The 115343-nt window shown below is 59.3% G+C and carries 82 protein-coding genes (1 of these 82 cut by a window edge); 47 read left to right on the top strand and 35 right to left on the bottom strand.

Going from position 1 to position 115343, the window contains the following annotated elements:
* The first annotated feature begins 57 nt into the window (after positions 1 to 57).
* The 5 genes from rpsD (at position 58) to TBK1r_RS14245 (ending at position 6566) form a co-directional block, all read left to right on the top strand.
* Positions 58 to 666, top strand: coding sequence for a 30S ribosomal protein S4 (gene rpsD, locus TBK1r_RS14225; RefSeq protein WP_095741361.1), 609 nt, complete (start codon positions 58 to 60; stop codon positions 664 to 666).
* Positions 667 to 845: 179 nt separating this feature from the next.
* On the top strand, positions 846 to 2288 hold the full coding sequence (gene lpdA, locus TBK1r_RS14230; RefSeq protein ID WP_145211667.1) for a dihydrolipoyl dehydrogenase: 1443 nt from the start codon (positions 846 to 848) through the stop codon (positions 2286 to 2288).
* 3 nt (positions 2289 to 2291) lie between these two features.
* On the top strand, positions 2292 to 3701 hold the full coding sequence (gene miaB, locus TBK1r_RS14235; protein WP_145211670.1) for a tRNA (N6-isopentenyl adenosine(37)-C2)-methylthiotransferase MiaB: 1410 nt from the start codon (positions 2292 to 2294) through the stop codon (positions 3699 to 3701).
* Between the two features lie 206 nt (positions 3702 to 3907).
* Positions 3908 to 5173, top strand: a complete 1266-nt coding sequence (locus tag TBK1r_RS14240) for a M16 family metallopeptidase (protein WP_145211673.1) — start codon at positions 3908 to 3910, stop codon at positions 5171 to 5173.
* Between the two features lie 160 nt (positions 5174 to 5333).
* The gene (locus TBK1r_RS14245) at positions 5334 to 6566 is read left to right on the top strand and encodes a M16 family metallopeptidase (protein WP_145211676.1); all 1233 of its coding nucleotides are present in this window, start codon (positions 5334 to 5336) and stop codon (positions 6564 to 6566) included.
* A 27-nt stretch (positions 6567 to 6593) separates the two neighbouring features.
* Here TBK1r_RS14245 and TBK1r_RS14250 read toward each other — a convergent pair whose 3' ends face one another.
* The 4 genes from TBK1r_RS14250 to TBK1r_RS14265 form a co-directional block, all read right to left on the bottom strand.
* A complete protein-coding gene (locus TBK1r_RS14250) occupies positions 6594 to 11645 on the bottom strand; it encodes a response regulator (protein WP_419581343.1) in 5052 nt (1683 codons plus the stop codon).
* Positions 11646 to 12344: 699 nt separating this feature from the next.
* Positions 12345 to 12554 (bottom strand): hypothetical protein, encoded by a 210-nt coding sequence (locus TBK1r_RS14255; RefSeq protein WP_095741367.1) that lies wholly within the window; start codon positions 12552 to 12554, stop codon positions 12345 to 12347.
* 490 nt (positions 12555 to 13044) lie between these two features.
* The gene (hrpA, locus tag TBK1r_RS14260; protein WP_419581344.1) at positions 13045 to 17220 is read right to left on the bottom strand and encodes an ATP-dependent RNA helicase HrpA; all 4176 of its coding nucleotides are present in this window, start codon (positions 17218 to 17220) and stop codon (positions 13045 to 13047) included.
* A gap of 1160 nt (positions 17221 to 18380) precedes the next feature.
* Positions 18381 to 18752 carry a hypothetical protein gene (locus tag TBK1r_RS14265; RefSeq protein WP_145211682.1) on the bottom strand — a complete coding sequence of 124 codons (372 nt, stop codon included), beginning with the start codon at positions 18750 to 18752 and terminating at the stop codon, positions 18381 to 18383.
* 816 nt (positions 18753 to 19568) lie between these two features.
* Between TBK1r_RS14265 and TBK1r_RS14270 the strand changes: the two genes are divergently transcribed.
* From TBK1r_RS14270 to TBK1r_RS14285, 4 genes are read left to right on the top strand one after another with little or no spacing between them, the layout of a single operon-like run.
* Positions 19569 to 20096 carry a sigma-70 family RNA polymerase sigma factor gene (locus TBK1r_RS14270; RefSeq protein ID WP_419581345.1) on the top strand — a complete coding sequence of 176 codons (528 nt, stop codon included), beginning with the start codon at positions 19569 to 19571 and terminating at the stop codon, positions 20094 to 20096.
* Positions 20089 to 20814, top strand: coding sequence for a hypothetical protein (locus TBK1r_RS14275; RefSeq protein WP_145211688.1), 726 nt, complete (start codon positions 20089 to 20091; stop codon positions 20812 to 20814). The genes TBK1r_RS14270 and TBK1r_RS14275 overlap by 8 nt, the downstream gene beginning before the upstream one ends.
* Positions 20811 to 22319, top strand: a complete 1509-nt coding sequence (locus TBK1r_RS14280) for a hypothetical protein (protein ID WP_145211692.1) — start codon at positions 20811 to 20813, stop codon at positions 22317 to 22319. The genes TBK1r_RS14275 and TBK1r_RS14280 overlap by 4 nt, the downstream gene beginning before the upstream one ends.
* Complete coding sequence (locus TBK1r_RS14285; protein ID WP_145211695.1) at positions 22316 to 23821, top strand: DUF1559 family PulG-like putative transporter; 1506 nt, start codon at positions 22316 to 22318, stop codon at positions 23819 to 23821. The genes TBK1r_RS14280 and TBK1r_RS14285 overlap by 4 nt, the downstream gene beginning before the upstream one ends.
* Positions 23822 to 23925: 104 nt before the next feature.
* On the opposite strand, the gene TBK1r_RS14290 is transcribed toward TBK1r_RS14285, so the two are convergent.
* The 6 genes from TBK1r_RS14290 to TBK1r_RS14315 form a co-directional block, all read right to left on the bottom strand.
* Positions 23926 to 25977, bottom strand: a complete 2052-nt coding sequence (locus TBK1r_RS14290; RefSeq protein ID WP_145211698.1) for a S46 family peptidase — start codon at positions 25975 to 25977, stop codon at positions 23926 to 23928.
* 128 nt (positions 25978 to 26105) lie between these two features.
* Positions 26106 to 27398, bottom strand: a complete 1293-nt coding sequence (locus TBK1r_RS14295; RefSeq protein ID WP_145211701.1) for a Gfo/Idh/MocA family protein — start codon at positions 27396 to 27398, stop codon at positions 26106 to 26108.
* A gap of 375 nt (positions 27399 to 27773) precedes the next feature.
* Complete coding sequence (locus TBK1r_RS14300) at positions 27774 to 28091, bottom strand: HU family DNA-binding protein (RefSeq protein ID WP_095741374.1); 318 nt, start codon at positions 28089 to 28091, stop codon at positions 27774 to 27776.
* Between the two features lie 363 nt (positions 28092 to 28454).
* A complete protein-coding gene (locus TBK1r_RS14305) occupies positions 28455 to 33449 on the bottom strand; it encodes an Ig-like domain-containing protein (protein ID WP_145211704.1) in 4995 nt (1664 codons plus the stop codon).
* 345 nt (positions 33450 to 33794) lie between these two features.
* Complete coding sequence (gene yidD / locus TBK1r_RS14310) at positions 33795 to 33995, bottom strand: membrane protein insertion efficiency factor YidD (RefSeq protein ID WP_145211708.1); 201 nt, start codon at positions 33993 to 33995, stop codon at positions 33795 to 33797.
* A 155-nt stretch (positions 33996 to 34150) separates the two neighbouring features.
* The gene (locus TBK1r_RS14315) at positions 34151 to 34483 is read right to left on the bottom strand and encodes a HesB/IscA family protein (RefSeq protein ID WP_095741396.1); all 333 of its coding nucleotides are present in this window, start codon (positions 34481 to 34483) and stop codon (positions 34151 to 34153) included.
* A 298-nt stretch (positions 34484 to 34781) separates the two neighbouring features.
* Between TBK1r_RS14315 and TBK1r_RS14320 the strand changes: the two genes are divergently transcribed.
* Genes TBK1r_RS14320 through TBK1r_RS14330 form a run of 3 tightly spaced genes read left to right on the top strand, consistent with a single transcriptional unit; the run spans position 34782 to position 38008 of the window.
* Entirely contained in the window at positions 34782 to 35810 is a 1029-nt protein-coding gene (locus TBK1r_RS14320; protein WP_145211711.1) for a rhomboid family intramembrane serine protease, read from the top strand.
* A 6-nt stretch (positions 35811 to 35816) separates the two neighbouring features.
* The gene (locus TBK1r_RS14325) at positions 35817 to 37235 is read left to right on the top strand and encodes an MATE family efflux transporter (RefSeq protein WP_145211714.1); all 1419 of its coding nucleotides are present in this window, start codon (positions 35817 to 35819) and stop codon (positions 37233 to 37235) included.
* Positions 37235 to 38008, top strand: a complete 774-nt coding sequence (locus TBK1r_RS14330; protein WP_145211717.1) for a 2-phosphosulfolactate phosphatase — start codon at positions 37235 to 37237, stop codon at positions 38006 to 38008. The genes TBK1r_RS14325 and TBK1r_RS14330 overlap by 1 nt, the downstream gene beginning before the upstream one ends.
* Positions 38009 to 38527: 519 nt before the next feature.
* Here TBK1r_RS14330 and TBK1r_RS14335 read toward each other — a convergent pair.
* The gene (locus tag TBK1r_RS14335) at positions 38528 to 39319 is read right to left on the bottom strand and encodes an MBL fold metallo-hydrolase (RefSeq protein WP_145211720.1); all 792 of its coding nucleotides are present in this window, start codon (positions 39317 to 39319) and stop codon (positions 38528 to 38530) included.
* Positions 39320 to 39353: 34 nt separating this feature from the next.
* Positions 39354 to 40274, bottom strand: a complete 921-nt coding sequence (locus TBK1r_RS14340; protein WP_145211723.1) for an NAD-dependent epimerase/dehydratase family protein — start codon at positions 40272 to 40274, stop codon at positions 39354 to 39356.
* A gap of 95 nt (positions 40275 to 40369) precedes the next feature.
* On the opposite strand from TBK1r_RS14340, the gene TBK1r_RS14345 reads away from it, so the two are divergent.
* Positions 40370 to 41554: a S1C family serine protease gene (locus TBK1r_RS14345; protein ID WP_419581346.1), complete on the top strand. Its 1185-nt coding sequence runs from the start codon at positions 40370 to 40372 to the stop codon at positions 41552 to 41554.
* Between the two features lie 146 nt (positions 41555 to 41700).
* On the top strand, positions 41701 to 42786 hold the full coding sequence (locus tag TBK1r_RS14350) for a trypsin-like peptidase domain-containing protein (RefSeq protein WP_419581347.1): 1086 nt from the start codon (positions 41701 to 41703) through the stop codon (positions 42784 to 42786).
* 169 nt (positions 42787 to 42955) lie between these two features.
* On the opposite strand, the gene TBK1r_RS14355 is transcribed toward TBK1r_RS14350, so the two are convergent.
* On the bottom strand, positions 42956 to 44242 hold the full coding sequence (locus TBK1r_RS14355; RefSeq protein WP_145211729.1) for a GTPase: 1287 nt from the start codon (positions 44240 to 44242) through the stop codon (positions 42956 to 42958).
* 90 nt (positions 44243 to 44332) lie between these two features.
* Here TBK1r_RS14355 and TBK1r_RS14360 point away from each other — a divergent pair, with 90 nt between their 5' ends.
* Positions 44333 to 45355 (top strand): putative zinc-binding metallopeptidase, encoded by a 1023-nt coding sequence (locus TBK1r_RS14360; RefSeq protein ID WP_145211732.1) that lies wholly within the window; start codon positions 44333 to 44335, stop codon positions 45353 to 45355.
* On the top strand, positions 45352 to 46380 hold the full coding sequence (locus TBK1r_RS14365; RefSeq protein WP_145211735.1) for a D-alanine--D-alanine ligase family protein: 1029 nt from the start codon (positions 45352 to 45354) through the stop codon (positions 46378 to 46380). Before TBK1r_RS14360 ends, TBK1r_RS14365 begins: the two co-directional genes overlap by 4 nt.
* On the opposite strand, the gene TBK1r_RS14370 is transcribed toward TBK1r_RS14365, so the two are convergent.
* Together TBK1r_RS14370 and TBK1r_RS14375 are read right to left on the bottom strand one after the other, a co-directional pair.
* Entirely contained in the window at positions 46377 to 46733 is a 357-nt protein-coding gene (locus TBK1r_RS14370; protein ID WP_145211738.1) for a nucleotide pyrophosphohydrolase, read from the bottom strand. The two genes, TBK1r_RS14365 and TBK1r_RS14370, sit on opposite strands and share 4 nt — an antisense overlap.
* Positions 46733 to 47854, bottom strand: a complete 1122-nt coding sequence (locus TBK1r_RS14375) for a glycosyltransferase family 9 protein (protein WP_372894835.1) — start codon at positions 47852 to 47854, stop codon at positions 46733 to 46735. The genes TBK1r_RS14370 and TBK1r_RS14375 overlap by 1 nt, the downstream gene beginning before the upstream one ends.
* 280 nt (positions 47855 to 48134) lie before the next feature.
* On the opposite strand from TBK1r_RS14375, the gene TBK1r_RS14380 reads away from it, so the two are divergent.
* Positions 48135 to 48500, top strand: a complete 366-nt coding sequence (locus TBK1r_RS14380; protein WP_145211741.1) for a 4a-hydroxytetrahydrobiopterin dehydratase — start codon at positions 48135 to 48137, stop codon at positions 48498 to 48500.
* A complete protein-coding gene (locus TBK1r_RS14385) occupies positions 48497 to 48838 on the top strand; it encodes a hypothetical protein (protein ID WP_145211745.1) in 342 nt (113 codons plus the stop codon). Before TBK1r_RS14380 ends, TBK1r_RS14385 begins: the two co-directional genes overlap by 4 nt.
* 231 nt (positions 48839 to 49069) lie before the next feature.
* Here TBK1r_RS14385 and TBK1r_RS14390 read toward each other — a convergent pair whose 3' ends face one another.
* The 6 genes from TBK1r_RS14390 to TBK1r_RS14415 form a co-directional block, all read right to left on the bottom strand.
* Entirely contained in the window at positions 49070 to 49981 is a 912-nt protein-coding gene (locus TBK1r_RS14390; RefSeq protein ID WP_145211748.1) for an alpha/beta hydrolase, read from the bottom strand.
* Positions 49982 to 50025: 44 nt separating this feature from the next.
* Complete coding sequence (locus TBK1r_RS14395; protein WP_419581348.1) at positions 50026 to 52089, bottom strand: hypothetical protein; 2064 nt, start codon at positions 52087 to 52089, stop codon at positions 50026 to 50028.
* Positions 52090 to 52218: 129 nt separating this feature from the next.
* A complete protein-coding gene (locus tag TBK1r_RS14400) occupies positions 52219 to 53496 on the bottom strand; it encodes a valine--pyruvate transaminase (RefSeq protein WP_145211754.1) in 1278 nt (425 codons plus the stop codon).
* 4 nt (positions 53497 to 53500) lie between these two features.
* Positions 53501 to 53743: a four helix bundle protein gene (locus TBK1r_RS14405; protein WP_419581349.1), complete on the bottom strand. Its 243-nt coding sequence runs from the start codon at positions 53741 to 53743 to the stop codon at positions 53501 to 53503.
* A gap of 523 nt (positions 53744 to 54266) precedes the next feature.
* Positions 54267 to 54674: a hypothetical protein gene (locus TBK1r_RS14410; protein WP_419581562.1), complete on the bottom strand. Its 408-nt coding sequence runs from the start codon at positions 54672 to 54674 to the stop codon at positions 54267 to 54269.
* Positions 54675 to 54758: 84 nt separating this feature from the next.
* Positions 54759 to 55532, bottom strand: a complete 774-nt coding sequence (locus tag TBK1r_RS14415) for a hypothetical protein (RefSeq protein WP_145211761.1) — start codon at positions 55530 to 55532, stop codon at positions 54759 to 54761.
* Between the two features lie 212 nt (positions 55533 to 55744).
* On the opposite strand from TBK1r_RS14415, the gene TBK1r_RS14420 reads away from it, so the two are divergent.
* From TBK1r_RS14420 to TBK1r_RS14435, 4 genes are all read left to right on the top strand, one after another.
* Positions 55745 to 56428, top strand: a complete 684-nt coding sequence (locus TBK1r_RS14420) for an ABC transporter ATP-binding protein (protein ID WP_145211764.1) — start codon at positions 55745 to 55747, stop codon at positions 56426 to 56428.
* Positions 56391 to 57245: an ABC transporter permease gene (locus tag TBK1r_RS14425; protein WP_473772509.1), complete on the top strand. Its 855-nt coding sequence runs from the start codon at positions 56391 to 56393 to the stop codon at positions 57243 to 57245. The genes TBK1r_RS14420 and TBK1r_RS14425 overlap by 38 nt, the downstream gene beginning before the upstream one ends.
* Complete coding sequence (locus TBK1r_RS14430; protein WP_145211767.1) at positions 57245 to 57973, top strand: RNA polymerase sigma factor; 729 nt, start codon at positions 57245 to 57247, stop codon at positions 57971 to 57973. Before TBK1r_RS14425 ends, TBK1r_RS14430 begins: the two co-directional genes overlap by 1 nt.
* A 93-nt stretch (positions 57974 to 58066) precedes the next feature.
* Positions 58067 to 61222 (top strand): protein kinase domain-containing protein, encoded by a 3156-nt coding sequence (locus TBK1r_RS14435; RefSeq protein ID WP_145211770.1) that lies wholly within the window; start codon positions 58067 to 58069, stop codon positions 61220 to 61222.
* Positions 61223 to 61440: 218 nt separating this feature from the next.
* Here the strand turns inward: TBK1r_RS14435 and TBK1r_RS14440 are convergent, their stop codons facing one another.
* Entirely contained in the window at positions 61441 to 61998 is a 558-nt protein-coding gene (locus TBK1r_RS14440; protein ID WP_145211773.1) for a hypothetical protein, read from the bottom strand.
* A 149-nt stretch (positions 61999 to 62147) separates the two neighbouring features.
* Positions 62148 to 63788: a C25 family cysteine peptidase gene (locus TBK1r_RS14445; RefSeq protein WP_419581350.1), complete on the bottom strand. Its 1641-nt coding sequence runs from the start codon at positions 63786 to 63788 to the stop codon at positions 62148 to 62150.
* A gap of 159 nt (positions 63789 to 63947) precedes the next feature.
* On the opposite strand from TBK1r_RS14445, the gene pdxA reads away from it, so the two are divergent.
* From pdxA to TBK1r_RS14460, 3 genes are all read left to right on the top strand, one after another.
* Positions 63948 to 64994 carry a 4-hydroxythreonine-4-phosphate dehydrogenase PdxA gene (pdxA, locus tag TBK1r_RS14450; RefSeq protein ID WP_145211779.1) on the top strand — a complete coding sequence of 349 codons (1047 nt, stop codon included), beginning with the start codon at positions 63948 to 63950 and terminating at the stop codon, positions 64992 to 64994.
* Positions 64995 to 65007: 13 nt separating this feature from the next.
* Positions 65008 to 66672: a DUF6798 domain-containing protein gene (locus TBK1r_RS14455; protein ID WP_419581351.1), complete on the top strand. Its 1665-nt coding sequence runs from the start codon at positions 65008 to 65010 to the stop codon at positions 66670 to 66672.
* A 260-nt stretch (positions 66673 to 66932) separates the two neighbouring features.
* The gene (locus TBK1r_RS14460; RefSeq protein WP_145211782.1) at positions 66933 to 68168 is read left to right on the top strand and encodes a hypothetical protein; all 1236 of its coding nucleotides are present in this window, start codon (positions 66933 to 66935) and stop codon (positions 68166 to 68168) included.
* A 99-nt stretch (positions 68169 to 68267) separates the two neighbouring features.
* On the opposite strand, the gene TBK1r_RS14465 is transcribed toward TBK1r_RS14460, so the two are convergent.
* Both TBK1r_RS14465 and TBK1r_RS14470 read right to left on the bottom strand, forming a co-directional pair.
* Positions 68268 to 69404, bottom strand: a complete 1137-nt coding sequence (locus TBK1r_RS14465; RefSeq protein ID WP_419581352.1) for a serine hydrolase domain-containing protein — start codon at positions 69402 to 69404, stop codon at positions 68268 to 68270.
* Between the two features lie 210 nt (positions 69405 to 69614).
* The gene (locus TBK1r_RS14470; protein WP_419581353.1) at positions 69615 to 71246 is read right to left on the bottom strand and encodes an FG-GAP repeat domain-containing protein; all 1632 of its coding nucleotides are present in this window, start codon (positions 71244 to 71246) and stop codon (positions 69615 to 69617) included.
* Positions 71247 to 71370: 124 nt separating this feature from the next.
* On the opposite strand from TBK1r_RS14470, the gene TBK1r_RS14475 reads away from it, so the two are divergent.
* Positions 71371 to 74538 carry a CRTAC1 family protein gene (locus tag TBK1r_RS14475; RefSeq protein ID WP_419581354.1) on the top strand — a complete coding sequence of 1056 codons (3168 nt, stop codon included), beginning with the start codon at positions 71371 to 71373 and terminating at the stop codon, positions 74536 to 74538.
* Between the two features lie 327 nt (positions 74539 to 74865).
* Here TBK1r_RS14475 and TBK1r_RS14480 read toward each other — a convergent pair whose 3' ends face one another.
* Together TBK1r_RS14480 and TBK1r_RS14485 are read right to left on the bottom strand one after the other, a co-directional pair.
* Positions 74866 to 75540 (bottom strand): YceH family protein, encoded by a 675-nt coding sequence (locus tag TBK1r_RS14480; protein ID WP_145211794.1) that lies wholly within the window; start codon positions 75538 to 75540, stop codon positions 74866 to 74868.
* A 132-nt stretch (positions 75541 to 75672) separates the two neighbouring features.
* On the bottom strand, positions 75673 to 77025 hold the full coding sequence (locus TBK1r_RS14485; RefSeq protein ID WP_145211797.1) for a dihydroorotase: 1353 nt from the start codon (positions 77023 to 77025) through the stop codon (positions 75673 to 75675).
* Between the two features lie 411 nt (positions 77026 to 77436).
* Between TBK1r_RS14485 and TBK1r_RS14490 the strand changes: the two genes are divergently transcribed.
* The 4 genes from TBK1r_RS14490 to TBK1r_RS14505 are packed head-to-tail and all read left to right on the top strand — an operon-like array spanning position 77437 to position 80653.
* Positions 77437 to 77730 carry a HupE/UreJ family protein gene (locus TBK1r_RS14490; RefSeq protein WP_145211800.1) on the top strand — a complete coding sequence of 98 codons (294 nt, stop codon included), beginning with the start codon at positions 77437 to 77439 and terminating at the stop codon, positions 77728 to 77730.
* Between the two features lie 6 nt (positions 77731 to 77736).
* Entirely contained in the window at positions 77737 to 77985 is a 249-nt protein-coding gene (locus TBK1r_RS14495; RefSeq protein WP_145211803.1) for a HupE/UreJ family protein, read from the top strand.
* Entirely contained in the window at positions 77955 to 79178 is a 1224-nt protein-coding gene (locus TBK1r_RS14500; protein ID WP_145211806.1) for an aldose 1-epimerase family protein, read from the top strand. The genes TBK1r_RS14495 and TBK1r_RS14500 overlap by 31 nt, the downstream gene beginning before the upstream one ends.
* On the top strand, positions 79175 to 80653 hold the full coding sequence (locus tag TBK1r_RS14505; RefSeq protein ID WP_145211809.1) for a sulfatase: 1479 nt from the start codon (positions 79175 to 79177) through the stop codon (positions 80651 to 80653). Before TBK1r_RS14500 ends, TBK1r_RS14505 begins: the two co-directional genes overlap by 4 nt.
* On the opposite strand, the gene TBK1r_RS14510 is transcribed toward TBK1r_RS14505, so the two are convergent.
* Together TBK1r_RS14510 and TBK1r_RS14515 are read right to left on the bottom strand one after the other, a co-directional pair.
* Positions 80650 to 82107 (bottom strand): DUF1501 domain-containing protein, encoded by a 1458-nt coding sequence (locus TBK1r_RS14510; RefSeq protein WP_145211812.1) that lies wholly within the window; start codon positions 82105 to 82107, stop codon positions 80650 to 80652. The two genes, TBK1r_RS14505 and TBK1r_RS14510, sit on opposite strands and share 4 nt — an antisense overlap.
* Positions 82108 to 82109: 2 nt before the next feature.
* On the bottom strand, positions 82110 to 85253 hold the full coding sequence (locus TBK1r_RS14515) for a DUF1553 domain-containing protein (RefSeq protein WP_145211815.1): 3144 nt from the start codon (positions 85251 to 85253) through the stop codon (positions 82110 to 82112).
* Between the two features lie 290 nt (positions 85254 to 85543).
* Here TBK1r_RS14515 and TBK1r_RS14520 point away from each other — a divergent pair, with 290 nt between their 5' ends.
* The 3 genes from TBK1r_RS14520 (at position 85544) to TBK1r_RS14530 (ending at position 88174) form a co-directional block, all read left to right on the top strand.
* Positions 85544 to 85966, top strand: a complete 423-nt coding sequence (locus tag TBK1r_RS14520) for a hypothetical protein (RefSeq protein WP_145211818.1) — start codon at positions 85544 to 85546, stop codon at positions 85964 to 85966.
* A 177-nt stretch (positions 85967 to 86143) separates the two neighbouring features.
* Positions 86144 to 87394, top strand: coding sequence for a DUF1559 domain-containing protein (locus TBK1r_RS14525; RefSeq protein WP_145211821.1), 1251 nt, complete (start codon positions 86144 to 86146; stop codon positions 87392 to 87394).
* Between the two features lie 471 nt (positions 87395 to 87865).
* Positions 87866 to 88174 (top strand): hypothetical protein, encoded by a 309-nt coding sequence (locus tag TBK1r_RS14530; protein WP_145211824.1) that lies wholly within the window; start codon positions 87866 to 87868, stop codon positions 88172 to 88174.
* A gap of 463 nt (positions 88175 to 88637) precedes the next feature.
* Here the strand turns inward: TBK1r_RS14530 and TBK1r_RS14535 are convergent, their stop codons facing one another.
* Complete coding sequence (locus TBK1r_RS14535) at positions 88638 to 89441, bottom strand: hypothetical protein (RefSeq protein ID WP_145211827.1); 804 nt, start codon at positions 89439 to 89441, stop codon at positions 88638 to 88640.
* Between the two features lie 505 nt (positions 89442 to 89946).
* Here TBK1r_RS14535 and TBK1r_RS14540 point away from each other — a divergent pair.
* On the top strand, positions 89947 to 92856 hold the full coding sequence (locus tag TBK1r_RS14540) for a hypothetical protein (RefSeq protein WP_145211830.1): 2910 nt from the start codon (positions 89947 to 89949) through the stop codon (positions 92854 to 92856).
* A 111-nt stretch (positions 92857 to 92967) separates the two neighbouring features.
* On the top strand, positions 92968 to 93345 hold the full coding sequence (locus tag TBK1r_RS14545; RefSeq protein ID WP_145211833.1) for a PH domain-containing protein: 378 nt from the start codon (positions 92968 to 92970) through the stop codon (positions 93343 to 93345).
* Positions 93346 to 94299: 954 nt separating this feature from the next.
* On the opposite strand, the gene TBK1r_RS14550 is transcribed toward TBK1r_RS14545, so the two are convergent.
* From TBK1r_RS14550 to TBK1r_RS14560, 3 genes are all read right to left on the bottom strand, one after another.
* The gene (locus tag TBK1r_RS14550) at positions 94300 to 95697 is read right to left on the bottom strand and encodes a sulfatase family protein (protein ID WP_145211836.1); all 1398 of its coding nucleotides are present in this window, start codon (positions 95695 to 95697) and stop codon (positions 94300 to 94302) included.
* A gap of 75 nt (positions 95698 to 95772) precedes the next feature.
* Positions 95773 to 97245 (bottom strand): tripartite tricarboxylate transporter permease, encoded by a 1473-nt coding sequence (locus tag TBK1r_RS14555; protein ID WP_419581355.1) that lies wholly within the window; start codon positions 97243 to 97245, stop codon positions 95773 to 95775.
* Between the two features lie 232 nt (positions 97246 to 97477).
* A complete protein-coding gene (locus TBK1r_RS14560) occupies positions 97478 to 98821 on the bottom strand; it encodes a tripartite tricarboxylate transporter substrate binding protein (protein WP_419581356.1) in 1344 nt (447 codons plus the stop codon).
* A gap of 247 nt (positions 98822 to 99068) precedes the next feature.
* Here TBK1r_RS14560 and TBK1r_RS14565 point away from each other — a divergent pair, with 247 nt between their 5' ends.
* The 10 genes from TBK1r_RS14565 (at position 99069) to TBK1r_RS14610 (ending at position 112862) form a co-directional block, all read left to right on the top strand.
* Positions 99069 to 99266: a hypothetical protein gene (locus TBK1r_RS14565; RefSeq protein ID WP_145211842.1), complete on the top strand. Its 198-nt coding sequence runs from the start codon at positions 99069 to 99071 to the stop codon at positions 99264 to 99266.
* A 127-nt stretch (positions 99267 to 99393) separates the two neighbouring features.
* Positions 99394 to 100617, top strand: a complete 1224-nt coding sequence (locus TBK1r_RS14570; RefSeq protein WP_145211845.1) for a DUF1559 domain-containing protein — start codon at positions 99394 to 99396, stop codon at positions 100615 to 100617.
* A gap of 173 nt (positions 100618 to 100790) precedes the next feature.
* A complete protein-coding gene (locus TBK1r_RS14575; protein ID WP_419580149.1) occupies positions 100791 to 102119 on the top strand; it encodes an IS4 family transposase in 1329 nt (442 codons plus the stop codon).
* A 556-nt stretch (positions 102120 to 102675) separates the two neighbouring features.
* Positions 102676 to 104154: a sulfatase gene (locus TBK1r_RS14580; RefSeq protein WP_419581357.1), complete on the top strand. Its 1479-nt coding sequence runs from the start codon at positions 102676 to 102678 to the stop codon at positions 104152 to 104154.
* 642 nt (positions 104155 to 104796) lie between these two features.
* Positions 104797 to 106506, top strand: coding sequence for an IS1182 family transposase (locus TBK1r_RS14585; RefSeq protein WP_419581358.1), 1710 nt, complete (start codon positions 104797 to 104799; stop codon positions 106504 to 106506).
* 304 nt (positions 106507 to 106810) lie between these two features.
* Positions 106811 to 107464, top strand: coding sequence for a hypothetical protein (locus TBK1r_RS14590; protein WP_145211854.1), 654 nt, complete (start codon positions 106811 to 106813; stop codon positions 107462 to 107464).
* 480 nt (positions 107465 to 107944) lie between these two features.
* Entirely contained in the window at positions 107945 to 108556 is a 612-nt protein-coding gene (locus tag TBK1r_RS14595; protein ID WP_145211857.1) for an ECF-type sigma factor, read from the top strand.
* Between the two features lie 192 nt (positions 108557 to 108748).
* Positions 108749 to 109357 (top strand): RNA polymerase sigma factor, encoded by a 609-nt coding sequence (locus TBK1r_RS14600; RefSeq protein ID WP_145211862.1) that lies wholly within the window; start codon positions 108749 to 108751, stop codon positions 109355 to 109357.
* A gap of 10 nt (positions 109358 to 109367) precedes the next feature.
* Positions 109368 to 112355: an SUMF1/EgtB/PvdO family nonheme iron enzyme gene (locus TBK1r_RS14605; protein WP_145211865.1), complete on the top strand. Its 2988-nt coding sequence runs from the start codon at positions 109368 to 109370 to the stop codon at positions 112353 to 112355.
* Between the two features lie 117 nt (positions 112356 to 112472).
* Positions 112473 to 112862: a translation initiation factor gene (locus TBK1r_RS14610; RefSeq protein ID WP_145211868.1), complete on the top strand. Its 390-nt coding sequence runs from the start codon at positions 112473 to 112475 to the stop codon at positions 112860 to 112862.
* A gap of 29 nt (positions 112863 to 112891) precedes the next feature.
* On the opposite strand, the gene TBK1r_RS14615 is transcribed toward TBK1r_RS14610, so the two are convergent.
* Entirely contained in the window at positions 112892 to 113299 is a 408-nt protein-coding gene (locus TBK1r_RS14615) for an FHA domain-containing protein (protein WP_145211871.1), read from the bottom strand.
* A 43-nt stretch (positions 113300 to 113342) separates the two neighbouring features.
* On the opposite strand from TBK1r_RS14615, the gene TBK1r_RS14620 reads away from it, so the two are divergent.
* Entirely contained in the window at positions 113343 to 113531 is a 189-nt protein-coding gene (locus TBK1r_RS14620; protein ID WP_145211875.1) for a hypothetical protein, read from the top strand.
* An 89-nt stretch (positions 113532 to 113620) separates the two neighbouring features.
* Positions 113621 to 114652, top strand: coding sequence for a nucleoside hydrolase (locus tag TBK1r_RS14625; protein WP_145211882.1), 1032 nt, complete (start codon positions 113621 to 113623; stop codon positions 114650 to 114652).
* A gap of 177 nt (positions 114653 to 114829) precedes the next feature.
* On the opposite strand, the gene TBK1r_RS14630 is transcribed toward TBK1r_RS14625, so the two are convergent.
* On the bottom strand, positions 114830 to 115343 hold the 3' portion of the coding sequence (locus tag TBK1r_RS14630; protein WP_145211885.1) for a DUF7847 domain-containing protein. Its footprint extends 218 nt past the window's final position; 514 of the gene's 732 nt are visible here — the last part of the coding sequence; the start codon falls outside the window, past its right edge; it ends in the stop codon at positions 114830 to 114832.

The raw sequence follows: 115343 nt of genomic DNA on the forward strand, positions 1-115343 counted from the left end.
GTTTTATGCCGATCCGTCAGTGGGGCCGATTGCGGACACCCAGGAGAATCACCGTCTATGGCTCGTTACACCGGCCCTAAAGCACGCGTCAACCGTCGACTCGGCACCCTGATTTATGAAACCGCGGGTGCCGCTCGCGCCCTCGACCGCCGCAACACGCCGCCCGGGATGCATGTCCGCGGCCGTCGCCCGAGTAACTACGGTGCGGCATTGCAAGAAAAGCAAAAGATCAAGCACTATTACGGGTTGGGCGAACGCCAGCTGCGTCGCTACTTTGACGCCGTCGGTCGCAAGTCTGGCAACACCGGTGAGCTGTTGTTGCTGATGTGCGAGCGTCGGTTGGACAACGTGGTTCGCCGAGTCGGATTCACCAAGACCCGTCCCCAGGCCCGTCAGGGCGTCGCGCATGGCCACTTCCTGGTCAACGGCGTGAAGGTCGACAAGCCCAGCTACATCCTGCGTCCGGGCGACATTGTCGAAGTCCGCAATCGCGAGAACCTGAAGAACCTGTACCGGGGTGTGATCGCCAACGCGGCCCCCGATGCACTGGACTGGGTGGCGTTTGACAGCGAAAGCTTGAAGGCGACGATGCTGGGGTTGCCCGGTGCGAGCGACATCAGCTTGCCGGTCGACGCGAACGCCGTCGTCGAATTCCTGTCTCGTTAATCAAATCGGTGTGGCGTCCAGCTTGCCTTCACGGGGTTTCGCAGGCTGGAAGCATACGCCCATTTGCGGTTTGACAGTACAATTCAGCTTCCGTCGCGGACGCCTCGGCGTCCGTTCTTTTTTGCTCCGACGGTGGTCTTTGAAACCAACAGTCTTCCTCGCCAATCGAATAGAGAAAAATGCATTGTCCCGTTGTTGTCTTGGGCGGTGGTCCCGGTGGTTATGCGGCCGCGTTTCTGGCCGCCGATGAAGGATTGGACGTCACCATTGTCGAAGCGGAACCCCGACTCGGCGGGACCTGCTTGTTGCGTGGATGTATCCCCAGCAAGGCGCTACTGCACGTCGCCAAAGTGATCCACGAAGTGGACGACTTGAGAGCCAATTGGGGCGTGGAATACTCCGGCAAGCCGACGATCGACATCGACAAGGTGCGTGCCCGCAAGGACCAGGTGATTTCCAACCTGACCGGCGGACTGGGCAATCTGGCCAAGCGTCGCAACGTCACCGTGATCCAAGCCCGCGGCAGCTTTGTCAACTCGACCACGTTGCAATTGGAAGGCGACCACGAATCGATTCCCGTCGGCGGGCAACTGACCTTCGACCACTGCATCCTGGCCACCGGCAGTGTCCCCGCGATGCCGCCGGCGTTCAACATCGGCAGCGACCGCGTGATGGACAGTACCGGTGCATTGGCGCTGGCCGACATCCCCGAATCGATGCTGGTCGTCGGCGGCGGCTACATCGGATTGGAAATGGGCAGCGTGTACGCCCATCTGGGTTCCAAGGTCACGGTCGTCGAATTGGCCGACGGCTTGTTGCCCGGAGCGGATCGCGATCTTGTCAAACCGCTGGCCAAACGCATCGACAAACTATGCGAAGGCCGTGTGCTGACGAACACCAAGGTCGGCTCGTTGACCGAAGTCGGCGACAAGATCGAAGTGACGTTTGAAGGGCCGGCCCATTTCGGGCACGAGCAGTTTGATCGAGTGCTGATCAGCATCGGCCGACGTCCGGTCACCCGCGGCCTGGGACTGGAAAACACCTCCGTCGTTATCAACGAGCGGGGCTTCGTCGAATGCGACGACCGACAACGCACGGCCGACCCGCACATCCTGGCGATCGGTGACGTCGCCGGGGATCCGATGCTCGCCCACAAAGCGACACACGAAGGCCGGGTGGCCGCCGAAGTCCTGGCCGGGAAAGCCGCCAGCTTTGACAAGAAAGCGATCCCGGCGGTGGTGTTCACCGATCCCGAGATCGCTTGGGCTGGCATCACCGAAACCGAAGCCAAGCGAGACGGTGTGAAGGTCTCGGTGGAAGTCTATCCCTGGGCGGCGAGCGGACGGGCTCAGGCTCTGGGGATCACCGAAGGGTTGACCAAGTGGCTGGTCGACCCAGACTCCGGACGCGTGATCGGTTGTGGGATCGTCGGATCAGGGGCCGGTGAATTGATCGCCGAAGCCGTCTTGGCGATCGAAATGGGATGCGAAGTCCATGACGTGACCGAAAGCGTGCACCCGCACCCGACGCTCAGCGAAACGTTGATGAACGCCGGTGAAGTGCACTTCGGCACCGCCACCGAAATTTTCAAACCCAAACGAAAACCTGCGTCAGTGGGTTAATCCATGACACAACGCGTCTACATCAAAACCGTCGGCTGCCAGATGAACGTGCTGGACAGCGAAATGGTCATCGCTGACTTGAAACGTCACGGCTACACCGTCGTGGACTCGCACGAAGATGCGGACTGCGTGCTGTACAACACCTGCAGCGTCCGCGAGCATGCCGAGGAAAAGGTCTACAGCGCGTTGGGCAAGATCCGTGAATCCAAAAAGGATCATCCGGACAAACTGATCGGCGTGATGGGCTGCATGGCCCAGAAGGATCAGGAGATCATTTTCAAGCGTGCGCCCTACGTCGACATGGTCGTCGGTCCGGGGCAATTGCACACGATCCCAGATCTGCTAACCAAATTGCGAAACGGCGAAGGCCGTCAGATGGCGGTCTCGCTGGGCCGCAAGGACGACAAGCAAGCCGTCGTCGCGCGGAGCCACGAAACGTTCGACCCGCTCCGTGATCCCACGATGCGGCCGACCCCGTTTCAGGCGTACCTGCGGATCCAGATCGGTTGCGATAAGTTTTGCACCTACTGTGTCGTCCCCAACACACGCGGCCCCGAGCAAGGACGTCCGCCCCGGCAAATCATCTCCGAGGCGCAAGTGCTGGCTGAACAGGGATGCCGCGAGATCACGCTGCTCGGTCAAACCGTCAACAGCTACAAGTATTCCGCCGATGGCGAAACGACGGACATGACGTCGCTGTTGGAAATGCTGCACGAGGTCGATGGGATCGAGCGGATCAAGTTCGTCACCAATTACCCCAAAGACATGACCGAGCGGTTGTTGGTGGCCGTCCGCGACCTGCCGAAGGTCTCGCCGTATTTGCACGTGCCCGCCCAGAGCGGCAGCGATGACGTGCTCAAACGCATGAAACGCGGCTACACGATCGCCGACTACATGGAGATGTTCGAGCGGATCGAGCGGATCTTGCCCGAGGCCGCCGTCAGCAGCGACTTCATCGTCGGGTTCTGCGGCGAGACCGACGAGGACTTTGAAAAATCCGTCGCGTTGGTCGAACGTTGTCGCTTCAAGAACAGCTTCATCTTCCAATACAGCGTCCGGCCCGGCACCAAGGCCGCCGAACGATTGGAAGACGACGTCCCTCGCGAGGTCAAAGCCGAGCGGAACCATCGCTTGCTGGAAGTCCAGAACCGGATCGCGAAAGAAGAAAACGCCAAAATGATCGGCCGCGAGGTTCAGGTGTTGGTCGAAGGCCCCAGCAAAAAAGCCGCCGACGCCGATGCAGACAGCCCCGTCGTTCAAATGACCGGGCGGACCCCCTGTGATCGCATCGTCGTGTTCGACGGCAACCGTCGCCAGGCGGGGCAGTTGCTGGACATCCATGTCGACGACGTCAGCAGCCACACCTTGATCGGCCGTGTCAAAACGGTCGACGTCGTCTCGATCGGGTTGTAGTGGTGGCTCAGCCAGGTTCAAAACTCGAAACGCACCGCAGCGCCGAGCGGATGTTCGAGAAAGCCGATCGCGCTGTTGCGGTGCGATTGGTCCGAATTGCCGTTGAGGGATCGAGGGCCCGTAGGCTGGCGCCGAACGGCTGATCATCATTTGTCATCAGCCGGTTCGCGCCAGCGTTCGGGCACTTTTCTCCACAGATTTTACCGATGTCCACTTCTACCAAATCCGCGGCGGACCAATCCTCCCAGAGCGAGATCACGACGCATCCGCTGCCGTGCGGAATGACGGTCCTGGTTCAACCGATGCCTTGGCTACGAACTGCGGCCTTCACCCTCTCGCTGCGCAGCGGCATCCAGACCGAGCCGGACAACCGCGCCGGCCTGGCGTCGATGGTCTGCGAGATGGTCCAGCGCGGGGCCGGCAGCTTCAGCAGCCGAGACCTGGTCGCGATGCAGGACAATCTGGGCATGGATCGCAACAGCGGCGTTTCGACGGCCACGTCATCGTTCGGTGCCGCGATGCCGGCCGAATCGTTCGGCGAAGCATTGAAACTGTACGCGGACATCGTCCGGCGGCCGCACCTGCCGGCGGATCAAATCGAAGATGCCCGGATGATGATGATCCAGGAACTGCGTGCGATCGAAGACGAGCCGACACAGCGGGTGATGAAGCGTGTCCGCGAGTTGCACTATGGTTCGCGACTCGGTCGTGGCAACCAGGGAACGATGGAGTCCTTGGCGGCGATCAATAGCGATGACATTCGACAGTTTTATCAAGCCAACTATCACGCCGGTGGTGCGATCCTGACCGTCGCCGGGCGCGTCGAAGCCGACACGGTGGTGCAGCTCGCCCAGGAAGCGTTCGGAGACTGGCGAACGGAAAACGTTGATGACGCCCCGTTGCCCAGCGGCGCGCCGGTGTATGAACACATCCAAGCGGCCAGCAGCCAAACCCACATCGCGTTCGCTTTCCCAAGCATCCCTTACGGTCACCCGGACTATTTCGCCATGCGTGCGGGCATCGGCATCTTGAGCGACGGAATGAGCAGCCGGCTGTTCGATCGCGTCCGCGAAAAGCGTGGGCTGTGTTACACCGTCTCGGCGAGTTGCCATTCGCTGATCAATGCCGGCGGCGTGTTTGGCTATGCCGGAACCACGCCCGCCCGCGCCCAAGAAACGCTGGATGTCACGCTGGGAGAGATCCGGAATCTGCCCAGCGACTTGGAACAAAGCGAGCTGGACCGCTGGAAGGTTCGCATCGAAAGCGGGCTGATCATGGAACAGGAATCCAGTGCCTCGCGGGCCAGTTCCCTGGCCAGCGATTTCTATCAGATCGGCAGGGCGATGCCGACGGCCGAACTGAGTGAGATCATCGAAGCGTTGACGCTCGATGATGTGAAGGGCTACTGGGAACAACACCCGCCGTCGGACTATCGAATCGTCACCCTCGGCCCCGAGAAGCTCAACGTTTAACCCGGCGTGCTGCTTTCGCGTTACGCGTCGGGCTGAAAGGCCGATCGCCCGCCGGCCCACGACAGCAGGCTGGTCCGCCGGATGAAATCCGCCGGTTCGCGGCAGCCTCCAGGCCCTCCCCCCAAACATCCCCGAACGACACTCCTCGTCTGAATCTCAAATGCCTAAGTTCCAGCAAGCCACCCTCGCCAACGGACTGCGCATCGTTGCCGAAACGGATCCACGCAATTACTCGATGTCCTTGGGGTACTTCGTCCAGGCCGGATCGCGCAACGAACTCGACCCGCAATCCGGACTCAGCCACTTTCTTGAACACATGATGTTCAAGGGGACACAGCGGCGCAGCGCCGAAGACGTCAACCGCGAACTCGACGAACTCGGCGGCCAATCCAACGCCTACACGTCCGAAGAACAAACGGTCTACTACGCGACCGTGCTGCCCAAGTTCCAGGACCGAATCGTCGACTTGTTGACCGACATGATGTCGCCGATTCTCGATGGAGACGAATTCGAGACCGAACGCAACGTCATCTTGGAAGAGATCGCCAAGTACGAAGATCAACCTCCGTTCGGCGGATTCGAACGCGCGATGGAAATCTACTTTTCGCCGCGTGGGCTGGGGCGACGGGTACTCGGCACCAGCGAATCGATCGAAGCGATGACGGCCGAACGGATGCGCGACTATTTCAACCAACGCTATCGCCCCGAGAACATCGTGCTAGCCGCCTCGGGCAACGTCGACTTTGACGCGTTGGTCGCCGAGATCGACAAACGCACGTCATCGTGGGCCGACCGGGTGGCCGCGGAAACGCTCCCCGCCGATGACGCCGATTCCATCCCCGAGGGGATCGAGTTGTCGCATCGAGTCGCGACACCCGATGCGGTGCAGGCTTACTGCATCCAGATCGGCAACGGCCCCTCCTCGGCCAGCAGCCAGCGGCATGCGGCGCGGTTGCTGGCGTCCATCCTGGGCGACGAAGGCGGCAGCCGGTTCTTCTGGGATTTGATCGACACCGGACGTGCCGAAGTGGCGACCTGTTGGCCACAGGAATTCAGTGATTGCGGGGCCTGGTTCAATTACCTGGTTTGCGTGCCCGACGATCTGGAAAGCAATCAGCGTTTCATGCGCGAAATCATTCACAGCGTCGTCGAGAAAGGCGTCACCAAAGAAGAGCTTGAGCAAGCGATCAACAAGACAGCCGCCGGCTACATCATGCAGAGCGAACGACCGAGCAATCGTTTGTTTAGCATCGGCAGCCGCTGGCTGATCCACAACGAGTATGTCGATCTGGATCAATCCCTGACCAACATTCGGTCGGTCGACCAAGCCGCGATCGCCGAGGTCGCCAAAACCTACTTGTCCGAAGAACCGACGGAAATCTTGGCCTGTTGAATCAGATTGTCATCGATTCGGCGTGGATCAGGAAAGGAACTGACGGATTTTTCGGATCAGTTGATCGGCGTCGATCGGCTTGCTGAGGTAATCGTCGCAGCCACTGTCGACGCAACGTTTCATGTCACCCTGCATCGCGTCGGCGGTGAGCGCGATGATGGGGTTGGTAAACCCTCTCGCTCGCAAGCGGCCGGCGGTTTCATAGCCATCCAAGTTCGGCATCTGCATGTCGAGCAACACGATATCGAACGCCTCTCCATTGGACTCGGTCGCCGCGACGGCTTCGAGCGCCTTCAGACCGTCATTGGCTTCGGTGATTCGGGCGCCGGACTTTTGCAGGATGTGTTTGCTAAGCAAACGGATATCGCGGCGGTCATCGACCAGCAACACATGACAATTCAAGGGGATCGGTTGTTCGTTGCGTTGTTCGTTGTGTTGTTCGGCAGGATCGGTTTCAGCCGCATCGTGGGCGACTGTCCCCATCGGCACTCCAGCCAAGTCGCCGGCGGCGATTTGCAGTGTCACGGTGCTTCCCTGTCCGAGTTCGCTTTGGACCGAGATTCCACCACCGAGCATGTTGGCCAAACGCTGGCTGATGACCAAGCCCAGTCCTGTCCCGCCAAATTCGCGCGACACGCGGGCGTTCCCTTGAAAGAACGGCTGGAAGAGTTGTCGCTGTTGTTCCGCCGAAATTCCGATACCGGTGTCGATGACCTGGAACTGCAGCATCGGTTGGCCGCCGTCGAGTAACTCCACGACCAGGGACACGCTGCCTTGTTTGGTGAACTTGACCGCGTTGCCGAGCAGGTTGATCAAGATCTGTTTGAGTCGTTTCGGGTCACTTTCGATTTGGCTTGGGATATCGCCGCGGTAGTCGACGGTAAACGTCAACTGGTTTTCGCGGGCACGGATCTCCATGATCGATCGGACGTCCTGGATCAACTTGTGTGGCGAAAAATACTCCCGCAGGACTTCCAGCTTGCCGGCTTCAATCTTGGACAGGTCCAGGATGTCGTTGATGATGTCGAGCAGAAAATCGCCATTGCGGCGGATGGTCCGCAAATGCTGGTGGGCCAGGTCGTCATTAACGTGCTCCTCCAGGAGTTCGGCATAGCCCAAAATGGCCGTCATCGGGGTGCGGATTTCATGGCTCATGTTGGCGATGAATTCGCTCTTTGAGGTACTGGCGGCCTGGGCCAATTGCCTCGCTTTCTTGAGCGAACGTTCGAATTCTCGTTGTTCGGTGATGTCCTGTGTCAGCCCGGTCACGAACCCCGAGGCTTCGTTTTCACGTCTTTTGAATCGTCCTCGTTCGCGAAGCCAGCGAACGGTTTGATCACGTCTGACGACACGAAACTCCGCTTCGTAGATGCCTTCGGACTCGATGGTTTGTTTCCACGCCTGCTCGACCACCTCACGGTCGTTGCGATGAACAAGGGTGAATCGATCTTCGATCGGGCCCACGGTTTCGACGGGTTCAAAACCGAGGATCTGATTGAGGTTGGCATCGCGGGTGTGTTTGCCGCTGGACAAATCCGCTCGCCAACGTCCCATGCCGGCGGCATTGAGCGCATCGCGGAGACTCTCTTCACTTTCGCGCAGCTCGGCTTGGGCCCTGGGACGATCGATTGCGATGCCGGCGAATCGCGCATTGGCTTCGAGCAGTTCCTGTTCGTGCTGTGTCGGCTCTCTTGATTCTCTGAAGTAAATCGCAAACGTCCCGAGCAAGGATCGATTGGCAGCAAAGATCGGTTCTGACCAACACGATTTCAGACCGTATTGTTGTGCGAGTCCCTTGTACTGCGCCCAACGAGGGTCGTGGTTGATGTCCGACACGATGTTGCGTTGTTGCTGATAGGCCGCGGTGCCACACGATCCGGCGTTGGGCCCGATTTCGATCCCGTCGACGGCAGCGTTGTAATCGTCGGGCAAGTGGGGAGCCGCTCCGTGGCAAAGTCTTTGTCCGTCCTCGTCGAGCAACAGCACGGATCCGAAGGAACCAGGAATTTGTGATTCCACCGATTTGACCAGCTCGGTCAGGATCTCTTCGACGGGCTGCTCGTTGGCGATCATCTCCAGAATGCCGGCTTGTCCCGCCCGGAACTCTTCGGCCTGCTTGCGTTCATGAACGTCGATGACCGCGCCGACGTAACCTTCAAACTCCGCTTCCTCGTTGAATCGCGGTCGAGCCGCATCGATTGCCCAGCGGTACTTTCCGTCAGCCCGTCGCAATCGATAATCAAACGAGAACGCTTCCTGGCGTTGATTCGCCTGTTTAAAAATACGAGTAATTCGTTCGCGGTCCTCGGGGTGAACCGCATCGATCCAGCCGAAGCCCAGCCCTTGTTGTTCGCTCTGGCCGGTGAATTCGTACCAGCCGCGAGACAAGAACGTACACGAACCGTCGCGTTCGGTGATCCACAGCATCGTCGGTGCGTTGTCAGCCATCGCGCGGAATTGATCGGCGCGCTCCCGCATTGCCACTTCGGCACGTTTCCGATCGGTGATGTCCACGACGACGCCGACCAGTCGCAGCGTCTTTCCCGATGCATCGACGACCGCATGGCCCCGCTCTTCGATCCAGATGACCCTTCGGTTGTCTGCACGGATGGCCCGAAATTGCAATTGAAATTCTCCGCCGGTGGCAATGGCGGACTGGACAATTGAATCGACGCGATCGAGATCGTCCGGATGGACAAGTTTGAACGCAGACTCACTGTCCTTGGGGATTGCATCGGGTTGCAGCCCAAAGATGTCGACCACGTTTTCTGAAAAGTGAACGACGTCGGCATGCGGGTCCCACTGCCAAGCCACCATCCGGGCGGCCGTCAGCGCCAATCGAAGCCGGCTCTCGCTTTCGTGGAGCGCTTCTGCGGTCTCGCGACGCAGTCGGGTGATCCGAACATGAGACCTGACCCGCGCGACCAATTCGCGGGCACTGAATGGTTTGACTAGGTAATCGTCGGCGCCGGCTTCCATTCCATCGACGCGACTCTCCTCACCAGCGCGGGCCGACAACATGATGATCGGGATATCGCGGGTCCGCGGATTCTCGCGTAGTCGCGCGAGCAGTCCGTAGCCGTCCAGTCGCGGCATCATGACATCAGTCAAGATCAAGTCGAAATGCTCCGCCTGTGCCCGTTCCCAGGCCGCTTGCCCATCGGCGACCACCGTCACCGAATAGTCGTCGCTTAACAACCGCTTGATGTACTGCCGCATGTCTGCGTTGTCGTCGGCGACCAAGATGCGCGAACGTGGGTGATCGTGAGTTTCCGCAATCTCTCCGGCGATCGGTCCGGCAACCGACGTGGGATGCGGTTGGATCCGTGGCGGGTCTGGAAAATCCTCTTCCCCCACAAGGTCGTCCGCAAGCCATCGCAGCGCTTCCTCGACATAGGGCGTCGATCCGGTCCCCGTCGAAACGGCGTCATTGCCATCAACCGCCTGTTCGCCCGATGCGGCTTCACGACGGATTGGAATGCAGACGGTAAACGAGGTGCCTTGGCCCAACGCACTTTCGGCCGTGATCGTGCCCTGGTGCAACTTGACCAATTCCTGCACCAACGCCAGTCCGATTCCGCTGCCCTCATGCGTGCGTCCGCGGGCGTTTTCGATGCGGTGAAACCGTTCGAACAGCCGGGGAATCTGGTCTTGGGGAACCCCTGTCCCGGTGTCTCGTACGGTCAGTCGAACCTGGTCGTCGACCTCTCGCTGGGTGACGACGATTTCACCGTCGAAGGTAAACTTGAAGGCATTGGACAGCAGGTTCAAGACAATCTTTTCCCACATGTCGCGGTCGACGTGGACCGGATTGGACAGTTCGTCCACCTCGACCTGCAAACGCAAACCCGCTCGTTCAATGGCCGATCGGAACACGCTCGCCAGTTCCCTCGTAAACGCCGCCAAATCGGTCGCCTGGAACTGAGCTTGCACTCGGCCGGCTTCGATCCGTGAGAAATCAAGCAGCGAGTTGACCAGTCGCAGCAATCGCAATCCGTTTCGATGGATCACCTCCAGTTGTTCCGTGTCGGCAGGCGATCGGTCCAGGCCGCGGCGGGACAACAAGTCTTCCACAGGCCCGAGCATCAACGTCAGCGGCGTGCGGAACTCATGGCTCACATTGGAAAAGAAAACCGTCTTGGAGCGATCCAATTCCGCCAACGCCTCGGCACGACGTCGCTCCGCTTCATAAGCCTCGGCATTGGCCACCGCGGCGGCTAATTGTCCGGCCAACAGATCGAAAAAGCCACGATAACTGTCGTCGAGTTCCAATCGCGGGCTCGCACCGGCGATCAAAAATCCTGCCAGCAGATCTTGTCCGGGTTTGGCGAGCGGGACGACCATGGCGTTTTGAGGAGGTTCCGGCCAGATCCCCACATCCAAGTGACCGATCCGCGTCGACAAATCGCTTAACTCAACCGCCCGCTCGTGATCGATGACCTCCCGCAGCGGCCAGAGGCTGTCGTCTTTGCTGACGTCGATGACCGCCGGGCAGGCGGGGTGTTCCGTCGTCAGGCCGCACCGCCCCGCCAACCGTGCCCGGCAGGTCTTTTGATCGAACAGATAGATCAACGCGAACGGCAGGTCCTGGGGATTGCCCGCAAGAATTTCTGCGGCGGTACGACAAGCCTCATCGATCGACCTGGCTTCATCCATCGTGCGGGCGGCAAGCTCGCGCAGGGTCGCCAGACGCCGCTCGCCAATGGTGCGTTTGGTGTCCTCGGTCACGACACACAGCATGCCACCGGTGCGTTCGCCCCCGCCGTCGAACGGCAGCGGACTGTAGGAGAACGTGTGGTAGGTCTCTTCCGGAAACCCCTTCCGCTCCAGGAACAGCAACATGCTTTCGTCCCACGTTGCTTGCCCCGTTTGCAGAACAGATTCCGCCAGCGGTCCGATGTCATCCCAGATTTCGGACCAGACTTCACTGGCAGGTCGGCCGAGCGCCCAGGGGTGCTTGGGACCCAGCGTCATCTCTGAATAGGCGTCATTGTAAAAGAACGTGAATTCCGGACCCCATCCCACCCACATCGCATAGCGTGAGCCGAGCATGATTTGGATGGCCGTTTTCAAACCCATTGGCCAATCTTCCATCGGGCCAACCGGAGTGCTCGACCAATCAAACTCCCGCGTACGACGGGCCATCTCGCTATCAAATTTGGTCACAAATGCCCTCTGCGTCGTGTGAACGGTCGGAAAGTCGCTGCAAGCTGGCCGTGACGACCGCGGGCCTAACGAGGGCGATCGGGCTGCCCTCAACGGTGGCCCATCAATCCAAACGACCTGTTTTCGTTGGTTCGACCTGTTTCAATCGCTGCCACACCCCAACGGTTGCGCGGTTGCGCGACAGCAGTTGCCCCGTTACGCCACCGGGCTCGCTCGCAGCCACGGTCGGTCGCTCGTTCCAAAAGGCAGTGGATTGCGACCCGGTCGTCATCGAGACCTAGAATAACGATTTTCGCCGTAGCGAATACGTCTGGACCTTGGACGGCCGAGGCTTGATTTGCGAACAGCCCGTGGATCGACAATGCCCGCTCGGCGAGATCCGTTGGAAGGGTTCCGACATTCGATCACGATGATCGCTAAGAAAAGGCGTCGGTCGTCCCAGCGTGAAGAAGAGTGGCAGTGTGAAGGAGAGTGGCAGCGTGCAGAAGCATCGCAGCGTGCAGGAGAGTGGCAGCGTCGGTTCGCGACGATGCCGTGGTGGCGTCGCTACCGGGGGACACCCGGCCGAATGCGATCGAACGCAAACGGCCAGGCGACCAGATGTTCATGCCGTTACCGACGACCGCTGTACCGGGAGTTGCTGGTCACGAACCGATCCAGATCCTTTTCCAGTTGGATCAGCTCTTCGTCGAGCCACGTGGCAAACTCCGCCCGCGAGACGTCTTCGACCAGCGCGGTGAACTGATCCCAATTCGTCGTGATCACCTGCTTGGCCGATTCGCTCTTCAAACTTGGCGTTTGTTTGTCGCTGGATGTCGACATATCGAAACCCTCCGGTTGGGGGTGGTTGTGATGTGATCAAAGCTGGAAACTGAATCTCAGTCCCACGTCGTCTCTGCCAGTTAGACGCGCCCACCAAGCTCGGGGTTCATCGTATTAACAAAGGTTCTTTGGGGAACGTTCCTTCAGTAGCAGCAAGCCGCATGCCTTTTTTCGCCCTTGCCGCCCACTTCTTGGGTCCTGACCGTGGAATTCATCCTCTTTTCACACGAAAAACGACTCGGAAATTAATTTTTGGCAATCTCGAATTGACTCCGATGCAACCAGGGGTGTGTCGTTCTGGCGACGGATTGTTTCAAAACTGCCACTTCTTCATGCAGCGGACGACTCCGAATGCTCAAAGAGACCGCACCGCCATAGAATACTCCGTTATCGTCCGATAACGGAGCGTGTTTCGACTTTAATATTTTTTTTGGCCGATTTAGCCCTCGGGTTGCCAGGGTCAACGAAGCGGTAGCGGTCGCGGTCACTGTTACGCCAGCCATTTTTCGCAGCGTTTGGCGGAAATCTTGATCGAGGTGCCTAGCGGCTGGGCAAACAGGCTGACACGCAATTCTTCGATCATCCAGCGAAATTCGTCCGCCGAGCGTGCTTTGGGATGCTGTTCTGCATCGGGAAACCGCGCGATCCACTGCTGCCAGAGACCGGCCACGGTTTCCGCACCGGATTGATCGCGTGATCCGGCACCGCTACGCAGTTTGTCCAACCGATAGGTGATCGCCGACAGATAGCGCGGGTAGTGCTGCAGCCACTGCCAGGGTGTGACAGACAAGAAATCAGGATGAACCAGCCAGCGGAGCTGTTCCTGCACGTCCTTGCCGGCGGCAGCGAAACGCGAGGTGGAAAGCGATTCAATTTCGCTCCGCATGTTCAAGTACGACTGGCCGAACTGGGTCAGCCATTTCGCGACTTCTTGAACGGCGACGGAGATGCGTTCGCCGCGATCGACCCGCCGCGCTTCGAATGCCTCGCGGCCCCGCGGCAGGGCTTGGTTTTCGACAAAAGCGATCCGCGCCAACAGGTCGATCAATGACGGTTCGAACTGGGCTGCCGGAACCGCACCGGCGAGTCGGATCTTGGTTTCGTTCAACTCCGGCAACCAACGGACTTGGCGTCTCAGTTCCGCGCGTTCGCTGATCGCATACAGCCGGGTCAGGCCTTGCCGCATGATCGAATCGGCAGACGCTTGGTCGGGGAACAATCCGATCGTGACATGATCCCCCTGGTCGACGAGTGCGGGGTACTGCGCGACTCGCACACCGCCGCGCTCGCGTGTGACATCGACCGGCAGATGATCCAGATCAAAGGACCGCATCGGTTCGCTGGGCAACTCGGTATCCATCTGGCCGCCGGCGTCGCTGGATGCCTCGCCGCCACCGCCTCCGAATTGCCGGGCCAGTGGCTCGACCGATCGACCTTGCGCGATCAGCTTGCCCTCGTCATCGACGACGGAGATCAGGAACCGCAGATGTTCCTCCAGTTTTTCGTCTTGAAAATCGGATTCGCTGATCGTCATTTCCGCGTGGCGCGACATCGCACTACACAGCGCCGGCATGAACGGGACTTGGCCATATTGCGGCAACAGTTCCTCGTAGATTTGCTGGGCGACATCGGCAGCGGGAACCAGGTTGCGGCGGATCCGTTTGGGCAGCGATTTGATCATCGCGATGATCTTGCCGGGCAGCAGCCCTGGGACGAGCCAACCGAGTCGATCGTCGCTGATTTGGGAGACCGCCGCTTGGTGGATCCGCAAGCTGACGCCATCATCTTCGGCGCCGGGTTCGTACCGATACTTCAGCGGCAGTTCGGTCTTGCCGACGGTCAGCTGATCGGGAAAGGCGTCGCTGGAGATTTCATCCGTGGCGATGTCGATCAAATCGGACGGCATCATGAACAACGTGGTCTCGTCGGCCGGCACGTCCGGGCGGTCATGCAGCCAGGCCGACAGCGCCGTCGAATCGGTGAGCCGGCGGGCCCAATCGGGCACCGGCATGGCTTTGGCCAGTTTCTCCAGTCGTCCCTTGTCACAGACGTCGGCCGGTAAACGCTGTTGATAGAACTGCGCGACAACAAAGTCATCGACGACCATGTCGCGTCGTCGCGTTTTCGCCGCCAGCACTTCGAACGATTCCCGAAGCGATCGGTTGTGTCTCACGAACCTGGCATTGGTTTGCAATTGCTGTTCGACCAGTCCGTGCTGGATCAACAGGTCGCGTGCCGTGGCCGGATCGACCGGCGGCAGCGGCACGCGGCGGCGGACGACGATCGGCAACCCAAACAAGGATTGACGTTGGTAACAAAACGCACCGCCCGACTTCTGGCTCCAGTGTGGATCGCTGTAGGACGACTTGAGCAGGTGGGCGCCGATGGCTTCGACCCATTGCGGCTGGATCTTCGCCACGGTGCGTGCATATTGTTTGCTGGTTTCCACCAGCTCGGCAGCGACGATCCACTTCGGTTTGGATTCGAACACGCCGCTGCCGGGCCACAGGAACAGCTTTAAATTCCGTGGCCCCAGGTAAACATTTTTTTCGCCGGCCATGGCGACGCCGGACAGGAAACCGCTCAACAGCGCCTGGTGGACCGCCGTGTAACGTTCTTTGTCGATCGTTTGCTTGGTTTGATCGTCGGCGAACTGAATCGCGCCGATTCGCCGTCGCGGCGACGATGCACCGGCGGCCCGCGAGCGGTTCAGGTCGGATGCGATCTCACGGAGTTGGCGGTAGGTATCGGCCCATTCCCGCATCCGTGTCGGTGACAGGAAACGCCGACGCAGTTGTCGTGTGAGCTTGGCCCGCGAGCAATCGGCGCGGGCCTGTTCGTAATAGCGCCACAGTCTGAGAAACGAAAGGAAATCGCTTTCGGCGTCGCGGAATTCCGCGTGCGCCTGGTCGGCCGCTTGCTGCTGGTCTTGCGGACGTTGGCGGGGATCGGGGATTTCCATCGCCGCCGCGATCGGCAAGATTTCTGGCAACACGCCCAGCTCATCCGCGGCCAGGATGATGCGTCCGATCCGCGGATCGACCGGCATGCGGCCGAGTGACTTTCCGATCGCCGTCAATTCTTGTTGTTCGTCGATCGCACCAAGCTCCAGCAACGTCTGGACGCCTTCGCGGATCGATTCCGGTCGCGGCACATCCAACAGCGGCAACGCGTCCAGCGATCCGAATCCCAGCATCTTGCTTTGCAGCACGACCGAAGCCAAGTTGGTTCGACGTATCTCGGGTGTCGTGAAGGCATCACGGGACTCAAAGTCCATCGGCGAATACAGTCGCACGCAGACGCCGGGACCGACGCGGCCGCAGCGACCGGCGCGTTGGTCCGCACTCGCACGGCTGACTGGTTCGATCGGCAATCGTTGCAGCTTGCTGCGTGGGCTGTAGCGGCTGATGCGTGCCGTGCCGGTGTCGATCACCGAGCGAATGCCGGGCACGGTCAGCGAGCTTTCGGCGACGTTGGTCGCAAAGATGAACCGTTGTTTCTGGCCGCTGGGATGGAAGATCCGTTGTTGATCCTTTTGCGGCAACCGCGCGTACAGCGGCAAGATCTCCACACGTCCCTCCAGCCCGAGACGTTTGTAGTGTCCGGCCACGCGGTGCGACACCAAACGGATGTCGCGTTCGGTGGGCAGAAAGATCAGCGTGTCACCGCCGCCGCTGTGACCGCGCGACAGATCTTTGATCCCCGCGATCACATGGTGCGCCAGGTCATACGAACGGTTCTCGTCGGCGACGTCTTCCCAAGGCAGATAACGCATCTCGACGGGATAGCCGCGGCCTTCGACGGTCAAAATCGGTGCCGGTCCTTGTTCGTCACCAAAATGTTCGGCGAACCGTTCGGCGTCGATCGTTGCCGAGGTGATGATGATTTTCAGATCCGGGCGTTTTTGCTGCAGGCCCCGCAGGTACGCGAGCAAGAAATCGATGTTCAGCGAGCGTTCGTGAGCTTCGTCGATGATGATCGCGTCGTATTGATCCAGGAATCGATCCGAACCGGTTTCCGCCAGCAGGATGCCGTCGGTCATCAGTTTGATCATCGTGTCGGGACCGGTCTGGTCGCCGAAGCGAACCTGGTAGCCGACCTGTTGTCCGAGTTGACACTGCATCTCCTCGCACAACCGCGTCGCGATGCTGCGGGCGGCCAGTCGTCGCGGCTGGGTGTGACCGATCATCGCGGCGCGACCGCGTCCGGCTTCCAGACAGAACTTGGGCAGTTGGGTGCTCTTGCCGCTGCCGGTTTCGCCACACACCACGATCACTTGACGCGACTGAATCAGTTCGATGATCTGATCCTTGTAGCCGGTGATCGGCAATTCGGCCGGGTAGTCCAGTCGCGGCGTGTACGATTCGCGTTGTCGGCGTCGGGCGATCGATTGGGCCAGACGCGATTCGAATTCTTCATTGGACAGACGCTTTTGTTGGCGGCGGAGCCGAAACTGGTCGGCACGCATCGCATGCTCGATCACCAACTGGTCGCGGGGGATCGCTTGCGGGTCCGGATCCGTCACTGACGCTCCACCCTGGGACGGCTCTCGGGACGCTTCCTCGCTGGCAGCCCGGGCTTCGGTGTTCGCGGGCGCGACAACGGCCTTGTCAGGTTCCGACGTTCGCTCGGGCTTCAATCGGGGGCTGGATGGTTTGAAGTTCATGGAACGGGGAAACAGGGAAAGCCGCGAAGAATTGGAGTGGAAACCACCACCCTACGAAATTATCCGCCTCGTGACAGCGGCAGGTAAATGTGACACCACCGGCAAACCTCGTGTTCGCCCTCGCGATTGATCGTGGGGATCCATTCACCATCACCGTCAGGGGATCTGACGGAGCGAGGAAGCGGTAACGTGCGTGGTAAGAAGATTTTGGGGTAGGAAGATTAAGCGGAGACGGGGGGGCGGCGAAAAAGGATCGCGAAAGGCGATGTCCTCATCCCCGAGGGATCACAGCGAGTAGCCGGAGGTCAGCGCAGTGCCACCTCCGGGCACCGTACCCACTCCACCCCACGACCCCGGACGGGGTCGCAGCGAGTTCCAGCGAACCCAGGCAAGAGTCAACGACCGATCGGCGTGATCGTCATCCAAGACGCGAAATCCCAGCCGGCAGACACTGTGTCTGCGGCGCGGGCATCGCCCACGGCCCACGCTTGCTACGATCGTTGTCCCTCCGCCGAACCGTCCGCTTCCGAACTCTCTTGCACGCAGTTCATCAGCGTTGTGCTGGCAACGACGTCTTGATCTCAATGGTGCACTTCCAACATCCAAAGGCGCTCGACTCCCGGGGGAATGGCGCGTCGTGCGTTCGGTCGGTTTTGTCTTTCAATCAAAGAAAAACACCGCGGACCACACGACGCGAGTCACGGGGGAGTCATGCGCCCGCGGATCATACAATGGGCCACGAGAGATCAAGACGCCTACCGCACCAAAACGCTGACGACGTGCGGCCAAAGGATTCAAGAAGCTGGCGTCAGCTTTGGGATCGGCAGGCGTCGGCCTGCCTCGTTCGGCCGAGTCGAGCGCGCCTATCGAACCGTGACATCAGGAGCGAATCCTAGGAAACAGAGGCCTGATGAATTCCGGTGGGCGAACTACGAGCGCACCAATCAAACCCCGGATGTATCGTCAACCACGGAGATCACGGAGGGACACAGAGAAGAGGTGGTCCGTTGCCGTCAGGCGTCGGTTGGCAGCGCGAACGGCACGAATCACGCGGTCGCCTCAAATGATCATCCACTTCGCAAAACTCAACTCGGCGACTTGCTTGCATCGGCTGGTATTGCAAGGTCTCCGTGAGCCATTGAACTTGTGGCAACTAGAACTTAAACCTCATGGGTGACATTGGCAGATGCAATACGACTATCGGGTCGATTTCGAATCAGGATGACTAGCGGGATTGCTGCAATTGTTTGCACCACAATATAAATCATTGTCACCACCGCCAAACCTACCGGACTGGCACCTATCGAAGACCTGCCGCGTTTCCACGCCGGCGTTTGCAGGTCCTCAATGAGGATGTACATGAGACATGCGTATGCTAGCACGACCAGGATCGCGAGAATGCAGTGAGTGACTGTTGCTAGCCACCATGCGAAACGCCAGTTTAAAAATAGGCCGATGCCCGTTGTGATCAATGAAACAGCAAGTATCAATGGAACAGCAAGTGTTTGCAGCAGCGGGGGCGCGTCCATCATATCTCCAAACCAAATATGTAGTCTTTCACAGCCTGAAAAAGGGCGGACGTCAAATAGATCGCAAGTACTACACCTGCCGTAAGATGCAGCGTTGCGAGAACTGCAACCGAAGTTGGCAATTCCGCTTTGTCTTTAGGACGACGTTCGGTCGATGAAGAAGTACGATAGGGATTTGGGAATTTCAATGTGCTCTCATGCGCGCGGCGATTGGATCATCGGTGACCGCCGTTTCTGCTAAATTCGCAGAACTTGTTGATTACCTGGTCGGCCGAGGTGGGGCTGTTTATTTGCCGCCTAATCCTCTGGTGGATAAGTATTTGGCCGTCTTATCCTCGGGTCGGCTGATCATTCGCTTCTGTATTCTCTTGTTTTCGACTGAACTTGCAAACCGAGGGATGGCCCAGGAACAGTCTGAAGGGGCGGATTTCGAGATTTCCGGCCGAGGTGGGGCTGTTCAGCTCGAAAGCTTCACGTTGCGGCTTGGACTCTTGTTCCACTTTCTGCCTTCTCCGTACGGAACCTGCGGACGGCAAGGATGTCTGGCAAAACGGACGGGGACACGGCACTTGGACATGCACGTTTGCGAGGTGCTGACTGGAGATCTGGGGACTGTCATGAGTGGTTCCGAGAGTGAAACTCCAGCCAACTGAGACCACACGTCAACCGCCGAGGCGTTAAGCAACGCGATTGCGTTCAACCGTGGCGTTCACCGAGGAATGTCCGAGAATCTTCAGAAAACCCTGAGACGAGCGCCGGTCGGTAACATCCTTGTATCAGATGCGGCGCCGAGGGCGTCGGAAGAATCCTCCGATCGTGATGCCGATGCCTCCCCAAGAGCTTGCCGAAACGTGGAACCGCTGCTCGTCGCGATTGTTGTTGATCGCTCGCGCGATCGGCGAACCGGCCGAGGATGCGGTTCAGGAGGCGTTTCTGCAGCTCGCCCGACAATCACCGACTCCGGACGACCCGTTCGCCTGGCTGGTCACCGTGACGCGAAACCAACTGTTGCAGTGGCGGCGCAGCGGAGATCGCCGCCGCCGTCGTGAGCAGACGCCGCAGGGTTCGGTTTGGTTTGACGACGCGCACCGTCAGATTGAAACCCAACTCGATGCCGAGCGAGTGACCGAAGCGCTTGTGACGCTGGAGTCCCAGACGCGACAGGTCATCGTGATGCATCTGTGGGGCGAAATGAGTTTCGACAACATCGCCGAAGTCATCGGGTGTTCGCGATCGACGGCCCATCGCACCTTCCAATCAGGAATTCGTACCATGCGACAACGATTCGAACCCGCTCCCGATGCTCGCCCGGGAGTCTCCGTGCAAGGAGTCATCAGCGATGAATGAGACAAACGATCCACTCGATGAAGCGTTTGCCGAGCAATTGCGGGCGTTGGTTCCCACTGCGATGCCCGACGGACAACGATCAGGCGACCAACCCGGTTTGGTGAGCGTTCTGTACGAAGCGGGGTATCGCGCCGGTAGCGAGCAGCCCCTCCATCGCGTCACGCCATCACGTCGCCCCATGACTTGGCTCTCGGTCGTCGCAGCCAGCCTGTTGACGGCCGCGTTGACCACGCCGGTCGCCTATCGGGTCGGGCAACGATCCCTGGAGACAGATTCCGGTACGTTGGATTCCGGTGCGTTGGCGGGCGGCGATGGAGCGAACCGACAGGGCACGGTCGGTTCCTCCGACTCAAGGCACGCTGAGTCACTGCGCCAAGCTGAGTCACTGCGCCACGCTGAAATGCAGGACGTGGACGACGACGCAAACGAGTCTGACGAATCGCCTTCGATCGCTCCGAAGACGGATTCAGAGTTCGCGCCGGCCTCGTTGGCCATCAAACCATTCGATTTCAAACAGCTCGCGCGACTGTGGCAACCCGACTGGAAATTACGTGAGCCGCCGACCGACACACTGACCGCGTTTCATGGGGCTTCCCTGGACGATCTTCCGCGTTCCCATTGGATCGTGACTCACGATGACCCGATGATTCCCCGCGAGACACTGTCGGTCGGGGATTTTGACGCATTTTCTCTTGGACTCGAGGTCAACCCACGATGATTGTTTTCCCCCGCAAACATACCGCCCTGCTTTGCTGCTTCGCTGTGTTTGGCTGGACGCAGGTCAGCCATGGACAAGTGATGCTGTCGCCGACGGTCGAAAAAAGTGAAGCGGTGGCCGAACCGGAACCGCGCTCGCCGCCGTTGCTGCTTCATGCCCGGCCCCAAAGCGACCCTCCGCTGCGTTATCGACTGTGGCCGGCACCCGAGCGACATCGTCCGCGGAATGCGATGGTGGCGGTCAATCGATCCATGCTGTTGGTCGCTCAGGTCTCAGCGAAACAAAAACGTGACTTTTTGGATCGCTACGACGCCTGGACGGAGATCCCGATCGACGAGCTTCCGGTCGAGGATGCGAAGGCGAGCTACGCGCCGTTTGGCACCGCGATCGACGTCTTGCGGACGGGCGAGAATTGGATGGACTTGAAATACGATCTCGGTTTGGAAGACATGACGTTTGCCGAGAAACTGGCGACGCTGCTTCCTGAACTGCAGGAATCGCGAGACTTGGCACGTCTGCTCTGCATGCGTGCTCGCGTCGCGGCGGCTGAAAATCGCTGGGACGATGCGGTCGACGACCTGCGTTTGGGATTCCGACTCTCCGAAATCACCGCCCACAGCACCAACACGCTGCTCAGTCGGTTGATCGGGATTGCGATCTCCGAATCCCTGCTCGATACGATTGAATCGATGATCCAACAGCCGAATTGCCCCAACCTGTACTGGGCGCTGGCAGGATTGCCCGTCGATCCGCTTTTTGCGATGCGTGCAGCGATCGAGTACGAATCGACGACGGCCTACCACGCCGGCAGTCTCGTCGGACTGAACGAGTTGCCTGACGAAATCATCGGCGAAGCCAAGGCGTTGATTCGACTCAAGGAAATGTCCGATGCGATTGCGACGATGTTTGACTCGGTCGACACGACGGCTGAAACGACTTTCCTGCATCAATTGTCGACCGGTGTGTTGATCACGATGATGGTTCAGCCGTCTCGTCAGTTGTTGCTGGAAAACGAGGACTGGGACGAACGCGTCGATGAACTCTCTGACGCCGAAGCCGTGTTGCGAGCGAGCGATTTTGAACTGACCCGGATTCGCGAGCGTTGGTTGGCTTGGTCGCTGTTGCCCGATGAATTGTGGGCCGATAACAAGGCCCGGCGTGAGGCGGCGATGAGGGTTTCACCGGACACCGTCACACTTGGAGGACAATTGGCTCGCATCATGTTGCCCTCGTTCCCAAGTGCGACCTCGCGGGGCCTGGACGTCAAACAGAAACATCATCAACTGCTGACACTCGAAGCGTTGCGGATGCACGCCGCCGAAACAGGGGCGTTGCCCGATGCGATCGACAAGCTCACCCCCGTACCAGCTTGGCTGGACCCGATCTCGCGCAAGCCGTTCGTCTACCTTCGAAAGACGCCCACCGAAGCCACCCTGTCGCGTGCGGCAGGGTCAAGCAACCAAACCAACCCGACACTCACGATCCAATTGCAGGTGACCAAATGATTCTGTTCAAACGAGCCACTGCCGCACAACGAGCCGTCGCGTTATGGATGGTCTTCAGCGCCGCTCTGATCTCCCTCGCCGTCGGTCAAGAAGTCCGCGAAGGCCTGCCCGGTGGGGCTCTGATCAACGATCTCGCGGCAAGCCATCCCGTTTCGGCGTACATCGATGCATCAACCCTGCTGGTCGCGGAGATCGACTGGGAAAAACTGGACGTCGACGCGTTTTTTAAAACCGTCCAAAACCTGACAGGGGATCGACCCTCTGACACGGCCATGGTGAAAGATCTGATCGGAAAACTCAAAGCGGGAAAAGCCGGTCGCATCTACGTCTTGGCGGGGCAGCAAACACTCAGCGATCGCTCGCCCCTGGTTGTTATTCCGACGACAGAGGCACCGACGCTGTTCGATTCGATCAAAGGCCTGTTCGGCGAGAACGTCCGAATCGCGCCTTCGGGGTCCGCTCTGCTGTTCGGAACGCCCGATCAACTCGATCGCATTGAATCGTTGACTCCCATCAGTCACGACGACATCCTGACTCCGCTTCGCGACGCGAATCGGCTGCAACATACCGCGGTGATCACATTGCCCGACACGTCGCGCGAGTTACTGGCCAAGTTGTGGCCGGCAGCAGCACCCTACCGGTTCCCTGTCAAGGTTTCACCGCGCCAGGCGGTCGCTGACATTCATCGACTGATCCTCTCGGTCCGCACTCCGCCGGATCCGCTGGTTCGCCTGTCTTTGGACACCGTCAACGACGAAGCAACCGACCGCATCCACGAATCGTTGGCAGCGATCAAACAACAGTTCGATCCGATGCTAGCCGGCGTGACACTGAATCGCGAGCAACAACGGATCATCGTGGAGATCGACCGCAAAACCATTGAGTTTGTTGAAACGCTGGCATCCGAAATGCGCCAATCGGCAGCCCGGTCAAAACGCGTCTCGACCATGAAGCAGCTAGGCATTGCGTTTTACAACTATCACAACCGCGAGAAACATCTGCCGCCCCGTTGTTTCGTCGATCGCGACGGCAATCCGCTGCACAGTTGGCTGGTCGCGGTTTTGCCGGATATCGACAACCTGGCGCTGTATCGCAGCATTCGACTCGATCTGCCATGGGATGCCGACGAGAACGCACGACTGCGAAGGACTGTGCCCGCCGGGTTCGGCAGTCAGCAGTTGCCGGTCGGCCACACCGTCATTCGCGCCCCGGTGTTTCCCGGATCGCTGTGGCACGGGGATGGTCCGCCGAAACGACTGAAGGACATCACCGACCCGGTGGCGAACACGATCCTGCTGATCGAGGCGCCCGACGACGCCTCGATTCACTGGGCCGACCCGACGCCGTGGATCATTTCTCAGGACAATCTGATGAACGATGTCTTCGGCGACCGCGACGATGCACGCGTGCTGCTTGCCGACGGATCGGTGCTGTTGCTCAAACGAGCAGACGTGGACCAGCAAACACTCAAAGCGATGCTGACCATCGCCGCCGGTGATTAAGTCCAAGTGGCGTAACGCTTCTAGCTTGCGACTGCTTTGGCTGGAAGCTGACTCCACTTTGAAGCTAAAGCTTCAAGAGAGGCAAGCTGGAAGCTTACCCCACTTTATTTACCGATGGAGTTGGCGAGTTGGTCGGCTCCGTAGATGTTGCGGAGGGCTTCGAGGATTCCGACACCGGAAACGCTGACCGCACGGGCTTGTTGGTCGGTGTAGAGGTAATCGCTGGTCAGGCTTTGGATGTTGCCGTCAAAGATCAACCCGACCAGTTCACCCTTGCGATTGACCACCGGCGAACCACTGTTGCCGCCGATGATGTCCGCAGTGCAGACAAAGTTCAGTTGTGTGGACAGGTCCAATTTGTCTTTAGCTTGATTCCAAGAGGGCGGCAAATCGAAATCCGTTTGACCTTGGTGTTGGGCTTCGTGCTCGAAGGCCCCGGCAAAATCCGTTGCCGGTTCAATGCGTTCGCCGTCCTGCATGTACCCTTTGACTTGACCGTAAGCTAATCGCAGCGTGAACGTCGCGTCCGGGTATCCCGATGCCCCTTGCAACTTGCTGACCGCCGCGGTGATCTTGGCATAAGCTTGGCGTTCGCGCTCATCGAGTTCTTCGTTGATGGTTCGAATCCGGCGATACTCGGGTTCCAACTTGCGCGCCAAATCGATCAACGCATCGTCGGAGCGTTTGATGTCGTCAAGCGTTCCGTCGAGATACGTTTTACGGACGCTGATGTCGTCCAGCTTGGTGCCCTCGATCAATTCGGCCGCTCGTTCACGCGGTCCCTTGCCGTCCAAGACCACGGCGACCCATTCGTTGTCGCCGCCACGACTTTCGACGAAACGGGCCAATTCATCGGCCAGTTTGACGCGCTCGAGGTCTCGGTAAATCGGTGCCGTGCTGAGCAGATCTTGGACCAGCGACTCACGCCCCGATTCGGTGAATTCCCGCAATCGCTCGCCGTTGGGTTTTTCGTCTTCGGCGGCACGCAGAACCGACGTCAGCGCCAGATCGAACAACCGCGAACGGAACGTCACGGTCTGTCCCAGCATGTTCTTCTTTTCGGCCTGCACGGCCGCGATCTCGGCAAAGGCACTTTCGGTTCCGCTCAGCTCGGGATCCGATTCGGCCGCCGCGCGCAACTTGGTTTCACGTGCCTGTTTGGTCGCGATGGTGCTGGGGTCTTGCAATCCGGCCAGCATCCCCGTGTAGGCTTTGCGGCCGTTCTGGACACCGAACAACTCGTCCCGGGCGCGGCGCGTCGCTTCGGCGCCTTCCAAGCCGAATTGCTGCAGCATGATCTCTTTGCGGCGAAGGTAATCCAAGACGTACGGCAGTCTGGAGTCACGCAAAAACTTGAGCGCCTCGACGGTGAAGATCCGCTGCGTCCGCCCGGGGTTTCCGCTGACGAAGACCAAATCGCCTTCGCTGACGCCGGAATCGCTCCAGCGGAGAAAATGCTCCAACTTGGCGGGCTTGCCGTCTTCGTAGACCCGCATGATGGTGGCATCGAGATTGTAGCGAGGGTATTCAAAGTTATCGGCGTCGCCGCCGAAGAACGCGGCTGCGGTTTCGGGAGCCCAAACCAGTCGCACGTCGGTGTATTTCTTGTAACGGTACAAGTGATATTGCGCGCCGCCGAAGAGGGTCACCACGTCGCTGCGCAGACCGGTTTTGTCGGTCGACTCCTTTTCGATTTCCGCGATCACCGCCCGTCGCTGGGTCGCCGCATCGGCAACCGAAGCGTCCTTGGCGACCGCAGCATTGACACGCTCGGTCACGTCTTCGATCGAGACCAATTGGTTCAGTTCCAGATCGGGAGCTTTGAGTTCCTGGTCCAGCGACTTAGCCAAGTAACCGTCATCGATCAGGTTGCGGTCTTCCGAACTGAGTTTGTGTAACGTGTCGCTGGCGACATGATGGTTAGTCAGCACCAAACCATCGCTGGAGATAAATGATCCCGAACCGCCGCTGTTGAACCGCACCGAAGACAAACGCAACGCGTCGGCCCACGCCTGCGAAGGCTCAAAGTCGTACTTCGATTTCAGCTGATCAACCGGCAGATCGTTGAACAAGTACATGCCTTCGTCACCAGAGGTTTCAAAGACAGGACAGAGCAAGGTCATCGTTGCCAGAGCCAAGGGGTAGAGCTTTCGCATGGTAAGTCGTGATGGAGGATGCAACAAAAGTGGCGTCAGCTTCCAGCTTGCGAATTGCAGGTTGGAAGCTTACACCACGGTGGGGATCGCAAGCTAGAAGCTTAGCCACTTGATCGCAAGCTGGAAGCTTACGCCACTTCCCAGCCGGGGCGGTAGGTTTTTTGGATCAGGGCGTCGGCCTCGGGGCAGTTGGTCGCTTTGAGATGTTTGCCGTCCCAATCGAGCGCCTTGCCGGTGCGGAAGGCGACGTTGCCCAGCAACACCGACTCGGTCAGCGCACCGGAGTAATCAAAGTTGCACGTCGTTTCGGCGCCCGTTTTACAGGCGTGGATCCATTCCTGGTGATGACCGATCGAATCGGGAATCGTCGGGGTCGGCGGCTCAAAGTTTTTGAAGCTGTCTTCGGGGTACAGGCGGTAGTTGCCGTAGCTGGCAAACATTTTGCCTTCGCTACCGACAAACATCACACCACTACCGGGGACCTTTTCGCCGGCCACGGTCTTGGGGATGTGGTCGCCGTCGTACCACGTCATCTTGACCGGGACCTGCGATCCGCGGGCAGGGAATTCATAGTGGACCGTCAATCCCAGCGGGCAGGTTTCCGGATGCACTTCGGGCCCTTCGGCAGCAACGCGGGTGGGGTGTCTCAGGTCCAGCGCCCAGAAGGGCAGGTCCATGTAGTGGCATCCCATGTCGCCGAGGGTTCCTTGTCCGAAGTCCCACCAACGACGCCAGTTGGCCGGGTGATAGCGGCCTGCTTTGTAGGGGCGTTCCGGCGCCGGGCCGAGCCAGAGATCCCAATCCAAATGTTCCGGAACGGGATCGCCTGATTCGGGGCGTTCGCCGCCGCCCCAGCCTTTGCCCACCCAGACGTGTACTTCGGCGACGTCACCGATCGTTCCGGCGCGAATGATTTCGACGACGCGTCGATAGTTGTTGCCGGCGTGGATCTGTGTGCCCATCTGCGTGGCGACACCTTTTTCCTTGGCCGCTTCGGCGATCAGCCGCGCTTCGTGAACGGTGTGGGTCAGCGGTTTCTCACAGTAGCAATGCAGCCCGGCGCGAATGGCTCGAATCGCCGCGGGCGCATGGTTGTGGTCTGCCGTCGAGATCACGATCGCATCGGCGGTGTCGGCTTCTTCGGCGATCATTTCGCGATAGTCGCGATAGGTCTTGGCCGACGGGAATTGTGCCGCGGCTTCGGCCAGGTACTTGGAATCGATGTCGCACAAACCGACGATGTCTTCGCCCTTGACGCCATCGACGTTTGCGCCGGCACGGTTGGCCGTCCCGACACAGAGCACCTTGAGCTTTTCGTTGGGTGAAAGAGAATCGGCGGCACGGGTTTCACTCCATACCCCGGCGGTCAGCGCTGCGGTGGAGAGGACGGCGGAGTTCTTGAGAAATTGGCGACGTTGCATGGCAGGTTCGTTCAGGCGGGTGAATGGTGGGTGTCCGCGGAACATTCTAGCCAATCGAATCAAAACGAGTGTGGGTGGTGCGGCAAGATATCCGGAGGTGTCGCTGCGGTCATCTCCGGCTACCGGCTTTGCCCCCGTTGGGCAACGCTGTGAAGCATTTTTGAGCGGTAGGGCGCGAGCCCTCCGGTGTTTCGGGAACGATAAAAGACCGGAGGGCTCGCGCCCTACCGCTAACAAGAAAAGGGGACGATGAGGGACCGGAGGGCTCGCGCCCTGCCGCTAACAAGAAACGAGCGCGGTGCCATAAAAAAACGACACGCGACAATCAGTGTCGCGTGCCGTTTCGTTTTCTCAGGGCGAGGCTGGGGGCCAAGCTCAGATCATTTCCTTGAGGCCCTTGAGCGGACGGATGACGACCTTCTTGCTGGCCGGTTTCGGCTTCAGCCAGATTTCACTTCCGTCGGACGGGTTGCGTCCCTTTCGCTTCGGTTTGGCTTCCACATCCTTGCGTTGGATCTTGCACAGACCCGGGATGGTGAACTGACCGGAGCCGGTGCGGCCCATTTCACGAGCGATCTCATCGGTCAGCGCGTCGAAAACCGCGGCGACGTCTTTTTTGGACAATTCGGTCGACTCAGCGATGTTCGCGATGATTTGAGTCTTCGTAGGTGCCTTCGGCGGAGCTTTAGCCATTTGGGAGAACCTTTTCTGATTGCTTATGCAGGAAGGGTTGAAGAGGGGATTGCGATCCCGTGTGTTTGTGACGGCCAAGTGTTATGTTGCGCCAAAGGTTGGTGCAACCCGGCATCGTCCAAAAAACCCTGCAATTTGCGGGGTTTCCGGCGATTCTTAGCCGAACGAACCGTAGCACGCGTGGGAAATCCCCGGGGCCGAATTCGCCCAAAAACGCTTAAAAGCCCGTGTTTTCGAGGTTTGCGGCCGTTTCCACGAGCAGCCCGTCGCAAACACGCCGCCGAAAAGCCGCCGCCAAAGGCTCGAAAAAAGCCCCAAAAACAGCGGCCAAATTTCCTGGCCGAATCTCAAAAAAACCGCAAATCACCGCCTAAAGCGGAAAAACCGACTGAGCGAACTCGCACTCAGACCGGACTCGGAGGTCGATTCCGACTCCGCAGCCGACTCCGTTTCGGACGCCCGGCTGTCCGTGTAAGCCTCCGCCTCGTCGGTCTCCGAAGCCGCCTCGGAAGCCAAAATTCGACTCGCACCGGTAGAGGAAACTTCCACTGCCACCGCCTCCGGTTCGTCCTCGGCATCGGAATCGTCTGACGTGGTCGGAGCCAGCAGAGCGGCCGACAACATCGGTGCTGCGACCTCGCTGACCGACGTCGCCTGAGCCACCGACTCGCCTTCGCCCGAACCGGCCGTCGAGAAGATGCCCGTCGCCGGTTCACTGTCAACGAGCGGACTGTTCACTGCGTGATTTGCCACGGTGTCAGACGATGGCGTGCCGACTTGTTCGCCTTCACCGCTGCCGGCGGCGAGCTGCGTTGTGGCCGCACTATTTGCAGCGTTATTCGCTGCGGGGGTGCGGCTGTAATTGACGGCGTTGCTGTCCACGTTCACGCGGAACAGTCTCAAGTCGCCGATCTGGCCACGCGGCTGGACGATGTTTCGATTGCTGGTCAGCACGGCTGCGTTCAACGTATCGGGATCGGTGCCGCCGGCGTCGTCGTCTTCACCGGAGATAGTCAGTTCGGTTCCCAAGTCGTTGAGCGTGAAGTTGGCGTTGGAAATCGATTCCGATGCCAGCGACGTGGGCTCGGCCAGCAACGCCTGTTCGCCGGGTTGGACGACGACCAGCGCGGATTGCTGTGGCGTCGAGCCCAGCCAATCTTGGATCGAGAGGTACTCCGGTTTGATCCGCCCCATCTGCGCGTCGATCACCGCGTCACCATCGTCGGCGCTGCTATTGATCGTGTACTGCTGAGGCTCCTCGGCACCGCTGAAGAACGGAATCGCCGGGATCTCGACGACGTAGTCACCGGGCAACAAGTTCGCGAAGAACAAGTTAACCCCATCGAGAGTCGGAGACTCGTTGACGGCATTGCCCAACGCATCCGTTCCGGTCAGACGTACCGCCGAAACGAGTCTGCGGCCTTGGCTGCCGCTGAATCGGACGGTGATATTTCGCTGGGTCAGATCCAGCACTTCGATGGTCAACGTTCCCACGCTGTCGGTGCCGGATCCGTCGGACACGCTGTAGGTCAGCGTGTCGGTCCCGGTGAACGTGCTGCTGGGCGGGGTGTATGTCAATTCGGTGCCGGCGGTGTTGACCGACGCGGTTCCATTTTGCGCCGTCGTTTGCTGGGCCGTGGTCAGCTTCAGTTGCAAGGTTTCGCCATCGCCATCGACGTTCTCCGGCAAGTCTTCCAAGCGAAGCACGACCGATGCGCCGCTGCCCAGGTTGATTTGAACCGTGTCATTGAGCACCGGTGGCGGGTCTTCGACTTCGGTGACGGTAAACATGACCGTCGCGGTCGCCACTCCGCCGCCGGTGTCGCGGATGGTGTAGGTCACCGTTTCGGTGCCGAAGAAGTTAGCGGCCGGTGCGTAGAAGAACGTGGAACCGTCGCTGCTGAACCGGGCCGTCCCGCCTTGGCTGGGTGTGCCGACACTTTCGATCACGAAGGCCTGGTCATCGACGTCGCGGTCGTCATTGGCCAGAATATCGAAGGAGGCTTCGGCGGTGTCTTCGTTGACCGTGAAGGCGTTGTCGCGCGCCGTCGGTGGCGCATCGGACGACGTCACCGTGACGGTCACCGTTACCGTATCAGTGGCTTGCCCGTCGCTGACGACATAGGTGAAGGTATCGGTTCCGGTGAACCCGGCCGGCGGCGTGTAATCCACGGCCAAGCCATCCGAGGAAACTTCGACGGTTGCCCCCGTGGTGTTGCTGGTCACCGACGTGACGGTCAGCGTGCCATCGGTGTCGGGATCTAGCGAGTCATTGGCCAGCACGTTCAGTCGATTGGCGGTGGTCCCTTCGACCACTTCAAACGCGTCGTCCAAGCCGGTCGGCGGATCATTGACCGGTGTGACGGTGACGGTCACCGTGGCAGTGTCTTGTGCGCCGCTGCCGTCCCCGGCCCGATAGGTAAACGTCGTCGTGCCGTTGAAGTTTGCCGCCGGCGTGAACGAGACTTGGCCCGAATTCACGCTGACCGTTCCTCCGCTGGCCGGTTGGGTCACCGAGACGATCGACAAGGCCGCACTGCCGGTGGTGGTGTCGTTGGCCAGAACGTTGATGGTCATCGCCCCGGAATCTTCGGCGACGGTGATCGCGTCATCGAGCAACGTGAAGTCCAGCCCCACGGTCAAGTTGACGTTGCCAAAGAACACCGAATCGGCCGGTATCTGGTCGTCCTCGCCGTAGAGCAACATCTCACTGCTGGGCTCGTCGGCTTCTTCGCTGCGAATGTTGACGCTTCCCGCGGCGATGGCTTCCATTCGCACCCGGGCGATCACCGATTCGGCTTCGCCGGTCGCGACCGCGGCGGTCGATGCGGCACCGAGTTCGTCAATCAAGCCGGTCGAGAACGTCCCCTTGGGCGACAGCGTAAAATTGCCGACGTATTCGATCGTCGTCCCGCCTTTGACGCGGATGATCGAGGAATCGAACAGGATGTCGGTGTAGATCGCAAACACCCCGTCGCGGTCAAAACTGCCGCGGGCGTCGACACCGACCAGTTCCAAGACAAACTCGTCTCCGACGTTGACGTTGCTGACCTCGTTACCGTCGGTGTCCCTGAGCACCAATTTGACTTCGGCCTTGGGGGCCTCGGCGACCGTGACGGTGAAGTTTTCGGTACGCGTGTTGCCGGCCAAGTCGGTGATCGCCAGCGAGAACTGCGTGTCGCCGACATCACCGGCATCCGGCGTCCACTGGATCACGCCCGATCCGGCGTTGATCGTCGCGCCGACGGGAAATTGCGTCAACGCGTACGTGATCGAGCCTTCTTCGCTGTTGATCAAATCGGTTTCATACAGCCGCCCGACATTGGCGCGGGTGTTGGCGCTGCTGGTCACCGACGTCGGTACGGTGGTGTCGTAGGTGACGCTCACCGCTGCGCTTTGTTCGCTGGTTTGTCCGCTGAAGATCTGGCGAGCGGTCACGTTGTACGTGCCCTCGCCGAGGGCGGCGATGTTGTTGGTCGTGATGGTGACACTCGTCCCGCTGGCGACGGCTTCGCCCAAGACCGCGGAGGTTTGCTGATTGATCAGCTGGACCGTCGCACCGCTGGTGACGCCATCGACCACAAACGCCAGAGAACCCGAATTGGTGATGTTGTCGCTGTCGCTGCTGCCGGTGTCGCTGCCCGCACTCAGGTCAATCGAGGTGGGGGCGGCGAGCACCTGTTCGCCTGCAAAGTTGAACGTCAGGACTTGATTGTCGCTGTCACTGGAACTGTTGCCGGTGACCCCCGGTCCGGGGCGGACGGTGACTTGGACGTCAACCGTCCCGGTGAATCCGGTTGCCGGCGTGACCGTCAGCAAGCCGTTTTGATCGATCGAAGCGGTCGCATTGGAGCCACCCGAAATGACGGTCGCCGAATAGCTGACCGCGTCGCCTTCGATGTCGGTGCTGGACATCTGCAACGTCGCCGGCGTGTTGCGTGTGAATTCGTCAGGCACCGTCACCCGATTCAGGTAGGGCTGACTGTTCTGCGTGTCATTGTTGACGTCCACCTGGAACGTCTCGCTGTGCGTATTGCCGTCGCCATCGGTCACCGTCACCGTGACGTTGGTCGATCCCACGCCGTTGCCGGTCGGCTTCAACATGATCAACGAGTTTTCTGTGTCGTTGAACACCTCGATCGTGTTGATCGCGATGTCCGTCGTCGGCCGGTCGGCACCGTTGACCGCGTGTTCGCTGATCGCATCCAAGACGTCAAAGCCCTCGATCAGCTGGCCGAAGACACTGTGGTTGAAGTCCAAGAAGCGCGTGGGCACTTCGGTGAGAAAGAACTGCGAGTTGTTCGTGTCGTCGCTGGATTTCGCAAAGGAGATCACCCCTTTGCGGTTGTGCTGCAGTTCGGGGTGAAAGTCGTCGTCAAAGTTGCCGAGCGTCGAACCGCTGGTACCGGTTCCCGTCGGGTCGCCGGCCTGGATCACGAAATCGTCAACCACACGGTGGAAGATGATGTCGTCGTAGAAGTCGAGATTGGCCAGATTGATCACGCGTCCGGCCGCGGTCGGGGCGCGCTGCTCGAACATTTGGATCACCATGTCACCGTAGGTCGCCATGTCGATCCGGATCGAACGGTTGCCGCTGACCACACTGGCCTCCAGCAGGTTCGAATCGGCGACCGAGACGGTCACGGTCAACGGACCGCCGTCGGGGTCGTAGGCATCCACGGGCACGTGCAGCGGTGAACCGATCAAGGCGGTCTGGTCACCGATGTCGACGAAGGTCGGGTTCCCCCCTTGGGGAATCGGCACACCGGAGCGATCGCTCAGTTGTTGCAGCGTCAGCACGCCCGTCTCACGCGACCCATCGGGAAACACCCACGTCGGGTAGGCCGTGATGTTGTTGTCGATGCCGAGCTGGCTGATCGACCGATCGGGGTTGGTCACTTCCACGAAGGGCAGGTAAATCTGCCCGTCTTCAAACAGGTGTTTCTGTTCGGTGCAGGCCGGGCACCAGGCGGCGCCGAAGAACGTCACCTGGCCTTGTCCGGAGATCGGATTGCCGTTCGCATCGCGACCGACGGCCGCCAGGTCCTTGGCGAACTGAACCAGATCTGGCGCCGATTCGCCCTCGGCTTCGCTGACCGTCGTCAGCGTCGAACCGGCGGTGGCGGCCGCAAGCGTGGCGACTTCGGCACGCGCGTCGATCGGCCCCATCGAATCGGTGGAAACGATCGAGACGTCACCGGCAAGCAACTGGCGAGCCTCCAGGCTTTCCAATTTCAGCCGTTCCCCTCGCTTGATCCGGGGGGTGGTCGCGGAGGACGATTGGGGATTGCGGCCCAATTGACCCAGCAGACGGCTCAGGCGACTTCGACGGACTCGTTTTTCGCGACCTTGGAACATCTCTATTTAACCAGCTTCGGTGAACGGCATTGGGCGACGACGGGAGAAACACTTGCCAGCACCCAGGACAATCACGGATCTTGAGATTTCAACTGCTCAGAACCGTCTCTTGGGCCATTCGGCACACGGGGCGGGGCGGACTGAGAAAATCCCGCACAACCGCTACCTTTTCACAGCCCGGTCTAGGACGTTTGGGGACCCACGATTGTTCCGGCAAAAATGCGTGCCGGGCTGCGGAACCCCCCAAATAGGTGCGTTCGCGGTCGCGCCGTTCCAAAGGATGCTTGCTTCAAGGGCGGATTGAGTCGCCGTAGCGCACGCCAAATCCGCTAAAAAGTGGATTTTTTATTGCGGCGGTGGGTCGTGCCCGCCGGGATGCCAGGGATGACACTTCAAGATTCGCACGATCGTCCAGAACACGCCGGCGATCGGGCCGCGATTGCGGATCGCTTCGACCGCGTACTGGCTGCAGGTCGGCGTGAACCGACAGCGGGGCGGGAACAATGGGCTGATTCGAGTCTGGTAGACCCGAATCAGCCAAATCATCGATTTCGAGAAAATTCCCAGCGGATCACCTCGTCAAACGGAGGTCGACGGGAATGCGGCAAACGACTGAATACCAGCGGAAGTGCGGCTAAAGCCTGGACACCAACGGGATTGGGCTAAGGCCTGGACGGCAACGCGGTTAGTCGTCAGCTGGACTAGGCCTGGAAGGAACTTCCGCAGCCGCAGGTTTTGACGGCATTGGGGTTTTCGAACGTAAAGCCTTGTTTTTCCAGGCTTTCGTACCAATCGACGGTGGTTCCGTCGAGGTACAGGGCACTTTTCTTGTCGACGACCAGTTCCACTCCGTGGCACTCGTACTTCGAGTCCGCTTTTTCATCGTAGCTGTCGTCGAAATTCAGCGTGTAGTTGAATCCGCTGCACCCGCCACCGGCGACTCCGATCCGCAGGACCATTTCTTCGCCAAAATTGTGTTCGGTACGGAATCGTTGGACCTCTTGGGCCGCTCTTTCACTCAATTTGACTGCCATCGGGGCGTCACCTGGTTTTTTGGAGGACAAATTAACTTGCGCGTTCCAACGCGACCGCGTTTGCGGTCGCATTGTCATTGTATTTAGTCGGACACCGAACGGAATGTAAGACGAACGCTGGGAAACGGCCGTCGATCGGTGACTATTTTTTGGACCGCATGGCGGCAAAACTGACTAACCGTCATAGTATCGGGTAGTCCGCCGTCGGCGGCAAGTCTTTGCGCGCCACCGCAGCCCACTCCGAGCGCATTGCATCCAGATCTACGGCCGTTATTTCCACCTATTTTGTAACAATTGCATGCGCCGAATCGGCACTTTGACGGATCCCGACCAAGCGAGACGTTTTGCGGACTTTCTGTTCACGCTCTCGATCGAATGCAACGTCGACATCGAAGACGCCCCCGCGGCGGACGGTGCGGCCGGCGGAAAACAATGCCATTTGTGGATTCGCGATGAATCCCACGTCGAGCGTGCGAAACAGGAATTGCAGGCCTTTTTACAGTCACCGACGGATGAGAAGTACCGTGTCGGTGACGAGGCCGAGCGGATTCGGAAGCAGCGGCAAAGCGAGGAAAAGCGGAAAAAACGCTTGCAGCAAAAGGTCAATCCGAAAGCGCCCGCCACCGGGGCCGGCCCCCTGATGGGCGTGCCGACGCGCCAGCAGACGATTCCGGTCGTCATCGCGATGGTCGTGCTGTCGGTGATCGCCAGTTTTTCCACCGGATTCGGCAGCCCCAAAACGTCTCAAGTTCCTGGCGAACTTTCGACCGAGGAAACCATCTTTTACGGTCTGTCCTTCGTCGATTGGCGCGATTACGTGATCGGCAAAGACCCGCTGGCGTCGATCAAGAAGGGCGAGGTTTGGCGACTGATCACGCCGCTGTTCTTGCACGGCGACACCTATCACTTGGCGTTCAACATGCTTGGGATCTTTTTTCTCGGTTCGGCGATCGAGCGGCTGGAGGGGTCGTGGTTCATGGCGTTGTTGCTGTTGGCCAGCGGCATCTTTGGCGGATTGGTGCAAATCTGGTTGCCACCGGAGGACGCGTTGCCGCCGATGCTGGCGGGGTTGGCCGGATCGCCGTTTTCGATCGGCGCCTCCGGGGCCGTCTACGGTCTGTTCGGTTACCTTTGGATTCGGCCGGCCCTTTCGCCGTCGTATCCGGTTCGCATGATGCCGTCCAACGTCGCGATCATGCTCGGCTGGCTCGTGTTTTGCATTTTCTTCGTCGAGCGGATCGCCAACGGCGCTCACATCGGCGGCCTGGTTGCCGGGGTGGTCATCGCCGTGGTCATCTCGCGGATGCCCTCGGACCGATTTGCGTAAGACCCGATGTCGGAAATCTCTGGCGGGCGTCACGACCTGTCACAGCCAGCGGAGACCGTCCACGCCCTGCCTGTGCCGACCAATCTGGCAGAAGCGGCCGCCGAAGTGCTGCGCGTCGCGATTCCGTTGATGGTCAGCGCGGGCATGATGTCCATCGTGCTGTTTGCCGATCGCACCCTGTTGATGTTTTATGACGGCATGTCGATGAGTGCCTCGATGGCCGGCGGCAATCTGTTTTGGGTGGTGGTCTGTGTGCCGATCGGGGCCGCCGCGATGACGGGCGCCGTGATCGGTCAACTGATCGGAAACGGAGAACCGGACAAGGTCGGGCGTCTGCTCTGGCAATCGATCTGGTTGGCCTTGATGACCGTCCCATTTTTTATCGCCGCCTTCCTGGCCGCCGAGTCGCTGTTCCGCTGGACGGGGCAACCGGACGAGTTGATCGCCGCCGAAACGAGCTACATGCGCTGGTTGATGCTGGGGGCTTTGGGGTTGGTGATCGAGTCGGCGTTGAGCGGTTTTTTCAGCGGCACCGAACGCACCTCGGTGATCATGTGGGTCTCGGTCGCCAGCGGATTGCTCAATGTCGTCTTGGACGTGGTGTTGATTTTTGGTTGGGCGGGGTTTCCGGCGTGGGGCATTACCGGAGCGGCGATCGGCAGCGTGATTGCGTTCTGGTTCAAAGTCGTTTGCTACGCGTGGCTGCTCAGCCGACCGGCGTTGGAAAGTCGTTATGGGATGCGCCGCGGCTTGGTGATTGATTTTCCGATGTTGCGCAATTTCCTGTACTACAGCCTGCCCAGTGGATTGATGTACCTGACCGAAGCCGGCGCGTTCACGATCATCATCTTAAAAATCGGCCAGCTCGGCGACGTGCCACTTCGCGCGACCACGATGGCGATCAATTTCAACATGATCGCGTTCATTCCGCTGGTCGGCATCGCGATCGCCGCGTCGGTGCTGGTCGGACGGCATCTGCTGCAAAATGGTCCGGCCTTTGCCGTCCGCACGTCACTGGCATCGCTGCTGGTGGCCTTGGTCTATTCGGCGTTTTGGGCGATCGCCTACCTGGTCGTCGGCGATTGGATGCTCTCGCTGTACGCCTTGGGAACGCCCGATGAAAACTCCCGCCAGGCGATCGCGCTGGCCGGCGGGCTGTTGGGCTTTGTCGCCTCGTACGTCCTGGTCGACGCGGTCCAATTGATCTTCAGTGCGGCGCTCAAGGGTGCCGGTGACACCTGGTTTGTGCTCGCCGCCGGTGCGGCGACGAGCGCGCTTTCGATCACCGCCGGAGTCGCGTTTGATCCCGGCCGCTCCTCGCTGACGTGGTGGTGGTGGGTGATCACGATCTGGATTTGGGCGTTGGCAATCACCATGACCACACGATTCCTCGGAGGCCGCTGGAAATCCATGCGGATGGTTTAATGAATCAATCGATCTCTGTCTCGTTGACGCCGTCGGAACTGTCGCCGGAGTGCGATTTGCACCAGGCCTGTTCGATCATCATCGACGTGCTGCGCGCGACCAGCGTCATGGCGACCGCCGGCCAGTCGGGCGTCCGCCGAATGATCACGTGCGAAAACATTCACGCAGCCGCCCAGTTCGCCGATCAGGCCGCGATTCGTCCGCTGCTGTGCGGCGAACGCCATTGCAAACCGATCGATGGGTTTGATCTGGGCAACTCGCCGGCCGAATACACGCCCGAGCGAGTGGCGGACCGCGACCTCGTGTTGACGACCACCAACGGCACCCGAGCGATTCATGCGGCCATGCGATCGCGCCGCTTGTTGGCCGCCTCGTTCTTGAACCTCGACGCCACCCTGGCCGCCGTGCGGTCCGAACCGCACCTGCAAATCGTTTGCGCGGGAACCAATGGTCAGATCAGTTACGAAGATGTCCTGTTGGCCGGTGCCATCATCGACCGATTGGCTCCACCCGATTCGGATGGTTCCGAGCCGTCCGGTCACATCGATGACTCGGCACGCATCGCCTGGAGCGTTTGGCGACAGGCCGACGGAAACACGCGACCGCTGCAACAGTCGCTGCGCCACTCCCTGGGCGGACGCAACTTGATCGAGGCCGGGTACGAGGCGGATCTTGAACGTTGTGCACAAGTCGGCACGATTGACGGAATCGTCGAACGCGCCGAGCCGGGGAAAACGGTTTTTGAGTTCCGGCGATTAGCAGTTAGCAAGTAGCAAGTAGCAAGTAGCAAGTAGGGCATTCTGTGCGTGCCGGCGGTCACTCCGACGCTTCCTGCCATGACCCCGGCGGGGTCAGAGCCAGTAGCCGGAGGTGAGCGCAGCGACACCTCCGGATGTCCGGTCACCCATCGGACGCGACCCCGAAGGGCAACGCTGTGAAGCATTTTTTAGCGGTAGGGCGCGAGCCCTCCGGTGTTTCGGGAACGATGAGCGACCGGAGGGCTTGCGCCCTGCCGCTAACACCTCGTCAAACGCAGGGAATAAATGCTTCGCTGCGACCCCGCCGGGGTCGATGGGAATTGGCGAAGGCCTTCCCGGAGGTGTCGCTACGCTGACCTCCGGCTACTCGCTGTAATCCCTCCGGGATACTAGCTTCGCTGCCGCTCTCCCCTGACAACAATCTGAGTGTCTTTTGTTAGCGGTAGGGCGCGAGCCCTCCGGTCTGTCCACTCGTATGCAACGCGGAAACCGGACGGCTCGCGCCGTTCCGCTAACACCTCCAGACCGACCGGGCTATCCCAGCCCTTCGGGCAGCTTGCCTGCGGCGACTTCTTCGTCCCATTCGTCCATCAACGGCCAAGACTCGGCTAGGGTTCCGAAATCGGCCATCTTCAGATAACCGCTGACGCGATCGATGGTCTTGTTCATGAAGTCCTTGTTGTTGGCGAAGATCGGGCCGTGGCTCGGTGCCAACCACTTGACGTCGCTGTCTCGGATCCGTCGCAGCGATTGCAGGAACGCCTTGATGTCGCTGCCGTGGTGTGCGTCGATCGCGCCGATGCATCCGTCGCGGTAGATGTTGTCACCGCTCAGCAGCACGTCGCCGATGCGGAAGGCGAGTTGGCTGTTGGTATGGCCCGGCGTGTGCCAGACTTCGACTTCCAGATTGCCGATCTTGATCACGTCGCCGTCATTCACTTGGTGTTCGACGTCGACCTTGGGCATGTCCAGTTTCAGGTTTTGGGCTTCGATTTCGGCGAGCGTCCACAGCGTGTCGCCTTCGGCCAACGGCCGCACCGCGTTGGGATGGGCCGTCACGCTGGTCTTCAGCAGCGACTTGAGCTTGGCCAGCCCCTGGATGTGATCGACGTCGGCGTGCGTCGCGATCAGGGTTTTGCAACGGGACAAGGGGAAATCGAGCTTGCGAATGATTTCGACAAAATCGTCGACGGTTTCTTCGTAGCCGATGTCAACGAGTGCCCATTCGTCCTCGTCGTAGATCAGGTAGACATTGCAACCGAGCACTTCACGAGCTTGAAAGTTCAACTCGAGGATGCCGGGGAAGAGGGGGGTGCGCTGGATCATGCGTTCGGTGTGGTGCTCTGAATTCGTTGGGGCGTCATTCTATGGGGGCTTGCAAGACATCCGCCAGCCCGCTGCGATAGTCTGGAAAGTCCAACCCCGGTAATAGCTCACGCCGTAACTTTCGATTCCATACGCGTTTGTTGCTGTCACTGCGCATGCGAACCGGCGCGTCGGCCGCGGGGGGGACAAAACGAGGCGGCGGGGCACCGCATTGTCGGGCGATTTCGCGATAAAAATCGCCTCGCACGACCGGCGCGTCGTCGGCGACGACGTACAACCGCGATTGCATCCCGATGGAAACCCGTTGCGGCGGAACGGACATCGTTTGCCAAGCCGCCAGCACGGCTCGGGCCGCGTCTCGGACGTGGATCAAATTCAAAAACCCCGTTTCGGGCGACGCGATCGGTCGACCGGCGACGACATCGGCGGCGCGGGGCACTCGACCGGGACCGTAGATCCCCGCCAATCGCAACACGGTCCACGGTGCCGCCGGGCGTTGGGCGTGCAGCAAGCCCTCGGCCTGCAGATGGACGCGTCCGCCCAGGCGATTGGGGTGCGTGGGCGACGTTTCATCCACCCAGCGGCCGTCGGTTTGGTGATAAACGCCCGTCGTGCTGATGTAACAAAGTCGCATGTCGGTCGGCAATAGGTGGAGCAGGTTTCTCAGCCCCCCGACCTGGGACTCGTAGCGTCCCAGCGGGCCATTGCGGTCGTAGCTGACCGCGACCAGCACGCGCGCGGCGGCGGACAGCTGCGGCAAAGGGAGATTTCTATAAGTTGCCTGATCGGTCCAATCAAAACGGATCGGGTGAAATCCGTTGTCGGCCAAGCTGGCGAAGCGGTTTTTAGAGCGCGTCGTCGCGTAAACTTTCGCACCCGACGCCGCGGACAGCTGGGCCACGGTTCGCCCTAAGTAGCCTGCACCGACCACTAAAACATCTGTATTGTCGTTCATTCCGGCTTTTTCCGCGACTTTTTCAAAATGGTGGGGTTGAGGCTACAATGGGTGGCGTGACTTTCAACCGGGCTTTTTATGACAGGGAGTGTGTTTTGAACCAGGCTGGTCAAACCAATCGGATCGCGGGGGCGGGGGCTGATTTAGCCGGTCGTCGTTCTGTCGGTCGTTGTTCTGTCCGTGGTTCGTTCTCCGGGCTGGCCTGCATGCTGCTGGCCGCCCTGCTGTCTGGCGTCCCCGCCCACGCCGACGATGCCTCCGCTGGCGAGCGCAATTCGCCAGCGATCCAAGAAAACGCGTTCGTGCAAAACGACTCGCGAGAGACGGCGGCAAACGCGGCGGGAACCTACGTTTCGGTGCCGATCGATCTGGAACCGATTCACCGCCGCGGTGGCGTCCCCGAATCGCTTGAAATCTTGCAGTTGATGGAAAAACAACAGCGGCTAGTGGCCGAGCGGGCGAGCAGGTGTACCGTCAGTGTCAAAATCGGCGCCGCCCAGGGCTGTGGCGTGATCGTCTCCGATAGTGGCTTCGTCATCACGGCTGCCCATGTCGCCATGCGACCCCAACGGCGGGCGATCATCACGCTGTCCGATGGACGCCAGGTTTCCGCGACCACGCTGGGGATGAACCGAGAGGTGGACGCCGGACTGATCAAAATCGATCCCGACCAAAACGGTGGCAAACCCTGGCCCCACGCCAGCCTTGGCACGAGCGACAACCTGGTGCCGGGCATGTGGTGCATCGCGATGGGCCATCCCGGCGGTTACGATCCGTCCCGCGGCGCCGTGATCCGCGTCGGCAGATTGTTGGAAGTCAGCCCCGACGTGATCCGCACCGACTGCGCCCTGATCGGTGGTGACAGCGGCGGCCCGCTGTTTAATTTCGCCGGCCAACTGATCGCCGTCCACAGCCGGATCGGCAATGACGTCGCCGACAACTTGCATGTGCCGATCGACCACTACGACAAATCCTGGGACCGCATGGCGCTCGGCGAGGCCTGGGGGTTCTTGCCGAATTTCAAACCCACACTCGGCGTCTCCGGGAACCGATCCACCAAGACCGCTGAAATCATCGCGGTCAAACCTGGCATGGCGGCCGAAGCCGGCGGGATGATGGCCGGCGACGTCGTGATCAAATTCGGTCGCCAGCCGATCACGGATTTTCAATCACTCGTCGATGCCGTCGCCGACACCATGCCGGGCGAACGCGTCCCGGTTTTGGTCCAGCGGGGGAACGACACCGTGCGATTGGTGATCGAAATCGGCAGGTCGGGATGATGCAGCCCCCGAGTCGCGGCCCCGAGTGGAAAACCCTGATGGGCAAACCCCGATTGCGCGTCCGAACGGTTCACGTTGGCATGTTCACGTTGGCTTGAATTTTGAAATCCTTTAAAATACGTTCGTCTCCTTTATTGATGGCCGCCATGATTCCTCAACCGATCGACTGGTTTTCAAAACGTCGCCCGTCCGCCTTGGTGTTGGCCGCGGTGATGTCGATGGTCCTCTCGGGCAGCGTGCTCACGCCTGCGGTTCACGCCCAGTCGACGCCCCACTGGATGAGCCACGGGCGGTACCGGACATCCATCGCGTCACGCGACAGCGGTGCGATGATGCGTCTGGTTCGGCCCCTGTCCGAAACCGTGGAACAATCGGTCGTGCAGGTCTATTCGGGCGGCCAGGTTGTCTCGTTGGGAACGGTGGTGTCCGAAGACGGTTACATCCTGACCAAGCGAAGTGAGCTGAGCGGCGGCGATCCGGTTTCGGTCCGATTGCCCAGCGGCGAGAAAGTGGACGCCCGTGTCGCGGCCCGAAAAAAATCTAATGACCTGGCGCTGTTGAAACTTCACGGCGGCGATGAAGCCAGCTGGAACATCAAACCGGCGACCTTCAGCACCGTGGAACCTCCGACAGGCAGTTTCTTGATTTCACCCGGACGCGACGGATTCACGATCGGAATCGGCGTGCTGGGTGTTCCGCCTCGTTACGTCGCCCACCACGGGCTCTTGGGCGTCAACTTTTACGACGCACAAACGGGCCCCGCGATGGTCCGCCGCGTTCATCCGGAAAGTGGTGCCGACAATGCCGGGCTTCAAGACGGCGATCGGATTCTGAAAATCAACGGACTGCAATTGCTCGGCTCCGAGTCGGCGGTCAACACGCTGAAAAAAATGTATCCGGGCGATGTGGTGCGATTAACGATCATGCGGGGCGAAAACACGCTCGAGTTGGACGCCCAGATGAGCGACAAGGCGTTGTTGATGGAGTCGGAAAATGACGCCAAGGTCAACGGGCCGCGGAACATGCGACTGAGCGGCTTTGACAGCGTCATCCAACACGACACCGTGCTGGCCCCCAACCAATGCGGCGGCCCGCTGTTGGATAGCCATGGTCACGTCATCGGTATCAACATCGCCCGCGCGGGCCGAGTCGTCAGCTACGCCTTGCCGTCGGCATTGGTCACCGCCGAGATGGTCGAAATGCTCGAAGAGGCTCGTCGACCGCGGGAGTGATAAGGTTCTCGTTCTCGTTTGCGGACTTGGGCGTTGCCCAAGGCTATGGATGTGAACGGCCGTTGGCCGAAGTCGTCCACTCTGAACAGATCGGACGTGCAAAAGCTGTGTCGATACCAATGCCCCAGCAGCAGGATCGAGCGCAGCGAGGGGAGGATTGCGTCGCGTCTTAGACGAGCTCCCCGCGTCGCAAACAGGCGATCAACTGCTCGGGCTGCTCGCCCAGCCTGGCGATCTCGGTCACCCAATCCCATTGACGTGGGTTGATCGGGACGGGACGACCGAGCGGCGGCAGATCATCGATCAGCATTTGGACCACGGTTTGAAGCAGGTTGCCAATGCCCGCTCCCGTGGTTGCAACTGTTGCCAACGCATCGGCCGGCGCGTCAGCGGACTCGACCGGTGACAGGTCCGATTTATTGATGACCCTGACTGTCGGCACGGAGGCGTTGATGCGTTCGAGTGCCTCCAACAGCGTGTGGTCCCATTGCAATCCCGGCTCGGTGACCAGGGCGACCAGATCCGCCGTCGCGATCGCCTCCATCGCTCGATCGATGCCTTGTTTCTCGATCGTGTCGTCGCTGCGGTGCAACCCCGCGGTGTCTCGCAGCCGCAGCGGCCAACCGTCGAACACGGTTTCGGCATCCAGGACGTCGCGCGTCGTCCCGGCAAAATCCATGATGATGCTGCGATCGTAACCCACCATCGCATTGATCAGACTGCTCTTTCCGACGTTGGGGGGACCGGCCAGCACGACATCAAACGGACGCGTCAGGCGGTGTCCGATGCGGCCGGCAGCGGCGATGTGTTGCGTTTGCGCGGCGATTTCGGCCGCGCGTCGGGCATCGTCGCCGAGCAGCTGGATCGACCGCTGTCGCCACTGACACAGCGCACCGCGGACTTGGTCCAACGCGATGGCAGCCGTTTTCACCGTCGTGCTTTGGGACAACACCGCACAGGCCTCATCGATCAAACGCTGATCCACGGGATCCTTGACCGGAAGCCGTCCGGCCGAGGGGACGCCGTCCAAGGGATGCGGGGCGACGCGGCGGACACCGATCGAGGACAGATCATCCAGGATTCGAGCGATCGCGGCTTCTCCACCGTGACAATGAAGTTCGTAGCGTTGTGGGGCGGTCGGCACCACCACGATCGACTCGCCGGCCGTCGTGGCACGTTCTGTTGAGGAGGAGTCTGCCGGCGAAGCTGTGTCCGCAGACCCGCCCGCCCAGACGCCATAGCGTACTTGGCCGACATCCATCGCCCGCGATCGGTTGCAGCGAAAGAAATGCGTGACACACGCCTCGGCACGTTCACCCCACAATGCGATGACTGCGATTGCCGATCGACCGGCACCGGTCAACAGCGCGCAACAGGTCGTTTGTTTCGACAGCGATTGGGCGTTAGACTCGTCGCCTGGTATCGGTAACGTATTGTTTTGGGATAAGGACATCATGTAACGTCGGATGCACGGATGCGGGCAGTCAATCGCGGCTCGCCAAGATCATCGATCGGACTTCCATTTCACGACCCAACCGCAACAACCATGGCACGGAGAACGCTCGACCTGTCGTCACTCTCGGACGACCAATTGTTGGACATGCGGATCTGCGATCTACAGCTTTCCATTGTCGGTACGCCTTTGGAAGCCCGGATCGATCAATTGAACAGCGAATTGGCCGAGCGGGGACTGAAGTTTCGCCCGCACTTCTGGCTCAGCGACGATTGGTTCTCTCCCGATGGCATCCCGGGCATCGCGATCCCGTTCTATTTGGCACACCCCCGGCTGATCCGCTTGGAACGCAAGCAGTTGCTCGAGGTCGAAGGTGGGACCAAGAGCTGGTGCATGAAAATCTTGCGGCACGAGGCCGGCCACGCGATCGACACGGCGTTTCAGATTCGCCGCAAAGCCCGCTATCGAGAGTTGTTCGGCAGGTCCTCAGACCCCTATCCGGAATTTTACAGCCCCAAACCGCAGTCCCGTGAGTACGTCCTGCATTTGGACATGTGGTACGCTCAGGCTCATCCGCTGGAGGATTTTGCGGAGACCTTTGCCGTCTGGTTGCCGCCCAAGTCACGCTGGAAAGCGCGTTATCGAAACTGGCCCGCGCTCAAGAAACTGTGCTTCATCGACGAGTTGATGAGCAGTCTGGGGGGGAAACCCGCGGTGGTTCAAACCAAGCAGCGGGTCGATCCCGTGTCGCAAATACGCCGCACCTTGCGTACGCACTACCAGCGCAAACGCGAGTACTACGGCATGAATTATCCGAATGTCTTCGACAAAGATCTTCGCAAGCTCTTTTCGTGCGACCGGAGTCATCGGCGTAACCCCACCGCCGCCGCCCTGCTGTCGCGTTGGCGTGGGGAGATTCGGAGGGTCGTCGCGAATTGGACCGGCGCCTATTCGTATATGGTCGATCAAGTCCTGCAGGAAATGATTGAAAGGTGTCGAGAGTTAGAGTTAAGGCTGGGGACGACACCCGAGACGTGCAAACGTGACGCGATGATCTTGGTGGCCCTGCGGACGAGCAATTATCTCAATTCGGGTCATAGACGGGTAATGATGTGAGCAAGCTACGTGTATTGGTGCTGGTCCGCACCGGGCATGTTCCCCCCCTGACCCTCGAAGGTATCCCAGAGAAAGAACTCGACGCCTGGAAAGCGGAATTCGATGTCTGTGACACCCTGCGACTGTTGGGGCACGAGGTGCTGCCGCTGGGCGTCTACGATGACCTGTCGCCGATCCGTAACGCGCTGACCGAATTCAAGCCGCACATCACCTTCATGCTGCTGGAAGAATTCCACGGCGTGGTGACCTACGATTTTGCCGTGATCAGCTACCTGGAACTGATGCAGCAACCCTACACCGGTTGCAACCCCCGCGGATTGTTGCTGAGCAAAGACAAAGCGCTGAGCAAAAAAATCCTCACCTACCACCGCATCCAGACCCCGCGTTTCACCGTGTTCCCGTTCGGACGCACGATCCACCGTCCCAAGAAGCTCGAATTCCCGCTGTTCGTCAAATCGGTCTCCGAAGACGCGTCGTTCGGAATCTCGCAAGCCTCCATCGTGCAAAACGACGAACAGCTGCTCGAACGCGTCGCCTTCGTCCACGAGCACACCCGCGACGACGCGATGGTCGAACAGTACATCGAAGGCCGCGAGATCTACGTCGGCGTGATCGGTAATCAGCGGCTGCAGACGTTTCCCCCCTGGGAAATGGACTTCGGCCAAATGCCCGCCGAGACCGCCCGCATCGCCACCAGCCAGGTCAAGTGGAATCGCAAGTATCAAGAGAAACACGGCATCACCACCCACGAAGCGGTCGACCTGGGCGGTGAAATGGGCGAAAAAATCCAAAAGATCTGCAAACGCGTTTACCGTGCCCTCAACATGAGTGGCTACGCCCGCATGGATCTGCGGCTGAGCAACTCCGGTGAAATCCACGTGCTCGAAGCCAACGCCAATCCGAACCTGGAATACGGCGAAGACTTTGCCGAGTCCGCCGAGACGGCCGGCATCGAGTATTCCATGTTGATGCAGCGGATTCTCAACCTCGGCCTTCGCTACAAGGCCGCCTGGATGCTCGGTTAGGGCGGCGGATACTTCTCGGCGTTGCGAATCATCTTCTTCGCCAGTGTCGAACTGAGATCGATCTCCATCGTGTTGGCGATCGCCAAGACATACGCCAGGCAATCGGCCAGTTCTTCGCCGACGTCATGCTTCTTGGCCGCGTCTTGCTGCACCGCAGCGGCTTCCTCCAGCGTCAACCACTGGAAGTGCTCCATCAGCTCTCCGGTTTCAATCCCCAAGGACATCGCCAGGTTCTTGGGGTTGTGAAACGAGTGCCAATCGCGCTGGGCGACAAAGTGTTCCACCAAGTCGCGGAGGGCTTGCACGCTGGTCGATTCGTCGCGGCTGCTGGGATCGATCGAAGAGGACGTCATCAGGCGGCGACCAACAGTTGCCGCTGGTGCTCGATTTCGTCCACCGCTTGGCAGACGTGCTCCACACCGATCGCACACATCGCCGCATTGGACGCGCTGCGGCGTTGCCGAGCCGAACCCGATTCATAAGCGACTTGAATCGCCGTTTGGCCATAGGGGCCGCTGTCGCCCGGCCGGGTCGCACCGTACAGACCGATCGTCTTGGTGCCGACCGCCACCGACATGTGCAACGGACCGGTGTCGTTGCTGATGAACAGGTCCGCCGTCTGGATCATCGCCGCCAAATGCTGAAGATCGGTTTCGGGGGCGAGAATCGCGGTTCCGTTACTCGTCGAAACAATGTCCGATGCCATCGCACGATCAAAAGGCGTGCCCCATACGGCGATGCTCGTGTAACCATAACGGTCGTACAGATAACGTGCCGTCGCGCCAAATCGCTCCGGCAACCAGCGTTTGCTGTGCCACGTCGCTCCGGGATTAAGAATCGCGATCCGCTGCGAAGGAATCGTGTTGCGATAGCGTCGCGCCCACACCTGGGCCGGTCCCGCGATCGGCAAATCCCAACGCACCGAAGGCGAATGAATGCCCAGAGGAATCAACAACTCCAACGAGCGGTCGGTCAAATGATGAAAGACCGGATTGACCTGAACATTGGAAAACCATCGGCTCAACTCGCGCGCATGTTTTCCCGCGTAACCAATCCGATGTGCCGCGCCGGACAGATAACACGCCAAACTCGATTTGGTCATCCCCTGGCAATCAATCGAAACATCACACTCGAGCGCCCGCAGCTGTCGACGGGCATCGCGGATCCGACTCGGCGACGTGAACCACCCCCGCGGCAGGACGATCAACTCATCCACGGCGGGATGTCGGCGAACGACCGGCGCAGATTTCTCTTCCACGATCCAGGAAATCTTGGCGTTGGGAAATCGATCCCGCAGCGCACAGGCCACCGGCAAGGTCAAGATCGTGTCGCCAATCGCACTCATTCGGCTGATCAGAAATCGCGGTGACTCGGTTTCGAGCTTGATCGGGGCCGGCGGTGCCGGCTGCACCGCTCGCTGCGTCTTTGATCGTTTCTGAAAACCTGATTTCGGAGTTTTTTCGCCACTGGACATCGTCACGATCCTTCGTGTTGATAGAGAGAAGAGTAGGCTGATCCGTTCCCCCCGATCCGGATCCCGCGATCGCTCCCAAGAGAGGTCGCAGAACGCGGTTGACTGGCAACCTAGTCTTTTCGCAAAACCGCCGCCAGATCGACTTTTTGACTCAAGTCGCCGGGCCGGAAAACCGGGCGCGGGAAACGCACCCGGGTGGTGGCTGTGAGTGCTTTGGCCCCGCTAAACTTGATGGTTGTGGACCAGGTCACCAGTCCCGTTTCCATCACGCCATCGAACCATGTCTGATTCCAACACCCCGACTGCCGAAACCCTGGCCAATTCGAAATGTGTCCCCTGCGAAGGCGGGGTACCGAAGCTGACGCCCGACCAAGCCGCCGGGTTTGCACGAGCGACGCCGAATTGGTCCGTCGATTCGGATGCCAACCAGATCCGCCGCAAGCTGAACTGCAAAACCTTTGCCAAAGCCGTCGAGCGAATCAATCAGATCTGCGAAATCGCCGAGCGCGAGCAGCATCATCCCGATCTGCACCTGACCGGCTATCGGCATTTAGAAATCGTGCTGACGACCCATGCGATCGGTGGCCTGAGCGAAAACGATTTTATTCTCGCCGCCCAGATCGATCGATTGCTGGACGACCAATGAACGTTGTGCCACGCCATCGCTTGCTATCATTGCTCGCCGAATGCACCGGCGATGACATTTGGAGCGTCGAGCATTGTCGGGCGCGGCGGATCCCGGAAAGCTGGATTGAGCAGCTCTCGGATGCTTATGAATCGGGGTTCCAGTCCGATCATCAAACGATCTACACCGAGGCCGGTGTGACCAACCAGTATCACGGCGTCCGCGATGTGGATCTGGCCATTCGCTTGGCCGAGTCGATGGGAATCCATGTCGACGCCAACGCGTTGGCCCGACTCGGCCGCGCGCGACTGGTCCAAGCGATCAAAGACGCCGTCATGAACGGTGACGATGAACTTTGATGGGTACCTCGGCAGTTGACCGGGTCAACCATTGAAACTGATACCACGGATGGCAGCGCGAACCCACGGATTTCTGGCACCCTGTCATCCGTGGGTTCGCGCTGCCATCCGTGGGTTCCGTCGAGGGCCTGCGCCCAATATCGCCAACAATAGACGCCCCCTTGGTGCCGCACTCGCATACTCGTCGGGCCGAACTGATCGCGTTGATTTCGGACGACCGATTGAATCGACTCATCGCAAACGGCGTCCGATCTCCGCCGCCACTTGCTGTCCGACTTCCATCCCGGTGTCAAAGATTCCGGCGAAGTGCAAAAACGCGTGAAGCATGCCGTCGTGCTGTTGGTGTTGCACCTCCACGCCGCTGCGCTGCAACAGCTGGGCGTATCGGTTGCCTTCATCACGCAACACATCATATTCGGCCGTGATGACCAGCGCCGGAGGCAGATGCTCATGTGAGGCGGCTTGGCTGGGCGCCGCTTCGGAAGCCCCCGCTTGCCCGTCCAAAAACTGGCTCCAGAACCATCGCATGTTCTCGCGTGTCAATCCGAAGCCGTCGGCAAAATCGCGATAGGATGGCGTTTCGAAATTCGGTTCGATCACTGGATAGAGCAACACTTGCAGTGCGATCGGGAAATCCCCCTGGTCGCGCGACCTGATCGCAACCGACGCGGCCAGGTGGCCTCCGGCGCTGTCGCCGGCGACGGCCAACCGTGACGCGTCCACGTTCAATCGAGCCGCGTTTTGCACGACGTATTCGGTCGCCCGGTAACAATCGTCGATCGGCCCCGGAAATGCATTCTCCGGCGACAATCCATAATCCACCGCGACAACCGCGCATCCCGACGCGTCGGCCAGTCGACGGCAAAATGCATCGTGTGTGTCCAGGTTGCCGAGCACCCATCCGCCGCCGTGAAAAAACATCGTCACGGGCACCGCCGTCGCGTGATTGGAATAGAGCCGCAGTCGCAGCCCACACGGCAAGGTGTGGTCTTCGACGCGAGCCAACTCGGGCGCGTCGCCACACATCTCTTCAAAGGTCAAGAAGACTTCTCGCGCCTTTTCGACGCCCAGTTCTTCCCAACTCGGACGGTCTTCTTCAGCCAGGGTATCGACAAAGGCTTGGGCTTGGGGATGCAGCGGCATGGTTGATTTTGGCGGTCAGAAACGAGTGACAGAAGCGAGCGAAGCTACCAGGACTCGAGTCGCTTTTGCAGCGCTTCATACTCGGTGTCGGATTGTCCGCCGGATCCTATCAGACCGATTCGAAACGATTGAGCACCCTTGAGCAACGGCTGGATTCCCTTGTTGCCGCGACCGAATCCGAACACGACCATTCCGTCAGGTGATTGGAGTCCTTTGTCGGAGTTGCCCAGATGGGCGAATGTGTCGAGGGCGTCGTCGGGCGTTTGATGGACAAACGCAAGAACACGTGGTGTTTGCACGTCGCCCAGGTATGCCCAGCGGAATCGATCAAAGAGTTTGTCACCGGCAAAGTAGTCGCGTGGCGTTCGCGTCGGCGGCGTCACATCGGTGGCAAAGTATTGTGACTGGGGAGCCCATCGTCCCGCGATCGGGCCTTCATAGAGAAACCAGAACGGACGCTTCGGGTCATCGGTCTGAACCTGCAGATCCGCGTGTGTGGCGTGAAACGTCCACCGAAGCCGCCAGGTGCCGGTTTCGCTCGTCGTTTCAATGGTTCGCGGGTCAACTTGTTTGCTGGTCCCACGATCCCAACCGGGATGCCCAAATCCACCTTCATCCCCCTGAAACAACAGATTCGGCAACCCACGAAAGGACGATGCCGCCGAGGCCGGATAGCGATCCCAAGGTTCGTTCTTGAATCCGATCCAATCGTTGCCGTCGCGATCGATCAAACGCGACAGACCGCCGGATCGCTTGTCCAGCCAATAGGTCACACGCGGAGTGTCGATCACAAAATGATCTCGATCCTCGTAACGGCCCTGGTTAATCACGACCTCCGGCCGCGGCATCCGCACGGCGATCGCCGGTCCCGGCCAAAGCACCTCCAACATGTGGTGTTCCGTCTCGCTATGGATCGTGAACGTGTTGACGCCGTGCTTCAAAACGCTCGGCGGAAACGCCAGGATGTCATAATCATAGAAATGATTCTTGCCGCCGACGGGCAACGAATGATCGTTGATGCGAAGCGGTTCGTGGTGCCCGTCCCAGCCGTGCCAGGTCCGCAGGTGCAGCACGGCTTCGGTTGACGCGTGAATAGGGGCCGAGTCGGGAATCAAGAACGTGCACGACTTCGTTTTTCCCGCGCGGACCCCGAAGTCTTCTGGCACGTCTGCGGCCGCGAACAGCTGGACGCTGTGGTCGGGCCGATGCAACGAAAGCTGTTCGACCGGTTCGGTGACCGACCAATATCCGCGGGAGTCCTGGATCCGAGCGACGAGCGAAATGTTTCCCGGTGCTTGATCTGGCACCCACGCGGTTTGCCAACTCAAACGATAGGGCTGTTTCCAGATCGTGCCGACGTGATCACGAATCTCGTTGGCCTGACCGCGGACGAGCTGGAAATGGCTTTCGTGATAGCCGTTGAACTCGCCGTCGCCATCTTCATCATAGCCATCGTACGACGCCAACACGTCGATCCGTCCGACGCCCATGGCCGCATCGGCGACCACCTCGATTTGCGGGTTCTCTCCCAGCGTCTGGCCCCTTTGTGGGCTCACAATCCGACCGGAAATCCGATGGTTTTCGCCTTTGACGTCTTTGTCGTAATAAATGCGAACGACCATCGAATACAGCCCCCACTGTCCCCAGCCGAACCCTCCGTCTTCATCGCAATCGGCATCGAAGACGTTGACCCCTTCACGCAAGTCTTCCAGCGGTACGCCGACCGTCGGGTTGTCTTGAAAGAACACCTGCTCGGGGCGGATGCCATCGGGCAAACCTGTCAACTCGGGAACCGGAATCCAATCGTTGTCGTTGAACCGGATGCGTTTGTTGACCGTGCCGCGATGGCCACCCCAGCGATCCAACATCGCTTCGGCCCGAATCGCATGCTCAAGATCATCGATTCGAATTTCGATCCGCGCATTGGGCAGATGCGCTTTCGCACGCTCGAATTTCTCGACTGCCCGTTTGTCGGTGACACGCCAATCACGATCACCACCGTTGTGCGCCGCAAACTCGCGATACAGGTCCCCGGGCTGCGGACCACGTCCGTCGGCAACGGGAACGTGAATCAAGATCAGGGCGACGACCAAGACGATCGGTTTCATGGGGATCTCGCGATCGGCGGATAGGGAGAGACGCAGCGTGAATGATAGCTGATGGACCGCCATCTGATGCCACTGGGGATTGCCGCGCCCGCAAGCCGATCCCATGCTTCCATCGACCACGTCGACGCGCTACGTCACCTGCTGAGCAAACAACCGATTGATCTCATCCGCCAGGATTTCGATCCCGCGACGCAGAACGTGTTCCGAGGTGGTGAAGCTGATCCTCAGGCATTCGTTGCGGTGCGACCAATCATCATCCGGAAGCCCGAAGAAGAAGTAGTGGCCGGAAATCACCATGACGCCGCGTTTTTTCAGCCGCTGATAAAGCTCCGCCGACGAGATCGGCAGCCCCTCTAACCACAGCCACAGGAAAAAAGCGCCTTCGCTGCGATGGATCCGATACGGCACCGAGTCGTCGAGTGCCTCGACCAACCAATCGTGCGCATGCCGTGACCGCGTTTCATAGAACGGACGAATCACCTCGTGGCTGATCGAAATGATTTCACCGCTGTCGATCATCGGGCGAATCATCGCTTGCCCGACGTTGTTGTTGGCCAGCGAAGAGATCGCGTTCATCGATGCAATCCATTGGACCATTTCCTCGCTGGCGATCACGATCCCCGTCCGCGTCCCCGGCAGCCCCAGTTTGGAGAGACTGTAGGTCAGCACCATCGACGGCCTCCAGACCGGTGTGCTGTCGGTGAAGATCACGCCCGGAAACGGGTCGCCGTAGGCGTTGTCGACGATCAGCGGTATGTCGTTTTCCTCCGCCAGCTGGGCCAAATGTTCCAGTTCCGCATCGGAGACGACATTGGAGGAAGGGTTGGTCGGCCGAGAAAGACAGATCGCTGCGATCGAATCGTCGATTTCCAATGCGTCGAAATCGATCGCGTACTTGAACTCGTGGTCACCGATTTTTTCGATCAACGGATGCACGGCACGATACAGGTCGCTCGACGTCGCCAGATCGGCGTAACCGATGTACTCGGGCACGATCGGAAGTAGCACCTTACGCTGCGTCCCATCGTCAAACTTCCCCGCTAACGCATTGAGCAACAAGAAGAACGCCGTCTGTCCGCCGGCTGTGATGCAAATATTCTTGGCGGTGATCGGCCAGCCGAATTCGCGCTCAAACAGCTTGGCGACCGAATCGCGAAAGCCGGCATCGCCGCCGGGCGGTTGGTAGTCCCCGAGCACACTGGCGACCTGCCGCGGATCGTCGGCAAGTTCTTGGAACCGCGCCAGCCAACGCCGGTCGACCTCCGGAATGTGAGCCGGCTGACCGCCCCCAAGCATGCACAGATTCTCGTCGCCGGAGGCAAGTGTTTCGCCCAAGTCCTGCATCAATTCGCCGATTCCCGAATCCAGGGCCAAGCGGTTTCCGAACGTCGAAAGGGTATGTTTCATGAGTTCAATCAAGGTGTTTCGGCAACAAGGAGATCTCTGATGTCAAATCATCGAAGGCATCCATCCGTTCCATCGCCGCCAGCGTCGAGCGGACATCTCCGGCCGATCGCCTGGCGACGTCAATGTAATGGAGCAGCTCGGTTGCCGAACCCCTCAGAACACCTTCGGCGAAGTTATTGCTGACCCAGAGCGTTGCACGCCGGATTTGGTTCGCCAAATCGCCCTTACCGAAAAATCCCGGCCGCATCGTCCCATCCATCCCGAGCGTCTTCAGACCCGTCGCCGTTCTCAGTCCGGCGGGGTTTCAACTCGCCTGTTTGATGTCGTGTTTCAACGCTCGTTTGATCTCAAATCTGAAATCTGAAATCTGAAATCTGCTGACTCTAACGTTCTCTATGTATCGCGTTTCGCCGGACAGGCGAAGTCGGTTAGGCCCGGAGGGCCGGCAGAGTGAATGCCGGTGGCGTGAGCCACCGGAGATGGTTACACGGAATCTCTGAGGCCCAGCGGGCCGACACAATTCCCCAGCTTCAAGCAATACCCGCGGTTCGTGAAACCGATTGTGCCGGCCTTTCAGGCCTCCGTGATCGAGGTCTTTCCATTCCGGTGGCTGACGCCACCGGCAAGCATTGTGCCAGCCCTTCGGGCTTCATCGCGGGTAAACATAGAAAACGTTAGTGTCAGCAATTTTCAATTTTCCATTTTCAATTTTCAATTCGCCCCTTCTCGCCTCCCTCGGCCAACACAAACCCCCAACACGTTGCCTCGATTCAAGACGCTTTAAAACTCCGCACACAATCGCGACGAAACCGCACGTAGCCGATTGAAATCGTCAGCAAACAAAACACGGCGATCGTCACCGGATGGGCGCCGGCGTCTAGCAGTCGTGGTGTGTCGAGGAACCGGTCGCCGGAGAGCCAGCCGAGTGCGAGATAGATGCCGTTGGCCAGCAGGCAGAAATCGGCGACCAGCCACGCAGACGGCCGGCGAATCACGGCGGCGATCGCCAGCGGGATGAGCACGCCCAACAGCGGACCGCACCAAAGCGTGACCAGGGGATGCGGATCGGGGCCGTGCAAACTGTACGGCATCCGCCACGGCGCGAGATCCGCATCGACGAGCGTCGCGCCGCTCGCCCAGCCACCGATCAGATGCCCCAGCTCATGGGTGAACGTCATCACGATCCACGAGAGGAGCAATAGCCCGAGAAAGACGACGACGCGACCGCGCATGAACCGTGGCACAGTGGGACAACGCAACGGTTACTTGCCGTATTTTTCAATCAGCATCGTCAGGAACTTTTCCGATTGATCGTGAACATCACTGGTCGTGGAAATCACCAGGACATGATCAATCGCCATGGCGGTGGAGTTCCCACCAAGCACTTCCCAGGTGTCGGGAACGACGGTGGACGTCATGACTTTGATCACCAAGTCTGCTTTCTCAGCCAGGTTGTCCGGCAGCACATACATCGCCAAAATCAGGTTATCCTCGGCCGCCTCGACGGTCGTGATTTGCATCACTTCATCCTTGATCATGTACGTCAAATCCAAATCGCGGAGCATCAGTCGCAATGCCGCACGGAGGGTGACGTTCTTGAGATCGATGGTCACGGCCACATCGGCATCGAGACCAATTTCCTCCAGCGCCCGTTGGTCGATCACAATCGGAATCGAATGCTGCGCGGAGAGTGTTTGCATTGCTTCTTGCATTGGTGTTTCAATGAACGTGATCGATGTTTCATCGTTCAACGCCGCGTTGATCCGCTGCTCCGCTTCGTTGTGCATCCGCGCGTTGGGCGACTGGGGTTTGCGGCCTTCTGCCAACGCCTGCTTGGCTTTCTGTAACACGGCCCCGCGAACCGTCTTGGACTGGGCCGCTTTGGAAGGCTTTGCCGGTCGGGTATTGGGCTGTGGTGCAAACGGATCTGCCGGCTGGCCCGGTGAAGCACCGAACGGATCCGCCGACTGCGACCACGCAATCGAGCTAGAGAAAACAAACAACAACGCCGCCAACGTCGCCGGAAGAACGCGCATCAAAACACCTGCGAATCGAGAAGAGTGACAGAAGGGGACGGTCGGCCCCAGCGGGAATCCTCCCACGTCGACAAATCAGATGCAAGGAAAAACTTGGTCGGTCGCTGTCATCGGATCGATGGACGAATGTCGATGCCACGCTCTTTTGGCGGGCCAAAGATGGCTATCATAAGACCAACCCCATTGCAAATTAGCCTCGAGTCAAACGCCCCGTGACCGCCGACGTCCTGCTACAAGCCGTGAACCTGACGCGTCGAGTCGACGGCAAAACCTTGCTCGACGACATCACGCTGGATCTGGCCACCGGCGCGCGTCTCGGGCTGGTCGGCCCGACCGGCAGCGGAAAGTCGTTGTTGCTGCGAAGTCTGGCGTTGTTGGAACCGGTCGACTCGGGCGATTTGCTCTGGCAGCAGGCGCCGGTTGCGAACGACCAGGCGACGATTTATCGCAGCCAAGTCATCTATGTGCATCAGCGCGCCGCCGCATTCGAAGGAACGGTGGAAACCGTCTTGCGTCAGCCGTTTCAATTGAAAGCTCATCGCGATCGTCATTTTGATCGCGATTGGATCGTCGATCAATTGGCAACGGTCGCCCGCGACGCTACGTTTCTCGACCAACCTCACGAACAACTCTCCGGCGGCGAAGCACAGATCGTGGCCCTGTTGCGAGCGATTCAATTGTCACCTCGCGTGTTATTGCTGGACGAACCCACGTCGGCGTTGGATCGGCAATCGGCGCGTCATATCGAATCGATCGTGATGCGTTGGTATGACGACGCACCCGACTCGCGAGCGTACATTTGGGTCTCGCATGATCCCAGCCAGGCCGATCGCGTTTGTGATTCGTTGATCACCATGCATGCCGGTCAAATCCAAACCCGTCGAACCGCCCCGTGACAAAGCACGTTTTATGTCGCCGTACATCGAATTAACCAATCTCGAAGTCTGCTTGGCGGCGGTCTTGATCGTCATCAACGGTGTCGTCTCCATCGCGTTGCGATTACGTTTGGAAAAGACGCTGGCGATCGCGAGTGTTCGCACGGTCGTCCAACTGTCGCTGGTCGGCGTCGTGTTGTCGTGGGTGTTTCGCGTGGATCGTTGGTACGTCGTCCTGGCGATCGCGGCGGTGATGACGCTCATCGCCGGTTTTTCCGCCGCCGATCGCAGCAAACGAAAATTCCCTGGAATTCGCCTGATCGCCATCACCTCGGTTTGGTCGTGTGCGTGGATCTTGACCGGATACGTGCTGTTGTTCGTCTTTCAGGATTTACCGAAGTGGTACGAACCGCAGTATGCGATTCCGTTGTTGGGCATGGTGCTCGGCAACACGCTCAACGGGATTTCGGTGGGGCTGAGCACGTTGACCGAAACTCTGGTTCGATCTCGCGGACAAGTGGAAACGTTGATCGCGCTGGGCGCGACGCGTTGGGAAGCGGCGGGGGAGCCGATCCGCGAAGCGGTGCGGACGGGGATGATCCCGATCGTCAACTCGATGATGGTCGTCGGCGTGGTCAGTCTGCCGGGGATGATGACCGGCCAAGTGATCTCGGGCATGGATCCCGCCCAGGCGGTCCGCTACCAGATCGTGATCATGTTTCTGATCGCCGGCGCAACCGCACTCGGAACGGTCTCGGTCGTGTTGCTCTCGGTCAGACGTCTGTTCGATGCAAACCATCGATTTAAATTCGAACTGATTCGAATCGCGGGATCGTGATGAAGGATCCATTTAACAAACCGAGTTTTGAGACGACGCGTTGGAGCGTGGTCGTTTCGGCGGGGCAAGATGATTCCAAGTTAGCCCGTGATGCGATGGAGCAGCTTTGCCGTCGTTATTGGTTTCCCTTGTTCGCGTTCATTCGACGTCGAGGATACGGCGAGTGCGATGCGGAGGACTTGGTCCAAGCGTTTTTCGTCCGCGTGGTGGAGAAAGACGTGTTTGCCGCAGCAGACCAAGACCGCGGCCGGTTTCGCACCTTTCTACTCACTTCGCTCGAAAACTTTCTCTCCAACGAATATGCAAAAGCCACCGCGTTGCGTCGCGGAGGCGGCAATCCACGCCTGAGTTTGGATTTGCGAAACGCGGATGGGCAACGATCCCACTGGATCGCCGATGGCGGCCGCGCGGAAGACGAATACCATCGCCAATGGGCCATCGCCGCATTAGACGCGGCCTTGAAATCGGTTCAGACGGAATACGAGCGAGAGGGCAACGCCACGCTGTTCTCAGAACTTCGCCCCTATCTGTCAACCGACGGGGAACGGAAACCCTACGCGTTAGTCGCGGAAGCGTTGGGGATCTCGCCGACCAACGTCAAAGTTGCCGTGCATCGATTGCGAAAGAGATATCGTCGACAATTGGAATCGGAAATCGCGTCGACCGTCGAGTCGCCGGAACACATCGAAGATGAAATTCGGCAACTCTTTCAGGCGCTGGGGGGCTGAGTCCGCTGGAGAATTCTTTTTTCAGTTTTCTTGTAACCCCCCGCCGGCTTTCCGTTACCCCATGATGAGCAACACGACGTAACGGAAAAACCGATGAATTCAACTGAACGATGCCCAACCTGTGACGGTCCGCTCACTCCGACAACGGGCCAGCCGATGTGTCCGGCGTGCCTGATGCGCGGGGTGCTGGAGCCGACCGATTCGGAGCTGGCAAGCCGATTTTTATCCGAAACGCGTTCGCTGCCCGGCGACAAACACTTCGATTCCATGCAATCGGTCGGTGCGACCGCTCCGTTTGCCGACCTGGATCCCGGTGCTCGGATGGGAGACTACCGGATCGTCCGCCGGCTCGGACGTGGCGGGATGGGAGTGGTTTATGAAGCCGAGCACCTGCCGACATCCCGGCGTGTAGCGCTGAAGGTATTGGCCCAATCACTCGACCAGCCCGAAGCACGCGCACGATTCTTGCGCGAAGGCCGACTCGCCGCTTCGATCAATCACCCCAACAGCGTCTACGTCTACGGCACCGAAGAAATCGATGGCGTTCCGACGATCTCGATGGAATTGGTCGACGGTGGAACCCTCGCCGAGCACGTCAAGCGGATGGGACCGATGTCGATCCGCAGCGCCGTTGATGCCGTGATCCAAATCATCGATGGCCTTGCAGCTGCCGATGAGCGCGGAGTGCTGCACCGTGACGTCAAACCCTCCAACTGCTTCGTTGCCGCTGACGGAACGGTCAAAGTCGGCGACTTCGGCTTATCGATTTCGACCACCGGCGGACCGCTCAACACGATGTCAGAAGTCACGATCGAGGGGACGTTTCTGGGAACGCCCGCCTTCGCTTCCCCCGAACAGCTCCGCGGCGAACCGCTCGATCGCCGCAGCGACATCTATTCGGTCGGTGTCACGCTGTTCTACTTGCTGACCGGCGAAGTCCCGTTTGATGCCGACAACATGATCCATCTGTTGGCGACCGTGCTCGACAAGCCCGCACCCTCGGCGTCAACGATTCGTCGTGAGATTCCTGCGGAATTGAATGCAGTGATCGCCCGCTGTCTGCAGAAACCCCAGGGTGGGCGATTTGAAAACTACGATGCGCTCCGTGCGGCGTTGAAACCATTCAGTTCCCAGTCCCCGGTCGCAGCCTCGCTGGGTGATCGGACGCTGGCCGGTATTGTCGACGCGGCGATCTGTTGGTTTGTACTGGTACCGGTCAGTTTTATCAGCCAATACCGCGGCGACCTGGCAACGGATTTCGGGCCCACACAAAGCTTGGGAACGATCGCCTTGGGAGTGTTGATGGTCGGATTGACGATCGCCTACTACGCGGTCGCAGAATGGAAGTACGGATACACGATCGGTAAGAAACTGTTCAGTCTGCGTGTCACGGCCGAGGGCGACCGTCCGACCTTGTCGCAAACCATCGGCCGGGCATTTCTGTATCTCGGTGTTCCCATCATTCCATCGACGCTGTTCAACTTGTTTTATGTTTCGCATGACTCGACGGAGTTTGTCTTCGGCCCCGCCATGTTTGTGACCCTCCTGGTGGGCTGGTCTTACCTTATCCTCAAGTTTGGCCTGTTCGTGACTGCGCGTTCGAGAAACGGCTACGCGGCGATTCACGATCGCATGACGTCGACACGTGTTCTGCAACGGGTGCCAGACGTCAAACGGATCACGGCGGAACAGGACCAAGACGCAACAGAGCGTGACTCATTTAACTTCGATCCGAACGCGGCAACGATCGGCCCCTACCACAAATTGCAAACCGTATTGGAACTTGAAAACGAACAACTGATTCTTGGCTACGATGCCAGACTATTGCGACGGGTTTGGCTACATGTTCAGCCCATTGGCACCTCGATGGTTCCCGCGACGGTACGGAATTCCACGAGCCAGGCGACACTCCGCTGGCTGGGCGGACGCCGTAGCGAAACCGAGTGTTGGGACTGTTACGAAGCCCCCACAGGACAATCCCTGATCGGCCTGTTGAAGTCGGTCAGCTGTGCCCGAGCGATCCGTGTCATGCGACGTCTGGTCCAATTGCTGACGGAGGTGCCGAGGCCACCAGAAATTCCGGAATCAGGGGAGCAACGCGACACATCGCCTGACGTCGCGAAGCTGCCGACGCTGCGACAACTGTGGGTCACGGACTTGGACGAATTGAAGCGGTTGCCGTTCGAAATGTCCGCCGAGAGCGCCACGGTGAATGTCGGCGACGATGCAAACGTACCCGAGTCGTCGCAGCCTGATGCGGAACCGTTGCAGTTGATCCGTCGAGCCGCGTCGATTTGGCTCAGTGCAGACCATCGCCCGGCGTCGAACGATCGATCGTGGTCACTCAGTCAATACAATGCGATGCTTCAAGTCGCAGACGCCGACGAAGTTGGCAGCGCGACACAGATATTACACAGTGTTGATCCTGATCGCGGGCTGAAACTGCGTTCCCGTGTTCTGGGTGTGGTCGCCATCTCACTCGCCTTGCCGTTGATGACGGTGATGTTTGGTCTGTTCGCGGCGGTTCTCTACCAAAGTCAAAAAGACCGGTATCCCGAGATCGACCAGCTTCACGAAGTGGCACAGGTACTGGCGCGTGAAGAGCGATTGTTGACCGCAGAGCGTATCGATCGCGTGGTCGCGGTGCAGCGTCATGTGGCCGGAAATTTCGCTCACGTGATGGAGGATAAGGACGCGATGAATTCGATCTATGCCATCACACGGCTGACGCCAGCCGACCGCATGGCCATTGGTCGGGCGATCGATTCACAGCAACCGACCCCAGACGAAGTGCGCGAGGCGACCGCAGTTTATCAGGCGTTGCGACAAGACTGGCTGGACGACCCCGGCGATCAAGTCCAAATCACGTTTTCTTTCTGGACAGCGCTCGGTCCAGCCTACACGTGGCTGGAATTCATTTGGTTCCCCAGTCTGTTCACCGGCCTGCTGTTTCGTGGCGGCCTGCTGATACGAATGTTCGGCTTGGTGCTGGTCAATCGTCGAGGCAAACGAGCGTCGGGGTTGCGCGTGTTCATCCGCATGTTTTTCAGCGGCATTCTGGTGTTGGCAATCGCCATCGTCGGCGCAGCGTTTCATTTAACGCTGGCTTATTGGAGTCCTTCCTCGATCCAACTGGGCGTCATTGTTAGTCTGGTTGTGGTGGCCGCAACGATGGTCGTTGTTCCCATTTACCGAGGCAATCAGTGCCTGAGTGATCGTTTCGCCGGGACCTATTTTGTGGTGAAATAGAAATTGGAACACAAACCCGATGGCGCGACCGTGTAGACGCATGAACGCGGAAGCGTTCGCTATGTCAAGGCTGAAGAGGTACCCACCGATGGCAGGGCGAACCCACGGATTCCAAGCAGGATACGTTATCCGTGGGTTCGCACTGCCATCCGTGGGAGAAACTCTTGATGCATGAAGGCGGGTGGGGGCACAGTCGAAATCGATCGATGGGGCATCTCTCAATCAGGCCGCGACTGCTCCCTGGCAAGTTGGCGTCGCTTGGACAGGTACTGTTGGTTGGCCCGCTCGTACGTGTCGGCACGCGAATAGATCCGAAAAGCCATGAAGACGCCGAAGGCGATGAACAGGACTCCGAACAAGGGGAAGATACGAAAGACACCCGGTGCCCCCATGCGAGAGCCCGCGCCGGATATCCCCGTCGCCATGATCGTCCAGAACAGCCCGAAGACCGCCACCATCACGCCACCAGCCACCGCTCCCGTCTTGGTCGGCAGACTCTGATGGCCATGCTTGCCGGTCACCATGTGTGAGAGGCGTTCCTGCTGCCAACGGGAATCTAACTCCTTGATCTCGCTGGAGGATTTGATTTCGGCCACGTCTTTCGCGATCTGCGCGGTCGTTTCCTTCAGCTCATCCAAGACCGTCGTCGAATAGCTGTTGCCGACATGCTCGATCGCCAGTTTCGCTTCGCAAAACCCGCAGGTCGCGAAACGTGCCTTGGCGGGAACATCCAACGGAGCACCACAGTGATTGCAGTTGAGCGAGATAACTTTCATGGGCACATTGCGTGGGGAAAAGTGGGATAGGCTTTCAGGCTCGTCATATCCGAAGTGACCGGCTGGATATCCCACGGGTGGATTTGACAGGCTGGAAGCCTATCCCACTATTGAAGCACAGATCATGCGTCCGCGGGGCGCGCCGATGTTTATTGGCTGGCAGGGCGCACGAAGGTTTTTCCGCCTCCGGCGGCCCAGGTTTCCCTTCCCGCGACGTGGACTCGGATCGCGATCACCCCGCTGCGTTGCTGCTCAAGTGGGATCAAAAATGTTTTGGGTTGGCCCGCCGAAATCGGTTCCGCGACTCGGGCCAGGGTGATTTCGTTCGGGTCCGGTTTGGGCCGACCGGGGACCGTCTTGCGAGTCTCTCCCAAGGGGTGATCCAACATCACCACGCACTCGCCGTCGATCGGACTGGTCACGGTGACTTCGATCGGGGCGCCGAAATCGAATCCGGTCTCCGTCTCGACTTCAACGGCTGCGGGAGGATGCAGTTTCAACAGCGGGTCGCCCAGCAATCCGTACAGCGCCGCATGCTCGCTGCGTTCGTCGGCCAGTTTGGTGCCCGCCGGACTGACCAACGTCGCGACGGCATCGACCATCGTTCGCAGCGGACCTTTCTCCGTTGATTCGTCTTCCGATTCCATCCGCCGGATCGCGGCCAACCACGCGCTGCCCAAGCGATCGGCCGGTGGCAGCCCCTCGGCACCTTGGCCGTAGATCGAATCGATCAACCCCAACGTCAACGAAGCATTGCCGTACGGCATGGTCACTCGATTGCCGGCGATCACCGCGATCGGACCACACTGGTGCAACAGCAACTGCTCGGCAAAACTATCGACGCCGGCGTCGATGGCCCCGGTGAAACAGCACAGCAAGACTGCGATCGGTGCGTTGGCGGGATCGCATTTCAAGTTGCCGATCGAATTGCCATCGAGCACCGGGATGCCGGTCGGACCACTGGGGACGCTGTCGAGCCGATCGACCATGCCGTGCCCGGCGTAGACCCAGAACCGACAGCCTTGGGTATAACGCTCGGTCACCGACTCGGTAAATCGTTTACGGGGATAAAACAGATGACCGGGACTGCCGTAGGTCACACTGGTGCGAACCGGGATCGGTAGCGAAGCGGTCACCATCATGCGCGTGACCGACTCGATCGCCGAATCAGCCAACATGCCGAACCCACCGACCCCTCCGACCAATTGAACGCGCTGACGCCACAGCGAAAAGTTGCGACTGGCCTCGTAGGCCTTGATCCGCCGAATCAAGTCACGCAATTGATCCGGGGTATCGACCGGCAGCCGTCCGACCGACACATCGGCTTGGCCGTCGGAATCGATGTCGCTGTACGGATAGTCGGTCGCCATCGTCGGGGTGCTGCCGAACTTGGCGCTGACCGTGGTGGCGACATAATGCATCGGCACCTGCTTGCGTGTGTCCGCCGCCGAACCGATCACCGGCGCGTCACCGACCAGCAATAAAAATCGATCCGAGCCGATGGCGTTTTTCCGAATCGCCGACAACAATCCACCGGCGGTCGATTCGGAATCGATCACGCGCACGTGAATTCCCTGCGTGCGGCGATAGTCGATCCATTCTTCAAGCGGCTCGCGAAAGTCAGACGGGCACACCACCAGCGCGGTTTCGGCCGGTCGGGGGTCATCTGCTCGAGCAGGCGAGATCAGCGAGAACGCCACCGCGACCACACACGCTAGCGCCATCCATCGAAGTCGCCGCTGGAACGTCCCACCGATGATCGCGTCGTTTGATTTGACCGTTGGCCGCATCGACAATCCTGCCCTTTCCTTTCTGTAACGTTTGTGGGATAGGCGTCCCGCCTGTCAAACCAGACAATTCGACGATGACAACCGGGAAGCCGATACCACGCCACCGTGGTGCTCGTCGATCCGCTATCTCAACCAATTCCCCAAGAAAACGCTAGTCCAATGTCTGACCCGTCGTCACCTGGAGCCGCGTCCGTCCACCGCGACAAACCCCGTCTGGCCATCACCGTCGGCGACGCGGCGGGGGTCGGACCCGAACTCGCGTTGGCCTGTGCAGCAGAACCGTCGGTGCGCAGCCGCTGCGTTCCTATTCTAGTCGGCCCGGCGGCGATCCTGGGAAAGCTTGCGGCGATGCGCGGACTGGAGTTGCCCCCACTGACCACGATCGAACAACTGGCCGGTGCCGGGCCGTTTCCGCCGTCGGGGCTGGTCGACTGCGGGGACGTGCCGCCCGAAACGTTGGTCCCCGGCAAATTTTCGCGAGAAACCGGGCAGGCATCGTTTTCAGCGGTTGATCTGGCCATCGCAGAAACCTTGGCGGGGCGTTTCGACGCCATCGTGACCGGCCCGATTCAAAAAGAGGCCTGGCACGCTGCCGAGACGGGCTATTTGGGGCATACCGAATTGCTGGCCGATCGCACGCAAACAAAAGAGTTTTGCATGATGTTGTCCGGCCAAGCCTGTTCGACGGTGCTGGCGACCATCCACGTGCCCCTGGCCGACGTGGTCACCACGCTGACCGTTCCGCTGATCGCACGCGCCATCCGGCTGGGCGGATCGGCGATGGAAAAACGCTTCGGCCGGCCGCCCCGCATCACCGTGCTGGGGCTCAACCCCCACGCCGGTGAAAACGGATTATTGAGCCACGGCGAAGAAGACACCTTGATCCGCCCGGCGATCGAAAGGGTTCGACAGGAATGCGCATCCGAAAATCGAAATTGGCGGATCACCGGCCCGGTCCCGCCCGACACCGCGTTCACGCCGGCAATGCGAGCGGACACCGACGTCCATATCTGCATGTATCATGACCAGGGCTTGATTCCGCTGAAGGCGTTGTCGTTCGACGACGCGGTCAACATCACGCTGGGTTTGCCGATCGTGCGGACCAGCGTCGATCACGGCACCGCAATGGATCTCGCCTGGAAAGGAACGGCGAGTCCCAATAGCATGCGTTCGGCCATCGACCGCGCGATCGAGTTGTGTCGGTGAGGGCCGCGGGGCGATGAACACACGGTTAGAACGGTTGAACGTCGAGACATCAGCAAGCGACACGCCAGGGAATCATCGCCGCGCCGTTTGGATCGCGGTCGCAGAGGTCGCTGCGCTGCTGGGTCTGTTTTTTGTCTATGCCGGCGACCCTCCGCCCGCGGTCAATGAAGCCCATTATTTGGTCAAGGCCAAGAACTTTTGGGATCCCACGTTTTGCTCGCGCGACCTGTTCGCGGCATCGGGGAAGGCCCACACGACGTTCTACTGGACGTTCGGCGCGCTGACCCAAGTCGTCTCGCTCGGGACCACGGCTTGGATCGGACGTCTGGTCGGCTGGCTGATGCTGGCGATCGGATTGCGGCGATGTTGTCGCAGTTTCGGATTGCCCGCCTTCGCGTCGTTGGGCGTCGCAATCCTGTGGCTGGTCGGGATCGAACACGGGAACCTGGCCGGCGAGTGGGTCGTCGGCGGAATCGAAGCCAAGGTGCCGGCCTATGCCTTGGTGCTGATGGGCATCGCCGAGGTGGCGCGGCGGAACTGGTCGCGCGGCTGGATCTGGTTCGGCGCCGCATCGGCCTTTCACGTGCTGACCGGTGGCTGGGCCGTGATCGCCGCGACCGTCGCCTTTGTGGTGACCGAACGCTGGTTCAAACCATCCGATCAGCCGCCGATGCGATTCTTCAGCGTCGGGCTGTTCGTCGGCGGAGCCCTTTCGTTGTTCGGCTTGCTGCCGGCGATCAGTTTGACCCTCGGCGCGACGGCCGCGGAGAGTGTGGAGGCGGCCAGGATCTACAGCTACATGCGGATCCGACATCATCTGCTTCCCAGTGATTTTCCGATGCACTGGTTTGTCCGTCACGGTGTCTTGGCGGTCGGTTTGCTGACGTTGGCCTACGTTGGCCGCCCGACGACCGCACAACGACGGGTGATCTGGATCGGCATCGGCGCGCTGGGGATCGCCGGCTGCGGTTTAATCGTCGGCGCCCTTCCGGCGGTGATGCCGGATTTGGCGGCGAAGCTGTTGCGTTACTATTGGTTTCGGCTGAGTGATGCGATCGTGCCCCTGATCCTGGCGCTGTGGTTGATGCAGTTGCTGGCGTCGCGACAATCGCTGGAACCTGCCGCACTGACGCGTGGGGCCGCCCTGTTGGTGCTTCTGGTCGCGACCGGAATGTTTCTGGGATCGGCGTGGGAGCGGAATCGAATCGGCATCCCACCGTCGACCAGCCATCGTCTGTTGGGGGTCGACTTGAATGCCGACGCCGAACGCCAACAACGTTCGCATTCGGACTGGGTCGCCGTCTGTGACTGGGTACGTGTCGCCATGCCTCGCGACGAGATTTTTCTGACGCCCCGGCACCAGCAAACGTTCAAGTGGTATTCGTCCCGCGCGGAAGTTGCCAATTGGAAGGATGTGCCACAGGATGCCAAGTCGTTGCTTCAATGGAGAGACCGGTTTGACGACATTTTCCCCAAGCGAACCGGCGTGATCTCATTGAATTCCGTGCGGGTCCCGATCAGCTATGCGAAACTGCGGGCGTATCGCCAGCGGTACGGGGTGCGATTCATGATCGTCGACAACCGGGTTGCGACCAAACGGTTGCCGTTGGTCAAGATCTACCCGGTCAACGGTCAGCAAAACGAGACGTACAGCGTTTACGAGCTGCCCTACAACTGACGCGACGTAGTGGGCGATGAATGAATCCGATCGCCGCCGGTTGATGCTGTGAAGCAATTTTTAGCGGTAGGGCGCGAGCCCTCCGGTGTTTCGGCAACGATGAGGAACCGGAGGGCTCGCGCCCTGCCGCTAACACCTCGTCAAACACAGGGAACAAACACTTCGCAACGTAGACCGCCGGTGGGCAATCACCGCCGGTCAGCCGGATCGGTTATCCTGTGGACATCATCAACAACCTTCCGTTTTTTAGGAGTCCGGCAGTGCACGAGAGAGACCTGTCAAAAATCATCGCCCTGATGTTGCTGCTCGCCGTGTTTGCCGGATGCAGCAAGCCGGCGACGCAATCGAGCACCGCCCCCCAGCCGACGACACTGGAGGAGATCACAACGGATGACAGTTCGATCGTTTCCGATGTCAGCCCTGCCGAAGCCGAACAATTCGCGGCGGAGTGGCAGCTAGCGGTTGAGCAAAATGATGCCGCCAAGGCGACCCAATTGATCGACTGGACTTCGATTTTCGATCGGGCCCTGGAAGGATTTGATGTGGATCCCCGCTTTCGATCAGGCTTTCATCAGGGCGCCTCTCAAGCGGTCAAGAATCTGGTCGGCGTGGTTCACCAAAGTACCTTAAACGGTGGATCGTACCGCCTGGTCCGCACGGTGCAGCGTGGCGAAGCGCAGCATGTGGTGATGCGGCTATTGACCGATGACGGCGGCACCAACTACCACGATTTCCAACTGGCTCGCAAAAACGGCAAGGTCGTGGGAGAGCATTTCTTCATCGCGATGACTGGTGAATCGTTTGGCGATTCGCTTCGCACGAACGTCGCCGCCGTCATTCAAAGTCAGAACTCGGTCCTCTCGCGATTGTCGGGAACGGCCAAGACCGAGATGGAAAACCTGACCAAACAACAGGAGATGTCGACTGCGGTCCAGCAAGGTAACTATCAGCGGGCGTTGCAGATCTATGACGAATTGCCCGCCAAGATTCAACAGATGAAACTGCCGATGCTGTTTCGAGTCATGTCGCTGGCCGAGGGCGACTACGAGGTCTACGTCGACGCGATCAACGAGTATTCCGATCGATTTCCCAACGACGCCTGCTTGGGGCTGATCACCCTGGACGCGGCGGGAATCAACGAAGATGAAGCGCTGTTGCTGAAGTCCTACGATTCGATCCAAAAGTGGACCGGCGGCGATCCCTATTTGACGACGTTGGTCGCCGGCGTGCGAGCCACCTTCGGGGCGACCGAAGCGGCTCAAAAAATGATCGAAACGGTGGACGTCGACGCGCTCGGCTTGGCCGGCGCCCACGACTTTGCGTTGACCGTTTCCCTGGCGAGCGATGATCATGAATCCACGCTACACCATTTGGCGGCGTTACGCGATCAATACGGCTACGAGTTCACCGACCTGGCGACGGTCGAAGATTTTAAACGCTTTGCCGCCTCGCCGGTTTATCAGCAATGGCTGCAAGGTAACACGGCCGGAAAGTGAAGCCATTTCAGCGGGACGCGTCAGCGACCGGCGCGTGGTGTCTGCATCTCGCGCCACTGGCTGACGCCACGTGCTAATGGGACGTGCTAATGGGACGTGCTAATGGGAGTCGCCGGCGACCAGCGTGACGATCTCGCCGGCCAGATGATTCACGCTGCCCTTGCCGTCGGGATGCAGTCGCGAACTGAGGAAGATGAAAATCAGATCTTTCTCCGGATCGATCCACAGCACGGTGCCGGTGAAACCGCCGTGTCCAAACGCGCTGTCGGACAACGCCGTGCCGCGGTTGCTGGAATAAGGCGACTGATGATCCCAACCCAAGGTCCGGGTTCCGCGCGGGTTGTCGGCCGGAACGGGGTGCGGGGCGGTCATCCGTTCAAACGTCTCTCGCTCGATGACCGATGAATCCCCTTGCGAGGCGGCCAACAACTCTTGGCCGAACTTGACCAGATCGTTGGCCGTCGAAAACAGCCCCGCATGTCCCGCGACGCCGCCCAAACGCGAAGCCCGCGGATCGTGCACTTCGCCTTGCAGCCAACCGTCGGATTGTTTTTCCGTCGGCGCCGCACGTGCCTTCAAGTGCGAGGGCGGATTGAAGGTGGTCTCGTCCATCCCGATGGCGCCGAATACGTTTTCTTTGGCAAACCCATCCAACGGCTGACCGCTGACCTTTTCAACCAGCTTTCCCAGCACGATGAATCCGACATCCGAATAGGCAAACTTGGTTCCCGGATCCGATCGCAAGTTCAATTCACAGATCCGCCGCCACGCCGTTTCCGGTCCGTCTTGGTAGTCGGCCAAGGCGTTGTCGGGCGTCAGTCCGCTGACGTGCAGCAGACACTGCGCGACGGTAATGGTTTCTTTCTTGTGCCCCGTGAATTCTGGCAAGTACTGGGACACCGGGGCGTTGAGATCGATTTTGCCGCGTTGGGACAACAGCGAGATCGACGTCGCCGTGGCCACCGGTTTGGTGATCGAGGCGAGGTCAAACACCGTGTCGGCCGTCATCGGCAACGTGTCTGGTTCGACTTGGCGGTCACCGAACGTCTGGAGATACCGGATCTGGTTCTGATCGGCAAAGCAGACCACGGCACCGGGCAGATCCCCGTCTTGGATGGCCGCATCGATCAGAGACGAAATCTGGGCATGAAGTTCGGGGGCGGGATGCTGAGCGGTCGAGACGGCAGAACCGATCAGGCTGCTGAACAACAGAAAGTAGATCGAGATGCGTTTCACAGGGAATCCAACGTGCAGGCGGGCGGGACAAAACAAGGGCGGGCCAAACAATGTAACTCAACCAACCGCCCACCTCCATCGTTCTGCCACCCCATCTGCCTTCCCATCATTCTGCCTTCCCATCATTCTGCCTTCCCATCATTCTGCCTTCCCGGCATTCTGCCTTCTCATTTTCCTGCCTCCCATTTTCCTGCCACCCCACTATCAAACTCACTTCGACGTCCAAATCAGCAACTCCGGTTCACCGAGCACCGCTTGCACGTCCGTGCTCGCCGGGCGAAAGAAATTGCCGATGGCGAAGTCCAGTTTTTGATCTCCGTTGAAGTCGCCTTTGACGACCGACAGGTGATCATGCATCCGTCCGGGCAACCGTGACGGCGAGAACGAACCGTCGTCTTGTTGGGTCAACATGACGATCGGAGAGGCTCCCTTGGCGACCCAGTCTTTGGAAATGTGCGACCCCAGCAGCGCGACGGCGACCACGTCGGCGTCACCGTCGCCATCGAAGTCACCGGCGGTCGCGTTCAACACGCCCGGCATCAAACAGATCTGGTGTCGCTGCATCGGCAGCGGTCCGTCGTTTTCGAGCCACTGGACGGAGTGAAACGGTTTGGGGCCGCGATCGAAGGAATCGCCGTTGGTGTAGAGCACGTCCAAATCACCATCGCCATCCATATCCACCAATTCGATCCCGCTGGAACCATAGGCCGGATCCGGCGCCGCCCAGATCAACTCGTTTTCGAAATCGCCCTTGCCGTCGTTGCGAAACAGTTCGACACGCTCGTGTTCCTGGCTGATCAGCGAAACAAAGTCGAGGTCGCCGTCGCCATCAAAGTCCACCAGCGGAACATGCACGGGCCCATGGCGTGGGTCGATGTCACGTGTTTCGAACACCGGTATCCCGTCGTCGCCGAGGCCTTGATTGACCAGCATGAACGTCCGCCCGCTGTTTCTCCAACCGAAGGCGGCGACCAGCACATCGATGTCCCCGTCGCCGTCCAAATCTCCTGCACGGGCGTCGGAGGTGCGGCTGAGTCCATCGATCAGCACGTGCGTACGAAACGCTTCGCCGTCCTTGGATCGCTCCAGCCACAGCACCTGTCCCAAGTCACTGTCGTTGGCGTTGAACTCACCGATGTCAGCGACCAGCAGATCCACCAACCCGTCTTGATTCAAGTCACAGGGTTCGGTGTGGACCGGTTGCAACATCGTGCCCAAACGTCGGACTTCGCCTTCCGAATCGCTGGGCCAATAGGCGTTGACGGTTCCCGTTCCGATGTCACAGTACACCAAGGCATGACCGGGCTTGGAATCGAATCCCAGGTCGATCCAATTGACATTGGTGACGCCGGCTGCACGAACGCGTTGTCGCAGCACACCGGACTTGACGTGCGTCGGGGCCGCAGCGGGATAATTCAACGTGTCAGGCACCGGCATCCCCGAATCTTTGGGGGCCTGCATTTTAAAGTACCGCTCCACATCGGCTTCATCGGGAACGTCCAAGTCGGTGCGTCCGGACGTCCGATACAAATCGAAACCTTGGATGATCTCCATTTCCCATTCGTCTTCCGGTGAACTGGTCGGCCGGGGCATGGCGTGGCAATCACCACAAAACGCCTCGACCTTGGGTCCGACTCGATTCAAAAATGCGACATCTTTGGCAGACAGCTCACCCGACGAGGCATTCTCCGCCGTAGACACTTCGACTGCCGCGGTCGAATCATCGGCTTTTTTTGCACAACCGCCCCAAACCGGGACCAACATTACGACCAAAGCGGCGTATAGAAGCTCGAGGGACAGACCCCCGGTGCGACCGACGCGGCGTGTCGAATAATCTTTCATGTTCACGAATACTTTCAGGGAAGAAATCATTTTGGGCGGAGTCGGTTATAACAAACCACGGAGATCCACAGCACCGATGCGGAAACGAAGCAAACAGAACGTCACGTCGAACCGAATCACCGCCATGTCGATCTCTACGCGGCCAGTCACACGATGGTTGCCCCAAGCCGTCGGCCGTCGCCCCACTTCTGTCCCACCCCGACGCAGAGCCCCATCGCTGCGTGGGCTCGTCTTGCTGCTGGTTGCCAGCTCGCTGATTTGGGGCTGCGATCGCTCACCGCCTGCCGGAGACCCGGGCGGTAATACCCCGCTGGAAAACACCGCCACGCCAGGTACCAAAACGCTGGCCAATCCAGTCGGTACGCTCAAGTTGTCGCTGCGGCGGCGACAGTGGGACCAGGCTTGGGAAGCGTCACAGATCATCCTCGCCCAAGCCGGTGTCGACCAAACCGCAGCGATCCAGGCAACCGATCCGGGACTGATGAAAATCGAGCCGGACACCTTGGCGCTGATCGCGCAGGCCGCCCACCAGAGCGGGCATCCCGATCAGGCGGCCAAATTCTTGCGTTCGGCGTGTCAATCCGAGTCGTTCGCCAACCCCAGTCGTGTCCGCCAGACCATGATCGCGATGATCGGGCTGGGACAATACCACGACGGGCTGGATTTTTTGGAACAGGCCCTCCTGGCTCAACCCGACCAGCACGAAACCCGCCGCTGGCTGTTCGATTTCTACATCGGCGCCGATGATCGCGTTTCGGCGCTGCGACACGGGCAAACCCTGGTGCTCGCCCGGCGGTTCGACATCGGGATGCTGAAGGACTTGAGCAATACTGAACGACGAACGCTCGACGCCGACCCGCTGGACCAGATGGTCACCCGCAACCCCGACGACAAGCGACCGCTGTTGGGGGCGGCGAAGTCAAAATTCGACGAGAGTAAATTCGACGAAGCGATCAAGTTGCTCCGCGAGATCGTCACCGATCACCCCAAACACCATCCCTCGCAAGCTTTCTTGGGCCAGGCCCTGGCTGCGTCTCGGCGGTTCGAGGAACTGGAAACCTGGGCCGCCGAGCAATCCGATGGGATTCAGGACTACCCGGCCTATTGGATTGCCCTGGGCGATTGGGCTCGGGCGAACGACGACGCTCCCGCGGCACTCCGGGCGTTTGCCCAAGCGGCCGTCTGTGGCGATCCCGAAGTCGTCCAGATCTGGACGCGGTTGGCGACCCTGCTGCCCGAGTTTGCCGCCCGAAACCCCGACTTCAACAAACAGATGGTCACGATCGTCAATGATCGAGCCCAACAGTTGACGCGATTTCACCAGTTGAAAGATCGCTTCACGCGGACCGGCGAAATCTCAAGGGCGATCGCGTTGGAGATTGCCCAGTCGCTGGAAAAACTCGGGCGGCTCTGGGAGGCCGAAGCCTGGTCGGCGATCGCGACCACCCTACCCGAAGACGACTCGGTTGACGTCGCCGGATTTCGCGACGAGCTGGTCCAACGTTTGAAACCGGGTACACCCTGGCGGGTGCCCGAGGCGCTGCCCGATTTCGACGTGCTGTTTGCTCGACTGCCACTGCCGAGCATCGAAAAGGTGGTTTCGACGAACGATCCGAGCGAACAAACGATCCGCCGCGACGACGCGGTCGCCGGTGAAGCCGCCGAAGAATCCGGCGTGGCGGTCGACTGGATAATCGCAGACGAAGCAGTGCAGCGCGGATTGACGTTTTGGGGGCGGACCAGCGAGACGCTCGACAAGCCGGGAATCATGCTCTACCAGACGCTCGGTTGTGGCGGCGGAACGATCGATTTTGATTTGGATGGCTGGAGCGATCTGTATCTGGTGGCCGCCGGTGGAACACCACCCGGACAAGATTCCGATGCCAACGAGCTGTTCCGAAACCTGGACGGACAATTCCGGCCCATCGGCGAAATCGCACAAACCGGCGACAAGGGATTCGGACAAGGCGTCGCGGTCGGAGATGTCAACGAAGACGGCTTTCCCGATCTGCTGGTGCTCAATTACGGCCCTAATCGTTTGTACGTCAACAATGGTGACGGAACCTTTCGGGATGCCAGTGACCAAATGCCAGCGGGCGACGCTGACGAATGGTCCTCCAGCGGCGCGATCGCGGATCTCGACCACGATGGCTTGGCGGATCTCGTCGTCGTCAACTACTGCGCCACGCTGGGCCCGGTCACACGAGGCTGTCCGATGGCCGGCTCCACGGTGATGCGATCCTGCTCCCCGATGTTGTTTCCAGCCATGCCGGATCGCTTTTTACGTTCCAGCGGCGACGGAACGTTTTCCGACACGACCGAAACCTGGGGCGCGATCACGGATTCGCCCGGGCGTGGACTGGGAATCATCGTCGGCGACTTGGATGGCCGGCTCGGCAATGAAGTGTTTGTCGCCAACGACATGACCAACAATCACTACTGGAGTCGCGTGGCGGGCGAATCGAACGACACCCAACTCGCCTTGTCTGAGTCGGCGATGCTGCGTGGAATCGGCGGCGACGACCGAGGGATCCCGCAAGGTTCGATGGGGATCGCCACCGGAGACTTTGACCGAGACGGCGACGTCGACTTGTACGTCACGAATTTCGACAAAGAATACAACACGCTGCACACGCAATCCTCTTCGGGCATCTGGCAAGATCGCACCGGACCGCTGGGACTGGTCGAGGCCACACGTCCTCTGGTCGCATTTGGCACCGAAGCGATCGACCTGGACAACAGCGGCGACGCGGAGATCGTCGTCACCAATGGGCACGTCGACCTGTTCTCGCGAGGCGACGAGAAAGCGATGTATGACCAGCCAATGCAGATCTTTCAACGATCCGCGACGGGCCGCTATCGCAGCGTGTCGGTCGGAACATTGGGGCCGTACTTCCAGAACAACCACGTCGGCCGCGGCTTGTGGACGATTGACGCCAACCGCGACGGACAAGTCGACTTCGTGGTCACGCACCAAACCGAACCGACGGCGCTGATGATCAATCGCACCGAGAACAGCGGCAACTGGATACGTCTGGACTTGAAAGGCCGCACGTCCTCCCGCGATGCGATCGGTAGCACCCTCCGCGTCGAAACCAGCCAGGGCACACACACCGGGTTCCTGGTCGCCGGTGACGGATATCAATGCAGTAACGAACGCATGCTGCACTTCGGTTTGGGCGACCTGGACGACGCGTCGGTGACCGTCTCGGTGACTTGGCCGACCGGAAAAACCGAGCAATTCACGCAGCTCCCCACACGAACACAAAACGTGATCGTCGAATCCAACTAACCAGTGGCGTAAGCTTCCAGCTTGCGATTCTCCTGCATCCTTGATGCTTCATTCCGAAGATTCATTCTGGACGAAGAACTCCAGGCCATTTTGCCGGGCTAATCATCGAAACATTCTACCCACGGATGGCAGCGCGAACCCACGGATTTTTGGCACCCTGTCATCCGTGGGTTCGCGCTGCCATCGGTGGGCTCAATGGTCCTTTCAACGCTCCGCAAGTTACAGACTGACACCGATTCTGCGCGACAAACGCAACCTTAGGTTCACTCTGGATGAAGCATGAAGGTAAAGGGGCGGGTCGGAAGCTGGGGCTTCCGGAGAGGCAAGCTAGGACTCGAGTTCTTTTAGGCGGGCTTCCAGGTCGTCGATTCGTTCGGTGACGGCGTCCAATCGCGCGATCAGCTGATCGATGACATTCTTGCTGGTGTCGGGGACCGCCGCCGACTTTGCCGCCTGCTTTTCGACACGGGCTTCTAAGTACTGGCGTTCTTGTGGCGGATAAAGTTTGTGGGCAAACGTTTGCCCGCGGCCGGGAGGCGTCAACGCTTCCACCAGATCCTTGTCGGCCAGCGATTTCAAAACGGTTTTGACCGAGTCGAGATCGGGCAGACTGCACATCCGCGACGCCCGGGTACGGATCTCACCGATCGTCTGCGGCCCGCGGAGCAGTAATTCGGTCAACACGGCGGCCTGCGGATTGTCCAGGTCCAACCAATCGTAGGCGGCATGACGATACTTGGTGACCCGTCCGCTGCCCTGGATCTCCCGCGCCGCCCCGACACCCCGCAACTCGTCCAGCGCCAACAGCACATCGTCTTCGTCGAGCTGCATTTGCGGAGAACGATTCGATTTTTGATTGCAACCGCTGATGATCGCCGCGGCGGACATCGGATAGTTGTCCGGAGTCGTTTTGGCTTTCTCCACCAACACACCCAGCACGCGGCGGGCATTGGCGGATAATGGCACAACCGGCTTGGCATCTTCGCCGTCGTTTTCAGACATGGATCACTGGAAGGGGAAGGGAAGGAGGGAAGTCAAACACGGCACGGACGATTCATCCGCACGCCCCGGCGCTGTGGTTTCGCGACCGAGGCCTGTAGTTTAACGCCCCGAAACGCCCTTCGTCAGTCGGTATCATTCGGTGCCGATTCCGTCTGCGGTCGCCCAGTAGCCGCCTCGGGAATGATCGAACCGCAGCTTGGCACCGCGAAACGATTCGTCAAACCCGTGGTCGGCATCGTAGACCTTGTGCCCGCCGACGAAGGTCGCGACCGGCCAGCCCGTCAACGTGACCGAGTCCCACGGCGACCATTTTGATTTGGTGTGTTGCTCGGCATCGCGAATCGTCTTTTGTTTGTGCAGGTCCACCAGCACCAGATCCGCATCGTATCCGTTTTCGATCCGTCCCTTGCCCACAATTCCCCAGACGCGCGCCGGGGCATCACACATCCACGACGCGACTTGGTTGATGGAGCATCGTCCCTGGGTGACTTGATCGAGCATCAACGCCAAACTGTTTTCGACGGCCGGTAATCCCGAGGGGCTGTTGGGGTACTGCGCCGCTTTTTCTTCCAGCGTGTGCGGGGCATGGTCGGTCGCGATGACCTGGATCGTCTGGTCCAGCAATGCCTGGAACAGTCGGCGATTGTCGTCGGCCGATTTGATCGAGGGATTCATTTGGATCCGAGTCCCCAAGCGGGGATAATCGTCGACATTGAAAAAGATGTGATGCAGGCAGACTTCGGCGGTGATGTACGGCGCGGGATCGGCCAGGATTTCCAGTTCGGCGGCGGTGGAGACATGCAAGACGTGAAAGCGATGTTTGTATCGGCGGGCCAAATCGGTCGCCCGCCGAGTCGCGATCACGGCGGCCTGGACGTCCCGGATGCGTGAATGGTCGGCCACATCGGTGGTACCGGCCAATCGAGCGGCATTGGCGCGAACCGTTTGTTCGTCTTCGCAGTGGGCGCAGATCGGCAGTGTTGTTTCGGCAAAGATCCGCTCCAACGCCTCCTGTTCATCGACCAACAAGTTGCCGGTGCTGCTGCCGATAAAGATTTTGATTCCCGGGACATCGGTCACCTTGGCCAACTCGGCGGAGTTGTCGGGGGTCGCTCCGATGTAAAAGCCATAATTGACCAATGACTTTTCCGCGCCGAGTTGCTCTTTGGCACGGACACCGTCCAGCGTCACCGCGGGCGGTTTGGTGTTGGGCATTTCCAAGAACGACGTGACGCCACCGGCGGCACAGGCATGGCTGGCGGTTGACAGGTCTTCTTTGTGCGTCAGTCCGGGTTCGCGAAAGTGAACCTGGTCATCGATCACGCCCGGCATCAAGTGCAATCCCGCACAATCGACCACGTTGTCGGCCGCAGCGTCGGCGGACGCCGCCACATCCAAGATTTTGCCGTCTTCGATCAGAACGGAACTCTCGGTGACCGTGTCGGCCAGCACAACGGATGCATTTCGAAACAGGGTGCGGGGCATCGAATCGTCCAATAAACGCGGCGGAAAAAGAGAGGGTCGCAGTCGCCCAATCAAGGCAGAATCATCCAGAAGGGCGACGGCTATTTCAACCATCACCCCCTGTCAATCGTATCGGTCGAAGCGTCTGACGCGAAGAGGCCGCCAGAGTTGGGCGACCTGCCAACCAGAGCACGGGAAAAATCCGGACTGCCGCCCCGAAGCGTGCCGGTATCGCGTTTCGATCGACTATCCTGGGCTGCGAGTCGGCGGTGTGCCGGACGGATCCCCTGGCATCCGTGTGACACGCCAGGCAATCGGGGGCCGGTTTTTCACCCAACATTCAGCCGACCCGACGAACCGCAACAAGGTTTCGGGCCGCGATGAAGCGATGCCCAATATGTTTACCAAACCCCCGTCGGTCCGATTCCGGATGTGATCACGATTCGCAACAGCCTGTTTGTGGAAGATGACTTTACCCACCGAAGCTTGGTCTGCATCGAACGAAACAAGAAAAGCGGTCAGGAGTTCGAAGGCGAGTTCACCGCGATGGTTTTCGGGACGCACAACCCGGTCCAAGAACTTGATTTGAACCACATCGACCTGTTGCTTCGCCCTCGCGATTTTGTTTGGCAGGGTGTATTGCACATCTGGATCGGGATCGACCACATCCTGTTTATCGTCGCATTGCTGTTGCCGGCGGTCTTGGTCCGCCAAGAAGGCAAGTAGGTTCCGGTGCCGAGTTTCAGGCAAGCGTTTTTGAACATCGTCAAGATCGTCACGCTGTTTACCGTCGCGCATTCGATCACGCTCAGCTTGGCCGCGCTCGGTGTGATCGACCTGCCTTCGCGATGGGTCGAATCACTGATCGCCTTGTCGATCGTGTTGGTGGCGATCAAGTCGATGCGTCGCGTAGGAATCCATATCTTTGCACTGTTTTTGGAGAGACTTTCATGGCGTGCTGCCGTTGTTTTACCATCCTGATCGCGTTGTGTTTCGGTTTGCCTGCTTCCTCGGTTCACGCCGACCAACGCTACGTCTTGACCAGCACCGAGCAGAACGTCCACCGTGACAGTTGGAAACTCAGCGGAGGCAATTGGTCGGTCGAAAAGAAGACGCTTCACGGTGGCAAGCAAGAAGGCGTGGACCTGATCACGATCGACAATGGCGTGCTGCAGATCGACGTGGTTCCCACGCGGGGGATGAGCGTCTACGAAGTCCGTTCGGGCGACATGCGTCTGGGCTGGGACTCGCCGGTCGAAGACATCGTGCATCCGTCGTTGATCGATTTGGAAAGCCGCGGCGGACTCGGCTGGCTAGAAGGATTCAACGAGTGGATGGTCCGTTGCGGCCTCGAGTTTGCCGGCCATCCGGGAACAGACGAATTCGAAGACGGCGCGGGCGGTACCACAACGAGGGATCTGACACTGCACGGAAAAATCGGAAACATCCCGGCCAGCGAAGTCGAAGTCATCATTGATTCGGCCGCGCCGCATCGCATCCGCGTCCGTGGCATCGTGTACGAAAAGTTCTTCTACGGACCGAAATTAAAATTGATCACCGAGATATCGGTCGTTCCCGGTCAAGACAGCTTTCGAATCGATGACACCGTCGAGAACTTGGGTGCCCAGGAACAGGAATTCCAAATCATCTATCACGCCAATTTTGGTGCCCCGTTGCTGGGCGCGGGCGCGACGGTGCATGCCGCGGTCAAGTCGCTGACGCCGATGGACGCCCACGCGGCCGAAAGCATCGACGGCTATGCGACCTATCTGCCGCCGACCGCCGGCTTTGTCGAACAAGTCTATCTGGTCGAGCCGCTGACCGACGAGCACAACCGAACCGGCGCCGTGCTGCAGAACGCAGCCGCTGACCGTGCGGCGTCGATGCATTGGTCGGCCGAACAATTGCCCTACCTGACGATCTGGAAAAACACCGCGGCCACCGAAGACGGCTACGTCACCGGCATCGAACCGGCGACGGGCTATCCCTATAACCGCAAGGTCGAACGTGCCGCCGGACGCGTCCCCAAATTGTCGCCGGGACAGAAACGGCAGTTCACACTGGACATCGGACTGCACCGCGGAAAAGACAACGTCAAAGCCGCCGTGGAGCAAATCCAATCGCTGCAGGGTGATCATCCAGTCGACGTCCAACGGGAACCGCCAAAATCATGAATCTTGTTCGCAACGTCTTGGACCATCGGTTCGCCACCGCACTGCTGCTGGCCATGCTCGCTTCGACGCTGGCAGCTGCGGATCAACGCCCCAACGTGATTCTGTTTCTCGCCGACGATCTCGGTTGGAACGGCGTCCGATCCTTCGGCAGCGATTTTCACGAAACCCCCAACGTCGATTCGTTGGCGGCACAGGGCGTCCGATTCACCGATGCCTATTCGGCGTGCACCGTCTGCTCGCCCAGTCGCGCGGCCATCATGACGGGAAAGTATCCCGCGCGTTTGCATCTGACCGATTTTATCGCGGGCCAAGCCGCCCCTTACGCCAAGTTGTCGATTCCCGACTGGACGAAGTACCTGCCGCACAGCGAGGTCACGGTCGCCGAAGCGTTGAAGGCGGGTGGATACAAGACCGCGCACGTCGGCAAATGGCATCTCAATCCCAAAGGCCGCGACGCGAATCGGTACCAACCGACCGACCATGGATTCGATGTCCAGGTCATGAAGCCGCCGGCCAAAGGGTACTTCTTGACGCGACCGGCGGGATCGTTTCAGAAAGGCGATTTCACGACCGACTACTTCGCCGATGAAGCGTCCAAGCTCATCGACCGATGGAAAAACGAACGGTTCTTTCTGTACTTTGCCTTCGATGTCCCCCACACGCCGATCCAGGGCAAACAGCAACTGGTCGACGCGTTTGCCGCGAAAGTTGATTCGAACGCCATCCATCACAATCCCACCTACGCCGCGATGGTGCGCAGCATGGATGATGCCATCGGAACCGTACTGGATGCATTGCAACGCAACGGCATTGAAGATGAGACCGTGGTCATCTTCACCAGCGACAACGGTGGGCTTTCACACAAGTTCCGTAAACCCACGGGGTTCACGGACAACGATCCGCTGCGACGCGGCAAAGGTTCCGCGTATGAAGGTGGCACGCGGGTGCCGATGGTCGTTCGCTGGCCGGGCGTGGCACCGGCAGGCAGCACTTGCCGGGAACCGGTCATCGGCAACGACTTGTACCCCACCGTATTGCAACTCGCATCGGTCAGCGGTGACGCCAGTCACAACGCAGACGTCGATGGCCGCAGCTTGGTGCCGCTGTTTCAAGACCCCCAGACGAGGTTGGACCGCGAGGCGATCTATTGGCACTATCCGCACTACCACGCCGGTGGATTCGCATTGCCTGGGGAACCGAACAACGGGCCGTACAGCCATGGCCCGTACAGCAATGGCCCGTACAGCGCGATCCGAGCTGGGAAATGGAAGTTGATCGAGTATTTGGAAGACGATCGTGTCGAGCTGTATGACCTGGAAAGCGACGTCGGTGAGTCCAACGATCTGGCGAGTCGAGAGCCCCGCAAAGCCGCCGAGTTGCGATCGCAGTTACAGGCCTGGAGACGTAGCGTCGACGCGCAATTGCCGCAGCCCAACCCGAATCACGACCCGGTCAAAGCGGAACCGAGGTCTTAGGTCAAGATCTGACGGACGACGTGAGCCGGTTCTTCGACTCCGGTCAGTCGTTGATCAAGCCCTTGGAACTTGAAGGTCAGCTTTTCGTGGTCGATGCCCAGCTGATGCAAAATCGTGGCGTTCATGTCACGGATGTGCACGCCGGTGTTGTTCAGGATGTTGTAGCTGTGGTCGTCGGTCATGCCGTATTCGAATCCACGCTTGATGCCGGCACCGGCCATCCAGATCGTGAAGCAGCGGCCATGGTGGTCGCGTCCGTGGTTGTCGGCCGTCAATTTGCCTTGCGAGTAAATCGTGCGTCCGAACTCGCCGCCCCAAACCACAAGTGTGTCGTCCAACATGCCTCGTTGCTTCAAGTCTTTGATCAGTGCCGCGGCGGGCTGATCGATGTCCTTGCATTGCTGTCGAAGTTTCGACGGCAGTGATCCGTGCTGATCCCAGCCGCGATGGAACAACTGGACATAGCGGACACCCTGCTGCACCATGCGACGGGCGAGCAGACAATTTCTGGCAAAGCTGCCGGGCTTTTGCACATCGTCGCCATACAGATCCAACACATGCTGGGGTTCTTGTTCGATCGCCATCAGATCCGGCACTTCGCTCTGCATGCGAAACGCCATTTCGTACTGCGAGATTCGGGCTTGCGTTTCCGGGTCGGCGAATTTGTCGTAGGCCACCTGATTGAGTTCGTTCAATCCGTCCAGCATGCTGCGTCGCGATTGGCGGTCGATCCCAGGCGGATTGTTCAGGTACAAGACCGGTTCACCACTGCTGCGCAGTTTGACGCCTTGGTGACGTGCCGGCAGGAACCCCGATCCCCACAAGCGGTCGTAAAGTGCCTGCAATTGGCCGCGCCCTCGCGAAATCATCACGATGTAGGCGGGCATGTTGTCGTTTTCGCTGCCCAGGCCGTAGCTGAGCCAGGAACCGAGCGCGGGCTTCCCTTGCTGTTGAACACCGGTGTTGATGTAGGTGATCGCCGGATCATGATTGACCGCTTCGGTGTGCATCGATTTGATGATGGTGATGTCATCGACGATGCCCGACGTGTACGGCAAGATGTCTTTGTTGACCCAAGTCCCGTGCTGGCCGAAGCGTTCGAAATTAAACATCGGCGCGACGCATGGGAAAGTCGATTGACCGCTGGTCATCCCGGTCAACCGTTGCCCCTGGCGAACCGACTCGGGAAGCTCCTGGCCATGAAACTTCCGCATCTCCGGTTTGTAGTCGAAGGTGTCGATATGGCTGGGGCCGCCGGCCATGAACAGATAGATGATCCGTTTGGCCTTGGGGGCAAAATTCGGGAATTGCGGCAATCCGGGGTTGGACGCCCCCGCGGCGGCGTTGGCGGTACCGATCAAATCTGGATTCAACAGGGTGCTCAGTGCCGTTGCCCCCAGCCCGTAACCGGTCCCGAGCAAAAACTTGCGGCGTTGTGTGGTCAGTGAGTCCATGGTTAGCCTCGGGTCAACGTTTCGTCTAAGTTCAAAATCATTTGTGCGATCACGGTCCAAGCGGCGTGCCGAATCGCATCGATCGATTCGTCGCGCGGCAACTCACCGACCGACAAGAATTGGTTGGCGGATTCAGGGTCGGCGGTGAAGCGTTCGTGCTGGTCGGCAAGGATGTCCAACAACACCGACGTCTCCCGTTCGCTTGCCGGTCGTGCGGTCGTCAGACGGTAGGCCAAATCGATTCGCTTGCGATCATCGGATTCGGACTGGATCAAACGCCGGGCGAGCGCTCGGGCCGCTTCGACGAACTGCGGGTCGTTGAGCGTCACCAGGGCTTGCAGCGGTGTGTTGGTTCGGGCCCGGGCGACGACGCATTTCTCACGCGATGGCGCGTCAAAGATCATCATGTTGGGCATCGGTGCACTGCGTTTCCAATACGTGTACATCGACTTGCGATACAGTTTCTCGCCCTTGTCTTGCGAATACCGCAGACCACCGTTCAGACTGACTTCGTTCCAGATATTCACCGGTTGATACGGTTTCACGCCGGGGCCACCGACCTGACGGGTCAGCAATCCGCCGACGGCCAACGCCTGGTCGCGAATCAATTCGCCCTGCAACCGAAATCGCGGGCTGCGGGCCAGCAACAGGTTCTCGGGGTCCTGTTCCGCGTGCACGGGTTCTCGACGCGAACTCTGGCGATAGGTTCGCGAGAGCACCAGTTGTCGCAGCATCCGCTTGACGTCCCAGCCCGACTCGACAAAATCGACGGCCAGCCAATCGAGCAACTGCGGGTGGGTGGGCGGCATGCCTTGGGCACCAAAGTCGCTGATCGTGCGGACCAGTCCATTGCCGAACAGCATCGTCCAATACCGGTTGACGGCCACGCGTGCGGTCAACGGATGATCCGGCGCGGTCAGCCAACGGGCCAATCCCAATCGGTTCGGCGGAGCGTCTTCGGCCAGCGGTGGCAGAGCCGCCGGGACGCCTGGTGAAACCGGTGTGTCCTTTTTAGGCGAATCGTATTGACCGCGGTCAAGGACGAACGTCATCCGCATTTTGTCTGCGGGGTTGTCCGACATGATCATCGACGTCGTCTTCTTCGCCGCCAGATCGGCGTGCTGTTTCGCAGTCGCGGCGAGCGACTTGCGGAGCGATTGGAAATCCGCGTCTTGGCTGAAATAGACGTTTCGCAGGGCCGCCCACTGGGCTTCACTTCGCTCTTCGGCGGCGGTCGCCAAGATTCCGCCGACCACGTCGTCCTTGGCCAGCGGCACTTCGGACTCGCTCAATGCAAACGAGTAAATCCGGATGTCGTCGACTTCACCCTTCCAATTGGCGCCGTTGCTGCGGCTGCCGATTTTGAAGGGCACATCGGTTTGCAGCGTGCCGGCCAGACTGTCGGCTTCGACTTGATTGGCCGACAGTTTTCCGTCGATGTAAATTTTCACGCCGGCGGCTTTCTGGCTGCCGTCGTAAGTGATCACGACGTGCTGCCAGGTGTCGGTTTTCAGCGCGTCCTTGGAGACGACTTTGACGGCATTGTCGGACCAGGAATGAATGATGTGGGTGCCGACGTTCGTCCCTTGGATCCACATGTCATAGCCGCGATAGTTGTCGGCGACATCCATGCGTGAAAAGACAGCGCCGCCGGACTTGCCGTCGAATTTGATCCAGGCGGCCATCGTGAACGGCTGATCTGATTCCAGCTGCGGCGGATTCTCCGAACAGGCGAACTGAGTTTGCCCGTTCAACTTCAGCGCTTTGCTGCCCTCTCGATCGCTCGTCTGAAACTTTCCTTGCTCCAGAACCGCGACCGCGCCGGTGGTTTCATTCTTTAATTGCGAACCATCGGGCTCGTCGAGCGGAAACCAATGCGCGATGCCGGACAGTTTCTTGGTCGATGGATCATCGCTGGCGTACTTGGCGGTTTCCTGTTCCGCCCAGGCGACGAATTGGGGGTCGGCCTGGCGTTGGTGGGATTCCAGCTGTTTCTTCTTCGAATCAATCTCCGCCTGCAATTCCGCCAAGCGAGCTTGATGCCGTTCGTCATAGACGTCGACGACGGGCGACTGATTTCCCTGGCGTGTTTGCATGCCGGGATCGGCCGTGTTGTTGAAGTACGCGTAGAATTGGTAGTACTCGGCCTGAGAGATCGGATCGTATTTGTGATCGTGGCACTGGGCGCATTCCATCGTCAATGCCATCCAGACGGTGGAAGTGGTTTGGACGCGATCGACGACGTACTCGACACGCAGCTCCTCGGCAAATGCCCCGCCTTCGTCACTGGTCGCATGATTCCGATTGAAACCCGATGCCACCTTTTGATCGACCGTCGCGTCGGGAATCAGGTCGCCGGCGAGCTGCTCGATCGTGAATTGGTCGAACGGCATGTTGGCGTTGTAGGCGTTGATCACCCAATCACGCCACGGCCACATGTCGCGCGGGCCGTCGGCGTGCATCACGCTGGTGTCGCCGTAGCGTGCCGCGTCTAACCAGGCCAACGTCATGCGTTCGCCGTAATCCTCCGATGCCAACAATCGATCGACGAGTGCTTCGTAGGCCAAGTCGATTCCCAGCGAATCCGCATCGGCCAGAAACTGCTCGACTTGCTCAGGCGTCGGCGCCATGCCGGTCAAATCCAGCGACACGCGGCGGATCAACGTTCGCAAGTCGGCCGGCGGCGAAAACGTCAGCCCGCGCTCGTGCAGTCGTCGGCCGATGAAATGGTCCACCGGATTGGCCGCGTCGACACCGGGGGCTTTCCGGGGCGGGACGAAGGCCCAGTGTTCTTGATACGTCGCGCCCTGGGCGACCCATTGCTTGAGCAGATTGCGCTGCGTGTCGGTCAATCGTTTGTTCGAATCCGGCGGCGGCATCAGCGAGTCCGCGTCTTCAGAGAACACCCGCGCGATCACTTCGCTGTCCTCCGGCTGGCCGGCAACCAGCATCCCTGAATCGATCGCGGACTGACGAACATCCAATCGCAAATCGGCTTCGCGGGTCGATTCGGAGGGTCCGTGACAGAGGAAACAATTGTCCGAAAGGATCGGCCGGATGTCGCGATTGAAATCAATCTCGGCGGCGGACACGCCGCCGATGCAGACGAGCAGCAGGATCGGGACGATGGAGAACGGATTCTTCATGGCAGGAACGGGCGGAGGGAGATTTCAATCTCGGGGCGGGAGCCAGATGAGCTGGTCGGGAGCCAGATGAGATTGAAAATCGGACGAAGGGAGGCGTGGGGGCTGGGAGCGGATTATCGCACAAAACAGATGGCTTCGCATGGGGAAATGTGCGGGATCGCCAGACGGTGACGATGATGTGGATCTGGTGAATCTGGCAAATTCAGCTTGACGAACCACCGCACTCTTTGGATCGTAGGAGTCTTGCGATGCAATTAACGTGCGGATTGAACCCCCATTTTCTTGTGCAAATGAACTCTCTGGTCGGCAAAACGATCTCCGTGCTGCTTTGTGGTTTGGTCCTGATGGGCCAATCTGCAGCGTGGATCCATGTCGCCACCTGCGAGGGGCATCATGACGTCTCGGCGTTGCCGGCTGACGCCAGCAGCGGCCCGTCGCACCATGAGTGTGGGCACCATCACGGCCACTGCGGCTTGGCGGTATCGACGCACCGCCACCGGCCTGACAGCTCGTCTCCGTCGCCACTGCACTCCCACGATTCCGACGATTGTGTCGTCTGCCAATCACTTGCCTGGGCGGCCGGAGAGGTCGTTTCGAATCCGGTACTTTGCACCGGCGACGCGTTGGTTGAGCGTCAGATTTTGACGGATTCGCCTTGGGTTGAATCTTTCTCAACGTCGTTGCCGCATCTCCGCGGCCCGCCGATCGGCTGAATGAATTTCGACGTGCGATAGGCTTCCAGCCTGTCATTTCGCACACCTTTCCACGCGTCCTCGTGGCAGCGGTGTCCCATCACGCCTGATCGGAGTGATCGAGCGGGACGGCCGCGCTTCGTCGTTGGTTGGGCACGTGCAACCGTTCTCCAAATCATTTTTCATTCAGCAATCTTTATGTCCATTCATCACGCAAGTCGGGCGCGAGTGTCGCGCCCGCAGCGAGCCTTTACGCTCGTCGAGTTACTCGTCGTCATCGCGATCATTGGCATTCTGGTCGGACTGTTGTTGCCGGCCGTTCAAGCGGCGCGTGAAGCAGCCCGTCGCATGAGTTGCAGCAACAACCTGAAGCAACTAGGCATCGCGCTTCACAATTATCACGGAGCCTACAAACGGCTTCCGACCTACAAGGGTGGGACGTGGGTCAACGGATCCGACGGAACAACGGACCAAGACAACCGGATGGACCTTTCCATCTGGGTTGGACTGACGCCCTACATGGAACAGCAAGCACTTTGGGATCAGATCAAGAATCCGAACCGCATCATCGTCAATTCCACCAGCCGACGCACACCGCCGTGGCCGGCAATGGGGCCGCGGACCTCGCAAGCCGGTTATCCGCCATGGCAGGTTGAGATCCCGACGCTGCGTTGTCCCAGTGATCCGGGAACGGGGTTGCCGGCGATGGGACGCACCAACTACGCCGCATGCGTGGGCGATTCCGCGGTGATGATGGATCAAGGACCGTGGTTCCAAGTCAACAATGTGGTCACATCGCCGCCGATCGCGGTCGCGGTTGAAGCCAACGCGTCGTGCCGCGGTGCCTTTGTCGCTCGCAAGAGCTTGCGATTCCGAGACATCTTGGACGGATTGTCCAACACGATCGTTGCCGGCGAAATCACAACCGACTTGGGCGACCGCGACAAGCGAACGATTGCCTCAATCCGAGGAGAAACCGACGAGATTCGTGACGAACCGGATCACTGCGAGCACGAGGGATACGTCAGTCCCGATCGCCCGCGATTCTGGTCGAATGGAAACGACGGAGGCACCGCGCCGACGTTGGCGGCCAGCAACCAGGGACGCGGCTTTCGATGGGCCGCCGGAGGAACGGTTTACACGGCGATGAACACCATCCTGCCGCCCAACAAGGATCTCTGCCTCGGTGGCGATAGCACCGGTGACGAAAACTCAATGGGGATCGCCCCGCCGAGCAGCCGCCACCAGGGAGGCGTTCACGTCTTGATGGGCGACGGCGCGGTGATCTTCCTGACCGATTCGATCGAAGCCGGTGACGTTCACCATACGAATGTCTGGAGCGGCGGAACCGGCGCGTCGGTGCCGGGGGCAAAGAGTCCCTATGGATTGTGGGGAGCACTGGGAACGCGAGCTTCACGCGAAACGGTCCAAGCACAGCTCAACCAATAACGCTGCTATGCAGACGTAGCAGGTTGTCGATCGCCGTTGTCTAACTCGCGTCCCCACGGCACGCCCTCCTGGGCGTTACCGGGCAGATGACCCATGTCTTTGCATCCCCGAATGGAATGCAGATAGAAGCCTGCGGTCGAGCGAAGCGAACACCGCCGCAAGGGACATCGATTGTATGACGGCAGCGATTGGCAGCCTGTTTAGATTCTCTCCCCCTGGGCGAGACGGCGTTTGCGCAGCAAGCAAACGCCAGAGAGGGCGCGTGCTGCAAAAGTCTTGGCGTCTACCTTGAACTCAAATCAGGGACACGATGCGGCGCCAACTCGACTATACTCGAAACGAGCGCCGGCCAAATCGAGGAAGGCAAAGTTCCTGCGCGGTTCGGTTGCAGCTTCCCCTTCAACTCCCGCAGACAGATCGATACTGAATATGCGTACGGTCAATCCTCCGATACGAATTCCGGCAACGGTGTTGGCGTTGTTTGTGGTGGCACTTCTGCCGGGTTGCGGCATGACGGTTACGCCTCTGACAACCGAGGAGACGCTCATCCTCGACTCAGCTGCACCGAATGACTCACTCATCATTTGGTCGAAATTCGACGGCGTCTTGGTGGTCGATGTCGACGACAACGACTTGGTTCCTGACCAAAGACCTCAAACGATCGACGCATGGCTTGGAGCGATTGACTCGCTCGAGTCGCGTGGATTTATCACGAATGATGGATTAAAGATTGGGTGTTACATACTGACCGACGCCGGCAAAGCCGCTACCAGCGATTGAAATCGCTTGTTCGAGGCCCGTTGTCATATGTCGGAGTGTCACGAAAAGGGGATCACGGTTTGAGAACCTCCGGCGCGTCAGCGAGCGGCGTCGCGTAGCCCCTTGCTAACGCGTGCGGGCTTCAATCGACAACCCAATTTCCGGGTAGTGGACGAGGCGACGAGTCCTCAACTCAATTTCCGGGTAGTGGACGAGGCGACGAGTCCTCAACTCAGTTTTCGGGTAGTGGACGAGGCGACGAGTCCTCTGCTCAGTTTCCGGGTAGTGGACGAGGCGACGAGTCCTCTGTTCAATTTCCGGGTAGTGGACGAGGCGACGAGTCCTCCGCAGTGGGCGTATTGGCACGGGACTCGTCGCCTCGTCCACTACCGGGCACGGGACTCGTCGCCTCGTCCACTACCGGGCATGGGACTCGTCGCCTCGTCCACTACCGCCTACCCGAAACGCAAGGTGACACGGAATACTAGCGGATTGCGTCACCCAAACGCTTCAAGAAATTCAGCCCGAATCGTCCGTAGTCTTGTCCGTCCACGTCGCCATCGCCGTCGGAGTCGAGGTGCGGATTGAAGGCCGGGTCGGTGCCCGATTTCAGGAAACTTAATCCGAATCGCCCGTAGTCTTGGCCGTGCACATCGCGATCGCCGTCGGTGTCACCGAACAGTCGGAAAAACGCGTCGACATTTTGTTGACCCCAAACGTAGTCACGGATCATGGCGGTTCCCTCGGCGGTTCGAATCCTGGCCGCGTCGACCGCAACGCGATAGTTCGGTTCAACGGAAACCACGTTCGGCGAGTTCTCAAACGCATGCAACATCGCGCTGCGGATCAGTAGATCGTCGAATTCGTACAACCGACGTTCAATGTCGGCGTCGACCGAAATCACTTGCTTCGGTTGGCGGCGCTGCAGCCATGCTTGGGCATTGGCCAATGCGTCGGCTCGGTCACCCGACTGTGGCCCCGCCGTCGCCCGGCGATCAAACTGCACCACCCACTGGCCGCGTCGAATCTCGACCGATCGGTCCTGCCAAAACACCGATTCTGTTTCCGGGAGCGATGCACCCACCGCGATGGCATCGAGACCGGCATCCGGGCGGGCGTCCAGGCCGGCATCCGGGCGGGCGTCCAGGCCGGCATCCGCATCCAAGGCTGCCGCCAGCAAGTAGCGCTTTTCCAGCGACTCCACCCTCAGCCGCCTGCGTCCATTGCCTCGGCCCACTCGGGACGGTCCAGCCGTTCGGCCGACGGCCGCAAACATCCGTTGTGTCACTCGTGAACCGTGAAAAGAATTCCAGTGGGAAGAAGAGGAGCTGTTCAGTATATCTGGTCGCCCGAACGGGTGCGTCGTGTGGGGTATCGATGACGCCTCGGGACGTACAAATTGTTACCAAAACCTCTTGGCACCGAAGCCTTGTCGCGTCTCTCTCCCTGAAAGCCGCCCAACGACGCGACCGATTGATTGCTTGAAGCCCAATCCCGCTAATTGAAGCGAGGTTTCCTCGGGTTGGGGCCCGTAGGCTCGCGCCAAACGGCTAATCATCAATTGATATCAGCCGGTTCGCGTTAGCGCCCGGGCCTCCTCATTGAGATTCACTTCGCGGTATTGGATTGAAACCCGCATGCGTTAGCGAGAGGCCACGCGGCGTCCCCCGGGCGTAGAATCTGCAAATAACGGAGTGAATTTCGCGGCGCGCCACGGAGCCGTTCGACAGGCTCTCCTATCGTCATTGCGCCAAAACCGAACGCAGCACGACGATTTCGAGGCTCCGAGGGAAATGAATCATTCTATTGCTCACGCCATGCTCTTTAGCTGGATCCTCGCTGGGGCAACCGCCCTGGCGCAGGAGTTTCCGTTCCAGCACACCGTCGAGGTCTATCGCAGCGACGAAGACGAAACGATCGCGTTCTCCCTGCGGTTGGAACAGCCTTTCTTGGCCGAAGAGTTCGAGAAGAGCAACTACCTGCGGCTGCGTTCGAGCGACCCCAACGCCTACTTGATCTATCCGAAAGAAACCAAGTTCCACCAAAAGCACGCCGAGTTCTACGGCAGACTCAAGGGTAGCGGCAACGTCGACGTACAACTGTCCTATGAAACCGTCTCGGAAAATCTGGACGGGTCACGTCGGGTTCAAGTGCGCGAAGGGACGATCACCCTTGCGATTCCCGACGTGCCGGCCGACCGAAAATCAGTCGGCGCGCGAAGCATCTTCGAAGACTGGGCGCGGCAACAAAACGAACACTTTGCGCGACTGTTGACCTACTACCCCGACGAATCCTTCTTCCAATACTGCTTGCTTCAGTCCAAGGCGCGTTACGGCGTCGATCCGCCGGCGATTCCGAAACGGATGCCGACGCAAGACAATTTAGAAGACGGACTCTACAAGCTGTTCACCGGGTCGCTGGCGATTCAAGAGTCGCTGCAACGGCGGACGCTCAGTTCGTCGGCCAGCCGCGGCGCTTACACGCGTCACATCAGTGAGATCTCGCCACCACGCATCCGATCGCTCGACTACGAAGACCTGCTCAAGCAACGGCTGGACAAGGAAAAAGACGTCACCGTTCAGGTTCACGAGATTTCCAAACTGGTTCCGTCAGACCAGTATTTCCTGCACTTCAATTCGTTTGCTTCGTTGGGTGAGACCGTTGATTTGGCGACCCAGTGGGGCGACGACCTGGTGCGGCTTTCGAAGTTGACCGCCCAGGACAATCGGTTGTTGGCCAAACTGGAAGAACAGCTCGGTATCTCTCGATCCGGGATGGAGGAGTTGTTTGCCCAAGCAGTGGCTACCGAAGTGGCCGTCACCGGCTCGGATCCCTACCTGCTCGACGGAACCGACGTGACCGTCATCATTCGCGTCAAAGAGGAGCAGGCGTTCGCGAAGCAGCTCAATGGCTGGGTCGACGAAGAACGCGAGCGACACCCCGATCTGGTCCAGCGGGACTTTAATTACCGCGGGCATCAAGTGACCGCCCGTTACACCAGCGATCGGCTGGTCAGTGCGTTCACGACGCGACACGACGACTACTATGTCTTTTCAAATTCCCACCGCGCCATCCGCCGCATCGTCGATGCATCGCTCGGGGAAGTCGACCGCCTGCATGATGCCGCTGATTATCGATACATCAGCACGCTGATGCCGCCGTCGACAGACGCCAACTCGGGATACTATTTCGCCTCCGACGCGTTTATCCGACGCATCGTTGCCCCGGCGGCCAAGATCTCGCAAAAGCGCCGCGTCGAGTGTTTTAATAACCTGGTGATGCAAAACAACGCCTCGTTGTTCTTTCGCTTGGAATACGGTCGCTCACCGAATTCGCTCAGCGAGATGATCGAGAAACGTTTCATCGCGGCCGACCGAATCACCTGCCCGCACGGAGGAGCCTACGCGTTCGACGCCAACAGCGACACCTGCACCTGTTCGCTGCACAATCGACTCCGCTACGTCACACCCAATGCCGAACTGTCGGTGCTGAAGGTGTCGGCCGAGGAAGCAGCCGAATACGGACGGTACAAGACACGGTACGAGTCGTTCTGGCAAAAGGTCTTTGATCCCGTCGCGACTCGCATCACCGTTGCGCCCACGATGAAACTGGAAACCTGTGTGTTGCCGATGGCCGGCAGTACGTTTGACCAGGACATGCGTGCCATGGTCGACCAAAACCCGCAGCCCATTGATGTCGCCACAATCGCCCCGTCCGCAGTCGCGTCGATGGTCATGGTCCCCGGACGCAAGAACACCGCGCAGTACCTGATGGCGATCCCCGGCGTGTCGGACGTGGTCACGGAAGATCCGACGCTGACTGATCTGGAATGGTTGGGCGATCGTGTTTCGCTGCATTTTTGTGACGGCGAGATCGTCTTTGAAATCGACCCGACGCAACTGTCTCCGATCCAGCTGCCGTTCGTCGGCGAAGCGCCGGCGATGTGGCAGGCGCTCGCCGGCGGATTGATCTTGACGGCCAACATGCCGGTCTACGCCACCATCGACGTCGAAAACAATGAGAAAGCCGAACGTTTGCTGGAACAGTTTTCACAGAAAGCGTTTTTAAAGGGCGGTCAAGTGGGACCGTTGCCCAGCAAGTTTGATGCATATCGATTGCCCGATTATCGCGATCACGAGATGTACGTTTTGAGTGCACGACTGCACGCGGTCGCGCTGCGGCTGCACATCGCGTTGGTCAACGACCAATTGGTGCTGGCGACCAAGCCCGAAATTTTGCGTGAAGTCATTGACGCGAGTTCAAACGTGCCCTCACAAGAACCCTCCCAGGCGCAGCTGATGTTTCGGCTCAATCGCCAAGCGTTGGACAAGTTGCAGGATGACGCCCACCTGCACTGGGCGGAAAAGTCGCGTCTGGCCTGTCACCGCAACATCATCTCGATCCACAACTTTCATCAACTGTACGATGCCCCGATCGACCAGATCGCAACCCTATCGGAAGCCAAATATGGAATCCGCTACTTCTGTCCCGAAGACGGCGAGTATTCGTTCGATGAAGGGTCCAGCCAGGTCGTCTGCAGCGTCCACGGCAACCGCGAGGCGTCGCGTCAGAATCCGGGGCTGAACCCGAATTCGTCGTCGGCCAAATTGATCGAAAGCATCGACCAGATCATCGTGTACCTGCGCTACGAACAGGAAGCCATGATCGCGACTGTTGAGATCGACCGCAACGAAACACCATGAGTGGCAGAACCGTTAGACTGAAGATTCAATGATCGATTCGAAGACGCTGATTTCATGGGACCACCGTCATCGGCGACCGCAACGACACGCATTTTCAGGAGACACCATTCGATGGGACTTTTATCGGGCATGCTGGGTTCGGCTTCGGAGGCGAATCTGGACAAGGTGGAAAAACAGATCGCATCGATCGTCATCGAAGACGAGTCCGTGGAACGAGCGTACCAGCTTGTCCGCGACATGATCGTGTTGACCAACAAACGCATCATCGTGATCGACAAGCAGGGCATGACCGGTCGAAAAACCGAGTACCTTTCGATTCCCTATCGCAGCATCGTGCGTTTTTCGATCGAAAGTGCCGGCCACTTCGATTTGGATTCGGATCTAAAACTCTGGCTCTCCAGTACCCACGAGCCGATGACGTTTGATTTCCGCAAAGCCGAGAACGTCGCGGACATCATCAAGGTCATCACCCGGCACACCTGTGGTTAGCGTGCCGGTGTAGCCGGTGTAGGTCAGGCTGTGCCTGACGGTGTTAGCGGAACGGCACGAGCCGTCTGGTAGGCAGCTCAGCAACACGTTGCAAGACCGGAGGGCTCGTGCCCTGCCGCTAATAACAACCGAAGCTGTTAGCGGAACGGCGCGAGCCGTCCGGTACGCAGCTCAACGACACATTGCTAGACCGGAGGGCTCGCGACCTGCCACTAACAAAAAACCGAAGCTGTTAGCGGAACGGCGCGAGCCGTCCGGTGGCCAGCTCAGCAACACGTTGCTAGACCGGAGGGCTCGCGACCTGCCACTAACAACAACCAGCTTACTCAAAATGGCTCCCCTCTCCCCCGAACAAGCCTCTTGGTTGATTCGAATGGATGATGCACGCCAACTGATTTTAGAACGCGAAAACGTTGCGACGAGTAGAGGCTTGTTTGGGGGAGAGGGGCTGGGGGTGAGGGGGAATCCGCATGACGAAACGACGATGCAATCACAACGCCACCGAGCTTGCTTGTGATCAGCTTGCTCGTGATCAGCGCGGCCGATTGAATTAATTGGAAAGCTCGGTTTAGCTGATGACGCGCAATCGTGGTTGCGCCGGAGGAAAGTTTCGAAGTGCGTATCCGATGGGCGATACACCGTTGATTTCTACTGTGTCGATTTGAAGTCGTTCGCATTCCAGCGTACGACATATCGCCAGATCCAACCGGGGTTCGAGAACGAATCGTTGCCGTCATCCAGCAACGGCGCACAGAAGAAATCCCCCTCACCCCCAGCCCCTCTCCCCCAATTCCTGACTCGCTTAGGCTCGCCAGGAATCGGGGGAGAGGGGAGCCATGGTGTTTCATTTTCGCTTCTCGATTGAGCGGTATGGGGCTCGCGCCCTGCCGCTAACAACAACACGGCCTGCTGTCATTGAACCTCAAACGCCGATCCAACGCCCCCGCACAACACTCACATCGGCGCGATACGCCGTGACCCCATGTCGGTCGTCAGCACGACGTGGGCGTCGAAGGCGTCTTGAATCAGACTGTGCTTGATCGATTGATGTTTGGGATCATCCCAGAGGTCATCAAACTCCCACGGGTCGGCGTGAAGGTCATACAGTTCGCCGAGCCCCTTGTCGTGATACACGCACAGCTTATAGCGTGGCGTCCGATACATCGTGCCGAACGTTCCCACTCCGCCGGTGAAGTGTGGATCGAGTGCATCAAAGTACTCGCTGCGGACGAAATCATGGTGGTGGGTCGGATCCGACTCGCCCCGCAAGATCGGCATCAAGCTCTTGCCCTGCATGTAATCCGGGCACTCCAATCCGCACAGCTGCATCAACGTCGAGGTCAGATCGAGCAACTCGACCAGTCCGTCACAGATCAATCCTGATTGAAACTGATCCGGCCACGAGAAAATCAACGGCACCCGCACCAGGCCTTCGTAGAATCGGCACCCCTTGAACATCAGCCCGTGATCGCCCAGCGACTCGCCGTGGTCGCTGGTGAAGATGATCACCGTGTTGTCCCGCGCGCCGGTGCGATCGAGCGTCTCAAGGAGACGCGCAAACTGGTCATCGATCTGCGCGATCATGGCGTAGTAATCCGCCTGCACCCGCTTGGCGTTGTGCTGTTCCGGCGTGCGGATTTCGTCTTGGAAATCCAGCGACGCGAGTTTCTTTTGTTGGATCAAATCCGAATCGCGAAAGTGCGGTCCCGGCATGTCGGCGGCATCAAATCGATCGGCGTACGCTTTGGGCGGGATGAACGGCGGATGGGGATCGTAGATGTTCAAATTCAATAGCCAAGGTTTCTCCCCCGCCGCGTGGTCTTGGATGAATTCGATCGCACACTCGCTGGCCCAGGTCGTTTGGTGAAACTCCGTCGGAACCCGTTCGGCGGACTGACGCATCGCATCCAAGTCACCGCCGCGACGGCGAACCCATTCGGCATAGTCATGGCCTTCGGACCAATCATCGCGTGGCGCGTGGCTGAATTTCCAATACGAAAACCCGTCGTCGATCCGCGGTTCGGTGCGATGCCCCGCGCTTTGCAAATGAAACTTACCGACCAGACCGCAATCGTAGCCGGATTCCGCGATCAACTTGGTGATCACCGGAGGATACGCCGGAAACGACTCGTTGCCGTTGCGAGTGTTGTGAACCCGCGAGGGGTACATGCCGGTCATGAAACTGGAACGACTCGGCGTGCAGATCGGGCTTTGGCAATAGGCATGGGTCATCGCGACGCCGGAAGCGACCAGTTGGTCGATCGTCGGCGTGACCACGTGCGGGTTTCCCAACGCACCGATCGTGTCGAAACGCTGTTGGTCGGTGCAATACCACAGGATATTGGGGCGCATAGTTTTGGCGGATCGAATCGGGGCAGAGGGAAACGGGGTAACGATTGGACGGGGGCGTTGAACGCGATCGCTAAGCTACGATGACTCGTCAGGCAACACGATCGCCTTGCCGTCGTTGAACCGACGCCATAGTGTCCATGCCAACAGCCCCAGTGCAACCAGAGACAAACCCAATGAGATCGGTTGGGTGAACATCGGCATCAAACTGCCACCGCTTTGCATCAGCCCCGCCGCCAGGTGTTCTTCGCCGATCGGTGCCAACACAAACCCGATCACCAGCGGCGCAATCGGAATGTGAAACCGTTCCATCAGGTACCCGATGACACCGAAGGCGAGCATCACCCAAACATCAAACATGCGGTTGGCAAGCGCGTAGGAACCGATCACGCAGAAAATCATCACCACGGGGACCAGGACAAACAGGGGCACCCTGGCGGCACGAACCATGATCCGCACCGAAGCCAGCAAGAACAGCAGGGTCAGCAGGTTGGCGATCAGCATCGTGCCGACAATCGTCTGCACCGCCAGCGGATCGCTTTGCACCAGCATCGGTCCGGGTTTCAAGCCGTGAATCACCAGTGCCCCCAACAAGATCGCGTCGATCACGCTGCCGGGGATCCCCATCGCGACCAGCGGAATCAGCGCCCCGCCGACGGTCGCGTTGTTGGCGGTTTCGGACGCCACCACGCCTTCCTCACTGCCGTTGCCGAATCGTTCCGGCGTCTTGGACGCCCGCTTGGCGGCCGAGTAGGCGATCACCGAACCGACGTTAGCACCGATGCCGGGCAAGATCCCGATCCAGGTGCCGATCAACGCCGAGCGGACAAGGTTGACGCCGTGGGTCGCCACATCGCGAAGCCGAAAATCCAGTTTGTCGCCATCGTTGACTTCCGCGGCGCTGCCGCCGACATCGCCTTGCAAGACCTGGCGAATCACTTGATTGACCGCAAACAGCCCGATCAAGACCGGCAACAGTTTAAACCCGTCATCCATCTCATGGATCCCGAACGTGAATCGCGCGATGCCGGTTGCCGGAGACGAACCGGGCATGGCGATCATCACGCCCAGCGCGCCGGAGAACAGCCCCAGGCTGAGTGACTTGCCGCCGACGGTCGCGATCAAGACCATCGCAACCATCACCAGCGCAAAGAATTCGAAGGGGCCGAACGTCAACGACCAGGCCGCCATCGGCTGGGCCAGACAAACCAGGAATCCCCAAGAGATCATCCCGCCGATGAAGGTGCCGCCGATGCCCAGTGCCAGCGCCCGCCCCGCCTGGCCCCGCTGCGCCATGGGGTAGCCGTCCAACGTCGTCATCATCGATGCCGGCGTCCCGGGAATCCGCAGCAACGTCGCCGTCACCAGTCCGCCGCTGACCGAACCGACATACATCGAAACCAACAAGACCAGCGCCAACTCACTCGGCATCGAATAGGTCAGCGGCAAAGTCAACGCGATCAACATCGCGCCGGTCAATCCGGGAATCGCGCCGACGAAGATGCCCAACAACGAACCGATCGCCGCCATCAACAACGATGTGGGAGACAACAGAAATTCGATCGCGACAGCGGGCTCGGTAAACAAACGATGATTCTCCTGCGCTAGTATTCCGCCGCACCTTGGTTTTCGGGTAGGCGGTAGGGGACGAGGCGACGAGTCCTTCCCAATATGCCGACTACAGAGGACTCGTCGCCTCGTCCACTACCCGGACTCGTCGCCTCATCCACTACCCGGACTCGTCGCCTCGTCCACTACCCGAAAATTGAGCTGCGGTAGATCACTAGGGCAAATCCACGACCAGGACTTCGGTAAACAGGTAATGCATCACGACGCTCATCAACACGCTGACGATGAGCAACGCGACCGTCGCCTTTGTCGCATTGATGCGACGTGACTGGATCAGCGGCCAGACCAGGATGCCGCCGATCAGCAGGGCGTAGGCCGCCGTGATGGGAACGAAACGCACGAGTTGGAATTGCAACGTGATGACATAGCAGACGGTGGTGCAACCGATCGCAGCGAGCTGGCCCGTGTGTGCCGACGTCTCGCGCTCTGTCCGGTCCGCGGCTGGGCGGGGAACGCCACTGCTGCGCCGTCGGACGGCTCGGATGAATGCGGCGACGGCGGTCAACGCCAAGCAGCCCAAGGCGATCATCGCAAAATCAGGCAACTCCACTGCGGCCGACGGAGCCACCTCGGCGATCCGACGTTCGCGCCGTTGCAATTCCGCCTCAAGTGCTGCCCCCCGCAACACCGTGTCGGTGATTTTCATTTCCGCCAACGTCTGGCGCACCTCGTCCGTCTGCATCGCTGCGGCCAACGCATCGGCGATCGTTTCGACACGATCCGGTGGAGTGCCCAACGGTGCCCACCAGAACTGCATGTTCTGGCTTTCGACGTCAAACCCTTGTTCAATTGCCGTGCCCAGATCCGGCAGATCCGGGTGTCGTTCAGGTCCCAACAATGCCAGCGCGCGGATCCCGCTGAGTTTGAATTGAACGTATTCAGCGATCGAAAACGACGACACGTCGGCATGGCCGCCTTGCAGCGCGGCGAACCGTTTGGCACCGCCACCGGTCTGGGTGTATCGAAACTTGGATCCGGGTTGTTTGGCCTGCAACATCAAGCCGGCAAAGTGGCTGGGGGCACCGATGTTGGCCGAGAAGACAATCGAATCAGGGTTTCGCGAGGCCTCACGCATCAGCGATGGGAGATCTGAATAGGTCGAGTCATCGCGGACGGCGACCACTTGCGTCGCGTTTCCGGTGCCGGCGATCGGCACGAACGCTTCGGCCCCATAGGCTGCGCTGCCCGAATGCCGCGCCGTCAGGATGCCCTCGTGTAACAACAACAACGTGTAGCCATCCGGTCGCGCGTGCTTGACCCGCCGGCTGCCGATCGTCCCGCCGGCGCCGGGCACATTGATGATCACCAATCGCTCGGGCAGCAATCGATGGGTTTCAATCGCGTTTTGAATCACGCGGCCAAACGTGTCGCTGCCACCTCCGGCGGCGAACGGGACGATCAGTTTGATGGGGCGCCGCGGGTAGGCGTCGTCGTGTTGCTCGCCGTCGGTGCAGCCGATAACCAGCAAGAGCAACAGGCTGCAGCCGAGCCAGGGCACCCGCCGTGCCGGCCATCGGAGTGGTTGAAGAAGGATCGGTGGATACAAAACGTTACGAGAGGTGTGGGGCGGGGCATGCGCGGCAGACTACGGAAAATCGCGTTCACTATATGCGAATTTTGTTCGTACGTTTTCGTGCATGCAGCGGAAAAAACCATTATCGTGGTGACTGGTAAGCTCGATTCGTCCATAGCGACCTCGTCTTCCGGTCGTTCGTTCAATTCATACGTTCCATCGCGGTGAGCAGATGAAATTCTCTTGGATCAACATGACCGCAGCTTCGCTTTTGGCAGGCACGCTCCTGTTCGTCGGATGTGGTCCTTCCACTGAGCCGACGGGGCCGGAAGAGGGATCGGTACAAGCATATCTGGATGCGAATCCAGAAGCGGCGGCGCGCATCGATGAAGATGTCGACGAGGGCGAAGACGACGGAACGGGCGAGTAGATCGTTGAGAAGAAATTCGCGGATGATGACGCACATGCGTCTTGGTTCTTATAGCGGTGCGTAGGACGTCGTGATGACAGACTTCGCACCTCGGTTTCTTATTCGTTCTTGTTGCGGGAGAAGTCAGATGCGAAGAAATTCCAGACGAGCATTCACGCTGGTCGAATTGTTGGTGGTCATCGCGATCATCGGCATCTTGGTGGGGTTGCTGCTGCCGGCAGTCCAGGCGGCTCGTGAAGCCGCTCGCCGAATGAGTTGCAGTAACAACTTCAAACAAATCGGCTTGGCGTTTCACAATTACCACTCGACGTACAAGAACTTGCCGCGAAACCGTGGGGGCACTTATCGCTACGGCAACAACACCCAGGCCCGGACGCCGGTTCCGCCAGGATCACCCTACGGCGGAAACAATTTTTTCAATCTGAGCGCTCTCGTCGGCATTTTACCTTTCGTCGAGCAACAGGCCTTGTGGGATCAAATCAGCAACCCGTTTGCCGTCAAAGAACCGGCCTCGGCCCAGGGGCTGTTCTTTAGCGCGATGGGTCCCCAAGTCGCCATGAGTCTGGCCGAACATGGCCGATTTCAATACGACCCCTGGCTGACCAACATCCCCTCGTATCGATGCCCCAGTGATCCCGGAGTCGGCTTTCCGGGTCAAGGACGCACCAACTATGGCGTCGCGCTGGGGGATTCGATTCAGTTCCAAAACAATGGCGGACGCAATCAAACCGGCGTGGTCGCGCGGACGCGGATGACACGCATGCGTTCGACGACACGCGGGATGTTTGTGCCCCGCGAGGAGACTCGATTCCGTGATGTGCTCGATGGCCTGTCCAACACGATCATGGGCGGTGAACTCAACACGGATCTCGGTGACAATCAGATCACCACGCGGGTGGCCGAGGCCCGCGGAATCCTGAACGATCCCAGTCTGTGTGCCGCCCAAATCGATCCGGATCGGCCCAAGTTCTGGGCTCCCGGAACCGACTTCGCCAGCAATAACGCCGAAGTCCAACGGGGCTTCAAATGGATGAACGGGATGGCCGTCAATGTCGGCATCACTTCGATTCTGCCGCCGAACCGTGAAATCTGCAGCAACGGCAACAACACGTTCACCATCGGCATCTACGGACCGAGCAGTCGCCATCAGGGCGGCGCCCATATCCTGATGGGGGATGGTGCCGTTGTCTTCATCACCGATTCGATCGAATCGGGCGATACCACCGCGGGCAACGTAAAATGGAACGGCACCGGGGTTCAGGCCCCGGGGATGCCCAGTCCCTACGGGTTGTGGGGCGCCCTTGGAACCCGTGCCGGCGGTGAAACGATCGAGGAGCAACTCAACCAATAACGCTGCTTGGTCGGAGAAAAACTCCCCTTGTTTTCCCACGTCACCCTGCTGGCAGGGAGGGCGGAGAAAATCGAGGGGCATACGCACCAAGTTAAGGAATTGAGGTAGAAAAAAAGCGGAAAAACCTTCATGAGGTAGTTATCACCACAACCTCGGAAGAAGGAGTTTCCGCCGTGAAGACCATAGATCGATTGGCCACTTTGTTACAGACCAGTTTCGGAGAACTTGCCGAGCAATCTGCCGCCGAATCCAAGGTCATCAAACGACGACGAAAGTTTGATGCCTCAACGCTCGCGAAGTCGTTCATTTTGGCCATGCTAGCCAAACCGACCGCCAACGAGGAGGACATTGCCAGCATGGCTGCTTCTGTGGGGCTGACGATTTCTCCCCAGGCCGTTGAGCAACGATATAGCGATCAATTGGTCGCCTTCTTTCGTTCGCTGTTTGCCAAGATGAGTATGCAGGTCATGCACTCCGAGTCGAAGCTCGCCCCGCTTTTGGAACGATTTACGTCGGTCAAGCTGATCGACAGTTCGGTGATCAGCTTGCCGCCGAGTTTGGCAGCAGAATTTGCAGGTTGTGGCGGTGTAGGGGAGCACAATACCGCTGCAGTGAAGCTTCAAACCGAACTTGACCTGGCCAATGGGGAGTTGCAGTGCATTCAACTCGAACCAGGGAAGTCGCCCGATCAGGCAACAAACCGTCAAGTCGTGCCACTCCAGAAAGGCTCACTTCGAATCGCTGACCTCGGCTATTTCTCATCCGCCGTCCTTTCGTGTTATGCAGCGTGGGGAGCCTTTTTCCTGACGCGATTGCTTTACAACGTGAAAATCAAGGTGGACGATCACTCCGAAGGGCTAGTTGCTTGGCTGAGCCGACAAAATGACTCACTGATCGACTGCGACGTCACAGTCGGCCAAGGCACTCCGCTGGACTGCCGATTGATCGCATGGCGAATCCCCAAGGCAATCGCCGCGAAACGTCGCAGGGAAGTTCGCAAACGGGCGAAAAAGAAGGGCCGTACACCGAGTCAGGACCGCTTGGCGGCTTGCGACTGGAACTTTTTAGCCACCAATCTTGCAGTAGAGCAATTGAGCGTCCAAGAGGCGATCGTTTTGTACCGCAGCCGCTGGCAAATTGAATTGCTCTTCAAGCGATGGAAAACGTACTGCCAGATCGATCTGATGGATGGGCGCACGGACACCATTTCGATGGCCCGGTTTTGGGTCCGCCTCTGTGGTGCACTTCTCCAGCAGTGGTTGGTCATACTGGCGGGCTGGTTCGAGAATTCATCGCTAAGCTTCGCAAAGATAGCTAAGCGGCTTGCAAATTGGATGGATGAATTGGCCAGTTGCCTCGTATCGCATTCAAGACTTTGCGAATATCTCGCAAAAATCCGAAACCGAGTCCTACCGATCTGCAAGCGAACAAAAAGGCGGAAAAAGCCGGGAACTGCGGAATTGCTCCGCGATCCCAACTTGCTCGAATATTCCTTAACTTGATGCCTATGGGGCGGAGAAAATCGAGGGGAGGTCGAACCGTAGCGATGGAGCGATGCGGAAACGTTGAAGCGATGTTTGCGTCGTCGGTGGCGGAAGCTGTTTCGGGAGATGTTGGCTACACTAGTATTCCGTGTCACCTTGCGTTTCGGGTAGGCGGTAGTGGACGAGGCGACGAGCCCTCTGTAGTGGACGAGGCGACGAGTCCTCTGTAGTGGACGAGGCGACGAGTCCTCTGTAGTGGACGAGGCGACGAGTCCTCTGTAGTGGACGAGGCGACGAGTCCTCCGCAATGGACGAGGCGACGAGTCCTCTGTAGTGGACGAGGCGACGAGTCCTCCGCAATGGACGAGGCGACGAGTCCTCTGCAGTGGACGAGGCGACGAGTCCTCTGCAGTGGGCGTATTGGCGGAGGACTCGTCGCCTCGTCCACTACCCGAAAATTGAGCTGACATAGAATACGAGTGCTCGGTCAGCTTTTAAGCTGACCGAGCCCGAGGGCGCTGCGCCCGTTTCACGTCACCAACACGACCCGAATTTTCCACCGCCGATGTCCTTCATGCCCCGATTTTTTGCCGTTCTGATCGGTTGCGTTTTCGCAACGAGCGCCCTGTCCGATCCAAACATTCACGCCAAGTCTCCCAACGTCGTCTTTTTCTTGGTCGACGACTTGGGATTTATGGATGTGGGTGTCAACAATCCCAAATCGTTCTACGAGACGCCCAACATCGATCGACTTGCCGATCGCGGAACCAATTTCACCGACGGCTATGCCGCCAACCCGGTTTGTTCCCCGACGCGATACAGCATTCTGACCGGGCGGTACCCGACACGGGCCGATGCCACCAACTTCTTTTCCGGCAAACGCCCCGGACGTTTTTTGCCCGCGGTGCTAAACGACCACATGCCGCTGAGCGAGGTCACGATGGCCGAAGCGTTCAAGCAACACGGCTACCACACGATGTTTGCCGGAAAATGGCACCTCGGGCCGAGCGAGGAGTTCTGGCCGCCCCGACAAGGGTTTGACTTGAACTTCGGCGGTTACAGTCGAGGCGGACCGTATGGCGGAAAACGGTACTTTTCTCCCTACGGCAACCCGCGACTGACCGACGGCCCCGATGGAGAACACTTGCCGATCCGCTTGGCGCAAGAAACCGCCAACTTCATCGCCCAAAACAAAGCCGATCCGTGCTTTGCGTACCTCGCCTTTTACAGCGTTCACACCCCGTTGCTGGCTCCCAAGGCGTTGGTGAAAAAGTACCAGGAGAAAGCCAAACGCTTGGGTTTGGATACCCAAGAAGCGTTTGCCGATGAAGAACAGGTTTGGCCCAACGCCAAACAACCACGTCGCGTCCGAACGCTGCAAGCCCACGCGACCTACGCCGCCATGGTCGAGTCGATGGACCGTGCCGTGGGCATCGTCATCGATCGGCTCGAAGCCTTGGACTTGATGGACGAGACCATCATTTGTTTGACCAGCGACAACGGCGGGCTGTCCACCTCGGAAGGTTCCCCGACCAGCAACTTGCCACTTCGCGGCGGCAAGGGATGGGTTTACGAAGGCGGGATCCGTGAAGCGTTCATGATCCACGCCCCGATGATCAAGGACGCACCAAAATCATGCAGCGTCCCCGTCGTCAGCACCGACTTCTATCCGACACTGCTGGAACTGGCCGGTTTGCCCCCATTGCCTCAACAACACCTCGACGGCGTTTCACTGGTGCCGCTGCTCAAAGGGGAAAAGAATCTGGAACGCGATGCCTTGTATTGGCACTACCCGCACTACAGCAACCAAGGCGGATTCCCGGGCGGAGCGATTCGGATGGGTGACTGGAAGTTGGTCGAGCGTTACGAGGACGGCAAGGTTCATCTTTACAACTTGGCCGAAGACGTCGGCGAGCAAAACGATCTCGCCGATCAACACCCCGAACGAGTCGCAGCGATGCGCGAACAACTGCATCGCTGGTACCAAGACGTCGACGCCAAATTCCTGCGCCCCAAAGACAACGGCCCGATGCCCTGGCAGCCTACGCAGTGAAGCATTGATTCCCTGCGTTTTACGAGGTGTAACCCTCAGGGCGCAAGCCCTCCGGTTCCCCGTTGCAGGACACGGAGCAAGAGATTGAAAATTGCAAAATGAAAACTTCCAATTGCAAATTTGCATTTTTCATTTTTCATTTTTCATTTTTCATTTTTCAATTTCCAATTTCCAATTTCCAATTTCCAATCTTCCGTCCGTCCACCTTCCTCACAACCCATCCTGTCTCGGCTGAAGCGAGGCCGAGCGGTGACGATATCAAAAGGGAGCGAAGTCGCGTAAACCGAACAGAGTGTCAACACCAACGTTTTAGCGATCCAGCGCAAGCCCAATACCGCTCAATCGACAAGGTTTTGACCAGCGCAGGGCCCGTAGGCTCGCGCCAAACGGCTGATCATCAATTGATACCAGCCGGTTCGCGCCAGCGCGAGCGGCGCCCCTCAATGTCGATTGAGCGGTGTTGGCGGCAGGGCGCAAGCCCTCCGGTTCCTCATCGTTACCGAAACACCGGAGGGCTCGCGGCCTGTCGGTTTAGTGTATCCACAAAACGAGGGGACGTGGCTTAGTAGGCATCGTCACGATGTTTGCTATTCTTGGCGGATCGTCGTCGCGATTCACTTCTCACGCAGGGAGGCTTGCCCAGTGAGCCAGAGACAACCCAAGACCAGCTATTGGCAGGAAGCTCCTACACCACGCGGGCAACTGGTCCTCATTCCCACCGCCCTGGAGGAACTCATCCCTCAGGATCATCCCGTTCGCTTGGTCGACGAGATCCTCGATCAGATGGACTGGACTGATTGGGAGGCGGCCTACAACGGCGGATTCGGTCAGCCGCCGATCCATCCCAGCGTAATGGCAAAGATCCTGCTGTTTGCCATGATTCGGCGAATCCGATCCAGCCGGAACATTGAATACGAACTCAAGCATTCGATCGATTTTATCTGGCTCAGCAGCGGTCGCCGCATCGATCACAGCACGATCAGCGACTTCCGCCGAAACAATAGTGATGCAGTCAAAGGCATCTTCAAACAAATGGTCAAGCTGGCGATCAACCTGGGGATCGCCAATCTCTCGGAACTGTGCATCGACGGCACACGCATCCTGGCTGACGCCAACAAATACAAGACTTGGACGGCCAAACGATTAGCCAAAGCACTCGAAGAACTTGACGCGCAAATTGATGAGGCCCTGGAAACCTTCGAAGTCAACGACGCATGCGACGAAGATCTCATCGGCCAGGACGTTTCGGCGGACCGCCTCCCCGCCGCCGTCGCCAACTTGAAGTCACGCCGCTCACAACTGGCCGCTCATCTGGAGACGGTCAATGCGATGGACGAAGTCCGCAGGAAAAATGGGACGAAGGGCCCCGCCCAGTTACCCAAGACTGACACGGACAGTCGCATTCTTCCCAATAAGGAGGGTGGTTACGCAGCCAACTTTACTCCGATGGCGACGACCGAAACGCAGAGCGGCCTGATCGTTGCGGCGGACGTCTTGATCGGCAACGTCGAACACCACGAATTTGCCACCATCGTCGACTGTGTGGCCAACGACTTTGGAATTGACATTAAGCGAGTCATGGCTGACTCGGCTTACACGACGGGCAAAAACCTCACTGCGGCTGAGGAAAAACAGATCGAACTGATTGGCCCGCTTGCCGAAACCAATCGCGAGAACAACTCTGCCGAGCGTTCGGATTTGACTGAGCCCGTTGCCGCCGATCAGATTGGTCAGTTGCCGGTTAATCCACAAACCAAACGATTTGACAAAGCAGCGTTTGTGTACGACGAAGCGAACGACTGCTATTACTGCCCGGCAGGCAAAGTGCTTTCACATCGGATGACCGAGAACACGACGCATGGCGACGGCTCTCCGGTGCAGCGAAAGGTTTACACCTGTTTTGAATGCGAGGGCTGCACGCTGGCTGGGCGTTGTCGCAAGAACGTGAAGCCAAAAGACGAGGCAAGCAGCAGCGAGGCATCGTCCCAGGAGTCCAGCGAAGCGACCTCGTCGGACAAGCGAGCGGGCAAGCGACGTGGTCGCAAGCCTGGCCCGCCACGTGGTCGCGAGACGATGCATGATGAGCATGAAGGAGCGCGACGTCGGCAGCGTGCGCGAATGGAAACGCCTGCAGCCAAAGAGGCTTACTCTCGTCGTCAGCATTTCGGTGAAACGCCTTTCGCCGTGATCAAGAGCACGCTTGATATGCGGCGATTCCTGCTTCGAGGTATCGCAGGTGTGAATCAAGAATGGCGCTGGGCGGCGACCGGATTCAATCTGAAGAAAATCATGAGTTACTTGGCGAAGCTGCGCGCCGCCGCGGCGACACAAGCGCTCGGAACAGCAAACTAGGGGAGATAGGGGGCATTTCGAACGAAATCCGCCACAAGCGAACGCCACGATCCCGTCAACACGCTTACCAACGACTCTGGATGCCCCGCATAGCACCATAAAAGCCTCGTCCGGAACCAAAATCGAATCAACCGTCCCCAGGAACTAAATCGACAGGCCGCTCGCGCCCTACCGCTAAGAAATGCTTTCCACGTTACGTGGCGCTCCCGCTCCGTCGGCTAACCATCGGTGGGCTCAGGAATCATTTCATCACCCCGCCAGTGACAGCCCGTCTCCCTTTTCCCGATCATCGAAAAAGAATCCCATGTCAACAGCACGCCTGCTCGCCGCCCTACTCGCAATCGCCATTGGTCCAACCGAATTGCTCCACGCCGCCGAACCACCATTCGATGTCGCCCCGCAAAACAGCGATCTGGTGGTGGATCAAACGTTCGACGGGCCGCTCGGTGACAAGTGGCACATCAACACCGGATCATGGACGGTGGCCGACGGCGTGCTGCAGGCGAAGGAATTGCCGGCCGACAAACATGCCGCCGCGGCCCGCTACACCGTCCAGACCGACAATGCCGTCTACCAATTGGGTTTCAAAATCTCCGACGGCACCAAGGCCTTTCATTTCGGATTCGATCCGGCCAAGGGAGAACTGGACAAGAAGGGGCATCTGTTCTCGGTCATCGTGTCGCCCACCGGCTGGCGGATCATGAAGCACGTTGACAAGAATCGCCCCCAGGAAGATCCCAACGAGGTGCTCGCGTCCTCGGACACCGCGGTCGAAACGGATCGATGGCATCGAATGCGTGTAACGACTTGGGGACCATACGTGACGGCGACTCTGGACCAAACGCAGCTCAAGGCGTCACACCCGACATTTGGGGTGAAGAAGCCGACGCTCGTCTTCCGTTGCGCCGGGGACGGTGTCCAGATCGACGACGTCAAGGTATGGAACCAACGCAAGTGACGACATTCGGGACGCGGGGGTCGGGATGCGGGATCCATTTAAAAAAGCCAGCGATGGGGATCCCATCATGAGTGGGGCAAACTCATGCGGGCCACCATCGCTGGCTGGATCGATTGTGCGATGTCTGTCAACATTATAAGAGTTCAGCAGCAGCCTCCGCCACCAAATTCTTCCGGCCACCGAGAAGGGAAACCCAGGAAAACGCTGGTCGGCTCAGGCCCCTGCAATCTCGCCGACGGGCGCAAACACACCCGTCCAATCTACATCTCCCGGCGCCCCGCGTTTTCCCCTCATTGAATTCATCGAAAATCCAAGAATTAAATCTGACGCCGTGCCGTCCCTTGATCAGCCGTCGTCAAATTGATCCTCGCCACCGGCCCGCGACGATCGCAATCAGTTTCCGCAGCAGCGAAATGCGCTCCCGAACTGCAGAACCCAGTGCACAAAACCCAGCAAGCAAAACCCGGTACACTGTTTTCCATGCCCTGTGACCAGAAAGACGACAGCGATCAAGACAGTGTTTCGGAGTGGATCGCCGACATGAAACGAGGCGACTCGTTGGCCGTCGCGTCGTTATGGGAGCGTTATTTCGAGCGGATCTGCCAATTGGCGGACAAAAAGCTTGCCGGAGCGTCTCGCAGCTTTGTTGACGAACATGACCTCGCCATCGGGGCGATGCGGGCGATTTGGGAAGGCGCTCAAAAGGGCCGATTTCGACGATTACAGAATCGAGAGGACCTTTGGCAACTGTTGGTCGTGATCACCAAACGCAAAGCGGCCAACGTGCATCGCGATCAACATGCGTTGAAACAACGTCGCGGCCGCAGGAGCGACTTTCACCCCAGCATTTTGCTGGACTTCGTCGAACTGATCGAATCGCCGCCGACCGAAACGCTGATCGACCAGATCCCGCTATCCTGCCGGGAATTGCTCTCGCGGCTCAATGAGCGAGATCGCGGGATCGCCTTGATGCGTCTGGCGGGGCATTCGAACCGAGAAATCGCCGTCGAGCAGAATTGCAGTGTCGCGACGGTGGAGCGTCACTTGCGGAACATCCGCGAGGTCTGGTCGGATCACGATCCGAGTTTATGACCGCCGCGCCGGCAGGCCGCCAGCCGGCCGCCAGCCGAAGCGTTTCAGCCCGTTTCTCGGCAATAAAGTTTGCAGAGATGCCATTTGGCGGGTATCTTAAAAGCCCCGAAAACAGGTGCTTACTTATCCATCGATCGAGCTATCCAGGCGACTCGAACGACTTCACCGCGGCGGGTTGAGGGAACCAGGTTGATGAGCACATCGGTCAACGCGGGCTATTCGACGGGATCTGCAGCGACTGCCAGCGGACTGATCCGTCAGTTATGCGAGGAAGACCCGCAGGCATGGGCGAGGTTCGCCGATCTCTACGCACCGATGGTGTATCGCTGGTCGCGCCGCGCGAACCTGCAGATGGCTGAGGCCAGGGATCTGACCGTGGAGGTCTTTCGGGTGGTCTCCACGCGGCTGTCCACGTTTACGCCCACCGGTGTTACCGGCAGCTTTCGCGCCTGGCTGTGGGGAATCAATCGCCAAGTCTTACGTCGGCATTTCGAACGCCTGCAGACGGAACTTGGTGATCAAGCCGATCCGACGGCGGACGTTTGGCGGTGCAACGTACCGGAGATGCTCCGTTGCGACGTGCCGCCCGACGAAGAGGAAGTGAGAAAGGGGCTGGTGTTCCGAACGCTTCGTATGATCCGCGATGACTTTGAAGAGACGACGTGGCAAGCATTTTGGCGGACCACGATCGAGAATCAATCGGCAACGGATGTCGGACGCGACTTGGCGATGACCGCGACAGCCGTTCGCCTAGCAACGTATCGCGTCTTGTGTCGGATGCGTGAAGAAATGATGGAATGAGCGACGCCCGATGACCGCTCCCGATGATTCCGCAGAAGAATTCGATCGCGAACTCTCCTTGCTTCGCGAGTTGAGCGACTGGGAGGGTGATCCGTTTGAACTGGAAACCGGCTGCATCGAATCGGTCTCCAAAGTGCGGTCGTTATCCACCAAGCATGACGATGCCGAAGACGCAGAGGTCGCGACAGACATCAGTGACGCCGTCGGGGATTCGCTTCCCTCCTTGAAGATCGGTCCGTATCGATTGCTGGGCAATCTTGGACAGGGAGGCATGGGGCGTGTTTTCAAGGCGCGGCACGAACGTCTCGATCGCATCGTCGCACTCAAGGTGCTGACCGCATCAAAACAAGAACGATCGGCGATCAAGCGACGGTTTCGCCGCGAGATGAAGGCACTCGGCAAGATCAGTCATCCCAACATCGTCGCAGCGACCGATGGCGGCGTCCGCGACGGTATCCAATTTCTAGCCATGGAACTCGTCGACGGGGTGACGTTTTCCCAGCTGCTGCGTTATTGCCGACCGCTGGCGATCCCGGACGCGTGCGAACTGGCTCGACAAACCGCGATCGGCTTGGCAGCGGCGCACGAGGCCGGACTGATTCATCGCGATATCAAACCGTCCAACCTGATGCTGGCGTTGGATCACGAGGGCGCCCCCGTGGTCAAGATTCTGGACTTGGGGTTGGCCTCGATCTGTGACCCCGACGCCGACCGTGACGAGTTGACCGCGACCGGCCAAGTGATCGGAACCCTGGAGTTTATGTCGCCCGAACAGGGGCTCAACAGTCGCGACGTCGATTATCGCGCCGATATCTATTCACTCGGTGCGACACTGACAAAGTTGCTCTGTGGCAGGACGCCGAGCAAAGCGAGCGCTAACAAGACAGCCGTCGAGCGGGCGGTCGCGTTGACCACGCAGGACGCGCCCTCGATTTCAACGATGCGAGATGACCTGCCGCCACAACTGGTCGCGCTGATCGATCAGATGGTCCGCCGGCTGCCGGAACAGCGGCCGGCAGATCTGAACGAAGTCGCGAATCGATTGCAGCCCTTCGCCCAGGATCATCGGCTTGCCGAATTGCTCGTCGCCTGTCCCAAGCCGAGCATGTCATCGACCAGGCCGATCAGCGAGGTGGAGCGGATCGGACCGGCCAGCGACGTGCATCCCGCCACGGTCAGTCTTCACCGCTCGCCATCTCACTTGCCAGACCGCGGGGACCGACAGGCCACGTTTGTCCTCCGTCGCTGGCCTTTCCTGCTCGCAATCCCGCTTGTTGTGGTACTCGCCTGGGTTGGCCTTGTCGGCAACCCCTTCCACCGGGTCGATCCCCACGCCGCTGTGATTTCGGGCGGAGAATCACCGCCGCAAACGCAGCCACCGGAGACATCGCAGGAAGCCGTGCCGACGGACTGGACGGCGTGGAACCTCTCGTCCAACTTGATCGCCTATTGGCCGATTGATGCCGACGACGAAAACCGGTTGGCCGACCGATCGGGAAACGGACACGATGTCATTGACGTTTCGAACGAACGGTTGACCCTTCGCGACGCCGCGCCATTGCCCGGCGACCGTGCGTCGTTGGACATTGTTTCGACCGCCGAGCCGATCTCCGTGAAGTCGGATGGCAGCTTGTTCAATGACGAGACGACGGTGGGGTTTTGGATCAAACGGAAGCAGTTCGTCTTCGATGTGGTGCCGATCCTGCACTACGCAACTCCGACCGGCATGTTCTCAATCAGCATGACCGGCAAGACTTCGCCGCGGCCGGGTAAAATCATCGTCGAGGGCTTCAGTGAATCCGTCCAAGATTCAAGCCCTCAAGCATTGAGATCAGACATTGACGCGTTCTGGCATCACATCGCCGTCGCGAAGGACGGGACCAAATTGCGGCTGTACGTCGACGGCCGACTGGTCGATTCCGCCGGTTTGGACAACTCACGTCGGCCCGAAGATGCGTCCCTGATCCTCGGCGCCCAAGTCGAACGCAAACACGTTTCGATCTTGATGGACGAATTGATTGTGTTGGATCGTGCACTCGAGGTCGACGAAATTGCCTACGTGACGCAACATCGCCTTCCGCCCAAGCCGTTGCTCGCGCCCCTGTCGCAGCCGAAGGTACACAACATCCGGCGTCAATGGGCCAGTCATCTGGGTGTGGATGAGTCGACGAACAATTCGATCGGGATGAAGCTTTGCCTGGTGCCGGCCGGTGAATTCACGATGGGCACCGGTCCAGATGAACTGGAGCAACTGGCGGTCCAAGACAAACGCAAAAACATGCGAGAGCGTTATCTGACCGAAACGCCGGCACACCGCGTTCGAGTGTCGCTGCCGATGTACGTCGGCGCGATGGAAGTCACACAATCGCAATACCAAGCGGTGATGGGCGAAAACCCGGCATCGTTCTCGGCCGCCGGAGAAAAACGGCAACGGGTCGAGGGAGTGGACACCGGCGATTATCCCGTGGAGTCGGTCAGCTGGTTCGACGCGATCGAGTTTTGCAATCGACTCAGTCAGCTGGAAGGGTTGAACCCTTGCTACGACATCCGTGGTGTCGAGGTCAAAGTGCTGCCGGGAAACGGCTACCGGCTGCCGACCGAGGCGGAATGGGAGTATGTCTGTCGCGCGGGAACGGACACGCCATGGTCGTACGGCGAACAAGACTTCCAACAGTCTTCGTGGGTCGTCGCAAACGCGGGCGAGCAGCCCCAGCCGGTGGCACAGCTTGGCCCCAATCCGCTGGGGTTGCACGACATGCACGGCAACGTCTTCGAATGGTGCTTTGATTTTTATGATCAAACCACCTACTCCACATGCTGTGCCGACCTAGGGATCGACCCGGCCGGGCCGGACACCGGCACACGCCGCGTGTTCCGCGGGGGAAGCTGGTGGCAACGCCGCCCCAATTCCCGATCGGCGTTTCGCGGCCACCACTTCCCGCATTTCCAGTCCCACGAGCACGGGTTTCGCGTCGTCCGGCAAATCGCGTCACCGTAGCGAAGCGTGCCAACGGCTTGTCGCTGAAATCCCTCCGGGTCATGCGGCGACTCACACGCCGTGCTGGTATAGTGCGTCTTTCATCCCCACTCTTCGAAATTCAGTTCTTCCATCGCGATGACAAGGCTCTTTGCAGGCACCCCGTTTGATATTCCTCCCGAGTGTGAGGATTGCGGCAAACCAGAATCCGAATGCATTTGTACGCCGGAAGAAAAGGCACAAGCGGAAGCGAAACGCCAACGCGACGCCGACCGATTGCCGCCAGAAAAACAGACCGCCCGCATCAGTGTTCAAAAACGCAAGGGCGGCCGCAAGGCAACCGTCGTCGAAGGCTTGACCGCCAAGGCGAACGACCTGGCGGACGTGTTGACTCGATTACAAGCCGCCTGCGGCAGCGGCGGGACGGTCAAACCCAAAGAAGACCTGATCGAAATTCAAGGCGACCACGCCGACACCGTTCGCAAAACGCTTGCCGGAATCGGATTCAAAGTGAAACCGACTCGGTAACGCGACGTCGTGCCTGACCGCTTTCAGCGTCACCCCACGTCTTCGGTCGGCGGAATGATTTTCACCGGTTGGGTTTCTCCCAGATCATAGACTTCCAGATCGAAGGCGGACTCGGGCTCGTCGATTTGGTCGATCGCTTCGTCGGTCATTTCCACACGCAACGTGATCACACCGATCTTGACTTCGCTGCCCGGCAGCAGCACCGCCTTTTCGACGCGTCGATCATCAACGTAAACCCCGTTCTTGGATCCCAGATCGCGGACCACGAGCGATCCGTAGGGGTCGATCAGGAACTGGCAGTGTTTGCGGCTGATCGAACCGTCGCTGAGCGTGATCTCGGCCGTCGGACAGCGACCGATGGTCACCGGAGGGGAAAGGACCCACTGTTGTCGGTCGATGCCGCTGGCAGTGTCGACCCAAACGAACTTGTAATTCATCGGCAGCGTTCCAAGAAAGAGAAGAGAAGAAGGATCCGCCTGAATGTTCTCGAAAACAAATTTACACCATGGCGCGCCCGGCGTCGAATTCAGTGGCGCCAGAAAATTCACGGACGCCGAAAATCGCGACTCGCTGCCGCCCGACTCGCTGCCGCCCGACTCGCTGCCGCCCGACTCGCTCGACGCCCCTCCCGCGCGACGCCCCTCCCGCCCGACGGTGGCGGCGGACTGATGTGGCGGTAGACCCCGTTTCGTTTCCGAGTAGATTGGTCGTCCGCGCTGGCATTTCCCTCCCCTCCCCCCCGTTCACGACAAGAATTCATGAAAACCGCTTGGTCCTCCCTTCCCGCCTGGGGCGTGTTGTTGTTTCTGATCCTGATCCCCGATGTGTCGCGAGGTGACCAACCGGTTTCGGTGATCTTTGACACCGACATCACCGGAGATGTGGACGACGTGCTGGCGCTGGCGATGCTGCACACGTTGGCCGATCGTGGCGAATGCACCATCACCGCGGTGACGGTTTCGAAGATCAATCCGTTGGCCGCACCGTTCGTCGACGCGGTCAACACGTTCTACGGACGGCCCGATCTGCCCATCGGGGTGACACGTGATGCCCAGCACCGTGACAGCAAGTACCTGGATCTGGTCGAAGAAAAAGAGGGTGACACGTTCCGCTATCCCCACGACCTTCTCTCCGGCGACGACGCACCAGACGCAGTGACGGTGCTGCGTCAAACGCTGTCCGCCGCCGCCGATCAAAGCGTCGCGTTGGTGCAGGTCGGCTTGGCGGCCAACCTCGCCGATCTGATCGAGTCGCCGCCGGATTCGATCAGCCCACTCTCGGGCATCGAACTGGTGCGCCGCAAAGTGCGTTTGGTTTCGGTGATGGCCGGTGCGTTTCGACCGGTCCGCGGCAACACCCATTTCTTGGAGGCGAACGTCCGCAACGGGATCGGGTCGATGCAGCGGTTCGCTCGGCAATGGCCCGCCGACGTGCCAGTGGTCTGGAGCGACTTTCTGATCGGCATTGCCGCGCCCTATCCCCGCGAAAGTATCGCCCGAGACTTTCGGTATCGGGACCACCACATCGTGCCCGAAGCCTATTTGTTGCACAGCGGCCCCGACCACGATCGCCCCACTTGGGACCTGACCAGTGTCTTGTACGCCGTGCGACCCGACGACCAATACTTCGGCCTATCCGAACGCGGCACGGTCGCGGTCGACGACGACGGCTTCACCCGATTCACGCCCGACCCGCAGGGACGTGACCGCTACCTGACGATGAACCCCATCCAGACCGCACGGGTCATCGAAGTCCAGCGTGCGCTCGTCAGCCAACCGCCGAGAGATTGATCGAGCTGTCCTCCCGTTCTCTCGCACCGTCGGTCGTCGTGCCGTTTCGGCGTCACCCTCCTGGCAGGAGGGTCGAGCGAAGCGAGGGGAGGTCGAACGGTCAATCGCGGTGTTCACTTCGCCGGCCAGGATCGCGTCCCGGGCCGCAACGCCCCCCCACAATGATCAAACACCTAATCACTGCACGACTGCGTCGGTGGTACCCGCTGCGGGTCCAGTTGACGAAGTCTCCTTTGCCACTGCCTCCCAGTAGAACAGGAACATAACGATCTGGATGATGGCATAGACGATGTCCAAGAAGCAGTCCAGGACAACCGATGTGGCCATGGTGTCCAACTGCGGATAGAAATCGACTGGAAGGTAGATCGCGACCGACAGGAACATGTAAGGGACGAAGAACAGAATCGCGGCAAAGAAAATCTGCCAACGCATGCCGACGGTCAACTCCGTGCTTCTGACCCTGGCAGAATGAGCGTCGGCATCGTCCAGCACAACCGCTGAGTCCAACAGGGCGTAACGCACTTGCAAGACGATTCCGGGGATAATGAGGACAAGGAAACCCAGTGTGACGATCAAGCCGGCGACCAACCGAGCAGCGAACAGTCGCCCCCAGTTGCGAATCCCCACCCCGATCGCCTCCGAATAACCTGCGTACTCTCCGCGTTTCAATTTCCACAGCACATGGATCATC

This window comes from Stieleria magnilauensis (genome assembly GCA_007753675.1).
Classification (GTDB): domain Bacteria; phylum Planctomycetota; class Planctomycetia; order Pirellulales; family Pirellulaceae; genus Stieleria; species Stieleria magnilauensis.

What these genes read in the sequence shown, in the direction of transcription:
- TBK1r_RS14550 (WP_145211836.1), bottom strand. Translation starts at nt 95,697, where the DNA reads ATGCGCCCCAATATCCTGTGGTATTGCACCGACCAACAGCGTTTCGAC.
- TBK1r_RS14250 (WP_419581343.1), bottom strand. Translation starts at nt 11,645, where the DNA reads ATGGGTTTGAAAACGGCCATCCAAATCATGCTCGGCTCACGCTATGCG.
- TBK1r_RS14255 (WP_095741367.1), bottom strand. Translation starts at nt 12,554, where the DNA reads ATGTCGACATCCAGCGACAAACAAACGCCAAGTTTGAAGAGCGAATCG.
- TBK1r_RS14245 (WP_145211676.1), top strand. Translation starts at nt 5,334, where the DNA reads ATGCCTAAGTTCCAGCAAGCCACCCTCGCCAACGGACTGCGCATCGTT.
- TBK1r_RS14370 (WP_145211738.1), bottom strand. Translation starts at nt 46,733, where the DNA reads ATGACGTCCTCTTCGATCGATCCCAGCAGCCGCGACGAATCGACCAGC.
- TBK1r_RS14390 (WP_145211748.1), bottom strand. Translation starts at nt 49,981, where the DNA reads ATGCCGCTGCATCCCCAAGCCCAAGCCTTTGTCGATACCCTGGCTGAA.
- TBK1r_RS14485 (WP_145211797.1), bottom strand. Translation starts at nt 77,025, where the DNA reads ATGCCCCGCACCCTGTTTCGAAATGCATCCGTTGTGCTGGCCGACACG.
- TBK1r_RS14280 (WP_145211692.1), top strand. Translation starts at nt 20,811, where the DNA reads ATGATTGTTTTCCCCCGCAAACATACCGCCCTGCTTTGCTGCTTCGCT.
- TBK1r_RS14375 (WP_372894835.1), bottom strand. Translation starts at nt 47,854, where the DNA reads ATGTCCAGTGGCGAAAAAACTCCGAAATCAGGTTTTCAGAAACGATCA.
- TBK1r_RS14505 (WP_145211809.1), top strand. Translation starts at nt 79,175, where the DNA reads ATGAATCTTGTTCGCAACGTCTTGGACCATCGGTTCGCCACCGCACTG.
- TBK1r_RS14515 (WP_145211815.1), bottom strand. Translation starts at nt 85,253, where the DNA reads ATGAAGAATCCGTTCTCCATCGTCCCGATCCTGCTGCTCGTCTGCATC.
- TBK1r_RS14615 (WP_145211871.1), bottom strand. Translation starts at nt 113,299, where the DNA reads ATGAATTACAAGTTCGTTTGGGTCGACACTGCCAGCGGCATCGACCGA.
- TBK1r_RS14510 (WP_145211812.1), bottom strand. Translation starts at nt 82,107, where the DNA reads ATGGACTCACTGACCACACAACGCCGCAAGTTTTTGCTCGGGACCGGT.
- TBK1r_RS14330 (WP_145211717.1), top strand. Translation starts at nt 37,235, where the DNA reads ATGAATCAATCGATCTCTGTCTCGTTGACGCCGTCGGAACTGTCGCCG.
- TBK1r_RS14305 (WP_145211704.1), bottom strand. Translation starts at nt 33,449, where the DNA reads ATGTTCCAAGGTCGCGAAAAACGAGTCCGTCGAAGTCGCCTGAGCCGT.
- miaB (WP_145211670.1), top strand. Translation starts at nt 2,292, where the DNA reads ATGACACAACGCGTCTACATCAAAACCGTCGGCTGCCAGATGAACGTG.
- TBK1r_RS14350 (WP_419581347.1), top strand. Translation starts at nt 41,701, where the DNA reads ATGATTCCTCAACCGATCGACTGGTTTTCAAAACGTCGCCCGTCCGCC.
- TBK1r_RS14565 (WP_145211842.1), top strand. Translation starts at nt 99,069, where the DNA reads ATGAAATTCTCTTGGATCAACATGACCGCAGCTTCGCTTTTGGCAGGC.
- TBK1r_RS14285 (WP_145211695.1), top strand. Translation starts at nt 22,316, where the DNA reads ATGATTCTGTTCAAACGAGCCACTGCCGCACAACGAGCCGTCGCGTTA.
- TBK1r_RS14400 (WP_145211754.1), bottom strand. Translation starts at nt 53,496, where the DNA reads ATGAAACATACCCTTTCGACGTTCGGAAACCGCTTGGCCCTGGATTCG.
- TBK1r_RS14415 (WP_145211761.1), bottom strand. Translation starts at nt 55,532, where the DNA reads ATGCGCGTTCTTCCGGCGACGTTGGCGGCGTTGTTGTTTGTTTTCTCT.
- TBK1r_RS14275 (WP_145211688.1), top strand. Translation starts at nt 20,089, where the DNA reads ATGAATGAGACAAACGATCCACTCGATGAAGCGTTTGCCGAGCAATTG.
- TBK1r_RS14360 (WP_145211732.1), top strand. Translation starts at nt 44,333, where the DNA reads ATGGCACGGAGAACGCTCGACCTGTCGTCACTCTCGGACGACCAATTG.
- pdxA (WP_145211779.1), top strand. Translation starts at nt 63,948, where the DNA reads ATGTCTGACCCGTCGTCACCTGGAGCCGCGTCCGTCCACCGCGACAAA.
- TBK1r_RS14470 (WP_419581353.1), bottom strand. Translation starts at nt 71,246, where the DNA reads ATGAAAGATTATTCGACACGCCGCGTCGGTCGCACCGGGGGTCTGTCC.
- TBK1r_RS14265 (WP_145211682.1), bottom strand. Translation starts at nt 18,752, where the DNA reads ATGATGGACGCGCCCCCGCTGCTGCAAACACTTGCTGTTCCATTGATA.
- TBK1r_RS14620 (WP_145211875.1), top strand. Translation starts at nt 113,343, where the DNA reads ATGTTCTCGAAAACAAATTTACACCATGGCGCGCCCGGCGTCGAATTC.
- TBK1r_RS14545 (WP_145211833.1), top strand. Translation starts at nt 92,968, where the DNA reads ATGGGACTTTTATCGGGCATGCTGGGTTCGGCTTCGGAGGCGAATCTG.
- TBK1r_RS14380 (WP_145211741.1), top strand. Translation starts at nt 48,135, where the DNA reads ATGTCTGATTCCAACACCCCGACTGCCGAAACCCTGGCCAATTCGAAA.
- TBK1r_RS14595 (WP_145211857.1), top strand. Translation starts at nt 107,945, where the DNA reads ATGCCCTGTGACCAGAAAGACGACAGCGATCAAGACAGTGTTTCGGAG.
- rpsD (WP_095741361.1), top strand. Translation starts at nt 58, where the DNA reads ATGGCTCGTTACACCGGCCCTAAAGCACGCGTCAACCGTCGACTCGGC.
- TBK1r_RS14570 (WP_145211845.1), top strand. Translation starts at nt 99,394, where the DNA reads ATGCGAAGAAATTCCAGACGAGCATTCACGCTGGTCGAATTGTTGGTG.
- TBK1r_RS14610 (WP_145211868.1), top strand. Translation starts at nt 112,473, where the DNA reads ATGACAAGGCTCTTTGCAGGCACCCCGTTTGATATTCCTCCCGAGTGT.
- TBK1r_RS14440 (WP_145211773.1), bottom strand. Translation starts at nt 61,998, where the DNA reads ATGAAAGTTATCTCGCTCAACTGCAATCACTGTGGTGCTCCGTTGGAT.
- TBK1r_RS14580 (WP_419581357.1), top strand. Translation starts at nt 102,676, where the DNA reads ATGCCCCGATTTTTTGCCGTTCTGATCGGTTGCGTTTTCGCAACGAGC.
- TBK1r_RS14475 (WP_419581354.1), top strand. Translation starts at nt 71,371, where the DNA reads ATGTCGATCTCTACGCGGCCAGTCACACGATGGTTGCCCCAAGCCGTC.
- TBK1r_RS14445 (WP_419581350.1), bottom strand. Translation starts at nt 63,788, where the DNA reads ATGCGGCCAACGGTCAAATCAAACGACGCGATCATCGGTGGGACGTTC.
- TBK1r_RS14270 (WP_419581345.1), top strand. Translation starts at nt 19,569, where the DNA reads ATGCCGATGCCTCCCCAAGAGCTTGCCGAAACGTGGAACCGCTGCTCG.
- TBK1r_RS14315 (WP_095741396.1), bottom strand. Translation starts at nt 34,483, where the DNA reads ATGGCAGTCAAATTGAGTGAAAGAGCGGCCCAAGAGGTCCAACGATTC.
- TBK1r_RS14425 (WP_473772509.1), top strand. Translation starts at nt 56,391, where the DNA reads ATGCCGGTCAAATCCAAACCCGTCGAACCGCCCCGTGACAAAGCACGT.
- TBK1r_RS14435 (WP_145211770.1), top strand. Translation starts at nt 58,067, where the DNA reads ATGAATTCAACTGAACGATGCCCAACCTGTGACGGTCCGCTCACTCCG.
- TBK1r_RS14525 (WP_145211821.1), top strand. Translation starts at nt 86,144, where the DNA reads ATGTCCATTCATCACGCAAGTCGGGCGCGAGTGTCGCGCCCGCAGCGA.
- TBK1r_RS14430 (WP_145211767.1), top strand. Translation starts at nt 57,245, where the DNA reads ATGAAGGATCCATTTAACAAACCGAGTTTTGAGACGACGCGTTGGAGC.
- TBK1r_RS14600 (WP_145211862.1), top strand. Translation starts at nt 108,749, where the DNA reads ATGAGCACATCGGTCAACGCGGGCTATTCGACGGGATCTGCAGCGACT.
- lpdA (WP_145211667.1), top strand. Translation starts at nt 846, where the DNA reads ATGCATTGTCCCGTTGTTGTCTTGGGCGGTGGTCCCGGTGGTTATGCG.
- TBK1r_RS14340 (WP_145211723.1), bottom strand. Translation starts at nt 40,274, where the DNA reads ATGAACGACAATACAGATGTTTTAGTGGTCGGTGCAGGCTACTTAGGG.
- TBK1r_RS14320 (WP_145211711.1), top strand. Translation starts at nt 34,782, where the DNA reads ATGCGCCGAATCGGCACTTTGACGGATCCCGACCAAGCGAGACGTTTT.
- TBK1r_RS14335 (WP_145211720.1), bottom strand. Translation starts at nt 39,319, where the DNA reads ATGATCCAGCGCACCCCCCTCTTCCCCGGCATCCTCGAGTTGAACTTT.
- TBK1r_RS14500 (WP_145211806.1), top strand. Translation starts at nt 77,955, where the DNA reads ATGGCGTGCTGCCGTTGTTTTACCATCCTGATCGCGTTGTGTTTCGGT.
- TBK1r_RS14590 (WP_145211854.1), top strand. Translation starts at nt 106,811, where the DNA reads ATGTCAACAGCACGCCTGCTCGCCGCCCTACTCGCAATCGCCATTGGT.
- TBK1r_RS14625 (WP_145211882.1), top strand. Translation starts at nt 113,621, where the DNA reads ATGAAAACCGCTTGGTCCTCCCTTCCCGCCTGGGGCGTGTTGTTGTTT.
- TBK1r_RS14520 (WP_145211818.1), top strand. Translation starts at nt 85,544, where the DNA reads ATGAACTCTCTGGTCGGCAAAACGATCTCCGTGCTGCTTTGTGGTTTG.
- TBK1r_RS14300 (WP_095741374.1), bottom strand. Translation starts at nt 28,091, where the DNA reads ATGGCTAAAGCTCCGCCGAAGGCACCTACGAAGACTCAAATCATCGCG.
- TBK1r_RS14290 (WP_145211698.1), bottom strand. Translation starts at nt 25,977, where the DNA reads ATGCGAAAGCTCTACCCCTTGGCTCTGGCAACGATGACCTTGCTCTGT.
- TBK1r_RS14295 (WP_145211701.1), bottom strand. Translation starts at nt 27,398, where the DNA reads ATGCAACGTCGCCAATTTCTCAAGAACTCCGCCGTCCTCTCCACCGCA.
- TBK1r_RS14480 (WP_145211794.1), bottom strand. Translation starts at nt 75,540, where the DNA reads ATGTCTGAAAACGACGGCGAAGATGCCAAGCCGGTTGTGCCATTATCC.
- TBK1r_RS14385 (WP_145211745.1), top strand. Translation starts at nt 48,497, where the DNA reads ATGAACGTTGTGCCACGCCATCGCTTGCTATCATTGCTCGCCGAATGC.
- TBK1r_RS14240 (WP_145211673.1), top strand. Translation starts at nt 3,908, where the DNA reads ATGTCCACTTCTACCAAATCCGCGGCGGACCAATCCTCCCAGAGCGAG.
- TBK1r_RS14540 (WP_145211830.1), top strand. Translation starts at nt 89,947, where the DNA reads ATGAATCATTCTATTGCTCACGCCATGCTCTTTAGCTGGATCCTCGCT.
- TBK1r_RS14355 (WP_145211729.1), bottom strand. Translation starts at nt 44,242, where the DNA reads ATGATGTCCTTATCCCAAAACAATACGTTACCGATACCAGGCGACGAG.
- TBK1r_RS14410 (WP_419581562.1), bottom strand. Translation starts at nt 54,674, where the DNA reads ATGACGTTCACCCATGAGCTGGGGCATCTGATCGGTGGCTGGGCGAGC.
- TBK1r_RS14455 (WP_419581351.1), top strand. Translation starts at nt 65,008, where the DNA reads ATGAACACACGGTTAGAACGGTTGAACGTCGAGACATCAGCAAGCGAC.
- TBK1r_RS14395 (WP_419581348.1), bottom strand. Translation starts at nt 52,089, where the DNA reads ATGAAACCGATCGTCTTGGTCGTCGCCCTGATCTTGATTCACGTTCCC.
- TBK1r_RS14325 (WP_145211714.1), top strand. Translation starts at nt 35,817, where the DNA reads ATGTCGGAAATCTCTGGCGGGCGTCACGACCTGTCACAGCCAGCGGAG.
- yidD (WP_145211708.1), bottom strand. Translation starts at nt 33,995, where the DNA reads ATGATTTGGCTGATTCGGGTCTACCAGACTCGAATCAGCCCATTGTTC.
- hrpA (WP_419581344.1), bottom strand. Translation starts at nt 17,220, where the DNA reads ATGAACTTCAAACCATCCAGCCCCCGATTGAAGCCCGAGCGAACGTCG.
- TBK1r_RS14605 (WP_145211865.1), top strand. Translation starts at nt 109,368, where the DNA reads ATGACCGCTCCCGATGATTCCGCAGAAGAATTCGATCGCGAACTCTCC.
- TBK1r_RS14405 (WP_419581349.1), bottom strand. Translation starts at nt 53,743, where the DNA reads ATGCGGCCGGGATTTTTCGGTAAGGGCGATTTGGCGAACCAAATCCGG.